Here is a 113,872-nt window from a genome sequence, read left to right on the forward strand (position 1 = left end):
ACCGCTTCGGCAACCCGCGGCGGCGGCTCGTGCGGCGCTCCGTCCGGCAAACGCCGCAGAAGCAGTCGCTCGGTGGATTCGGCGCTTCGCGTCGGCAGCTGGAAGCGCGTGATGCCGGCATCGCTCCAGGCGATGCCGCAGAAACCGCGTGCGGTTTCGAAAATATGGTAATGGTGCATGAGTTCGCTCTCCTCCAGCACCGCATGCCCGACTGAGGCACGCCGAGTTGCTGTAGCGCTTCGAATTCCTTCATGGAGAATCGTGCGCCCGGGCCTTCAATTCAACCCGTTTTCCCTAGGGGAGACCTAAAAAAGACGATCTCATTTTCGTCATTCATGCCTTGGCGCTCGCCGGATCTCTTGCGAGGATGCGGATAACTCGAACTGACCGGTGCATCGCTTGACCTCAGATGTCGATTTCTTCGCGCGTAGCGCCGTCCAGGTGGCGGCTGATCTGATCGGCGCCGATTTCACCGTTTCCGGTGTCGGCGGCACGATAGTCGAGACGGAGGCCTACCTGCCTGACGACGCGGCGTCGCATAGTTTCGCCGGCACCACGGCGCGCAATCGCGCCATGTTCGGTCCGCCGGCGCATGCCTACATCTATCTCTCCTACGGCCTGCACTGGTGCCTGAATTTCGTCTGCCTGCCAGGCAGCGCCGTACTGATCCGCGCGATCGAACCGCGATGGGGCATAGACACGATGCGGGCGAGACGTGGCGTCCGTGAAGAGAGGCTATTGTGTTCCGGACCGGGACGTGTCGGACAGGCGCTGGCGATCAGCCGGGAGCTGGACGGATTGCCTCTCGGAGAGGATCCGTTCCGCCTCACCCTGCCCTCCACGAAACCGCCGCTCGCCGCCGGCATCCGCGTCGGCATAACCAAGGCGGTAGAACAGCCCTGGCGGTTCGGGCTGGCCGGCTCATCCTTTGTGAGCCGCAAGTTCTGATGCAGCTTCGCCGGTCGGGTGAAGCCGCTCTTCGGTTCCGTTCAAGTTGACACGGAGACCCGCTTCTGTCCTTAAGCTACACCCCGCGCGTCTGATCGGACGCGCAAATATCGCTGTAGCACTTTGATCTTCTGCATGTCGTTGTCCTTCGATCGGGTAGAATTAAAGGACAAATGCATCGATGCTTCGATCAGAGCTGATCGTAAGTGGATGAGTTGATGACATCACGATGGGCCTGGTTGTTTTCGCAGGTCATGCGGCGAATCTGGTTTCCAGCCACGCTTTTCTCCATTCTTGCGATTATAACTGCACTCATCGCAATTTTCCTTGGCCCATTCCGAGAGACCTTCCGAACCGGATAGGAGCGGACGCAGTCGACATAGACGAATTCTCGAAAAAGCGCTCGCAGGTTTTCGCCCGCATCCCGCTCGAATTCTCTAGGATCGTGGATACCAGTCGTTCAATGACCATAACATGCATCAGAGGAGGCAATTAGATGACGAAATCGAACATAGGCTTCATCGGGCTCGGATTGATGGGCCAGGGCATGGCGGCAAATATCCTGAAAAAGGGTTGGCCGCTCCAGGTGATGGCGCATCGCAACCGGGCGCCGGTGGAGATGCTCGTGGCCGAGGGCGCACGCGAAGCCAAGACGCCGCGTGAGATGGCGGAGCAATGCGACGTCATCGTCCTCTGCGTTACCGGCTCGCCGGAAGTCCTTTCGGTCATCGGCGGCCCGGATGGCATCGCGAGTGCGGGCAGGCCGGTCACCATCGTCGACTGTTCCACATCCGATCCCTCCGTCACGACGAAGCTTGCAGCCGATCTCGCGGGAAGCGGCCTTACGCTCATCGATGCGCCGCTCAGCCGTACGCCGGCCGATGCCGCCGCGGGCACGCTCGATGTCATGGTCGGCGGCTCGGAGTCAGACGTGCAGCGCGTGTGGCCGGTACTCGAATGTTTCGCCGGTCGGATCATCCACACGGGGCCGACCGGCTCCGGTCACACGATGAAACTGCTCAACAACTTCCTATCGATGGGCTACGCGGCGCTCTATTCCGAAGCGCTGATGCTCGGACGCAAGGCCGGACTGACGCCCGAGGTCTTCGACAGCGTCATTCGCGGCGGCCGGATGGATTGCCCTTTCTATCAGACCTTCTTCCGCTGGGTCTTGGAACGCGACCCGAATGCCCACAAATTCGCGATCCGCAACGGCTTCAAGGACATGAGCTATCTTGCCGGCTACGCCATTGCCGCCGGCGTCGCCAATCCCGTCGGGGCAGCCGTCCGGAACTCATTTGCACAGGCGGTCGGCGCGGGCCGCGGCGAGGATTACGTGCCTATGCTGTCGGATTTCATCGCCGAGGCGAACGGTCTCGAGTGAACGCAACGGCGAGCGCCTTTTGCCGGGCGGTCTGACAGAATTCCATCAGCGGTGAAATGCAATCTTGCAGGGATGCAACATTGCCACTGGTCTGCGGCTTTGACTGAGTCCCGCGGAATGGTGAATGTGACTGCGACCGAAAATGGAACAAACGTTCCGGTGTCGCCGCATCTCAGCACCATTCCCCGAGGAGACATCCGACATGACCGCCCTCCCCTTCGCCCTCAACCATATGGCCGCGCCCGCCCTCCCGGTCGACGCGTTCTTCTCGCTTGCGAAATCACTCGGCATCTCCATGGTCGAAATCCGCAACGACCTCGCCGGCAACGCCATTGCCGACGGGACGCCTCCGGAGGAGGTGAAAGCCCTTGCGGAGAAGCACGGGCTGACGATCGTCTCGATCAACGCCTTGCAGCGCTTCAACGAATGGAACGAGCAACGGGCAGACGAAGCGCGCGAGCTCATCTCCTATGCACGCGATTGCGGCGCGAAGGCGCTGGTGCTGGTGCCCGTCAATGACGGCAGCGGCAAAGAGGACGGCGTCCGACAAAGCAATCTTCGGCAGGCGCTCGGCGCGCTGAAGCCGATGCTCGACGCGGCCGGCATCACCGGCCTCGTCGAGCCGCTCGGCTTCGAAGCCTGCTCGCTGTGCTCGAAGGCGGAGGCCGCCGAAGCGATCCGGGCAGTTTCCGGTGAACGGAGCTTCCGCCTGGTGCACGACACGTTCCACCATCACCTTGCTGGCGAAGACCAGTTTTTTCCGGATCTCACCGGCCTCGTGCACATCTCCGGCGTCATCGACGCAAACCTGGCCGTCTCGGACATGCGCGATCCGCATCGGGTTCTCGTCGACGCCGCCGACAGGCTGGACAATCAAGGCCAGACTCGCCGGCTGCAGGATCAAGGCTATGCTGGGCCCTTCTCATTCGAGCCCTTTGCCCCTTCCGTGCACGAACTTGCCGACCCGGCGGACGCCCTGCGCGAGAGCATGGACTACCTCCGGTTACGGAGCTGACCGCCACCAGCAGTGGAAAGAGCGGGAATCCAAACCGGCGCGCCCACGCGCTCTTGACGGCGCCCAGATAAAATGGAATACATATTCCGTAATATCAAAACTCTGGTTTGTTTGTTCCGTTTTGATTGGAGGTGCAGCGGGAGTGCCGCTTCCGGTCGAAGACTGGACGCGATTTCGGGAAGAAGATCGCGTTCCCGGCTGAAGAAGGTGTGGCCGGCACCAAGTGGAGGAGAAGAACAATGAAGAAATTTTTCCTGGGCACTGCGATGGCCGTCTTGATGTCGACGGCCGCGCATGCGGAGACTATCGGCGTGTCGATGGCGCTCTTTGACGACAACTTCCTGACGGTGCTGCGCAGCGGGATGCAGGAATATGCAAAGACGCTCGACGGCGTCGAGCTGCAGGTCGAAGACGCGCAGAACGACGTCGCGAAACAGCAGAGTCAGATCCAGAACTTCATCGCCGCGGGGGTCGATGCCATCATCGTCAACCCGGTCGACACCGATGCGACTGCCGCCATGTCGAAGATCGCTGCGGATGCCGGCATTCCGCTGGTCTATGTCAACCGCGAGCCGGTGAACGTCGATACGCTTCCGGACAAGCAGGCCTTCGTGGCGTCGAACGAACAGGAATCCGGCACGCTGCAGACCAAGGAAATCTGTAAGATGCTGGGCGGCAAGGGCAAGGCCGTGGTCATGATGGGCGAGCTCTCCAACCAGGCTGCCCGCATGCGCACCAAGGACATCCACGACGTGATCGCGACCGAGGAATGCAAGGGCATCGAGATCGTCGAGGAGCAGACCGCGAACTGGTCGCGCACCCAGGGCTCGGATCTCATGACGAACTGGCTTTCCGCCGGCCTCGAATTCGACGCCGTCATCTCCAACAACGACGAAATGGCGATCGGCGCAATCCAGGCGCTGAAAGCGGCCGGGCGCTCGATGGACTCCGTCGTCATCGGCGGCATCGACGCGACACAGGATGCGCTCGCCGCCATGGCGGCCGGCGATCTCGATGTGACGGTGTTCCAGAATGCCGCCGGCCAGGGCAAGGGCTCAGTCGATGCCGCCCTTAAGCTCGCCAAGGGCGAGCCGGTTGAAAAGAAGGTCTACATTCCCTTCGAGCTCGTCACGAAGGATAACCTGGCGCAATATCAGACGAAGAACTGATCGTTCGCTGCATGGGGCGCGGCAAAGCCGCACCCCCGCTTACAAAGAGTCATGGGGCGCGGTCATCCCGCGCTCCCTTTGAGGGCCGCGCATCTTATCGGCCGAGCCTGCAAGGCCGAAAGGGGAGGCATGTTCCGCACGCCGCGTGGACATTCCGGTTGAACCGGAACATGGGAGGCTACCAGAATGACACTCAGTCCCACGACAATGGCAGCCGTGCGCGCCAGCGGCGCCGTTCCGAAATCCGAATACCTTCTGACTGCCGAGGGCGTTCGCAAGGAGTTTCCGGGTGTCGTTGCGCTCGACGACGTGGAGTTCAAGCTGAAGCGCGGCACCGTGCATGCGCTCATGGGCGAGAACGGAGCCGGCAAGTCGACCTTGATGAAGATCCTCGCCGGGATCTATTATCCCGACCAGGGCGAGGTGAAACTCAGGGGCGCCGGCATCCGGCTGAAGTCGCCACTCGACGCACTCGAGAACGGCATCGCCATGATCCATCAGGAACTGAACCTGATGCCTTTCATGACCGTCGCCGAGAACATCTGGATCCGCCGGGAACCCAAGAACCGTTTCGGTTTCGTCGATCATGGCGAAATGCGCCGCATGACGGCAAAGCTCTTCGAGCGGCTCAAGATCGATCTCGATCCGGAGATCGAGGTCCGTCACCTCTCGGTCGCCAACCGCCAGATGGTCGAGATCGCCAAGGCGGTCTCCTACGAGTCCGACGTGCTGATCATGGACGAGCCCACCTCGGCGCTCACCGAGCGCGAGGTCGCGCATTTATTCGAGATCATCCGTGACCTGCGCTCGCAGGGTATCGGCATCGTCTACATCACCCACAAGATGAACGAGCTGTTCGAGATCGCCGACGAGTTCTCGGTGTTCCGCGACGGCAAATATATCGGCACCCACCTCTCGAACGAGGTCACCCGCGACGACATCATCCGCATGATGGTCGGACGTGAAATCACCCAGATGTTCCCGAAGGAGGAGGTGCCGATCGGCGACGTGGTGCTGTCGGTGAAGAACCTGACGCTCAACGGCGTCTTCCGCGACGTCTCCTTCGATGTGCGCGCCGGCGAGATCCTCGGCGTTGCCGGCCTCGTCGGATCCGGCCGCTCCAACGTCGCCGAGACGCTCTTCGGGGTCACGCCGGCGAGCTCGGGCACGATCGCGATCGACGGGAAAGAGGTCGTGATCGACAGCGCCAACAAGGCGATCCGTCACCGGATGGCGTTTCTCACCGAGGATCGCAAGGACACCGGCTGTCTGCTCATCCTCGACATTCTCGAAAACATGCAGATCGCCGTGCTGCAGGACAAATTCGTCAAGCGCGGCTTCGTCAGCGAGAGGGAAGTCACTGCCGCCTGCGAGGAGATGAGCCGCAAGCTTCGGGTCAAGACGCCGAACCTGCAGGAGCGCGTCGAGAATCTCTCGGGCGGCAACCAGCAGAAGGTGCTGATCGGCCGCTGGCTGCTCACCAATCCGCGCATCCTGATCCTCGACGAGCCGACGCGCGGCATCGATGTTGGCGCCAAGGCCGAAATCCACCGCCTGGTGACCGAACTTGCCCGCAACGGTGTCGCGGTCATCATGATCTCGTCGGAAATGCCGGAAGTGCTCGGGATGAGCGACCGGATCATGGTGATGCACGAGGGCCGGGTCACCGGCATTCTCGACAGGGCGGAAGCCACCCAAATCAAGGTCATGGAGCTTGCGGCGCGATAGGGCGGGATGAGGAAAAGTGTAAGGTTTTCCGCCCGCATTCCGCTCTGACCTTTGGAACCGATCAAGGCGAACTGCCGACCGCAGGGAGGAAAGAAGATGAATACCAATGTCGCAGCACAGGGCACGGGCTCGTCCCTCGCCCGCTCGAGACGGCGCATGCCGCCCGAGCTCAACATCTTTCTGGTGCTGATCGGTATCGCGCTCGTCTACGAGGTTCTCGGCTGGCTCTTCGTCGGCCAGAGCTTTCTGATGAATTCGCAGCGCCTGACGATCATGATCCTGCAGGTGTCGGTGATCGGCATCATCGCCGTCGGCGTCACGCAGGTCATCATCACGGGCGGCATCGACCTCTCGTCAGGCTCGGTCGTCGGCATGACCGCGATGATCTCGGCGAGCGTCGCGCAGGCCTCCACCTGGCCGCGGGCGCTCTATCCGTCACTGACCGACCTTCCGGCCATCGTACCGATCGGCCTTGGTGTCGGGATCGGTCTGCTCGCCGGCTTCATCAACGGCCAGCTCATCGCCAGGACCAAGATCCCGCCCTTCATCGCCACGCTCGGCATGATGGTGTCGGCCCGCGGTGTCTCCAAGTGGTACACGAAGGGTCAGCCGGTCTCGGGTCTCACCGAGCAATTCAACTTCATCGGCACGGGCATCTGGCCGGTGATCGTCTTCCTCGTCGTGGCGCTGATATTCCACATCGCGCTGCGCTACACCCGCTACGGCAAATTCACCTACGCGATCGGCGCCAATGTCCAGGCCGCGCGCGTCTCCGGCATCAATGTCGAAGCCCATCTGGTGAAGGTCTATGCGATCGCCGGCATGCTTGCGGGCCTCGCAGGCGTGGTCACCGCCGCCCGCGCCCAGACGGCGCAGGCCGGCATGGGCGTCATGTACGAACTCGACGCGATCGCCGCGACCGTCATCGGCGGCACGTCGCTCACAGGCGGCGTCGGCCGTGTCACCGGTACGGTGATCGGCACGGTGATCCTTGGCGTGATGACGTCAGGCTTCACCTTCCTCCGGGTCGACGCCTACTACCAGGAGATCGTAAAGGGCATCATCATCGTCGCTGCTGTCGTTGTCGACGTCTATCGCCAGAAAGGCCGGAAAAAGACGTAAACATACTGCTCCTCCAAGCAAAATTATCGGCCGGGATGAAGGAATTCATCCCGGCTTTTTTCTTTCCTCGCCAACGCTTTGAGCCGTGATATTCTCGTGAATGACTATGCTCGTCTTGCAACGCAGCCCCTTCGACTCTGGGCTGGCTCGTAGGTCGCCGATAGACTATATGGCAGCATGCAAAACTATCGGAGAATTACCATGTCGTCGCAGCGCCAGCTTGCGAAGCACAGCCGGCCCGGGTTCATGTTCCAGCTCTGGAGCGCGATGCTAAGCGTCCATACCCGCGAAGCGGCCTCCCTCTTCCGGTACCGCGTGCGATAAACCACTTACGGTAAGGTGCCTGACTGTTTTCCGTCCGGAGCGCTTATTTTCAAAGTGAGACTTAGCTCGCGAGAACCAGCCCTCCGTAGCGACTGATTTCGTTTTCGATTTCAGCGACCAGCGTATCTAGCGCGGAATTTCTCACCTTTCGGGCGCGGCGGGCGACATATGCCAAAGCAGGCGGCGTGGGCAAGCGTTCGGTGACGATCTGCATTTCGGGGCGCAGATGACGCCCGCTCAGAAGTGTTACACCCATGGCCGAAGTGACCGCGGCAACGATACCAGCAGCGCTTGCACATTCGAATACGGTTTCAAGAACCACTCCGCCGTCCTGTCCGATGTCGAGCGCCCATCTTCGATAGAAACATTCGTCGTCGAAGGACAGGAAGGGAATCGGGCCCTGCTGCGGCAGTGACAGCTGCGGGTGCTTGACCCAATGGAGCTCCTCCCGGAACAGAACGACGTCGGTCGGCCGGACTTCATGAGCGAAAACCTGCAGGATCGCGGCGTCTAGCTCCCCCCGCTCCAGCATCGCTCGCAGGACTAGACTCATGCGGACTTTGGTGCGGACGGCGACATTCGGATGCAGGCGGCGAAATCTCCCCAATATCCGCGCGAGGTCGCTGCACGCCGTGTCTTCGGTCAAACCGAGCGCGATGCGTCCTTCAAGTGACGCTTTCGATAAGCTCAGAAGCGCTTCGTCATGCAAGCCGAGGATTTTCCCGGCATAATCCAGCAAATCCTCTCCAGCTGCGGTAAACATCGCTCCGCCCGGGCTCCGGCCGAGCAGGTCACAATCGAGGCTCGTCTCGAGCCGTTTGATCTTGTGGCTGACGGCAGACTGCGACAGGCGCAGGGCCTCGGCCGCGCGGGTTATCCCGCCGTGACGCCGGATCGCCCACAAGGCGCGCAGCGCATCGATTTCCAAACGTCGGCCGTTGAACTCTTTCATTGCGGTCCCAGTCATGAAAATTGCGAAGACGATGCGGCTTAAGCTGCCATTTGGCAAGAACGCATTAGCGTTGCGGCCAAACTGTCATGCGGTGATCGAAATTTGTCATGTGCAAACGGAACCTCCGTTGCCTATGGCTGAGTGGCAAACCACATGACCTGAGAACGCGATGACCCACCAGCCCATCTCGCTGTCCGCTCCGAGACATCACCGTCTCCTTTGGCCGATGATGGCAACGCTCCTGGTCGTCGGCTGGAGCTCCGGTTTCGTCGGCATTCGCTATGCCAGCGAAGAGGCAGGTGTCATGCTGGTTCTGTTCTGGCGCACTCTTCTATCGGGAGTGATCCTGCTGCCTTTCGCACTGACCATCGGTCCGCTGTTGCGCATGCGTGGGATTGCGGAGCAGATGCTGTTCGGTGTGATGTCCGTATTTTTGTACCTTGGTGGCTTTGCACTTGCCATCGAGCAGCGGGTGCCGACGGGGCTGGTCGCCCTCATCTCCGACCTCTTACCGTTGGCGATTGCCGCCCTGTCGCAACCCGTTTTAGGTGAACGCCTGAGCGCGCGACAATGGTTTGGGACGGCGATTGCGGTTTTCGGCGTGCTGATCGTCTCGTTCGACAGCCTCAGTTTCGGTGCGGCCCCCTTGTGGGCATATGGGTTGACAGTCGGTTCGATGCTGGTTTTTGCCCTTGCCTCGGTTCTACACAAGCGGCGGCGAACCCAGAACATGGCCGTGCACCAGAGCCTTTGCATCCACACCCTGACCGGTTCGGTGCTGTTCGGGCTGTGCGCCATGATGCAAGGCGATCTCGCCCCGCCCCTTACGCGCGCTTTCGCCGTGGGAATGGTGTGGCTGGTGCTGATCGCAACCTTTGCCGCCTATTCGATCTATTACACGAGCCTGCGCCTCTTCCCGGTGGCTCAGGTTAGCGCAGCGATCTACCTCAGTCCGCCTGTTACCATGCTCTGGGCTTGGGCTCTGTTTTCCGAACCGTTGACTGCGGCCACCTTCATAGGCCTGACGGTGACGCTGGTGGGCGTCTGGATGACGTCGCGCAGCTGAGACCGTCCGGAGATCCTGAGCCTGCACCTCCAGAAGGTAAGATAGACCTTCGGGAACGGTTCATTGTTTCAGTGAACGGTGCAGGCCTCTAAGCCCACCGAGGAGACGGCGCCGAAACGGAATTGCGCACCACCAGATCGGGCCTCAGGAAGATTTCCGTTTCGGCGGGGCGCCGGTCGGAGAGAAGCTCCAGCAGAAGCGCCATGGCGTGTTTGCCGATCAGGGTGCGCGGCTGACGGATCGTGGTCAGGGCCGGCGTCATGAATGTCGCCTGAGGCACGTCGTCGAATCCTGTCACCGAGAAATCGCGCGGTATGTCATAGCCGCGTGCCTTCAGCCCGATCATCACTCCGAGTGCCGTCTGATCGTTGACGCACATGAATGCCGTCGGCAGCGTGTCGCGAACGAAGAGCCGCTCGACGGCAGCCCTGCCGCTCTCGAGCGTGCCATCGCCCTCCTGGACCAGCCTAAGTTCCGCCGGCACCTCCGCCGCATCGAGGCCCGCATCATAGCCGGAGCGGCGCCGCTTATAGGCAAGACGGGTTCGCGAATCGCCGATGAAAGCGATCTTGCGATGGCCTTCGGCGATGAGGAGATCGACCACCTTGCGGGCGCCCTCGACATCGTCGACACCCACATAGGGTATGCCGCCGTTGAAGACGGGCTCGAAGATGCCGACGCTCGGCGGCAGCCGCGCCGCTATCGTCTCGTGGCCGAAGGGCAGGATGCCGGTAAAGAGGATCAGACCCGCCGCCTGGTTGGAGTTAAGAAACTTCAGATATTCGACCGCGCGCTGGGCGTCGTTCTGGGTATGGCCGATCAGCACGCCGTAGCCGTGCGACCGTGCCTCGTTTTCGAGGCCGACCAGAATACTAGAAAAGTTCGGATCGCCGATATCAGGAGCGACGACCAGGATCATGTTCGAGCGGCCGAGGCGCAGGCTGCGTGCCATGGCATTGGTGGTGTAACCGGTGATCGCGATCGCCTGGTTGACCTTCAGCCGCGTGGATTTCGCAACCTTCTCCGGGTTGTGGATTGCCCGCGATACCGTCGCGATCGAAACTTCAGCGATCCTAGCGACGTCTTCGATGGTTGCGGGCGTGGAATCCGACACTGCGCTCTGCCTTGCGTCTCCCTACTGCATGTTTCCCCAGATCCCGATTCAAGGATAAAACAAGCAGCCAATTCAATCTGCTGCGGCCTTTGCGTGTCCGATAAGAACGCGCGGCGCTGTACACGGCGGGACACTACACACACCGCGGGCAACGTCAAAGGTGACCGGGCAAATTCCTGTGTATGTCTTTATGTAAACCTTTACATCGAGAGTGTAAAGGTTTACATGACGTCCGTTGGCGGTCGGGAGCCGCAAGGGGGAAATCGATGAATCCGGAGACGGTCGACGCCGCGCGCGTCGTGCTGGAGGCACGGCGGATCAGCAAGTCGTTCAGCGGCGTGCAGGTGCTCTTCAGTGTCAATTTCGAGCTTCGCGCCGGCGAAATCCACGCCCTGATGGGCGAGAACGGCGCCGGCAAGTCGACGCTCGTCAAGATTCTCTCAGGTTTCGAGCAGCCGTCCTCGGGCGAGGTCCTGCTCGACGGCCAGCCGGTAACGCTTCCTGCTAACGGTGCGGCCGAAGCGCTGGGCATCGTCATCATCCACCAGGAATTCAATCTTGCCGAACACCTGACTGTTGCCGAAAGCCTGTTTCTCGGTCGCGAGGTGACGCGTTTCGGCGTGCTCGACCGCAAGTATATGCGCGCGGAGACGCGCCGGGTTCTCGATCTGCTTGGCTGTCATGTGGACGCGAACGCGCTGATCGGCAGTCTTTCCATTGCCGAAAAGCAGATGGTCGAGATCGCCAAGGCCATCAGCCGCGACGCGCGGATCGTCTTCATGGACGAGCCCACGGCCGTTCTATCCCGCGAGGAGACCAACTTCCTTTTCCGGCAGGTCCGCAAGCTGCGCGACCGGGGCACGAGCTTCGTCTTCGTGTCGCACAAGCTCGACGAAGTCATCGAACTGACCGACCGCGTGACGGTACTGCGCGACGGGCAGTGGGTGAAGACTGCCGCGACTTCGATGCTCGACGGCGAGTCGATCGCGCAGCTCATGGTCGGCCGCGAAATGTCGAGCCTCTTTCCCGCCAAGAAAGAGCCGAACGTCGACGAAGAGGTCGTGCTGCGTGTCGACGCCGTCTCGACCGACTATGTCCAGGACGCCCGCTTCGAGGTGCGCAAAGGCGAAATCCTCGGCTTTTCGGGTATGATCGGCTCCGGCCGCACCGAACTCATGGAGGCGGTCGCCGGCCTCAGGCCCCGCCTGTCGGGCGAGGTGACGATCCGTGGAGAGACCGTGCCCTCCGGCGACGTGCACGCGGCCAACCGGCGCGGTCTTGCCTACATGACCAAGGACCGCAAGGCGAAGGGCCTGCTGCTCAATTCCGGCATGACGGCGAACCTGACCTTGCAGTCGCTCGGCCGGCATGCCCGCATCGGCTATCTCAGCCCGGCGAGCGAGGCGGCTGCGCTCAAAAGAGCCCGCCGCCGCTTCGACATCCGCGTGCGCGACGGCAACGTCGTCGCCAGGCGCATGTCCGGCGGCAACCAGCAGAAGCTGCTGCTCGCCAAGGTGATGGAAACGGAACCGGACATCATCATCATCGACGAGCCTACACGCGGCATCGACGTCGGCACCAAGCAGCAGATCTATCATTTCATCTCGGCGCTCGCGCGCGACGGCCGCTCGATCATCGTCGTCTCTTCCGAAATGCCTGAGGTCATCGGGCTTTGCACCAGGGTCGCGGTGATGCGCGAGGGACGCATCGTCGGCATGCTCGAAGGAGACGAGATCTCCGAGCAGGAGATCATGCGCTACGCAGCCGGGCTGAAGAAAATGGCTGCGGCCTGACCGGCTTGGACGCGCGGCGAAGGCAGGCACAGGAAAAGGAATTCCCCCGGGCTCCGGGGCGGGAGGTTGATCTGGACATGAGCGTGAACGAGGAAAGCATCCAAAGCACAACACACCGCCGGACCTGGCGGGACGTCGATCTCAGGGCCGTGGCGCCGTTTGCCGCGCTTGCACTGCTGTTGATCGTCGGTGCCATGGTCAACCCCAACTTCATCAGTCTCAACAACCTCGCCAACGTCGCCACCCGCAGCGCCTTCATCGCCATCATCGCGGTGGGCGCCACCTTCGTCATTTCCGCAGGCGACCTCGACCTTTCCGTCGGCTCGATGGTCGCCTTCGTCGCAAGCCTGATGATCCTGTTCATGAATTCCGGCGTGATCGCCGATCCGGCACTGATGCTCACGGCCGCAGTCCTTTTTGCGGTCGTCGCCGGTAGCGTCTGCGGGCTCGCCAACGGGCTGATCACCACGGTCGGCAGAATCGAGCCCTTCATCGCGACGCTCGGCACGATGGGCATCTATCGCGGCCTTACCACCTGGCTGTCGCAAGGCGGCGCCATCACCCTGCGCGAGCCGGAATTACAGGAGCTCTATCGCCCGGCCTATTTCGGCAGCATTCTCGGCATGCCGGTGCCGATCGCGATCATCCTCGCGGTCACCGCCGTCGCCGCCTTCATCCTTTATCGCACGCGTTACGGCCGGCACGTGGTCGCGGTCGGCTCCAACAGCGACGTGGCCCGTTATTCCGGCATCGCCGTCAACCGCGTGCGCACCATCGCCTTCGTCATCCAGGGACTCTGCGTCGCCGTCGCCGTGCTGCTCTACGTGCCGCGCCTCGGCTCCACCTCGGCCACGACCGGCATCCTCTGGGAACTGCAGGCCATCACCGCCGTAGTCGTCGGCGGAACGGCGCTCAAGGGCGGCGCGGGCCGCGTCTGGGGCACGATCTGCGGTGCCTTCATTCTCGAATTGGTCGGAAACATCATGCTCTTGTCGAACTTCATCAGCGAATACCTGATCGGCGCGATGCAAGGTGCGATCATCATCATCGCGATGCTTGTCCAGCGCTCGCTGGTACGCAAATCGTGACCAGGCCGGATCTAGGGCGATCCGGCCACATCAACCACGACCTAGAATTATTGGGAGGAAGACGCATGCGAAAGGGATTAATGGGCTTTGCCGCCGTCGCGATGATGGCACTGACGAGTGCAGCCCATGCACAAGACAAGAACGTCACGATCGGCGTGTCGATCCCGGCGGCCGACCATGGCTGGACCGCCGGTGTCGTGTTCCATGCCGAGCGCGTTGCCAAGCTGCTCATGGAACAGCATCCGGGCCTCAACGTCATCGTCAAGACCTCGCCGGACCCGGCGAGCCAGGCCAACGCCGTGCAGGACCTCGAAACGCAGGGGATCGACGCCCTCGTGATCCTGCCGACCGACCCCGATCCGCTGGTCAACGCCATCAAGGAAGTCAAGGGCAAGGGCACCTTCGTCGCCTTGGTGGACCGCGCGCCTTCGACCAACGACAACAGCGTGCGTGACCTCTATGTCGCCGGTAACAACCCGGCACTCGGCCAGGTCGCCGGCGAATACATCAAGGCCACAACTCCGGAAGCCAAGGTGGTCGTCATTCGCGGCCTGCCGATCCCGATCGACCAGCAGCGTCAGGACGGCTTCGACAAGGGCATCGCCGGCTCCAAGGTCGAAATCCTGGACCGCCAATACGGCAACTGGAATCGCGATGACGCCTTTAAGGTTATGCAAGACTACCTGACCAAGTATCCGCAGATCGACGTCGTTTGGTGCCAGGATGACGACATGGCCGTCGGCGTGCTGCAGGCGATCGACCAGGCCAAGCGCACCGACATCCAGTATGTGGTCGCCGGAGCCGGTTCGAAGGACATGATCAAGAAGGTCATGGACGGCGACAAGATGATCCCGGTCGACGTGCTCTATCCGCCGGCAATGGTCGGCACCGCACTTGAAATGACCGTTGCCAACTTCTACGGCCAGGTCCCGGTTCGCGGCACCTACACGATCGATGCGACGCTGGTGACCAAGGAAAACGCCAAGGACTTCTATTTCCCCGACTCGCCGTTCTGATCGGACGCCGGAGCTAGTGAAGATACGGCCTGCCTGAGGCTTTCCTCGGGCGGGCCGTTTGATGGCCTTTATACAACGGGCTACCCCCTCTGCCCTGCCGGGCATCTCCCCCGCAAGGGCCCCGCAAGGGGGGAGATTGACAAGGGGCGAACTCCCGCTCCCTCGATGTGCCTTCGTTTCGGCGCGTGCTGGCTTAACTCGAGGCACCGCTTTGCTTCTGGCCGATCTCCCCCCTTGCGGGGAGATGCCCGGCAGGGCAGAGGGAGTGACCGTGGGCACTCCCGCCGCCGACCCGATATGCCGCGCCACCGCTCACCCCGCCGGAAACGACGCCACCACCTTTAACCCGCGACCGCCGTCACCCTCCTCCAGCCGCATGGTCCCGCCGTAAAGCGCGGCGATTTCCTCGACGATCGGCAGGCCGAGTCCGGTACCGGGGGCTTCCTCGCCGCCGCGCCGGAAACGCTTGAGCGCCGCCTCGCGCAGCTCCGGCGGAATGCCCGGGCCGTTATCCTCCACTTCCAGCAGGACCGAGTGGTCTCGGCTCTCGACGCGCACGGTCACCTCCGCCCCGCGGCCGGCATAAAGCAACGCATTGCCGATGAGGTTCTTCAGGAGTTCGCCGACAAGCAGAGGCTCGGCGCGGATCCAGTGCTCGCCCTCGCCGGCAAAGCCGAGGTCAATGCCGGCTTCGCCCGCCGCCGGCACGTGGTCCGCCGTCACGGCGCGGGCAAGCCCGCCGAGCTCGACCCGCTCCAATCCCCGTGCCTCGTCTCTGCCCGCGGCATCGATCTTCGCCATCAGCAGCAGTTGAGCGAGAATGCGCTCGGCATTGGCGACGGCTTCGTCCGCCTTCATCGCCGCCGCCCGGGTTTCTTCGATCGTCGTCGCCCGCTGCGCAAGCGCAAGCTGCGTGCGGATGATCGCGAGCGGAGTCCTGAGCTGATGGCTGGCATTGCCGGTGAAGTGCCGCAGCGCATCGAGGGCCGATTGCAGGCGGACCATGAAAGAGTTCACGGTATCGACGAGCCCCTGGACTTCGTTCGGCACCTGCTCGCGGATCGGATGCAGATCGTCCGGACTGCGCTCCGCGATCGCATCGCCAAGCCGATAGAGCGGCCTCAAGGAAAAGGTGACGGCGACCCAGACGATCATCGCCGCGCCGGCGATCATCAGCCCAAGGCGCAGGGCCGAGCGGATAATGATGGTCTGCGCGAGCTGGCGCCGGGCGATCGTCGTCTCGGCGACGGTGACGACGAAGGGAACGGAATTGACCCCGGTCGAGGCGGAGCGTCTGAGTGCTGCGACGCGGATAGGTTCGCCGCGAAAGACGGCATCTGCGAAGCTCGTCGATTGACCGGTGCTTTCGGAGAGCGAAGGCAGGGTCTGATAACCGGTGATGAACTCGCCGGGCGGGCCGTCCACCCGATAAAACACCCGGTCCTGCGCCGCGGATGTCAGCATCTCGAGCGCGACATAGGGGATATCGACCTGCAACGAACCGTCTTCGGCCACGACCACGCGCTCGGCGATCGCCAACGCCGATCCGGCAAGCACGCGGTCCGAGACGGCATTCGCCGTCTTGATGGCTTCCCGGTAGGTATCCGCCAGTGCGACGACGCCGATCACCGCTGTCGAGATCAGGAGCCAGCCGAGCAGCCTGCGCCGCAGCGAATAGACGACCTTTCTCATTCCGGGGACGGCCTTCATTCGGGACCGGCCGACTTGTCGAGATAATACCCGATGCCGCGGGCGGTGCGGACGGTCAACCCGAAGGGCGCCAGCCGCTTGCGCAGCCGGCTCACATATTGCTCGATCGCATTGGGACTCAGATCGTCGTCCAGGCCCGTCAGCGATTGCACGATCGCGTCCTTGGCGACGACCTTTCCGGCGCGCATGAACAAAAGCTCGAGAAGACCGAGTTCGCGCGCCGGAATTTCGATCGGCATGCCTGCCGAGGAGAAACTCCGCGAGGTGAGGTCGAGCGAGACATTGCCATAGCTGACGACGGAGGCTCGCAACCCCGCCTGCCGGCGCAACAGGACCCGCACCCGCGCCTCGAACTCGCCGATATCGAAAGGCTTGATCAAATAATCGTCGGCGCCGAGGTCGAGTCCCTTGACCCTCTCCTCGGGCGTGCCGCGCGCCGTCAAGATGAGAACCGCCGCGCGGTTTTGGCGTGCCCGCATGGCACGCAGCACGTCCAGTCCATCCATCTCCGGCAGGTTCAAATCGAGGATCACCAGATCGAAGCTTTCGGCCGCGGCAACCGCATGCGCAGACGCCCCGTCGCTCACGACGTCGACGGCATAGCCGCTGCCCCGCAGAAGCGTCGAAAGACCCTCTGCCAGGGCCCGATTGTCCTCAACCAGCAAGATACGCAATATCGCCTCTCCCCGGGATCACTCTATCGGTCGCGAGCTTGCTTGTGAACGGCAGCGCTCTCAGGCATTGTGAATTCATGCGGTTCTTGATTTCTTTCGGTTTTTTGTTCCTGTCGGGCGCGCTCGCCGAGGCCGCGCCCACGTTCTTCCCGGCGCTCTCCGGTGACGGCGCCGCACCGGTCCTGACCGTCTATTCCTCGCTTGACGAACCCTTGGCGAGACCGATGATCGACGGCTTCCAGAAGGCCAATCCGGATGTCGCGGTCCGCTACGAGGACATGCTGACCGGCGAGATCTACGACAGGATCGTCAAGGAGACCGATGCCGGCGAGAAGACCGCCGATTTCGCCTTTTCCTCCGCCATGGACCTGCAGGTCAAGCTCAGCAATGACGGTTATGCGCAACGCAGCGACCTGCCGATGAGCGGACTCTGGCCGGCCTGGGCGAACTGGCGCAACACGGCTTACGCGCTCACCTTCGAGCCGGCCGTCTTCGTCTACCACAAGCCGAGCTTCAGGAACGAGCGGCCGCCGGCCACGCGGGCCGAATTCGTCGACTATCTCAAACGGAAGGGAAACGCCGTCTTCGGCCGCATCGGCACCTACGATATCGAACGCTCCGGAGTCGGCTTCCTCTTCATGTCGCGCGACCAGGAGCAATTCGGCGACATCTGGACGGTGATCCGCACGATGGGGGCGGCCGGAGTGAAGCTTTATTCGACCAGTCAGGCAATCCTGGAGAGGATTTCGGACGGGCGCTTCGTGCTCGGGTACAACATCCTCGGTTCCTATGCGGCCGACTGGGCATCGCGGCATCCGGATGTCGGCATCATACTCCCGAAGGACTATACGGTGGTCATGTCGCGCATCGGGCTGGTGCCGCAGGCGGCAGCCGCCCCGGAACTCGGCCGCCGCTATCTCGAATTCTTCATGTCGAAGGAGGGCCAGACGATCATGGCACGCGAGTTGCAGATCCCGGCGGTCAGTCCCGAAGTCGCCGGCGAGAACACCGCGAACACCATGAGGGAAATGCTCGGAGGTCAGTTGAAACCCGTACCGGTCAGTCCCGGACTGATGGTCTATCTTGACCAGGTCAAGCGGGCGAGGCTGATTGCCCGCTGGAACGAGATGCTGCGCCTGCAGTGAACAATAGGCAGGCAAACAAGTCATTTACGCGAAGCGGACTTGATGTCAGGTTAATGTCAGCTTTCTATGTTGCTTAAGGTCGCCGGCGAACCGTGGAGGCGGACCGCCGGCAGCGTATCGGGAGGATTCACCAGTCCGGTCTAAGGTCGCCGTCGATGTCGACCAGCCGCTTCTCCCCTTCGCGAACGATAATCAACGTGCGCGTGACGAAGCGCGCCTCACGGAGGACCGACCTTGAAACACTTCTTCCTCGCATCCATTCTCGCCGGCGCAATTGCTCTGCCGGCCTATGCCGCCGACTACACGATCATCGCGCCGGCCAATCCCGGCGGCGGCTGGGACCAGACCGCCCGCTCGCTGCAGACCGTCATGCAGCAGGAGGGCATTTCCGGCAACGTGCAGGTCCAGAACGTTCCGGGCGCCGGCGGCACGATCGGCCTTGCCCAGTTCGCCAGCCAGCAGAAGGGCAACCCGAACGCGCTCCTCGTCGGCGGTTACGTGATGGTCGGCGCCATACTCACCAACAACTCGCCGGTTACCCTCAAGGACGTGACGCCGATCGCGCGGCTTACGGGCGAATACGAGGCGATCGTCGTTCCCGCCGCCTCCGAGATCCAGACGATGAAAGACCTCGTCGAGGCGCTGAAGAAGGATCCGGGCGCGGTTTCCTGGGCAGGCGGCTCGGCCGGCGGCACCGACCACATCGCGGTCGGCCTGATCGCCAAGGCCGCCGGTGTCGATCCGACCAAGATCAACTACATCGCCTATTCCGGCGGCGGCGAGGCGCTTGCCGCGATCCTCGGCAACCAGGTAACCGCCGGCATTTCCGGTTACGGTGAATTCGAGTCCCAGGTGAAGGCCGGAACGCTCCGCCTGCTCGCCGTCTCCAGCGCCGAGCGCCTCGAGGGTATCGACGCGCCGACGCTGAAGGAATCCGGCGTCGACGTTGTCGTCGAAAACTGGCGCATGGTCGCCGCTGCCCCGGGCCTCACGGAAGAACAGAAGGCCGCAGTCTCCGCCGACATCGAGAAGCTTGCCAAATCCGTAGGCTGGCAGGAAGTGCTGAAGACCAAAGGCTGGCAGGACACCTATCTCGCCGGCGCCGCCTTCGACGAGCAGCTCGCCAAGGACATTTCCGCCACGGAAACCGTCCTGAAGGACATCGGACTGGTCAAATGAACAAGGGCAACAACCCTTCCGCCGACACGCGCCGCCCCGACCGGGCGGCGCTGGTCATCGCCGCCGTTCTGGCAGCAATCGCCGGTGTGATCTTCTGGGACGTGTCGCGCCTGAGCGGCCTTGCCGGCTACTCGCAAGTCGGGCCAATGACAGTGCCCTATGCGATCGCCTGCTGTCTCATCGCGCTTGCGGTCTGGACGGCGGTCGAAGCCTGGCGGGGCGACTTTCCCGAACGTGAGCACCAGCGCGCGGGTCCGGTTGTCTGGATCGTCGCCGGGCTTGCGGCGCAGATGCTGCTCTTGAACACGCTCGGCTTCTCGATCGCGACCGGTATTCTCTTCGCCCTCACGGCCCGCGGCTTCGGCAAACGCAAATTATGGCTGACCGTGCCGATCGGCATCGTGTTCAGTTTCATCGTCTGGGCTATCTTCGCCAAGCTCCTGCAATTGTCGCTGCCCGCAGGGCCGCTTGAACGCCTGTTCTTCTAGAGCGGAATGAGAAAAAGTGCGTGCGGTCTGCCGCCCGCGTCCCGCTCTTAACCTATCAGATCGATCACGTTCATGATTTTAGGTCGATCCTAGCGCCGTGATCTAAAGAGGCCGACGACATGGGTACTTTCGATTTCCTGTTGCAGGGGCTGCTGGTCGCTGCCCAGCCGATGAACCTTCTCTACGCACTCATCGGCGTAACGCTCGGCACCGCCGTGGGCGTGCTGCCCGGCATCGGCCCCGCATTGACCGTCGCACTGCTCCTGCCGGTCACCTATCAGCTCGATCCGGCCGGGTCGCTCATCATGTTCGCCGGCATCTATTATGGCGGCATGTATGGGGGTTCGACCACGTCGATCCTGCTCAACACCCCCGGCGAAAGCGCCTCGATCGTCACCGCGCTCGAGGGCAACAAGATGGCGCGCGCCGGCCGCGGCGGTCCGGCGCTTGCCACGGCAGCCATCGGCTCCTTCGTCGCCGGCCTCATCGCCACGCTCGGATTGGCCTTTATTGCGCCCTACATCGTCAAGCTGGCGCTCGTCTTCGGCCCGCGCGAATATTTCGCGCTGATGGTGCTCGCCTTCGTCACCGTCTCCTCCGCTTTCGGCGACTCGACGCTTCGGGGGCTCACCTCGCTCTTCATCGGCCTGACCCTTGCCTGTATCGGCATCGACCAACTGACCGGCCAGGCGCGCCTCTCCTTCGGCGTGCCCGACCTCCTCGACGGCATCGAGGTGACGACTCTCGCCGTCGCCATGTTCGCGATCGGCGAGACGCTGTTCATCGCCGCGCAAGGCGACCGCGGCCCGGACAAGGTGGAAGCGGTCAGGGGCTCGGTCTGGATGAGCGCCACGGATTGGGCGCGCTCCTGGAAGCCGTGGCTGCGCGGCACCTTCATCGGCTTTCCCATCGGCGCCATGCCGGCCGGGGGCGCCGAGATCGGCACTTTCCTCTCCTATGCAGCGGAGAAGCGACTGACCAAACATCCGGAGGAATTCGGCAACGGCGCCATCGAAGGCGTGGCTGGCCCGGAAGCCGCCAACAACGCATCCGCTGCGGGCACGTTGGTGCCGCTCCTGACGCTCGGCCTGCCGACCACGGCGACGGCTGCGATCATGCTCGCCGGTTTCCAGCAATACGGGCTGCAGCCGGGACCGCTGCTTTTCGCCACCAATCCCCAGCTGGTCTGGGGTCTGATCGCCAGCCTCCTCATCGCCAATTTCATGCTGCTCGTCCTCAACCTGCCCCTGATCGGGCTCTGGGTGAAGCTATTGACGATCCCGAAGCCTTGGCTCTACGCGGGCATCCTGCTCTTCGCGACGCTCGGCACCATCGGCGCCAATCCGTCGGTCTTCGAGCTCGGCATGCTGCTGGCCTTCGGCCTTCTGGGCTACGTCATGCGCGTCTTCGGCTATCCGATCGCGCCGGTGGTCGTCGGGCTGATCCTCGGGCCGCTCGCCGAGCAGCAGCTCCGCAGGGCACTCTCGATCAGCCAGGGCGACATCACCGTGCTCTTCACGTCGCCGATCGCGGCCGTGCTCCTGGTGATCGCCGCGCTCGCGCTGGTTGTGCCGCTGATCCTGAGGGCCCGCGGCCGCGGCGAAGTGCTCGCACAACTCGCCGCCAGCGAAGACTGAGCGGCTTCTCACGATTTGGCAGGTCGGTTACCGCCGTTCGGGCCTGCTTTCGCTGCATGGCTGGGCTGAGGTTTTGTGTATTGCAAAACAACCCTGCCGGGCCCATCTTTTGCTCATCGAATAGAAAACGAAAGCGAGCAAGAGATGACCAGCAAGAACCGCATGGGCTTCATCGGCCGCGCCTTCGCCGTGCTCGGCGCCGCAACCGCTGCTGCCGCCGCCGTTGAAGGGCATCGCCGTCCCAAAGCACAGGATCTCCGCACCCTCGGCATCGATCCGGCAGCCTTCCCGGACAACCGCCGGGGCTGACCTGCCGGGCGTCCAAGCCCCAAGCCGGAACAGGATCGCGTCGCCATAAGGCGACTCCCCCTCCGCTTGGGAACTGTCTTCCCGCTGCGACCGTCAGCCGAACGGCTTCAGCTTCAACCGGCTGCGATGATCCTCCGGCCCGTTACGCCCGGCCGGGCACACTCCGCGGAAATACGACTTCTGCCACTTTTCCCGTACCGCATCGGAGTTCGGATCGTTCAGCCCCCTATTGAAGCTGTTCCGGCTGCCCAACCACGCTTTATACTCGCCTTCGAGCTCCGGATTTTCCGACAGTTTGCGCATTTCCGGCGTGACGGCCTCGAGCCCGCCGCGCGAAACAGGAAAGATGTGACAGATCGGCTCGCCCGCTTCGAACGGGCGCCTAGTGCCCTGCCCGGGTGAACCGCCAGTTCATGGTGAATGTGTAGGGCGACCAATCCGTCTCGATGATACCGTCAGCGCTGCGATGCCGTCCTTCGGCCTGTTCAACGGTCCCGTCACGAATAGGTCGGTTCCGCTGTCCGTCTTGAACAGGCAGGGCATGTGAAAGGTCAGCGTACCGCTTCCGAAGTGGCTGACGGCCGGCGCATGCGTGACCGGATCCGGTCGGTTGCGAACGGCATTCTCCCGTTCGCCTCCGTCCCACACCGCGGAAAACCGGCCGCATTCAGAATTTCCCACCCATGCGCATTCGCGATATTCAAGGGCAGGCAGCGATAGGCAAAGCGCTGGTTTGTCCCGTTCATCCACTCCCGCTCCAGGGGAGCGGGGCGGATGGTCATCTCATGTCCGTCGATCACATAGACCCCGGTCCGAGCATCCATCCATTGTCGAACCTGAACGGGTAACCCGCCTCGACGGAAAAGGCGACAGAGTTCCCGGATGTGTCGGCCCCGATGCCCCGGTCGGAGCTCAAGCCCCCATGAGCCATGAGTACATTCCTATACTGTCCACATACCAGCCGTCCTCGCCGATATGGGTCCAATAGGCGCCGATCGAACTCGCATGGAGGTCGATCGAGCCCACCTCGAACTGCAGTCTCCCGAGAGTATTGCCTCCGTTCGAGCCCGAAGTGCCGGTATAGGCATCGAACAGCCCAACACGATCCTGGCTTCCGTCGTCGTGCAGGGCGCCGATCAGGTCCTGACCGGCTTGAAGTCCCCATAGATCTCCCGAGAAGGAATGGGAATTCGCAAATAAAAATGGCGCCGGCAAACTGGCCGGCGCCACGAAGATTTTACGGTCCCGCGCGCTTTAAGGTCAAGCGGACGTCCGGCAAGAAATCAAGCGACCTTGGCAACCGCCGTCGGCACGCTCGAGATCGTCTTCAGGATGACCGAAGCGATCTGGTAGGGGTCGCCCTGGGAGTTCGGGCGGCGATCTTCGAGATAGCCGCGATAGCCGTTGTTGACGAAGCTGTGCGGAACGCGAATGGAGGCGCCGCGGTCGGCCACGCCGTAGCTGAACTTGTCCCACGGCGCCGTCTCGTGCTTGCCGGTCAGGCGCAAGTGGTTGTCCGGGCCATAGACGTTGATGTGGTCGTGCAGGTTCTTCTCGAAGGCTGCCATCAGCGCTTCGAAATAGTCCTTGCCGCCGACTTCGCGCAGATAGGCAGTCGAGAAGTTGGCGTGCATGCCGGAGCCGTTCCAGTCCGTGTCGCCGAGCGGCTTGCAGTGGAACTCGACGTCGATGCCGTATTTCTCTGTTAGGCGCAGCAGAAGATAGCGCGCCAGCCAGACTTCATCGGCAGCCTTCTTGGAGCCCTTGCCGAAGACCTGGAATTCCCATTGGCCCTTGGCCACTTCGGCGTTGATGCCTTCGTGGTTGATGCCCGCGGCCAGGCAGATGTCGAGATGCTCTTCGACGATCTGGCGCGCGATGTCGCCGACATTCTTGTAGCCCACGCCGGTGTAGTACGGGCCCTGCGGCGCCGGATAGCCCTGCTCCGGGAAGCCCAGCGGGCGGCCGTTCTTGTAGAAGAAGTATTCCTGCTCGAAGCCGAACCAGGCGCTTTCATCGTCGAGAACCGTTGCACGGGTATTCGACGGATGCGGCGTCTTGCCGTCCGGCATCATGACCTCGCACATGACCAATGCGCCATTCGTGCGGACCGGATCGGGATAGACGGCAACCGGCTTCAGGACGCAATCGGAGCTGCGCCCTTCGGCCTGTTGCGTCGAGCTGCCGTCGAAGCCCCAGAGGGGAAGCTGCTCGAGCGTCGGAAACGCGTCGAATTCCTTGATCTGCGTCTTCCCGCGGAGATTTGGGACGGGCGTGTAGCCATCGAGCCAGATGTACTCGAGCTTATACTTGGTCATTAGCGAATCTCTCTAACGTGGTGCTGCATGGTTTGAGCAAATCCTGCCGGGTTCAGCGCTACACACGCTCAACCGCCAGGGATCGATTACCCTGAAGCATCAAGCGTGCCAGTTGGGCGGCTGGAGAGACTCTTTTTTCGGCTTAAGGCACCGCGGCGACGCGAATCGGCGGGGACGCACCCCGCGGACGCAGCCGGAAAGAATCGTCGGCATTGCTGCGCAAAGCCCGGCATTTCTCCGCGGTTCGGGGCCGGCCTGGGTAGAAAAACATGCAGCAATTCAAATCGATACCGCGGTCTCCTCGCTTCCGGAAAGGTGGCCGGAGCCGCCTCTCCTGCGCATCCTTTTCGGCGTCCGCGGCCTGAAAATTCCTGCCCAAAAATTATTGAGCAGGCGCCGCTGCCTAAAAAATCGCACTCGCGGCCGTTGCATCAGTAAATGCGTCGGAGAATGCTCGCAATTCCGGCACGGAATTGAACGAAATTTCGGCAATTCGCGTAAATCATGTGCAAATCCCGCCTGGTTGCACTATGTTTCTCCCAGAACTCACGGGAGACCAGAGCATGGCCACAAGTCTTTACGGCAAGTCTGCGACGATCCTGAAGTTTCCGGCCGCTGTGTCGCGGAAGGCCGAGGAGCGGCGTTCCGAAGCCCAGCGCAAACTGGATCTCGCACCGTCGGACGTGTGCGCCGCCGTCGATGGCTGCTGGTATCACGAAGAAGCCCTGAGCGACGAAACAAAGCACTGAGCGGGGCGGTTATTCCCGCTCACCGTCGCCCGCCGACCTCGTCGATGTGGTGCAGCATGTCGGCCGGGTCGTCGAAAATGCGGTAGGCACCGGCTTGCCGCAGTTCCTCATGTCCGTAGCCTCCGCTCAGCAAGCCGATGGCCAAGGCACGGCAGCGCACCGCCGCCAGCATGTCCCAGATACTGTCGCCGACCACCACTGCCGTCTCGATCGGAGCGCCCAGCTGTTCGGCGGCGGCGAGAAAGAGATCCGGATCGGGCTTGGCATATTTGACGACGTCTCGTGTCACGACCGGCACTACGGCCGGATCGACGCCGAGAGCGGCGAGATTGACGGCGGCGGTCTCCATCCGCCCGCTCGTGGCGATCGCATAGGAGATCTTCGCATCGGTGAGCCACGTTAGAAGCTCGCGCGCGCCGGGCAACGGTCTTATACTGTCCGCCTGCCGCCTGTAGGCCTCGGCGTGGCGCTGACGCAATCGCGCAACCCTGTCACCGCTGATTTCCATGTTCGTTTCGCGCAGGAGCTGGTCGGTGAAGAGGCCGCCGCTCATGCCGATCTTGCGATGGATGCGCCAGACCGAAAGGTCGATCCCTTCTGCGTCGAGGGCTTCCTTCCAGGCAAGCACGTGCTGGTAGACGCTGTCGACGAGTGTGCCGTCCAGATCGAACAGGAAGACGGGTTCGATGCGCATGCTCTTTCTCCCGGTAACGGCCTTCGCGCGTCCGATCGGACGCGGGCCATGGCGCCGTCACCTGCGGAAATATGGGTCAGGTTTCGCAGCCGAACAGACAGCCTGTCTACTTTTCCTTTGCGAACCTTGATCGCGTCTGCGTGCAAGTGCAACTATCCCATCGCATGGCGGATGGTTCTCGAAATCCGGGTGAGGAAAGCCGGCCGCGAGGACGCGACGAGCTTCCATGAAAGGACCGCCTGCGCCATGCGCCGCGGTAGCAGCCCGACGGAGACGAACCAGGCTGCCAGCATGGCACGACGGCGCAGCGAGACGTTCATCTGCATGCTGGCGACGGCACCGTGAGCGGCGAGGCCGAGCCTCGAATCCGCAGCCACCGGATGGCGCCCGCCGTCCACGCAGAGGGATGCAAGACGCTCCTCCAGATGCACCGGATCGCGCAGGTTCGCTTTGGGCGAAACCGATAGACCGACATCGGCCGCCTGTTCGTTGAGGGCATGCAGCCGGTGAAAATCGTGCTCCACCCTCCAGCGCGCCCTCTGCCCGAGTTTTTCGGCGAAGACGGAATGATTGCTGCCGTGCATCCGGTAGGCGCCGAGGCAGGCTTCGAGCGACGTCACCTTTCCGTAGAGCGGGGCGAGCGTGACAAGGTAGCCGTCGGCACCCTGCCGGAACTCGGCTTCCGGAACCGGCATGATGACATCGAGAGCCGAGCGTGCAAAGGCCAGTCCGCTGGTGACCGTCGTCTGGTATCGTGCGCGGCGCGCCAGTTGCGGCGTTACGTCACCGGAGTCGAACGGGACCTCCGGAGGCGGGAAGATGTCCTTGACGCGCAGGTCCTCGTCCACGAGGTGCAGCCGGAACTGCGTCTGGGCCGTGTCGTCGCTCCATTGAGCAAGCAATTCGGAAACGGCGGCCGGGTAAAGATAGTCGTCGGCGTCGAGGAAGAGAACGATCGCCCCACGACTTGCCGCAAAGCCGGTGTTGAAAGCAGCTGCGTGACCGCCATTTTCCTCCCGCAGGCGGGCCTTGATCCGCCCGCCGTAGGACGCGATCACCTCCGCCGACCCGTCGGTCGACGCATCGTCTACGACGATGACTTCGACCTTCGCGTAGTCCTGGTCGAGGGCACTGTCGATCGCGCGGCTCAGGAACCGCGCATAATTGTAATTCGCAATGATGATGGAGACAGGAAGATGGTCTCGGATGGAATGCATCGCAGTGAACCTCGCTTTTCGGCTTTGGTCGCGGCGAACCTTCTCATGCAGGTCCTTGAGGGTGATGCCCGTCCCGAAAGCACAGCCTCTCGGGCTGCGGTGAAGACAACGGCGCAGTTGCGCCGGGGCGGGCGGCGAAGATCGTGCTCGATCCTGCGTGAGCCTCCCCAGTTTTGTGGCATTTGAGTGACCGCCGCAGCGGCGGCACGCCGTTCTGCAGCCTTACCGTGCCGATGATCGAGCCTATGCCCGGATAGGCAGCAAAGTGACCTCGGTTGACGCGCCTCCGGCGGCTGATATACCAGTTCTGCAGCCAAAATGACGCAGGGAGGAAGCCGCGTGGATGCCAGACACCCCAAATACGTGACGGTGATTGCCACGCGATTCACGGCGCGAGGCGCAACATCGCAGCCCGCGAACGCGATGCCGGTCGCAGGCAAAGGACAAGCAGGCACAGGACAAGCAGTTACAGGACAAGCAGGTCCCGGAAAAGGATGGGCCTTCTGATGCGGCTTTCGAGAAAGACGATCGACAGCCTGCCGCGCACCGTCAAAAGGCCCCATTACGACCTCGGGACAGTCACCGTCGGCATCGTCCACCTCGGCATCGGTGCCTTTCATCGCGCGCACCAGGCCGTCTACACCGATGCGCTGCTCTCCGAGGATCCGTCCTGGGGCATCTGCGGCGTCTCGCTGCGCAGCCCGGAGACGCGCGACGCGCTTCAACCGCAGGACGGGCTCTACACCCTCGCCGTCCAGGACGGCGAGGGCTCCGACCTCAGCGTGGTCGGCAGTGTCGTCGAGCTCCTTTGCGCGCCGGACGACCCGGAAGCCGTCCTTCGCCGCATGGCGGATCCCGGCACACGGATCGTGTCGCTGACGATCACCGAGAAGGGCTATTGCCATAACCCGGCAACCGGCACGCTCGACGAAGGCCACCCGGACATCGTCCACGACCTCGCAAACCCCGCGCGGCCGCGATCTGCGATCGGCTTCATCGTCGAGGCGATTTCGCGCCGCGCCGGCGCCGGAATCGCGCCCTTCACGCTGCTCTCCTGCGATAATCTTCCGGGGAATGGCCATGTCCTGAAGCGTATCGTCACGCAGTTCGCGGAAGCGCGCGATCCCGCCCTCGCCGCCGTCGTCCGCAACGTCGCGTCGCCTTCGACCATGGTGGATCGCATCGTTCCGGCCACCACCGACAGCGACCGGAGCGCGGTCGCCTCGGCAATGGGGCTCGAAGATGCCTGGCCGATCATGACCGAACCCTTCCGGCAATGGGTGATCGAGGAGGATTTCCCGCTCGGCCGCCCGGCCTGGGAAAAGGCGGGAGCGCTCTTCGTCCAAGACGTCTCCGCCTTCGAGTTCATGAAGCTCCGGCTTCTGAACGGGAGCCATTCCACGCTTGCCTATCTCGGCTATCTCGCCGGTGCCGAGACCGTGGCGGACGCCATGGCACTTCCGGGCATGGAAGCGTTGGTCGAAGGGTTGATGCGCCACGAGGTGAGCCCCACCCTTCCGGAACTTCCCGGCTTCGACCTTCCGGCCTATCGAGCCGAACTCCTTCAGCGCTTTCGCAATCCGGCGCTTCGCCACCGCACCTGGCAGATCGCCATGGACGGCTCGCAGAAGCTGCCGCAGCGCCTCCTCGGCTCGATCCGCGACCGCTTGCAGGCAGGGGCCGGCTATGACCGGCTGGCGCTCGGGGTTGGCGCCTGGATGCGCTATGCGCGCGGCCTGGACGAGGCGGGCCGTCCCATCGACGTGCGCGATCCGCATGCTGCCCGGATCGCCGCGCTTGTGCAGGGAATTGACGAGCCGGATCGCATCGTCGATGCCTTTCTGACAATGACGGACGTCTTCGGCACGGACCTTCCGGCGAGCGCCCCATTTCGCGCCGCGCTGATCAAGGCGCTGGATGGACTCCTGCGGATCGGGGCGGCGGCAACGCTGCGAAGCTTTCGGCGGTAAGGGCAAGCGAAGGAAGGCGATGTTCGATCTCAGCGGCAAGACAGCTCTGGTTACCGGCGGCGGACGCGGCCTCGGCCTGGAGATGGCGAAGGCGCTTGCCGGGGCCGGCGCCTGGACGGTGATCAACGGCCGCAACGGCCAAGGTCTTGAAGAGGCGCGCAAGCGGCTCCAAGGCGACGGCATCGAGATCGGGATTGCGGCCGGCGACATAACCCGCGACGCCCCGGCGATTATCGCCGCCGCAGTCGAAAAGACGGGCGGGCTCGACATTCTCATCCACGCGGTCGGCGAACGCGATCGCCGCGGGACGGAAGCGATGGAACCGCACGAATTTGCGGCTCTGTTGAACACCGACCTGACCGCGGCCTACGCCGTGGCAAAGACCGCCCTTCCCTATCTCAGGCGTTCCGCGGCCGGGCGGCTGATCTTCGTGACCTCGATCGCCGCCTTTGCGGCGCGGGCCGGCGATCCCGCCTATACGGCGGCGAAGGGCGGGCTCGCCGCATTGACGCGCTCGCTCGCGGTCGAACTCGGCGCCGACAATCTCACCGTCAACGCGATCGCGCCCGGCTGGTTTGCAACCGAGACCAATGCGCATCTCGCAGCCGATCCGGCGCTCAAAGCCTTCGTCGACATCCGCATTCCGCTGAAGCGCTGGGGGCGGCCGGAGGAGATCGCCCCCGCCGCCGTCTTCCTCGCCTCGCCGGCCGCGAGCTTCGTCAACGGAACCACGCTCACCGTCGACGGCGGGATGACCGTGCAGATGTGAGGACGGTGCGTGCCGGCAACCGGGGGGAGCCCTACCCCTCTTTCGCCTCCTCGTTCCCCCTGAGCAGGTGGATCAGCGCCGAGAAGTCCTCTGCCCCGTGGCCGAGCTTCTCGAAGAGGCTGTAAAGCTGCGTCGCCTGTGCACCCATCGGCGTCGCCGCGCCGCTGGCGCTGGCGGCCTGCTGCGAGAGTTTCAGGTCTTTCAGCATGAGGCTCGCGGCGAACCCCGGTTTGTAGCCGCCATTGGCAGGCGAGGTCGGAACCGGGCCGGGCACCGGGCAATAGGTCGTCAGCGACCAGCACTGGCCCGACGAGGTAGAGGCCACGTCGAAGAGCGCCTGATGCGAGAGGCCGAGCCGTTCGGCGAGCACGAAGGCCTCGCAGACCGCCGCCATGGAAACGCCGAGGATCATGTTGTTGCAGATCTTCGCCGCCTGGCCGGCGCCGGCGTCGCCGCAATGGACGATCTTCTTGCCCATGGCTTCGAGCAGGTGCTTGCCGCGCGAGAAGGCGCCCTCGCTCCCTCCGACCATGAAGGTCAGCGTAGCGGCCGCCGCGCCCGCCGTGCCGCCGGAAACCGGCGCGTCGAGCGAAGGGCAGCCGGCCTTTTCGGCAAAGCCGTGCACCTTGCGCGCGCTTTCGACATCAATCGTAGAACTGTCGATCAGAAGCGTGCCGGGATCGACGAAGCCGAGCAGTTCGTCCCACACGTAAAGGACATGCGCGCTCGCCGGCAGCATGGTGATGACGCATTCCATCTCACGCACGGCCTGGGCGATCGAGCCGGCGACCGAGACGCCCGTCTTGGCGGCGGCATTGCGCGAGGCTTCCGACAGGTCGAAGCCGGTTACCGCGTGCCCCGCCTTCACCAGATTGGCGGCCATCGGTCCGCCCATGTTGCCAAGCCCGATAAAGGCGATCTTCGTCATCGTGCCTCTCCTCCTCAACTGAATCCTGTCGCCAACTGCCCGCGCCTTATTCCTTCCCGGCGAAGAGCGGCGCGCCGTCATTCCTCCCGAAACGGGCGAGCAGATCGGGGGTAGCTTCCGAAAGCCCGACCGACCATTTCGGATTCCGGTCCTTGTCAATCACCGCGGCCCTGACGCCCTCGTAGAAATCCGGATTGGAAAGCATTCCGAGGGTCGCGGCATATTCCCGCTCGAGGCATTCGTTGAGCGTTGCGCTGGAGCGCCCTTCCCTTAAGAGCGACAGCGTCAGCTTGAGACTGATCGCCGATCGGGTCTTCAGGAGTTCGAGCGTCTCGCGCGCGAAATCCGACTCGTCCTTCTCCAGCGCCGCGAAGATCTCCTCCACGGCATTGAAGGCGAAGCAACGGTCGATGACGGACAGGTGGTCCAGCAGGGCCGATGCCGGGGGCTCGCTCGAAACGGCGCGGATCGCCGCCGAAACGTCATCGGCGGTGGCCGAACCGGAAAGCGAGGAGAGCGCGCCGAGGAGCTCGCCGATCATCTCGGAGGGAACGAAACTGTCGGCGAGCCGCGCATGGATGACCGCCGCCGCACCGATATCGCGGCCCGTCAGCCCGAGATAGGTACCGAACTCGCCGGGCGCGCGCGGCAGGAGCCAGGTCGCGCCGACATCGGTGAAATAGCCGATCCCCGTTTCCGGCATGGCAAAGCGCGTCCTCTCGGTCACGACCCGATGGCTGCCATGGGAGGAAACGCCGACGCCGCCGCCCATCACGATCCCGTCCATGATCGCGATATAGGGCTTGGAGTAGGCTGAAATTCGGCTGTTGACGATGAACTCCTCGCGCCAGAACTGCGCACCTTCCCCAGGCCGTTCGCGGCCGCTTTCGTATATCATCCGGATGTCGCCGCCGGCGCAGAGGCCCCGTTCGCCCTCGCCCGTGACAAGCACTGCGGCAATCTCCGGGTCGCGCTCGAATTCGGTCAGCGCCGCAGCGATCGCGCGGATCATCGTGCGATTGAGGCTATTCAGTGCGCGCGGACGGTTGAGCCGCAGCCTGCCGATCGCGCCCTGGCGCTCGACAATGACCTCCGGAAGCGTGGTCTGCATCTCCATCGAAAATCCTTCCTATTTCCGTCCCATGATCGCACGCGACACGATCAGCCGCATGATCTCGTTGGTACCTTCGAGTATCTGGTGCACCCTCAGGTCGCGGACAATCTTCTCGACGCCGTAGTCGGCGAGATAGCCGTAGCCGCCATGCAATTGCAGTGCGTCATTGGCGACAGAAAAGCAGCGATCTGTGACAAAACGTTTGGCCATGGCGCAGAGCTTCGTCGCCTCCGGGTCCGCCGCATCGAGGGCGCAGGCCGCCCGCCAGAGGAAGGTCCGGGCGATTTCCAGATCCGTCGCCATGTCGGCGAGGCGGAACTGCAGCGCCTGGAATTCGCCGATCGCCTTCCCGAAGGCCCGGCGTTCCTGGACATAGGCGAGCGCTTTGTCGAAAGCGGATTGCGCGCCGCCGAGCGAGGCGGCGGCGATACTGAGCCTTCCGCCATCGAGGCCGGCCATGGCGATCCTGAAGCCCTCGCCCTCGACCCCCAGGCGGTTCTCGACGGAAACGCGAACATTGTCGAGCATCACCGCCCGCGTGGGCTGGGCATGCCAGCCCATCTTCTTCTCATTGGCGCCGAAGGTGAGCCCCGGAGCGTCCTTCTCGACGACAAATGCGGAGATCCCCTTCGGCCCCTCCTCGCCCGTGCGAGCCATGACGATATAAAGGCCGGACTCGCCGGCACCGGAAATGAACTGTTTCTGGCCGGTAAGCAGATAGGCGTCACCCTCGCGCACCGCCCTTGTCTTGAGCGCGGCCGCGTCCGAGCCGGAGCCGGGCTCCGTCAGACAATAGCTCGCCAGAACGTCCATCGTGAGAAGCGGCGGAAGCAGGCGCCGGCGCTGCTCATCCGTGCCGTAGCGGTCGATCATGCCCGCGCACATGTTGTGGATCGAAACGAAGGAGGCGATCGCGGGGCAGCCGGTCGCGAGCGCCTCGATGATCATTGCCGCGTCGAGGCGGGTAAGTCCCGTTCCGCCGACGTCGTCGCGGATATAGATCCCCGCCATTCCGAGCGCAGCCGCCGCGCGCAAAGTCTCCACCGGAAAATGCTTCTGCTGGTCCCAGTCGACGGCGTGGGGCGCGATCTCGTCCCGCGCAAAATCGAGCGCCATCGTGCGGATGGCCTCCTGCTCCTCCGACAGGCGAAAATCCATATGCATGTCCTCCCTGACCCGCATAGTGATGGTGTATGGCCTAGTTACAATAAATGCCGTACAGGCACAGGCGTAAATTCTCACAGTATCTGTTCAAAAACGAACAGAGCGGGAGTTCAGCTCTCACTCAGACGATACGGCAGAGCGCCACGCATGTCATGGTCGACGATCAGCTTACGCTTGAGTGGCGGCACCGCACGGCTCGCGCATCTGGTGCGCTCGCAGATGCGGCAGGAAATTCCGATCGGATCGTAGGCGGCGCGGTTGCCGAGGTCCATGTCGTCCGCATAGACGAAGGCGTCGGCGTAGGAGATTTCACAGCCGAGCGCCAAGGCGTAACGGGGATGGGCGGCGCGGTAGCCGCCGCCGCCTTTGGTGATCTGGGTCGCAAGGCAGAGATAGCGCACGCCATCCGGCGTCTCCGCAAGCTGGCGGATGATCCGGCCGGGCGTCTCGAAGGCCTGGTGCACGTTCCAGAGCGGACAGGCCGCACCGAAACGGGCGAATTGCAGCTTGGCGGCGCTGTGGCGCTTGGTGATGTTGCCGGCCCGGTCGATCCGCGCGAAGAAGATCGGAATGCCTTTCTGCCCAGGCCGCTGCAGCGTCGAAAGCCGATGACAGACCTGCTCCAGCGAGGCACCGAAACGGGCTGCAAGAAGCTCCACGTCGTGGCGCAGATCGCGCGCGGCTTTCAGGAACGGCTGGTAGGGCAGGATCAGCGCGCCGGCGAAATAGTTCTGCAGGCCGATTCGACAGATCTCATAGGCTTCCTCGGTGCGGAAGCCGGCGCTTCCCGCGACACGGTCGATCTCCTCGCGGGCCTGCATCTGGGCGATCTGCAATGCGAGCTGGAAGTCGCGCGTCGCCGCCGGCGCGTAAGGATTGAGCGTGAGTAGGCGGGCGCGGGGATCGAAACGGCGGATCGCCTCGTCGCCCGCTGCCCCGCGCACGACACGTATCCCGTGGCGCGCTTCCAGATAGGTGGCGAGGGCCGCGTGGTTGTCGCCATCGCCGAGACCGAGCTCACCCGCGAGCGTCTCGGCAAGCGTGTCGATCTCGTGGATGTAGTTGTCGACGAAGTGGAAGAAGTCGCGCACCTCTTCATAGGGCGTCGTCTCGACGAAGGAAGCGCCGCGGCCGATCGTGTCGTCGATGCTGGCGAGCTGCTCGCTGTTGCGCCGATAGGCCTGGTGGCAGGAGATCAGCGCATGGGCGAGCCCCGGCGCATTCTGGGCGACGAGCTTCAGCTCCTGCAGGCTCGGCGAATAGGTCTCGAACAAGGGATCGCTCAGCGCCTCCGACAGCGCCGAGAGAAGCCGGTCGCTTTCGCCGGAAGAAAGCTCGGCGATGTCGATCTGGAACTTCTCCGCGAGTGCCAGCAGTACCGCCGCCGATACGGGACGCTGATTATTCTCGATCTGGTTGAGATAGCTCGTGGAGATGCCGATGCGCTCGGCGAACTGCCCCTGGGTCAGTCGCTTGCCATCCCTCAGATCCCTGACCTTGCGGCCGATATAAAGCTTGCCGATCGCCATGCTCGCAGCCCGTTTCGCAATTTTGCAATTTGCGCTTCGCAATATTGTATGTTTCACCTTTGCACATGATCGGCCGTTTTTCCATCCGGCCTTCGGCGCTATTGCGAAGGTCGGCAAGCCTCTGCACAATCAGCAAAAAACGGGAGGAGAGCGATGCGCGCGGTACTTGAACAGGTGGAAGCCCGACGGGCCGAGGCGCGGGCGGGGGGCGGCGAACGCCGCATCGCTGCGCAGCACGGCAAGGGCAAGCTGACGGCGCGCGAGCGCATCGACGTGCTTCTGGACGAGGGCTCCTTCGAAGAATACGACATGTATGTGACGCATCGCAGCGTCGATTTCGGCATGGCTGGCCAGAAGATCCCCGGCGACGGCGTCGTCACCGGCTGGGGCACGATCAACGGCCGCCAGGTCTATGTCTTCAGCCAGGACTTCACGGTCCTCGGCGGCTCGCTTTCCGAGACGCATGCCCAGAAGATCTGCAAGATCATGGACATGGCCGCGCGCAACGGTGCGCCGGTGATCGGCCTCAATGATTCCGGCGGCGCCCGCATCCAGGAGGGTGTCGCCTCGCTCGCCGGCTATGCCGAGGTCTTCCGCCGCAATGCCGAGGTTTCGGGCGTCATTCCGCAGATCTCGGTGATCATGGGCCCCTGCGCCGGCGGCGCCGTCTATTCGCCGGCGATGACCGACTTTATCTTCATGGTGCGCGACAGTTCCTACATGTTCGTGACCGGTCCCGACGTCGTGAAGACGGTCACCAATGAGATCGTCACCGCGGAAGAGCTCGGCGGCGCCCGCACGCACACGACGAAATCCTCCGTCGCCGACGGCGCCTACGAAAACGACATCGAGGCCCTCGAGCATGTGCGCCTGCTCTTCGATTTCCTGCCGCTCAACAACCGCGAGAAGCCGCCGGTCCGGCCCTTCCATGACGATCCGGGACGCCTAGAGATGCGCCTCGACAGCCTGATCCCGGACAGTGCCGCCAAGCCATACGACATGAAGGAATTGATCCTCGCCATCGCCGACGAGGCCGATTTCTTCGAACTGCAGGCAAGCTTCGCCCGCAACATCATCACCGGCTTCATCCGCATCGAGGGCCAGACGGTCGGCGTCGTCGCCAACCAGCCGATGGTTCTCGCCGGCTGCCTCGACATCGACTCCTCGCGCAAGGCCGCGCGTTTCGTCCGCTTCTGCGACGCCTTTTCTATCCCGATCCTGACGCTGGTCGACGTGCCCGGCTTCCTGCCCGGCACCGCCCAGGAATATGGCGGCGTCATCAAGCACGGCGCCAAGCTGCTCTTCGCCTATAGCCAGGCGACGGTCCCCATGGTGACGCTGATCACGCGCAAGGCCTATGGCGGCGCCTATGACGTCATGGCGTCCAAACACATCGGAGCCGACGTGAACTACGCCTGGCCGACGGCTGAGATCGCCGTGATGGGCGCCAAGGGCGCGACCGAGATTCTCTACCGTTCCGAACTCGGCGATCCCGAGAAGATCGCGGCCCGGACGAAAGAATACGAAGAGCGCTTCGCCAATCCCTTCGTCGCCGCCGAGCGAGGCTTCATAGACGAGGTGATCATGCCGCACTCCTCCCGCCGCCGCATCGCCCGCGCGTTCGCCTCCTTGCGCAACAAGCAGGTCGAGACCCGCTGGCGCAAGCACGACACCATCCCGCTTTGACGGGAGAACCCGATGGGACACATGTTCAAAAAGATCCTCATCGCCAATCGTGGTGAAATCGCCTGCCGCGTCATCCGCACCGCGAAGGCTCTCGGCATTCCGACCGTCGCCGTCTATTCGGATGCCGACCGCGACGCCATGCATGTGCGCATGGCGGACGAGGCCGTCCATATCGGCCCATCCCCATCCAGCCAATCCTACATCGTCATCGAGAATATCCTCGCGGCGATCCGCAGGACCGGGGCCGATGCCGTTCACCCCGGCTACGGCTTCCTCTCCGAAAACGCCGCCTTCGCCGAGGCTCTCGAGAAGGATGGCGTGACCTTCATCGGCCCGCCGGTCCGGGCGATCGAGGCGATGGGGGACAAGATCACCTCCAAGAAGCTCGCCGCCGAAGCGGGCGTTTTCACCGTTCCCGGCCATATGGGGCTGATCGAGGATGCGGACGAGGCCGCGCGCATCGCCGCTGAGATCGGCTTTCCGGTGATGATCAAGGCTTCCGCCGGCGGCGGCGGCAAGGGCATGCGGATCGCCTGGAACGAGCGGGAGGCACGCGAGGGTTTCCAGTCGTCGAAAAACGAGGCGAAGAGCTCCTTCGGCGACGACCGCATCTTCATCGAGAAATTCGTGACCGAGCCCCGCCACATCGAGATTCAGGTGCTCGGCGACAAGCATGGCAATATCGTCTATCTCGGCGAGCGCGAATGCTCGATCCAGCGGCGGAACCAGAAGGTCATCGAGGAGGCGCCCTCGCCCTTTCTCGACGAGAAGACGCGCCGCGCCATGGGCGAGCAGGCGGTCGCCCTGGCAAAGGCCGTCGGCTATCACTCGGCCGGCACCGTCGAATTCATCGTGGACGCCGGCCGCAACTTCTACTTTCTCGAGATGAACACCCGGCTTCAGGTCGAGCATCCCGTGACGGAACTCGTCACCGGCCTCGATCTGGTCGAGCAGATGATCCGCGTCGCGGCCGGCGCGAAATTGGCTTTCGCCCAGAAAGACGTGAAGCTCGACGGCTGGGCGATCGAAAGCAGGCTCTATGCGGAAGACCCCTACCGCAATTTCCTCCCGTCGATCGGCCGGCTGACGCGCTATCGCCCGCCCGAGGAAGGCACGCAGGCGGACGGCACCGTCATCCGCAACGACACAGGCGTCTTCGAAGGCGGCGAGATCTCGATGTATTACGATCCGATGATCGCCAAGCTCTGCACCTGGGGACCGGACCGGCTGACGGCGGTCCGGGCGATGGCGGACGCGCTCGACGCATTCGAGGTCGAGGGCATCGGTCACAACCTGCCCTTCCTCGCAGCCGTGATGCAGCAGGAGCGTTTCCATGAGGGGCGGCTGACCACCGCTTATATCGCCGAGGAATTTGCCGGCGGTTTCCACGGGGTGGCGCTGGACGATGCATCCGCACGCAAGCTCGCCGCCGTCGCGGCGACGGTCAACCAGACGCTCCAGGAGCGCGCCAGCCGCATTTCGGGCACCATCGGCAACCACCGCCGGGTCGTCGGCCATGAATGGGTGACGAGTCTCGATGGTCACGAAATTCAGGTCACATGCGAGGTTTCCGCCGACGGCACCTATGTCCGCTTTGCCGACGGGACATCCGTTTCCGTCGCAACCGACTGGGCGCCCGGCCGCACCCGCGCCGCCTTCAACATCGACAATCAGCCCATGAGCGTGAAGGTCGAGCTCGCCGGCCCGGGCATAAGGCTGCGCTGGCGCGGGATCGACGTCGTTGCACGGGTCAGAAGCCCGCGCATTGCCGAACTCGCCCGGCTGATGCCGAAGAAGCTGCCGCCGGACACCTCGAAGATGCTGCTCTGCCCGATGCCCGGGGTGGTGACATCGATCACGGTCAAGGCCGGCGAAACGGTCGAGGCCGGACAGGCGATCGCCGTCGTCGAGGCGATGAAGATGGAGAATATTCTGCGGGCGGAAAAGCGTGCGATCGTGAAGCGCGTGGCGATCGAAGCCGGCGCGAGCCTCGCGGTGGACGAGTTGATCATGGAGTTCGAGTGATGGGAGGAACTGGGCGCGTCGCCTTTCCGACTTGCCCCTCTCCTCGGGTTTAACCCGAGGACTAACCCTCTCCCCGCATGCGGGGAGAGGGGACTTCGTCAGCGCGGCAGACCCCTTCTCCCCGCTTGCGGGGAGAAGGTCCCGGCAGGGGGATGAGGGGCTGGCGCCCGGAACCGGCAGCCGGATGAGCGGCCCACCATCGCACAGAAGCTTGGAGTGGAACCAATGACCGAAAAGACCATCAAGGACTGGGAAGCCCTCGCCGAGAAGGAACTCAGGGGCTCCCCCGAAGGCCTCGTCTGGCACACGCCCGAGGGCATCGACGTCAAGCCGCTCTATACGAGCGACGACATGTCCGGCATCGGCCATCTGAACTCGCTCCCCGGCTTCGAACCGTTCGTGCGCGGCCCGCGCGCCACCATGTATGCCGGGCGGCCCTGGACTGTCAGGCAATATGCCGGCTTCTCGACGGCCGAGGCGTCCAACGCCTTCTATCGCAGGAACCTCGCCGCCGGCCAGCAGGGCGTTTCGGTCGCCTTCGATCTCGCCACGCACCGCGGCTATGACAGCGACCACCCGCGCGTCCAAGGGGATGTCGGCAAGGCCGGGGTCGCGATCGACTCGGTGGAGGACATGAAGATCCTCTTCGACGGCATCCCGCTCGACAGGATTTCCGTCTCGATGACCATGAACGGCGCGGTGATCCCGATCCTCGCCTCCTTCATCGTTGCCGGCGAGGAACAGGGCGTCAGCCGCGACAAGCTCTCCGGGACCATTCAGAACGACATCCTCAAGGAGTTCATGGTCCGCAACACCTACATCTATCCGCCGGAACCCTCGATGCGGATCGTCGCCGATATCATCGAATATACGGCGAAGGAGATGCCGAAGTTCAATTCGATCTCGATCTCCGGCTATCACATGCAGGAGGCCGGCGCGACGCTCGTGCAGGAACTCGCCTTCACCCTCGCCGACGGGCGCGAATATGTGCGTGCAGCACTCGCCAAGGGGCTCAACGTCGACGATTTCGCCGGCCGGCTCTCCTTCTTCTTCGCGATCGGCATGAACTTCTTCATGGAGGCGGCGAAGCTGCGCGCCGCGCGGCTCCTCTGGACGCGGATCATGCAGGAGTTCAAGCCCGAGAAGGCGTCCTCGCTGATGCTGCGGACCCATTGCCAGACGTCGGGCGTCTCGCTCCAGGAACAGGACCCCTACAACAACATCGTCCGCACCGCCTTCGAGGCGATGTCGGCCGTCCTCGGCGGCACGCAATCGCTGCACACCAATTCCTTCGACGAGGCGATGGCGCTTCCGACGGATTTCTCCGCCCGCATCGCCCGCAACACGCAATTGATCCTGCAGCACGAGACCGGCGTGACGAAGGTCGTCGATCCGCTTGCCGGCTCCTATTACGTCGAAAGCCTGACGAACGAGCTTGCCGAAAAGGCCTGGGCCCTGATCGAGGAAGTGGAGGCGCTGGGCGGCATGACGAAGGCAGTCAATGCCGGCCTGCCGAAGCGGCTGATCGAGGAGGCCGCGACCCGGCGCCAGGCCGCCGTCGACCGCGCCGAGGAGGTCATCGTCGGGGTCAACAAATATCGGCTCGAGAACGAGCAACCGATCGACATTCTCCAGATCGACAACGCCGCGGTTCGGACGGCACAGGTCAAGCGCATCGAGGAGACCAGGCGGCGCCGGGACTCGCAGAAGATGAAGCAAGCGCTGGACGCGCTGGCCGATGTGGCGCGCAGCGGCAAGGGCAATCTGCTCGCCGCCGCGGTCGAGGCTGCCCGGGCGCGCGCCACTGTCGGTGAAATCACCGACGCCATGCGCGAGGCTTTCGGCGATTACACTGCAATTCCTGAAGTCGTCACCGATATCTACGGCAAGGCTTATGAAGGCGATCCGGAACTCGGCGTTCTCGCCGGGCGGCTCGGCGAAGCGACGAAGCGCCTCGGCCACAAGCCGAAGATCATGGTAGCCAAGCTCGGCCAGGACGGGCACGACCGCGGCGCCAAGGTGATCGCATCCGCCTTCGGCGATATCGGCTTCGATGTCGTCGCAGGCCCCTTGTTCCAGACGCCGGAGGAAGCTGCGGATCTGGCGCTCGCCGAAGAGGTCACCGTTATCGGCGTTTCATCGCTTGCCGCCGGCCACAGGACGCTGATGCCGCAACTCGCAGAGGCACTGAAGAAGCGCGGCGGCGAGGACATCATCGTCGTCTGCGGCGGTGTCATCCCCCGGCAGGATTATGATTATCTGATGGAGAACGGCGTCGCCGCCGTCTTCGGACCCGGCACCCAGGTGCTCGACGCGGCGCGCGCCGTGCTGGACCTGATCGAAGGCAAGCGGCGAAACGTGTAAACCGGCCGAGTTCAAGTCTCAATCCGGAGCTTCATCCGGTCGGCTGCAAAGCGCGTTCGCGAATATTCGACCGGGCGGCCTTCTAGATCGGCGTTGACCGATTGCGTCTCCATGACGATCGCCCCCGGCGATAGTTTCAGAAGCGAGAGTTCCTCGGCCTCCGCGTGCCGCGCGACGATCTCCGTCGAGACCCGGACGTAGTCGTCGAGCCCATGCGCGGCAAAGGCCTTGGTGACCGAGCCGAGCCGCGCATATTCATCCGCCATCCTCGCAAAGCGCTCGGCCGGGTAGTAGCTGACCGCCGTCGAAAGCGGCCGCCCGTCGCCGCTGCTGACGGTGCTTAGCTCGATAAGAGGGGTGCCTGGGGGAACGCCAAGCGCAGTGGCGATTTCGCCGCTTGCCGGCACTTGGGCGTGCCCCAGGAGTTCGGTTCCGATTTCTCTCACCTGGCGGCCGAGACCTTGCGAGAAGCGAGTGCGCCGCGAGATCGGATAGCTCACGCGATCCTTGCGCTCGATCATCGTGCCGCGCCCCTGCACCGCGCGCACCAGACCTTCTTCCGCGAGTGCGGCCAGCGCGCTGCGGACGGTGTGGCGATTGACGCCGAATTCCGCCGCAAGGGCCGTCTCCGGCGGCACCATGCCGATGGCGTCATAGTCACCGTTGCTGATTGCGAGCCGTATCCTGTCGGCGATCTGCCGCCATAGCGCCACGCCCATCTGCCGTTCGACGACCTTCGCCATCATCTTCTTCGCCCCACTTCTTCGCCGCCAGTTTCTTAGCAAATGTCACAAGCCTGTCATTTGCGAGGGTTATGGAAAGGTATAAGATGTATAGTTGTCTAGATCAATAGACATTTTGGAGTGAGATGATGGACGCAGCGAAGACAAGTGAAGATGCAGGCGTCGCTCAGCGCCGGGAAGGCATGCGGCTTCTGGCGTGCGCGACGCTCGGCGAACTTTCCTTGGCCTGGGACGCGATCGACGACAAGCCGGAGGTCGCGCCGGTGCGCGGTCCGGAAACCGGGCTCGTCATGGTGCGCGGCAAGATCGGCGGCGGCGGCGATCCTTTCAATCTCGGCGAGGCCACCGTTTCACGCGCCACCGTGCGGCTTTCGACCGGCGAGGTCGGCCATGGGCAGCTGCTCGGCACCGACAAGGCACGCGCCCGCTTTGCCGCCATCTTCGACGCGCTTTTTCAGAGCGCTGCGCATCGCGCAAGCGTCGAGGCGCTGCACGAGCAGGTGGCCGCTCGCCTCGATGCGGAAGACCGTCGCAAGGCCGAGGAAACGGCCGCGACCCGCGTCGACTTCTTCACCATGGTCCGCGGAGAGGATTGATGACCGCCCAATCGCAAATCTATAGCGGCGCCTTCGCCGATCCCGTCTTCGAGGCGCAGTCCGTGTTCCGCAGCCTGATGGACTGCTTCGCCCGCCCGGGCACCATCGGCCGGCTGTCCACTGCTGCAGCCCCGCCGGCGCCATTCGGAGAGGCAAGCGGAGCTGTCGCGCTAACGCTCTGCGACCATGACACGCCGGTCTGGCTATCGCCGGCGCTCTCCAAATCCTCGGCGCCGAAGTGGATTGCGTTTCACACCGGCGCCGGCGTCACCGAGACGAAGGACGAGGCCCGCTTTGCCTTCTTCGAGAAGGGCGCGGCCGTGCCGGGCTTCGACCAGTTCGCCCTCGGCACGCAGGAATATCCCGACCGTTCCACCACGCTCGTCGTCGAGGTGGAAGCGCTCGAAGGCGGGCAGCCGCTCATCGGCCGGGGACCCGGAATCAAGAACGGGATCGTCATCGCACCGAAGGGTCTGCCCGACGTGTTCCTCGACCTCTGGGCCGCCAACCGGGCGATCTTTCCGCGCGGCATCGATCTCGTCCTGACGGCGCGCGAGGCAGTGCTCTGCCTGCCGCGCACCACCAAACTCGAGCGGGAGTAAGCGCATGTATGTAGCCGTCAAGGGCGGAGAAGCCGCCATTGCCAATGCTCACCGGCTGCTGGCCGACCGCCGGCGCGGCGACCGGGCGCTGCCCGCGATCACCATAGATCAGGTCGTCGAGCAGCTCGGGCTCGCGGTCGACCGCGTGATGGCCGAGGCCTCGCTTTACGACCGTGCGCTTGCGGCGCTTGCCGTGCGCCAGGCGCGCGGAGACATGATCGAGGCGATCTTCATCCTGCGCGCCTACCGCACCACCCTGCCGCGCTTCGGCTATTGCGAACCGGTCGACACCGCGAAAATGAAGGTCGAGCGGCGCGTCTCGGCGACCTACAAGGATCTGCCCGGCGGCCAGCTTCTCGGCCCCACCTTCGACTATACGCACCGCCTTCTCGACCCGTCGCTGATCGGCGAAGAACCGGTCGATGAGCCGGTGCTCAAGGAGCCGGGCGAACATGTCATGCGAGTCTCCGACATTCTCGACGGCGAAGGCCTGATCGAGGGCGACGGCCAGATGCCGGAAGGCCACGTGGCGGGCGACCTCACGCGCGAGCCGATGGAATTTCCGATGGCGCGCGATCTCCGCCTGCAGGCGCTTGCCCGTGGCGACGAAGGATTCCTGCTGGCGCTCGCCTACTCCACGCAGCGCGGCTATGGCCGCACGCACCCCTTCGTCGGCGAGGTCAGGATCGGCGAGGTCGAGGTCGAACTGGAGCTGCCGGAGCTGGGCTTTGCCGTTTCGCTCGGGGTCATCCGCGTTACCGAATGCCAGATGGTCAACCAGTTCAAGGGCTCGTCCAGGCAGCCGCCGCAATTCACCCGCGGCTACGGGCTCGTCTTCGGCCAGAGCGAGCGCAAGGCGATGTCGATGTCGCTGGTCGACCGGGCGCTCCGGACCGACGAATTCGACGAGGACATCGTCGCTCCCGCCCAGGATCAGGAGTTCGTCATCTCGCATGCCGACAACGTCCAGGCGACCGGCTTCGTCGAGCACCTGAAGCTGCCGCATTACGTCGACTTCCAGGCCGAGCTCGACCTGGTCAAGCGCATGCGCCGCGAACACGACGCCGCCCAGGCCGGCGCCAAGGACGGCATGAAGGAGGCCGCCGAATGAACGACCTCGCAACTTACAATTTCGCCTATCTGGACGAGCAGACGAAGCGGATGATCCGCCGCGCGATCCTGAAGGCGATCGCCATTCCCGGCTATCAGGTGCCCTTCGCCTCCCGCGAAATGCCGATGCCCTATGGCTGGGGTACCGGCGGAGTGCAATTGACCGCCTCCATCCTCGGGCCCGACGACGTGCTCAAAGTGATCGACCAGGGCGCTGACGACACGACGAACGCCGTTTCGATCCGCGCCTTCTTCCAGAAGGTCGCCGACGTCGCCGTCACCACGAGGACGACGGAGGCGACGATCATCCAGACGCGCCACCGCATTCCCGAGGAGCAACTGCGAGAGGGGCAGACGCTCGTCTACCAGGTGCCCATTCCGGAACCACTGCGCTTCCTCGAGCCGCGCGAAACCGAGACGCGCAAGATGCATGCGCTGGAAGAATACGGGCTCATGCATGTGAAGCTCTATGAGGACATCGCCCGCAACGGCCATATCGCCACGACCTACGCCTATCCGGTAAAGGTCGAGGGCCGTTACGTGATGGACCCCTCGCCGACGCCGAAATTCGACAATCCGAAGATGCATATGTCGGAGGCCCTCCAGCTCTTCGGCGCCGGCCGGGAGAAGCGCATCTATGCGGTGCCGCCCTATACCGAGGTCGTCAGCCTCGATTTCGAGGATCACCCCTTCGAGGTCCAGAAATTCGACAAGCCCTGCGCCCTTTGCGGCGCCGAGAACGTCTATCTCGACGAGGTGGTGCTCGACGACAAGGGCGGGCGCATGTTCGTCTGCTCCGACACCGATCATTGCGAGGATCGCCGGGCGCACGGCCATGCCGGCGCCATGCTCGCCCCCGCCGCGAAAGAAAGCCAGGAGGCTGCAGAATGAGCGCCGTGCCGCTTCTCAAAGTCAGTGACGTTTCGAAATTCTATGGAAGCCGCATCGGCTGCCGCAACGTCTCCTTCGAGCTCTATCCGGGCGAGGTGCTCGCCATCGTCGGGGAATCCGGATCGGGCAAGACCACGCTGCTCTCCTGCCTCTCGACCCGGCTGATGCCGACATCCGGCATCGTCGAATATCACATGCGCGACGGCCAATACCGGGACCTCGCGCGCATGAGCGAGGCCGAGCGGCGCTTTCTGATGCGCACCGATTGGGGCTTCGTTCACCAGAACCCGGCGGACGGGCTGAGGATGACGGTTTCGGCCGGCGCCAATGTCGGCGAGCGTTTGATGGCGGTCGGGGACCGGCACTACGGCAATATACGCGCGGCGGCAGGCGACTGGCTGAGGCGCGTGGAAATCGAAGAGGACCGGATCGACGATCAGCCGCGCGCCTTCTCCGGCGGCATGCGCCAGCGCCTGCAGATCGCCCGCAATCTGGTCACCTCGCCCCGCCTCGTCTTCATGGACGAGCCGACCGGCGGCCTCGACGTCTCGGTGCAGGCACGCCTGCTCGATCTCGTTCGCGGGCTCGTCCACGACCTCGGCCTTGCGGCGGTCATCGTCACCCACGACCTCGCCGTGGCACGCCTCCTTTCGCATCGGATGATGGTGATGAAGGACGGCGCCGTCATCGAGCAGGGTCTGACCGACCGGGTGCTCGACGATCCGCGCGAGCCCTACACGCAGCTCCTCGTTTCCTCGATTCTTCAGGTGTGACGCATTGACAATGCGCAACGGAAAGTAAAGACCATGCCAACTCCCCTCGTTGTCTCGGAAGTCGCGAAAAGCTTCACCATGCACCTTCGCGACGGCGTGCGCCTGCCGGTGGTCGCGAATGTCTCCTTCTCGGTGAAGGCCGGCGAATGCGTCGTGCTCGGCGGCCCCTCCGGCGTCGGCAAGAGCTCGATCCTCAAGATGCTCTACGGAAATTACGGCGTCGACGAAGGCCAGATCCTGGTGGAACATGACGGCCGCCTGGTGAACCTCGCGACGGCCGAGCCGCGCACCGTGCTCGAGGTGCGCCGCACGACGCTCGGCTATGTCAGCCAGTTTCTGCGTGTCGTGCCGCGCGTCTCCGCCCTCGACATCGTCGCCGAGCCCTTGCAGGCACGCGGTGTGGCGGCGACGGAAGCGCGGGAGCGCGCGGCCGAGCTGCTTTCGAGGCTCAACCTGCCGAGGGAACTCTGGGCTCTGCCGCCGGCCACCTTCTCCGGCGGCGAGCAGCAGCGGGTCAACATCGCCCGCGGTTTCATCACCGACCACAAGATCCTGCTCCTCGACGAACCGACGGCGTCGCTCGACGCGAAGAACCGCGCCGTGGTGGTGGAAATGATCGCCGGGAAGAAGGCGGCCGGCACGGCGCTGATCGGCATTTTCCATGACGAGGAGGTGCGCGAGGCGGTCGCCGATCGCATCATCGACGTCTCGGAATTCTCGCCGAGGAAATACGCCGCATGAGCCAGAAACTCGGCCCCGAACCCACCATCCATCCGACTGCGAGCGTCGTGAACTCGACCCTCGGCCGCTACACCGAAGTCCAGGAACGCTCGCGCCTCGACGAGGTCGAGTTCGGCGACTATTCCTACATCATGCAGGACGGTTCGATCTGGTGCGCGACGGTCGGCAAATTCGTCAACATCGCCGCGGCCGTGCGCATCAATGCCACCAACCACCCGACTTGGCGGGCGACGCTGCATCATTTCACCTATCGCGCACCTATGTACTGGGACGATGCGGAGCCCGACCACGATCTCTTCGCCTGGCGGCGGCAGAACCGGGTGACGATCGGCCACGACGTCTGGATCGGCCACGGCGCTACGGTCCTGCCCGGCGTGAGCGTCGGCAACGGAGCCGTGATCGGCGCCGGCGCCGTCGTCTCCAAGGACGTCGCGCCCTACACGATCGTCGGCGGGGTCCCTGCGAAACTCATCCGCGACCGCTTCACAGCCAGGATCGGCGAAGCCATGGACCGGCTCGCCTGGTGGGATTGGGATCACGCCAAGCTGCGCCACGCGCTGGACGATTTCCGGGAACTGACGGCGGAGGAGTTTCTTGTGCGGTATAGTTAGGCGCCGCGCATATGATACCCCTCATCCCGCTGCCGCGACCTTCTCCCCGTTTCGACGGGGAGAAGGGACAAGCCGCAGACCCTTAAGTCCCCTCTCCCCGCATGCGGGGAGAGGGCTAGGGTGAGGGGCAAATCCGCCGCCGCAAGCGTATCAACCCGCCGCAGCTTCCCTCAAAAACGCACCCGCGACCCGTGCCACCAGCGCCAGCGAGACCGCACCCGCATCCGGGTGGCCGATGCTCTTTTCGGCCAGCGGCCGCGCCCGGCCGAGTTTCGGGGTCAGCGCGGAGGTCGCATCGGCGGCCTCTTGTGCGGCCTTGGCCGCCGCGTTCCAGGCTTCCACAAGCGGCCTGCCGGCGGCGGATTCCCTTTCCAGCGTCGCCACGAAGGGCACCAGCGCGTCGACCAGCGTCTTGTCGCCCACCCGCGCGCGGCCGAGGCGCGTGACGCCGTCGAGTGCGAGGCGGGAGCCCTTCACGATCGCCGCGTCGCTCACCTTATCCTCATCGCTGAGGGCATTGCTCCAGGAGCGCAGAGCCAGGCCCCAGATGGCGCCCGAGGTGCCGCCGGCGCGGTCCGCCCAGGCGTCGCCCGCGGCAGCAAGTACGCTTGCAGCCCCTGCCCCCGCCACGACCGCGGTCTGTGCTGCGTCGAATGCGGCGGCAGAACCGCGGCGCATGCCCTGGCCGTGATCGCCGTCGCCGGCAAAGGCGTCGATGCGGCCGAGCTCCTCTTCCGCCTCCTTGAGCGCCTCGGCAATATTGCCGATCAGCCGGGCGATGCATTTGCCGCTTTCCTTCGAGGCGTCCGATGCAGGGCCGAAAGACTGCGGTCCGTCGGCGTCTACGATCTCGTCGGTCGCCGGTTCGGCGGCAATGATCACGCCCTTGCGCAGCACCGGCGCATCCGTGGGCGCGCGCCAGAGCGCCTCCAGCTCTTCGTCCAGCCAGAGAAGGGTGAGCGAGCAGCCCTGCATGTCGAGGCTGGTGACGAATTCGCCGCATTCGGGGTCGACGATTTCAAGACCCGCGTCATTGAGCTGTCTGGCGACCGCCGTCCAGAGCACGAAGAGTTCTTCATATTTGGTCGAGCCGAGGCCGTTCAGCACGGCGGCCACCTTCCTGGAGCCCTCGGGGCGCTCGGCAAGAAGCTTGCCGGTAAGGAGCTTTGCGAGATCGCTCGCCGTCGCGATCGTCTCCTCGCTGACGCCCGGTTCGCCGTGAATGCCGAGCCCGAGCGCCATCTGGCCCTTCGGCACGGTGAAGAGCGGGCCGGCAGCACCCGGAAGCGTGCAGCCGCCGAAGGCGACGCCGAAGGATACCGTCCGATCATTGGCATGACGCGCGAGCCGTTCGACCTCGTCGAGCGACTTGCCGGCTTCGGCTGCCGCGCCGGCAATCTTGAAGACGACGAGGTCGCCGGCAATCCCGCGGCGCTTGGCAGACGTTTCCGCGGGCGCACTCGCCACGTCGTCGGTCACCGGCAGGATGCGCACGTCGATGCCTTCGGAGCGAAGCCGTTCGGCAGCAACCCCGAAATTCAGGACGTCGCCGGCGTAATTGCCGAAGCCGAGAAGCACTCCGCCGCCCTGGTCGGCATGGCGGCAGACGCGGGCTACCGCGGCAGTCGAGGGCGAGGCAAAGACATCGCCGGCGACCGCCGCGTCGGCGAGCCCCGGCCCGACATAACCGGCAAAGGCCGGGTAATGTCCCGAGCCGCCGCCGACCACGACGGCGACCTTGCCCTTCGGCACCTTGGTCGAGCGCACGACGCCGCCCTTCACCAGGCGGACGTTGCGCTGATAGATCGCTGCGAAACCGGCGAGTGCGGTCGTGGCGAAATCTTCCGGAGCGTCAAAGATCGTGGTCATCGCTTCAATGTCCCCTTCAATGTCCTTCTTGTCGAGGCAGGATACGCCTCAGATAGTCGCGATTGGCGGCGCTGACGGAAAGGCCGTCACCGCCGTAATGCTCGCAGAGGAAGGGACTGTCGAAGCCATGCGCCAGCGCCATGCGAATTGCCGCCCGATAGTTGATCAGGCCGAATTCGAGCGGGGCCGGATGGGTGACGATGACGCCCGATGCCGGATCTTCCGTGCGGTTGTAGTTCTTGACGTGCCAGTATTTGGCAAAAGGCGCAACCTTCGCCATCATTTCCTGCCAATGTTCCACGGGCCGGTGCAGGCGGATGAGATTGCCGAGATCGGCATTGATGCCGACATTGGCGAGGCCGACCTCCTTAACGAAGCGCACGGAACTGTCAGCCGTGCCCAGATAGGTGTCCTCGTACATCTCCAGCGAAACTTCGATGCCGAGTTCTTCGGCATGGCGGCCGAGTTCGCGAACACGCGAAACCGCCAACTGCCAGGTTCCCGCGTCGTCGGGGTTCTTCACGCCGTCGACCGTCCAGAACCAGAGCACTTTCTTCTGCGCCTCCGTCAGCGGGCCGAAGAAGCCGAAGGACACGGAACCGGCGCCTACGGCGGCGGCCGCCTCGATGACCCGGTGTCCATAGGCGAGGTATTCCTCGCCATGTTCCGGGTCTATGAGGCTGCGCCGCGAGGTGGAGATCGCCGGTATCGTGAGGCCGAGAGACCGGGTCAGACCCACGAATTCATCGAGCCTTTCCGCCGAAAGATCCGCCAGCCGTATCCAGCTGTCAGTCGGGTCCAGTTCCGTGAAGCCGGCATCGACCACGTCGGCGAGCGTCGCCGCCCACTCCTCGACCGTCTGGTCCTGCACCGATCGGCCGTCCGGCAGAAGGTTGGGGTACTGGATCATCGCGGCCGCAATCGGCCAGTTGTCACGGTTCCATTTGCGCGGCGCCATGGCGGACTCCTCGGGATTGAATTGGAACTAGGGGTACCGGACGAGGCAGCCGGTCAGGCCGCCGCGTTGCCGTCGCCGCTCGAAGCGGCAACCTCGTTCTTGCGCTTGCGCAATGTGCCGATCAGCCAGAAGAAGAGCGGCGACAGAAGCAGCGCAAGGGCGACGGCCATCAGGGCGGAGACAAGGCCGTTCGACCAGAAGATGTCGAGGCTGCCGCCCGACATCAGCATCGACTGGCGGAAGGCGTCTTCCGCCTTGTCGCCGAGCACCATGGCGAGAACCAGCGGCGCCAGCGGGTAGTCGAGCTTCTTGAACACATAGCCGAGGAGACCGAAGCCGATCACCATGAAGATGTCCGAGACGGAGTTCGCGACCTGGTAGGCCCCCGAGAAGATCACCGCGACGATGATCGGTCCGATGATCGAGAACGGCACGCGCAGGATCGAGGCGTAAAGCGGCACCGTCGCGATCACGAGGAAGACGGCGACGACATTGCCGAGATACATGGAGGCGATCAGACCCCAGACGAAGTCCGGGCGATCGGTGAAGAGCATCGGGCCGGGCGTCAGGCCCCAGATCATCAACCCGCCCATCATCACCGCGGCGGTGGCGGAACCCGGGACGCCGAGCGCCAGCATCGGCAGCAGGGCCGATGTGCCGGCGGAATGGTCGGCCGTCTCCGGCGCGACGATGCCGCGCGGATCGCCCTTGCCGAACATCGACTTGTCGCGCGCCGAGCGCCGGGCGACGCCATAGCTCATGAAGGAGGCGGCGGTCGGGCCGGCCGGCGTGATCCCCATCCAGATGCCGATGATCGTCGAGCGGGCGATCGTCAGCCAGTAGCGCGGGATCTCGATCAGCGTCCTGCCGATCTCGGAGAGACGCACCCGAGCCTTGATGCCTTCGAAGCGCAGCCCCTCTTCCGTCGTCAGCAGGAGTTCGCCGATGCCGAAGAGTCCCATGACGGCAATCAGGAAGCTCACGCCCTTGATCAGTTCGGGAATGTCGAAGGTGAGCCTCAGATTGCCGGATATCGTATCCATGCCGATCGAGGCGAGCGCAAAGCCGAGCATCATCGAGACGAGCGTCTTGAAGGGCGACTGCGCGCCCATCGAGATGAAGCTCGCAAAGGCGAGGAAGTAGACGGCGAAATATTCGGGCGAGGAGAATTTGAGTGCAAAGTTCGCCACCCAGCCCGAAAGCAGCGTGATCATGACGACGCCGGCAAGCGCGCCGAGGCCGGCCGAAACGAAGGCGAGCGTGAGCGCCCGGCTCGCATGGCCGGCTCTCGCCATGGGATAGCCGTCGAATGTCGTGGCGACCGAGGAGGGCTCGCCCGGAATGTTGAAGAGGATCGACGTGGTCGAGCCGCCGAAAAGCGCGCCCCAATACATGCAGGACAGGAGGATGATCGCCGAGATCGGGTCCATGGAGAAGGTCAGCGGCAGGAGCAGCGACACACCGTTCGGCGCACCGAGGCCCGGCAGCACGCCGACGAGGATGCCGAGCGTCACGCCGACGATCATCAGCAGGATGTGGTTCCAGCTGAGGATGTGGCCGAAGCCATCGATCAGAAGACCGATATTTTCCATGTCATTCCTCCCGCAAGCACTGCACCCTTGCGGGTCAGTAGATTCCGAACCAGGCCTCGACCGGTCCCTTCAGCAGCGGAACCTGGAAGCCGATTTCGAAAACGATGAAAAAGAAGATCGAGACCCCGAGTCCTGCGGGGATCGCGATCCACCATTTGTAGCGCCCCTGGAAGAGCATCGTCGCGGCGATGTAGAGCGCCGTTCCGACATAGAGCCCCAGCCAGGCGGAAACGGCGGCGAAGGCCGCAACCGGTAGCAGGAAAGAGGCGACCACTCTGGCGCGGGCGCCGTCGAGGAAGACCTCGCCCGTACCGCGATGCTTGAAAAATGCGTGCCCGATATTGGCGAGGCTGCCGAGAACGATGAGCAGGCCGATATAGAAGGGGAAATAGCCTGCATCCGGACCCATATCTGTCCAGCCCGCACCGATGTCGAGGGAGCCGTAGCAGACAGCGATGCCGAAGGCACCGGTCAGCGCGGCGACGCCGAGTTCCACCGCAAAACGGCTGACCCCATTCGCACTTTTCTCACTCATGATCGTGACCTTTCCGAGCAGAGAATGGGCGTTCGAGAGGCCGAGGATGGATGCGGTTCTGCCCGCATCCTCTTCCCTGGGTCCCAAGCGCCCATCGACCGGTACTTAGTTGGCGAGCCAGCCTTCGCGCTTCAGCACTTCGCCGACCGTCGCGCCATCCTTTTCGATGACGGCTTTGAGTTCGTCGCCGGTCACATAGCCGGGAGACTGCGAGCTGTCGGCGAGATATTTCGCCCATTCCGGCGTCTCGGAAACCTTGCGCAGGACATCCGCATAGAACTGGACGACCTCAGGTTCGACGCCGGCCGGCAGCCAGACGGTGCGCGGCATCGAGTAGTTTTCGATCGGAATGCCGGCTTCCTTGCAGGTCGGGATATCGCTCCAGGCCTTGTCGCCGGCGACCTTGGCGTCGCTCGTGAACTTCGCGCTCTTGAAGACGCAGAGTGGCTTGATCATGCCGGCCTGCCATTGACCGAGGTTCTCGCTCGGATTGTTGACATTGGCGTCGAGGTGCTCGCCGGCAAGCTGAACGGCCGCCTCGCCGCCGCTCTTGAAGGGGATGTAGTTGATCTTGGCGCCGGTTGCGTCGTTGATCATCGAGGTCAGGATCTGGTCGGCGTCCTTGGACTGGCTGCCGCCGATCTTCAGGCCGCCTTCCTTCGCCTTGGCCACGAAATCGGCAGCCGTCGCGTAGTCCGCCTTGCCATTGACCCAAAGCACGAACTCGTCGGACGCGAGCGAGGCGACCGGCGTCAGGTCCTCGGACGTATAGGGCACCTTGGCGCGGACCGGCAGCAGGTAGGCATTGTTGGTGCCGAAGGCGAGCTTGTAGGGATCGCCCTTGTAGCCAGCCGTGTAGACGAAGCCTTCCGCGCCGCCGGCGCTGCCCTTGTTGGTGACGACGACCGGTGCCTTCATCAGCTCGTACTTGCCGATGATCGCCTGGATGGTGCGCGCGAAGATATCGGTACCGCCGCCGGGGCCGGCGGTGACGACGAATTCGACCGGGCGGTTCGGCTCGAAGGCCGATGCCGGCGCGGCAAGGCCGAAAGCGGCGGCCGCGATTACTGCGATGGAGACGGATTTTTTCATGCGTGGTCCTCCCGTTGAGTTGGATTGCGGCGCGAGACCTCCCCTCACGCCGGTATTCATCGAAAGCGTGCGAATTCAGGCAGCAGCCGAAAGCGCCCTCTTTTTCTTCGCCATGCGGGCTGCAAGCAGGATCGCCTCGCGTGTTGCGCCTATATCGGCGATACCCTTGCCGGCGATGTCGTAGGCGGTGCCGTGGGCGGGCGTGCAGAGCGGGAACGGCAGTCCGCCCATCATCGTCACACCCTTGTCGAAGCCGATGATCTTCATGGCGATCTGACCCTGATCGTGATACATGGTCATCACCGCGTTGAAGCCTTCCTTCAGCGCCCGGAGGAAGACCGTATCGGCCGGGAACGGCCCCTCGACATTAAAGCCGAGCGCCCTGGCCTTCTCGACCGCCGGCTCGATGATGTCGATCTCTTCCATGCCGAAGCTGCCGCCGTCGCCGGCATGCGGATTGAGTCCCGCAACTGCGATCTTCGCCTCCTCGTAGCCGGCATCCTTGAGGCAGGCCTGCGTCAGTTTGAGTTCGGCAAGGATCGCGTCCACCGACAGGTGGGATGCCACGTCCTTGAGCGGGATATGCGACGTCACCCGCGCGTTCCACACCTTTTCGAGAACATTGAATTCACGAACTTTTCCGGTGAAGGAAAGCACGTCGGCGACGAAGCGGATCTCGTCGTCATAGCCGGGATAGGCAAAGCGCATCGCCTTCTTGTTGAAGGGCGTGAAGCAGACGGCATCGGCCTTGCCCGCATGGGCGAGTTCGAGCGCGGTGCGGAAATTGCGTGTGGCGAAGGTGCCGCCGGCCAGCGTCGCCTCGCCGCGCACCACATCGGCCGGATCGAGATGGGCGAGATCCACGAAGACGTGGCGGGCGGTGCCGGCGTTGTCGAGCGCGTCGAGCGAAGCGGCTTCCAGATCCAGCGTGACGCCGGCCACCCGGGCGCCCTCGTCGAGGATGCGGCGATCGCCGATGGCGATGATGTGCGCCGCGTCGCGGATGTCGGAAAGGGCCAGCAGCCGCGCCGTCAGTTCCGGGCTGATTCCCGCGGGGTCGCCCATGGCCAGCGCAATCACAGGGCGCCGCTCCTTCGTTCCGTCCGCTCCTGATGTCGTCATTCGAGATGTCCTCCGCTTCATGCTTCGATGTCTCATACGTCATTCAAAATTCTGCATCAAGTCTTTTGCATTCTGTATGCAGCATTTTCTGTTGACGACGTCAGGGGCAGTCTCCATGCTTGAATGAACGGCGCTGATTCAATCGCGCATACTCAAGGGGAAGGGCCGCGCGGCGGTCCGAAGCTCAGACGAGAAAAATGAACGAAATCAAATCACTGGAGCAGCGGCCCATAGGCGGCCCGGGACCCATCCGGCGCACCGCACTGCACGACACGCTGGTCAGCCATCTGCGCGACATGATCATCGAGGGCGACCTTCCGCCAGGAACCCGTCTGCACGAGGGGCAACTGGGCGAGCAGCTCGGCGTATCGCGCACGCCGCTGCGCGAGGCGATCAAGTATCTTGCGAGCGAAGGCCTGGTGGAGCTCGTCCCGAGCCGCGGCGCCGTCGTCAAGCGCTTCAGCGCCAAGGACGTCCGGGACATGCTCACCGTGCTGCAGACCCTGGAGGAGCTCGCAGGCAGGCTTGCCTGCGAGACCGCGACGGATGCGGAGATCGCCGAAGTGCGGGCGCTCCACGACGAAATGGTGCGCCGCTACGAGGCGGGCGACCGGATGCAATATTACAAGCTCAACCAGGACATCCACTCCGCCATCGCCCGGCTTTCGGGCAATGCTGCCCTGGCCGACATGCATGCCATGCTGCAGACGCGGCTGAAGCGCATCCGCTTCATCGGCCATGAAGGCCCGGAGAAATGGGCCGCAGCGGTCGCCGAACATCAGGAAATGATCGCCGCTCTGGAAGCGCGCGACAAAGCCAGGCTATCGGAAGTGCTGGGGCTTCATCTGACGAGGGCCTGGGAGCGGGTGCGCGACGCGGTTTAGGGCGGACGCGAGGCAAAATAACCCCCTCTGACAGGCCAGAGGGGGGTATCACCCTCCGCGCCGATCACTTCACCGCCAGCAGACAGATATAGGAAAGCACCGTTACGAGCAGCCCGTGGAAGGCGAAGCTGACGCAGCGGTATTTGCCGCAGGCGATCGCCGCGAGCGCGTCTGCGTTCTCGGCGTATTGACGGAAGAGAAAGTCCTGATCGCCGGCCCCCGCTGCCCGCATGAAACCTTCCCGATGACGGGACCAGGCGCCCCAGAACAGCGTCGTCGAGGTTGCGCTCTTCCTGGGCAGGACCACGAGGATCGCCGAAACGATCGAGAAGATCGATGCAAGCGCCAGCATAGCCGAGAATACCATCGTGACGGTGCTGCCCTCCGCATAGCGCTGCCAGGCAAAGACGCTCCGCCCTTCTTGCGAAGTGACCAGAAAGGCGAACATGAAAGTGAAGATATAAGCCGCCTTCTGATCGGACGTCTTTATCTGATCGGCAAAGACGTCGTTGATCTTCCTGATGTGGTCGTAATAGGCCCCCAGCGCCGCATCCGGCCCGGCTCCTTCACTTGGAGGATCGAGCCTGTACAGATTTCCCCCTGATTCCATCCGCCACTCCCCTCTATTTCGTCTCCTCTTTATTACACTCCACCAGTAAAGAGATACGCCCAAAACTGGGCTCTTGACTTTTCCTCCCTATAAATCCACTGGATTCACTATAGCGAGGGGTATTTCGGGAATGCGGGGAAGAAGAACGGGGGCATTGCTTGCCGCGGTGACGCTTTTTGCGCCCTTGTGGGCGCTTGCCGAGCCGGTTCCGCGCCCGTCACCCGCGGCCGGCTCCGTCATTGCCCGCAAATCCGGCGAGGAGGTGCGCTTCGTCGACGTTTCCAACTGGCGGGTCGTCGACCTCGCCCAGGACCTGCTTCCCGGCGACGTGCTGCGCACCAACGCAAGGGGCGCGCTGGCCGTCCTCTTCAGAGATCACACGCAGATAAGGCTGGGGCGCAATACCGCGCTGCGCGTCAAGCAGATCGGGGCGGGCGACACGAATCTCGGGCTGGAATCGGGTACGATCTGGGCCCGCGCCGAGCGTGGCGGCGAGGGCCTGGTCATCGATACGCCGGCCGCAGCCGCCGCCATCCGCGGTACCGACTGGACGCTGACGGTCGGCGCCGACGGAAAGACTTCGCTCGTCGTCCTCGAAGGCGTCGTCGAACTCAGCAATGCCTATGGCAGCGTGACGGTGAAGCAGGGCGAAGGCGCCGTTGCCGCGATCGGCAGCGCGCCGGCGAAGATCGTGATCGTTACGCCGAAGGACCGCGAGCAGATGCTCTTTCATCTGTCGCTCCGCAATGCCTTCGTCTGGATGCCGGCCACGCCCTTCAGCGTTCCCGAGATGCGCCGCGAGCGTGCGCGCATCGAGGCCTCGCCGGCAGCATCCCGCCCGGCCGAGGAATGGCTGACGCTTGCCGAGATTTATCTTTCCCTGAATGGCCGCGACAAGGCTCAGGCCGCGCTCGCGGAAGCCGCGAGCCGGGGCCTGACCCGCTCCCAGGCGGCACGTGCCGACCTCGTCAAGGCATTGATCGCCGGTTCTTCGAACCGCTACGAAGAGGCGGCGCGTCTGTTCGCCAGGGCCGAACGCGGCCTCGACCCGAGCCGCCGTACGATCGCGGCCTATGGCGGCTATTTTGCGCGCGGGCTCGCCGATCCTGCCCGCGTGGAGGAGCCGCCGCGCAACGCAAGCGGCCGCTATGCGGGCATGGCCCGGGCCTGGACTGCCGGCTTCCGGGAAGACATCCCCGCGGCGATCGCGGTGATCAAGAAGGCCGAGCAGCAATATCCCGACGACCCGACCCTGCCCGCGGCACGCGCGCAGCTCGCCCTCCTGCTGGATGACCGCGACGAGCTTCGCGACGGTGTCGAGCGGGCGCTATCGATCGATCCAGACGACCCGACTGCGCTCGAGGCGCGCGCCCACTACCGCTATCACATCGACAACGATCTCGAGGGCGCCCTTGCTGATCTCGAAAGGGCGCTGAAAACCGCTCCGGGCTCCTCCTCCATCTGGAATTCCCTCGGACTGGTCCAGGGCGCGCGCGGCGACAACCGTGCCGCCGAGGCTGCCTTCAAGCAGGCGATTGCGCTCGATCCGCTCGATCCCGTCTCCCACGCAAACCTCGCAATACAATACATGGACGAGATGCGGATGGCCGAGGCGAAGCGGGAGATCGACGCCGCGCTTTCCGTCGATCCCTCCTTCGACGTGGCGCTGGTGGCACGCGGCCGCTATCACATGCAGAACGGCGAGGCCGACAAGGCGGTCGAAGACCTGCTCGCCGGCTCGACGGCCAATCCGGCCTACTCGAACGCACAGCTCCTGCTCGCGGCCGCGCATTACGAGAAGGGCGACCGCATTCCGGCAGCTCAGGCGCTCGACAATGCCGACAGGCTCGACCCGAACGATCCCGTCGTCGCGACGGTCAGAACCGCGATCGCGATCGACGCCTACGACGCCGACGCGGCCATTCGCAACGCTCAGGAAGCCCTGCGCCGCACCCGCGCCAAGGGCGGCGACACGGCGGCACTCGGCGCCAACCAGGAACAAGGATCGACGCTCAACGACGCCTTCCGCCTGCAGGGTTTGGATGCCTGGGGCCAATATTACGGCGACGCCGTCTTCGATCCCTTCACCGGTGCCAGCTATGTCGACCAGGCGGTCCGCGGCAGCGTCAATCCCTTCTTCAACGCCTACGATTTCGCCGCCAACGCCGTCACGAACACGGTCAATACCACGAGCTTTTCCGCTCTCATCCAGGGGCTTCTGATCGAACCGCATATGCTCGCCAGCCGCGAGCGAACGGTCAACCTGCTGCGTTCGCCCTTTTTCGAGACGGAGCTCGGCGGCGGGTTCATCGCCAATGACGATCATACCGGATGGGTCGGGGAAGCGGCCGTTCGCGGATTTACCGTCTCGCCGTTCCCGATCAGCGTCTACGGGACGTTCCAGTGGGAGGAGCCGAAGGATGTGGTCGATCTCGGAGGCGCCCGAGTGGAACGAGAGCTGCGGATAATCGGAGGCAACGGCTACGTTACGGCCAGTCCGACGCCCGATGACCGCATTGTAGTCTTCGCGAACTATTCCGATATCGAGGAGACACAGCAATTTCTGCCTGTTCCGCCTGACCTTGAGATAGGGGACGAGTCTTCCGGCCTCATTTCCGGGCTCGCATGGAGCCATACATTCGGATACCGCAACGTCGGAAACGCCGCGTTGTTTTTCAGGGAACTCCGCACCGGTGATAGCCTATCCATTCTGGATGCCAGCGGCGCTGGAGGGACCATCGATCTTGAAACGAAGGAGCGGACCTATATCGCTGCAGTGAACCACTTGTATGGAGATGGGGACCTGACGTGGCGCTATGGCGTTGAGGGCGGGAAGGTCCGGTCGGACAGTTCACCGGCCGTCTTCGACTCGTCCACGCAAGCGGTGGCGAAAGCCTATGTTGATGTCCTCTATGAAATGACCCCGGACCTCAAAGTCGAAGGCGCCCTGTTCGCCCGTTACATAGAGGACGTCAACGACAACAATATCCGGCTTGAGCCGAGACTCGGGATCGCCTGGGCACCGGCCGAGGGCCATTGGCTGCGCGCCGCCGTTCAGCGCGACGGCTATAATTTCGGCTCTGCCACGCTTGCGCCAGTCGGCATCGTCGGACTGCAGCCCAACCAGTTCCTGATCGGCACGGGCGGCTATGCCGACACGCTGGCCTTGCGCTGGGATGCCGAGTGGAACGACTGGCTCTTTACAGCCGTCGACTACCAGCACCAGGAAATCCGCGACGGTTCAATTGCCATCCCGGTCACCAGCCCCTTCTTCGCACTGACGGATTTCCCTTTCGACAAGGGCCGCATCGACCGCGTGGCATTAACCGCAAACCTCGCGCTCGGTCACGGATTCGGCCTATCGGCGACGATGGCCCGCACGGAAAGCGAGGACCGGTCGGCAGGCGCCGGCGGCGATCTGCCCTTCCTGCCGGAATATTCGGGCCAAGTGGCACTCACCTTTGTCAGCACAGCCAACATCAAAACGACCGTCGCCGCCAACTACGTAGGCGAGCGAGCGGAGGGTTCGATAACCCACGACGACTTCTGGACGGTCGACGCCGCTCTCCAATGGGAGCCCTTCGACAAGCGGTTCGAAGTCGAACTCGCCGGCTTCAACCTTCTGGACGAGGAGTTCGAGGTGCGCGACGGGCTGCCCGGCTGGGGTCCCACGGTCAAGGGCACCGTCAAAGTGCGGTTCTGATGAACGACTTTCGCGAGCTTCGCCTTTCCTCCCGGCGGGTAAAGCTTGCCGCGCTGACGGCCTTCGTGGCCGCCCTCGTCTCGGCTGTCTCGCTGACCGGTACGTGGTCGCTGGTGGACCTGCGCGCCTATGACTATCTCTCGATCGTCGGCCGGCCAACGCTACCGGAAGACGGCCCCGTTATCGTCGCGATTGACGAACCGTCTATGGCCGAGATCGGCAGCCAGTGGCCTTGGCCGCGCGCCCTGCACGCCCGGCTGATCCAGGCGCTGAGAGTCGCCGGCGCCAGGGCGATCGCACTCGACGTGATCTTCGCCGAACCGGCCGCCGCGCCGGAGAACGATCAGGCGCTTGCCGAAGTCCTCGGGTCCGATGTGGTGCTTGCCGGCGACGAGACGCTGATCCGGACACCGCAGGCAGAGCAGTTCGTCCGGACCGAGCCTCTTCCCGTCTTTCTGGAGCGGGGCGCCAAGGTGGGCATCGCCTCGGTCGACCTCAGCGGCGACGGCACGCTCAGGCAGATTCCCTCCTATCCAGACGGCTTGGCCGTGACGCTCGCAACCGTCGCCGGTGCAAAACCTGCCCATCCGCCGAGACGAGCCCTGATGCAGACCTTCGGCCCGGCGCGCACCTACCCGACCGTTTCCTACTATCAGGCGCTCGACCCCGAAAGTTTCCTTCCGGAAGAAACGTTCCGCGGTCGGGTCGTCATCGTGGGCCTGAGCCTGCAGAACGCCCCGACCATCTCGGGCGGCGGCATCGATGCCTTCGCCACCTCCGACACGGTCTTTTCCCGCGGTCTCGTCGCCGGCGCCGAGATCCACGCGACCATCTACGACAATCTCGTGCACCGGCTGTTCGTCAAGCGGGCGGGAGCGGCGGTCGCCGTCACCGCGATCGTCCTCGCCAGCCTTGCCGCAGCCCTTGCCGTCCTCGGGTCGACAAGCTGGAAGACGCTCGGATACGGCGCCCTCGCCCTTATTCTGATCTTTCTTGCAAGCTACGGCCTGATGCGCCTCGCCCATGTGTTCGTCTCGCCGCTCGCACCGGCACTTGCTTTTCTCGGCGTGGCAGTCGGGCAGGCCGGCCTCGACTATGCGGAAGAAAGGCGACGACGACGCGCGATCACCCGTGCCTTCTCGCAGTATCTCTCGCCCGCGCTCGTCGAGCGGCTGGCGAGAGACCCCTCGCAATTGAAGCTCGGCGGCGAAAGACGGACGCTGACGGTACTCTTCTGCGACGTTCGCGGCTTCACCACCATATCGGAGGACATGAAGGACGATCCGGAGGGGCTGACGACGCTCATCAACCGGCTCCTGACCCCTCTTTCGGAGGCGGTGCTCAACCGGCGCGGCACGATCGACAAATATATCGGCGACTGCCTGATGGCATTCTGGAACGCGCCGCTCGACGATCCGGACCATGCCGTCCATGCCGTTCAGGCGGCGCGCGACATGCTCACCGCCCTCGGCGATCTCAACGCGGAGCTGGAAGCCGAGGCGAAAGCGGCGGGACGTCCGCCGAAGACGCTGAGGATCGGCATCGGCATCAACACGGGCGAATGCGTCGTCGGCAATATGGGCTCGGCCCGCCGCTTCGATTATTCGGCACTGGGCGACGCGGTCAATCTCGCCTCCCGCCTCGAAGGTGCCTCCAAGGACTACGGCGTGCCGCTGCTCCTCGGCGAGCGTACGGCAACACTTGCCGCCCGGAAATTTGCGGTTGCCGAGCTCGACCGCATCACCGTCAAGGGACGCAGCGCGGTCTCCCCCGTCTTCACCCTGGCCGACGGCGCTTCGGAACCGGCGCTCGAACGCCACCGCGCCTACCTCGCCCGGAAATACAGCGGCGAGATCGCTGCCGATGACGGCTTGTTCGATGAACTCAAGGCGGCGCTGCCGCCGCTCGCGCGCTATTACGAGCGTGAGCGGGAACGGCTGCTGAAATAGCGGAAGGCGCGCGCCTCATCCGCCTGCCGCACCTTCTCCCCGCGCGCGGGGAGAAGGGAATATGCCGCAACGCCTCTTCCTTAGATCGGGGGAGGAGCTAGCCGCTTGGAAGGCGGATGAGGGGGCAAATCACGGGCTCGGCGCTCAATGCAGCCCGCCAACCCCCAGCAGCCGCTCGACCGTGGCGTGCTCCTTCGCCAGCGCCTCCGGCGTTCCGCTCCAGGCGAGCCTGCCGCGCTCGAGGATGATCACCCGGTCGGCGAAATCGAGTGCGCTCTGGATGCGCTGTTCAACGAGCAGGATGGTCATGTCGCCGGTCTTCGCGAGCTCGGCGAAAGCCTTCATCAGCTCTTCGCAGATGACCGGCGCCAGACCTTCGAGCGGCTCGTCGAGAAGCAGGACCGAGGGCCGGCCGAGGATCGAGCGGGCGGTAGACAACATCTGCTGCTCGCCGCCGGAAAGCTGCGAGCCGAGGTTTCGGCGCCTCTCGTAGAGGCGCGGAAACATTTGATAGGCCTCGCTCAGCGCCGTCTTCGGCCGGCCCTTGAGGCCGACGAAGAGATTTTCCTCGACCGTCAGCGACGGGAAGACGCAGCGCGCCTGCGGCACGAAACCGAGGCCTTTCAGCGCGCGTGATGCGCTCGGCAGCGCGGTCACGTCGGCATCGCCGATGCGGATGCGCCCGTCATAGCGCCGCGTCTGGCCGGCGAGCGTAGCGAGCAGCGTCGTCTTGCCCATGCCGTTACGCCCGAGAACCGCAAGCCGCGCGCCGGCAGGCACCGAAAAGGAAATCCCTTCCAGCACCCGCGTCGGCCCATAGCCGGCGGAGAGATTGTCGACCTCAAGCGGCGCTGCCGGCATCGGCATAGCTCCCGAGATAGGCTTCGCGCACACGCGGATCTTTGGTGACGTCGGCTGGAGAGCCGTCGAAGATGACCGTGCCGGCAGCAAGCACGATCACGCGCTTGGCGAAGCGGAAGACGAGATCCATGTCGTGCTCGATCATCAGCACGGCGAGGTCATCGGGAAGATCGGCGAGCGCCTGCTCGATGCGGCCCGTGTCGCTCTGCGGCACGCCGGCTGCCGGCTCGTCGAGCAGCAGCACCCTCGGTTTGAGCGCCAGGGCCACCGCGATCTCCAGCAGCCGCTGCTGGCCGTAGGCGATCTCGCGCACCGGCCGGTGCGCGAGATCGCGCAGGCCAAGCTTGCCGAGCAGGCTACCGGCCTCCGCCATCACCCCGGGCATCGCCAGGAAATTGCCGAACATGCGCCCCGCCCGGCCGTCGCGCTGCAGGACCGCGAGCGCCACGTGCTCGGCGGGCGTCATGTCCTGGAAAAGGCGCGTCACCTGGAACGAACGCACGAGTCCGCGGCGGACGCGGCCGATCGCGTCGACGTTGGTGACGGTTTCGCCGCCGATCCGTACCTCTCCGGCGTCCGGCTTCAGATTGCCGGTGACGAGATTGACGAAGGTCGTCTTGCCGGCACCGTTCGGGCCGATCAACGCGACGCGGTCGCCCGGTGCCATGGAAAAGCTGACATCGTTGGTGACGGCGAGACCGCCGAAGGAACGCTTGAGATTTCTGACTTCGAATATGGCGCTCATCGGCCCGCCCCACGTCGCTGCGCGATGATCTCTGCGGCCGTGCCGTAAAGCCCTTTCGGCGCAAAGAGCACGACCGCGATCAACAGGGCCCCGACCATGGTCAGCCAATGGAACGGGTTGGCCGCCGAGACGAGGTCTTCGAAGAACATGAAGACGATCGTGCCGGTAAGCGCCCCGATGAGCGAGCCGGTACCGCCGAGAACAAGCATGACCAGGCTTTCGGCCGAGAGCGTGAAGGAGAGACTGTCGAGACCGACGACCTGCGTCGAGACGGCGTTGAGCGCCCCGCCAACGCCGGCGACCGCGCCGGAAATCACATACATCTTGAGGAGGGCGATCGTCGGCGACGCGCCCATCGCCCGAATGCGGATCGGGTCCTCCCTGATGCCGCGGCAAAGCATGCCGAAGGGCGAGCGCACGACGAGGCGCAGGAGCACGAAGACGATTGCGAGCAGCACGACGCCAAAGACATAGGCCGTGCGGCCCCAGAGGTCGAAGGCGAAAAGGCCGATGAGCGGATCGGGCGCGATGCCGGCCAATCCGTCGCTTCCCCCCGTCCAGGACGAGGCCTTGTTGGCGAATTCATGGAACAGATGGATGAGGGCGATCGAGAGCACCAGCTGCGGGAGACCGTGCGCCCGAAGGATCACGACCCCGCAGGCGAGCCCCGCCAGCGCACCGCCGAAAATGCCGGCGGCGAGCATGAGGAGCGGATCGGTGATGCCGAAATGCACGGCCGCGATACCGGCGGCATAGGCGCCGCTGCCGAACAGCGCGGCATGGCCGAGCGTCGCGACGCCGCAATAGCCGGTGACGAGATCGAGCGAGAGTACCAGCAGCGCGATCGCTGTGATGCGGGTGAGCAGCGCCAGATTGTTCGGAAAGAAGAGATAGCCGATCCCGGCCAGCACGAGGATCACCGCGAGGCCCGCAAGATCGCGGCCGAGCCCCCGCCTGCCCGCAGAAAGTGCCGTGGCTGCTTCGTTCATCGTTGCCATGGTCACCTACTTCATCCTCCCGGCAAGGCCGCGCGGAAATAGGCAGACGATGGCGATGACGGCGAGATAGAAGAAGAATTCCCCGAATTCCGGCATGAGATAGCGCCCCGTCGTATCGATGCCGCCAAGCAGCAGGCAGGCGGCAAGCGCACCCGGGATCGACCCTGCACCGCCGACGGAAACGACCACCAGGAAGGTGACCATGTATCTGAGCGCATAATAGGGCTCGACCGGCAGCAGTTCCGCGCCGACGACGCCGCCGAACGCGGCAAGGCCCACGGCGACGGCGAAACTCACGGCATAGACGACCTCCGTGCGCACCCCGAGTGCTGCCGCCATCGCCGCATTGTCGACGGCGGCCCTGAGTTTCACCCCGAAGGCGGTCTTCTCGATGGCAAACCAGAGGGCTCCGGCAACGGCGAGGCCGCAGACGATCGCGAAGATCCGGTGCACGGCGATCGAACGGAAGCCGAGATCGGCGGAGCCCTCAAGGCTCGGCGGCAGCGGGATCGTCTTGAGAGTCGGGCCGAAGACGTAGTTGGCAATGCCGATGATGCAGAAGCTGATCCCGATCGTCATCAGCACCTGAGTCAGCTCCGGCTGACCGTAGATGCGGCGGTAGAGCAGGCGCTCGATCGGGATGGCGATGACGATCGTGCCGAAGACCGCGATCAGCACCGCGGCGCCGTAGCCGAGCCCGAGATCACGCGCCGCATAGGATGCGATATAGCCGCCGATCATCGCAAAGGCGCCGTGGGCAAGATTGACGACGCGCATGAGGCCGAGCGTGACCGAAAGGCCGATCGAGATCACGAACAGCACCATGCCATAGGCGAGCGCATCGACGGCTATGCTGAAGATGGTTTGCATGAGCGCATCCTAACGCTGTGGCAAGGCTTCACCCTCGATCCTCATTCCGGAAGGCTTCCGCCAAACCAACGATGCAGCCGTCGCATACAGCGGGCCGCCGATCATTTCACCGCGGCTAGACCCGGATCGCCCTGTTTCTCGAAGGTCTGCATCTCCTTGTTGTAATAGGTGCCGTCATCGGCCTTGGCGACTTCGCGCAGATAGATGTTCTGGGTGATATGGCGCGATTCTGGGTCGATCGAGACCGGCCCGCGGGGGCTTGTCCAGGAGAGCCCCTTCACGGCGTCGACCGCCTTCTGGGCATCCTGCTCGCCGCCTGTCGCCTCGATCATCTTGTAGATGACATGCATGCCGTCATAGGCCCCGACCGCGGGGAAGGAAAGCTCGGCCGGATTGCCGATCGCCTTGCCGGCCGCCTCGACGAAGGCCTTGTTTTCCGGTGAGTCATGCGAAACGGCATAGTGAAAGGTCGTCTGCAGGCCGAGCGCGGCGTCGCCCAGCGCCGGCAGGTCGGATTCCTGGGTGAGGTCGCCCGGCGCGAAGAACTTGATGCCGCCATCCTTCAGGCCGTTTTCGTTGAACGCCTTGACGAAGCCGAGCGTCGTCGGGCCGGACGGCAGGAAGGCGAAGACGCCTTCGGCACCGGAATCCTTGATGCGCTGCATGATCGGCGAGAAATCGTTGGTCGAGAGCGGCATGCGGATCGCCTCGACGATCTCGCCGCCCGCCGCCTCGAAGCCGGCCTTGAATGCGTTCTCCGCATCGACACCCGGGCCGTAATCGCTGACCACGGAGATGATCTTCGAGACGCCGGCATCCTTCGCCACCTTGGCGATCGGCGTGGATGTCTGCCAAAGCGTGAAGGAGGTGCGCACCACGAGCGGGCTCTTGGTGACGATCGCCGACGTGGCGGCATTCATGATCACCAGCGGCACGTTCGCCTGCTCGAGCAGCGGCGTGACGGCCATCGCGTCGGGCGTGAAATAGAAGCCGGCGAGATATTGCACGCCTTCCTTTACGACCAGCTCCTGCGCCAGCGCCTTGGACTGGGCCGGGTCCGCCTGCGGCACGTCACGGTAGATGATCTCGATGTCGTCGTCGCCGACCTTGGCGCCGTTCACCGCCATATAGGCGTCGATGCCCGCCTTGAAGTTCTTGCCCTGCAGCGCAAAGGGACCGGAAAACGGCCCGACGACTCCAACCTTGATCGTATCCGCCTGCGCCGCGACGCTCGTTGCCAGAGCCGCGAGCGCGGCCAGAATGATCCTTCTCATATTTCCTCCCCCCGCGACGTCCGCTACTCCCGGCCGGCATCGCTTCCTTTTACATCAATCGCGATCGACAGCGGGCAGTCTGCCATGCCAAACGGTGATGCAAAAATGAAATATGGGCGGAAATCCATAATCCCCCGGTTATTGTTTTGTGCGGGGATTATGGAGGAAGCGCGCGGGCCTTAGTGCAGTCCGAATTCCCGAAGCAGCTCCTGCCTGTAGCGCACGAAGCGTGCGCCGCTGCGATCGCGCGGCCGGGGCAAGTCGATGTCGATCGCTCTCGGCGCTCCGTCCTTTTGCTTCGGCAGTATCAGGACACGATCCGCCAGATAGATGGCCTCCTCGAGATCGTGCGTGACCAGAACCATCGTCACGTTCTCCTCCCGCCAGATGCGCTCGAGCTCCTGCTGCATCGTCAGTTTCGTCATCGCATCGAGAGCGCCCAGCGGCTCGTCGAGCAGCAGGATCTCGGGCTTTACCGTCAGCGCTCGCGCAAGCCCGACGCGCTGCGCCATTCCACCCGATAGCTGTTTCGGATAGGCATCCTGGAAATCGGCAAGGCCGACAAGCGAGATGTAGTGACGTGCACGCTGCTCGGCGCGTCCGGAATCCTCACCTCGGACCTTCAGGCCGAAGGCCACATTGCCGAGGACCGTCAGCCATGGAAGCAGCCGCGGCTCCTGGAAGATGACCGCGCGCTCTCTGCCCACACCGGCAACCGGCCGGCCGTCGATCAATACCCGGCCCGCATCGGCCGTCTCGAGACCCGCAAGAACCCGCAGCAATGTCGTCTTGCCCGATCCGCTTGCTCCCACGATGGCAAGGCATTCCCCGGACCGGATGTCCAGATTGAGGTTCCTTAGGACGCTGAGCGGCCGTCCGTTGATCTGGAAGGATTTCGAGAGATCGCGCAGCGCCACCTCCCCTCTGCGCAGGCTTCTGACTTCAGCCATTTTCACCACCTCAATTCGCCGCGGCGGACGTCGCGTCCGGCCGGAACAGAAGATCGGAAGCCTTGTATTTGCCCTGCGGCAGGCTGCCCTCGCGCTCGAGAACGCCGATCCAGAAATCCAGATCGCGCTCGGTCGCTTGCGCGCCCTTCCGCAGGCCGAACCCCGTCCAATGCCTGGCGAGATCGCCGTTTTCGCCGCGCTCGGTCAGAATACGGGCCAGCACGGCCCGCGCTTCTTCCGGATGCTCGCGTGACCAGTCGGCGGCGCGCGCGGACTGTTCTACGAAGTTTCTGGCGGCCACCGGATTCTTCTCCACGAAATCCCGCCTGAGAACCGCAAAACCGCCTGCAATTTCGCCGAGCACATCCGTGTCGTCGAAGACCGCGCGCACCCCGCCGTGATCGACGATCTGGCCGTTGAAGGTCGCCTGCCAGTATCCCACGGCGGCGATGTCGACCTGGTTCGACCGGAGCGTCTGTTCGAGCTGCGGCCCGGGTACGACGACGAGGTTCGCTGCGTTTTCGGGCAAGCCCTTGCCGTGCAGCGCCTCGCGTACCGCATAGTCGAGATGCGCCCCGAGCGTATTCACCGCGATCGTCTTACCTGCGATATCCTCGATGGTCCTGATCGGGCTGTCGTCGAGCACGTAGAAGATGCTCTTGACCTGCTCGTTGATTCCGTTGGTCGGAAAGGCCGCGACGAAATCGTTTCCGCCGGCGATCGAGTTGATGACGGCTGCGGTCGCCGCCGAGCCGATGTCGACGCTGCCGGAGGCAAGCGCAAACAGCGATGCGGGCCCGCCTCCCGCATAACCGACATTCTCGAGCTTGATGCCGAGGTCGTCGAAATAGCCGAGCTCATAGGCGAGTTCGTGCGGCGATAGGCTGCCCTGGCTCGCAAGGAACCGGAGCGTCACCGGTTCCGGAGCTTCTGCTGCCGCAAGGCTGGAAAGACCGATCGAGAACAGGCTGCCGAATGCGAGGGCGCGAATGGAAATCGTCATGTGTCACCTTTTCCGTGATCTGGAAGTTTCGAATGTCGAGGCCGTTTTGCCGCAACTCCGGATGGAAAGCCGCTGCACACTTTTCCTGGAATTGCTCTAGGTCGAGGCGTCGCTCCAGCGGCAGAGGCGGCGCTGCGCAAAGACCAGCGCGTAGTTGGAGACGAGCCCGAGCCCGGCCAGAATGAAGATCGCCGCGAACATCAGGGGAATCTGGAAATTGTACTGGGCGTTCATGACCTGGAAGCCGATGCCCTTGTTGGCCCCGATCATCTCGGATGCGATGAGCAGCAGCAGGGCAGTCGTTGCACTCAAGCGCAGGCCGACGAAAATCGAAGGAACGGCGCCCGGGAGAACCACGCGACGGAACACAGTGAAACGCGACGCGCCATAGACCCGCGCCATCTCGATCAGCTTCGAATCCACTTCCTTGACCCCGCTGATGGTGCTCAGGAGCAGCGGAAAGAGCGTCGCCCAGAAGATGACGAAGACTTTCGAGGCCTCGCCGAGTCCGAGAAGCAGGATGAAAACCGGATAGAGAGCGAGCGCGGACGTCTGGCGGAAAAGCTGGAGGACGGGATCGAGTGCGTTCTCGATCGCACGCACCTGCCCCATCAAGAGGCCGAGCGGTATAGCCAGAACTACCGCGCCTACGAAGGCGGTGCCGGAGCGCTGAAGACTGATCGCGATATCGTCGAGCAATGCTCCACCGGAAATTCCCGTCCACAGGGCGGAAAGGATGGCACCGACGGACGGAAACACGGCCGGGTTGATCCAGCCGGCGGTGCTGGCCGCCTGCCAGAGCGCAAGAAAGGCGATCAGCAGTCCGTAGCGCGACAGCCAGCTGCCGGCGGCGGCGCCTGACCGGCGGAGATACTCGTCCGTTTTTGCGCTGACGCTGCCGCCTTCGTGGATGATCGACCTGTCGAGTTCCTGCAAGCTCATTTTCGTGTCTCCCTCTTACTCGGCCGCCTGAACGGTGGCGCGCGCCAAAGTCCACGGGTTCGCCGGTCGGGGAAGACCGAGATTTTCCCGCAGCGTCCGCCCCTCATAGGCGGTGCGGAACAGGCCGCGTCTCTGCAGTATTGGGATGACCAGATCGACGAAATCGTCGAGCGCGCCCGGAAGCCATGGCGGCAGGATGTTGAACCCGTCGGCGGCTTCGCTGAGGAACCACTCCTCGAGCTGATCGGCGACCTGCTCGGCGCTGCCGACGACGGTGTAGTGACCGCGTGCGGTCGCGATCCACTGATAGAGCTGGCGGATGGTGAAGCCATGCTCATCCGCGATCTTCCGGATCAGCGCCTGCCGGCTTTTCATCCCCTCTGTCTCATTGCTGACGGGTAAGGGCCCATCGAGCGGATATCCCGTCAGGTCGAGCGTGCCGCCGGTCAGGCCATTCAACAGCGCCACGCCGTCCTCCGGCACGATCAGCGCATTCAGCTCTTCATATTTGGAGCGCGCCTCCTCTTCGGTCCGGCCGACAAAGGGGGCCACTCCCGGCATGATCAGAACATGTTCGGGGTTGCGCCCGGCGCGCTTCACCCGTGCCTTGATGTCACGGTAGAATTCCTGCGCCGAAGCGAGGTTCTGATGGGCGGTGAAGATCACCTCGGCGCTGACCGCCGCAAGCCTGCGTCCGTCCTCGGATTGCCCCGCCTGCACCACGACCGGGTGCCCCTGTACGGGACGCGGCGCGTTCAGCGGTCCTTTGACGCTGAAATGCTTGCCCTTGTGGTCGATGTCGTGAACCCGGCCGGCGTCGAAGAAGCGGCCGGTCGCCTTGTCACGGATGAAGGCGTCATCTTCCCAGCTGTCCCATAGAGCCTTGACGGTCTCGACGTGCTCGTGCGCGCGCTCGTATCGGTCGGCGTGGCTCGGCTGCGTTTCTCTGTTGAAGTTGCGTGCCGTCTCGTCGCCGGCGGAGGTGACCACGTTCCAGCCTGCCCGCCCGTTGGAAAGAAGGTCGAGCGAGGCGAACTTGCGGGCGAGCGTGTAGGGCTCCTCATAGGTCGTCGACGCCGTGGCGATGAAGCCCAGATGGGTCGTCAGCGGCGCGAGTGCTGCAAAGAGGGTGACAGGCTCGAAACCGGCGATCTTCGCATTGCCGCCTTCGCGGCCGCCAAGCCCGACGGAGAGGTTGTCGGCGAGAAAATAGGCGTCGAACAGGCCGCGCTCCGCGGTCTCGGCGAGCCTTCTGTGGAATTCGAAATTCGTGGCACCGTCTGCCGGAGCGTCCGGATGCCTCCAGGCGGCAATATGCTGGCCCCCGCCGGGGAGAAAGGCTCCAAGCTTGATCTGTCTGGTCATTGCTGCCTCCGTTGGATTTGCTTCACCGGCCGGCGTCACTACGCTTCGATTCCCGACGCAAACCGGTTGGTGTGATTGAATTTGCGGCTAGGCCGCCAAGCTTGCCCTGGCGGCGCGCGCGAGCGCCTGCGTTGCCTCACCGACCGCCCTTCCGACGCGGGCATGGATCGCCTCCGAGGCGAGAGCGCCGTCGGCAAAGTCCTTGTCGGAGGCGTAGATCGCAGTCGGCATCGCCAATGCCTCGAAGAAGCCGAACAGTGGCCGCAACTGATGCTCCACCATCAGCGAGTGGCGTTCCCCGCCCCCGGTCGCGGCGAGGATGACGGGCTTGCCGCGGAGCGAGGAGGGATCGAGCAGGTCGAAGACGTGCTTGAAGAGGCCGGTATAGCTTCCCTTGAAGGTCGGCGACGCGACCACCAGGATGTCGGCTGCAAGGATCTGGCCGACGACATAACGCGCCTCCGGCGCGAGTTCGTCGAGCCTTCTCGCAGGGAGCAGGGACGCCCCGAAATCCTCGATATCGAAGGTCTGCGCCGACGCGCCGGCATCGACCGCCAGGCGGTGGACGATATGGTCCACGAATGCGCGTGTCCTGGACGGACGCGTGATATTGCCTGAAATACCCACCACTCGTGTCTGCGGCATCGCTTTAGCTCCCCGTGAGATCCATGCTTCTCTATTATTCATCAAAATCTATAATCTTAGTAGACTAAAGGAACGCCATTCTATTCCAGGTACGCGAACAAGAAGACTTTGCTTTGGGGGCGTCCCTCGGGGAACAAAGCACCGGCCGCGGTGTTACCGCCAGACAAGTGCAAGACCGCCATGCATCTGCCCGACGCAACCTACCGTCTCCAGTTCCGCAACGGGATGGACTTCGCAAAAGCCGTGGAGTTGATCCCGCACTTCGTCGGGCTCGGCATCTCCCACCTCTACGCCTCGCCCCTTTTCACCGCGGTCCGCGGGTCGACCCATGGCTACGACATCGTCGATTACAACGAGATCGACCCGGCCCTGGGCGGCTACGATGGATTTGTGCGGCTCGCTCATGCGCTGAAAGCCGAAGGACTCGGTCTCGTTCTGGACATCGTCCCGAACCACATGGCCGCGCATCTCGAGAATGACTGGTGGCACAGCGTGATCGAATGGGGCCGCCTTAGCGAATTTGCCGATTGTTTCGACATCGACTGGCGGGAGCCGCTCACGCTCCCCTTCCTCGGAAAGTCGTTTGAGGAAGAGGTCGCAGCCGGCAATCTGCGCCTTGCATACGACCACGAGCACCGCTGCCTAGCGCTTCGATATTACGAGGCTCTCTATCCGCTCAATCCCACCAGCTATGCGGCGATCCCGGGCAACGGTAATGCCGCGCTCGAAAGGATCGCGGCTGTCGCCGGCACGGCCGAACGGAAAACCGCCGCACAGTTCCACGCGGAAATCGCCTCTGTCGTCGCGACGCCGTCGATCGCGGCCGAGCTCGACCAATGTCTCGCGCGGTTTTCCGCAGACACACTGCAGTTCGACCGGCTGCATCGAATGCAATCCTGGCGGCTGATGAGCTGGCAGACGGCCCGGGACAAGCTCAGCTACCGACGGTTTTTCGAGGTCGCCGGCCTCATCGGCATGCGCGTCGAAGATGAAGCGGTCTTCACGGAGACCCACCGACTTGCGCTCGCCCTCGTCCGGGAAGGCCTGATCGATGGGCTCAGGATCGACCACATCGACGGCCTGGCCGATCCGAAGGGCTATCTCGATCGGCTCCGCCGGGAGGCCGGCGACGGCACCTATATTATTGTCGAGAAAATACTCGGCGAGAACGAAACGCTGCCGGAGGACTGGGCAGTCGCGGGGGCAACCGGCTACGAGTTCATATCGGCCCTCGCGGATCTTCTTTCCGACGACACTACGTCTTCGTGGCTTTCAAGCGAGGAAAGGCGATCCGCGGCCGAAGAGGCGGTCACGGGATGCAAACTTCAGGTCCTGAGCCGCAATTTCAATACGGAAGTCCGACGGCTGACCGGACTGGCCGCTCGCTTCACAGGCGACGGGGCTCCGGATCAGAACGTGCGGACCGGTGAGGCCATTCGCCAGCTGGTGGCGGCACTGCCCGTCTATCGGACCTATGTCGGCGACCAGGGGGCCGGAGCGCGCGACAGCCGCATCCTCGACGGGATAGCAGCGAAGGCGGCGGCGCGCGCGCCCGCCGCCGGCGCCGAAATCGCAGCGATCGTTTCCGCACTCAGGGCGCCGGTCGACTCGGCGGACGGCAAGCTGCGGTCCGAATTCCGCACGCGGTTTCAGCAGTTGAGCGGCGCGGTCATGGCCAAGGCGGTCGAGGACACCTTCTTCTATCGGAGAGGCGATTATCTCGCGGCGAACGAGGTGGGTTCCTCCCCCTTCTGGATGCCCGGCGGCGTCGGCCGCTTTCATGCGATGATGCAGGATCGCGCAAGCGAGATGCCGCACGGCCTGTCGGCTACGTCCACGCACGACACCAAGCGGGGGGAGGATGCGCGCGCCCGGCTCCACGTCGTCAGCGAGGCACTGGACGTCTGGGCAGCAGCGGTGGACCGCTGGCACGGGATGAATGCGGAAAGCATGGGCCGACTCCCGGCCGGCGAGAAACCGGACGCTCCGGTCGAGCAATTCCTCTATCAGAGCCTGCTCGGCGTCTGGCCGATCGCGCCCCTTGGTGACGAAGACGACCTGATTTCCCTGCACGAGCGGATGGTCGATTTCGCCGTGAAGGCGCTGCGGGAGGCAAAGCTCAGGACGAGCTGGGACGATCCGAACGAGCGCTATGAAGCAGCGATCAAGGCCTTTCTCGGCGATCTCCTGGATTGGCATAACCGGTCTTTCCTCGGCGATTTCGAGAAAACGGCCGGACCGTTCATCCATGCCGGCCTGATCAACAGCCTCTCGCAAACGCTGGTGAAGCTCACCGCGCCCGGCATTCCCGATATCTATCAGGGCAGCGAACGCATCGACCTTTCCCTCGTCGATCCCGACAACCGCCGCGGCTTTTCACCGCGCCGCTCGCTTTCCCAGCTACCGCAAGCGCCGACGATCGGCGATTTCGAGGACTGCAAGCAGAGGCTGATCTCGATAGGCCTGAACTATCGCCAGGGGCGCGGCGCGGATTGTCTTGCGAGAGGCGAATATCGCGTAGTGCGCGTCGAAGGTCCGGGCGCCCGCCACGCAGCCGCTTTCATGCGTCGCAGCAGGGATGGCTTTGCGCTAACGGTCGTCCCGCGGCTTGTCTTCGGCCAAACGGCAGACGGTCGCCTGTCCATCCGTCCGGAACTGTGGCGAAACACCTTCCTCGCCTGGCCCGAGGGCTGCCAATTCAAGCCCATGTGCAATCTCCTGACCGGCGGCGTCGCCGAGCCTCGGCCTCTTCTTGCCGTGGCGGACATTCTACGGGACTTCCCCGTCGCCTTGCTGGTCGAGGCGTGAGCACGGATCAACCTCACACCCGCCCTAGCCGCCGGACGTTGCCGGCGAGCTCGGCGGCGAGCCTCAATGCGGCCGCCGTCGCGCCGACCATCTGCGGCAGGATCAGCCATTCGAGCGTCCAGGCGGAGCCCGAGCGCTCCTGCTCGTGCACCAGCGACTGGTGGATGGCGGAAACCTGCGTCGCGTTGAAGCGGGCGAGTGTCACCAGCACCTCCGCGGCGACCGGATTCTGCTTGTGCGGCATGGCCGAGGAGCCTCCGCCGCCGGCAAGCACGATCTCGTCTCCCGCCTGCGCCATCAGCGCCACGTCCTGACCGAACTTGCCGAGGCTGCCGGTGACGAGCGACAGGAGGTGGGCGAAATCGGCGATCGGCAGGCGCTGGCTGTGCCATTGCGGGCAGTCGACCAGCGCGAGTTCCTCCGCCAGCGTCGCGCGGACGATGTCGGCCTTGCCCTTGAGCTTTTCGAGCGTGCCGGCGGCTCCTCCGAACTGCACCGCGAAAATGTCCGTGCCCGTGGCATCCAGCCTGTCCTGATGGTCGAGCAGCGGCTCGATCCAGCTCCGCAGTCGGTCGGCGACCGTAATCGGGATCGCCGGCTGCATCCGCGTATGGGCGGTCAGCGCACGCTCGCCCCAGTGCCGCCCGCAAGCTTCGAGCGCCGTCACGACGTCGCCGACCCGGCCGGAGAAAAGTTCCGCGATCGCCTTCAGCCTCAGCATGAGGCTGGTATCGACCACGTCCTGGCTGGTGGCTCCGAAATGGACATGTTCCGCCGCCTCTTCGCCGACCGCCCGGCGCAATTGCCGCACGAGCTCGGGAACGACGACACCGTCGATGGCAGTTGCCCGGCGCATGGCGCCGACGTCCGGAGAGAAGCCACGGCATGCCTCGGCAATGCGATTGGCGGCCGCTTCGGGGATGACGCCGTGGCGCGCCTCGGCACGCGCAAGCGCCGCCTCGAAGGCCAGCATGGCGCGAACATCGGCGACGACGGAGAATTCCGCCGCCACCGCCTCGTCTCCGAGAAGGCCGGAAAGATAGGGGTGATCGAAGGCCGAATAGGTCATGCCGCATCTCCAGCTCTCGCTCCCTTCGGTTCGAAGGGAGCCTCACACGCATGCGGCAACGCGGGGGCGGGCTGCCGAACGATCAAATATCCAGGAAGACCGTTTCCTTCTCGCCCTGGAGATGAATGTCGAAGACATAATTAGGCGCCTGACCCGCCGCGACAAGCGTCTCGGCCCGGTGGCGGTGCTCGATGCGGGCAAGCAGCGGATCTTCGGCGTTCGCCGCCGCCTCGTCTGGGAAATACATGCGCGTGTGGAGGCCGATATTGATGCCGCGCGCGACGATCCAGATGCTGATATGCGGGGCCATCAGCCGGCCGTCGCGGAATGGAACGCGGCCCGGCTTCACCGTCTCGAAAGTGAAGACGCCGCCCTCGTCGCTCGTCGGCGAGCGTCCCCAGCCGGTAAAGTTCGGGTCCGCCGTACCGCGCAGCTCCGACGGGGAATTGTAGAGCCCGGCTGCGTCCGCCTGCCAGATTTCGAGAAGTGCGTCCCTGAGGGGCATTCCGGCGCCGTCGATGACGCGACCGGTCACGGTGATGCGCTGACCGAGCGTCTTGTCGTTGACCATCGAAGCGCCGAGGTCGCCCTCATATACGCCGCCGATGCCGCAGAAATTCGGCGTCAAGCCGATATGGACATAGGGTCCGGCCGTCTGCGACGCGGTTTCCTTGAGGGTGCTGAGATCCTGAACCATCGGTGCGTCCTCAATTCCCTTCCGGCCGGTTTTCGAAGAAGGTCGAGCGGCGGCCACGCAGCACGATGTCGAACCTGTAGGCGCGCGCATCCATCGGCACGGTGTTGCCCCAGTCGAGAGCCGCGATCAGCTGCTCGATCGCCCGGCGGTCAGGGACCGTGCCGACGATCGGACATTTCCAGATCATCGGATCGCCTTCGAAATACATCTGCGTGATCAGGCGCTGGGCGAAACCGTGGCCGAAGACCGAGAAATGGATATGGGCGGGCCGCCAGTCGTTGACCCCGTTCGGCCATGGATAGGCGCCGGGCCTGACCGTACGGAACCAGTAACGGCCTTCCTCGTCGGTGATCGTTCTGCCGCAACCGCCGAAGTTGGGATCCAGCGGCGCGAGATAGCTTTCCTTCTTGTGACGGTAGCGTCCGCCGGCATTCGCCTGCCAGAACTCGACGAGCACGCCATGAACCGGATGGCCGCGTTCGTCGAGGACGCGGCCATGGACGATGATGCGTTCGCCGATCGCACTTTCACCGGGACTGGCAAAGTTATGGATCAGGTCGTTGTCGAGCTCGCCCAACATCGAATGGCCGAAGACCGGTCCGGTGATCTCCGATATCGTGCCGTCGAGCGACAGCAGCGCCTTCTGCGGCGAACGCAGCACGGAGGTCTTGTAGCCGGGCGCGAAGGCCGGCGGGTGCCAGGCGCGGTCGCGGGCAAAAAAGGCGCCCGTTTCGGGCTTGCCGTTCCGTCTGCCATTTTGATTGTCGGGCATCGTCCTTCTCCCTCGCCTATCGAGCAACCGTGCCGGCATCCATTTCCGCGAACACCTGCTTGACGATCTTGATCGCGTGATTGGCCGCCGGAACGCCTGCATAGATGGCGACATGCAGCAGTGCCTCGCAAATATCCTCGCGCGTCGCCCCGGTATTGGCCGTGGCGCGGACATGCATGGCCACCTCCTCGTCCTGTCCGAGAGCGGCAAGCAGGGCGATGGTGACGATCGACCGCTCCCGCTTCGTCCAGCCGGGACGCGACCAGACATGCCCCCATGCCGCCTCGGTGATCAGCTCCTGGAAAGGACGGTCGAAATCGGTCGATGCCGACGCCGCCCGGTCGACGTGATTGTCGCCTAGAACGGCGCGGCGCGTCGCCATTCCCTGTCGGTAGCGCCCGGAAGGCGCAAGGGTATCGCTCATGGTTTGCCTCCAGACAACACGGATCGGAAGAAGCGTCTCAGCACCGACGACAAGGCTTCCGGCTGCTCGACGCAGGGTATATGTCCCGCCCCGCGGATCACTTCGAAGCGCGCGCCCGGTATGAGATCGGCCGTCGAGCGGACCAGATCGGGCGGCGTCGAACCGTCCTGGTCGCCGACGACGCAGAGCACCGGAACCGCGATCCTGCCTGCGGCTTCCGTGAAATCGGCGTCGCGGATGGCGGCGCAGGTGCCGACGTAGCCCGGCACCGGCTGGCGGACCAGCATGTTGCGGTAGCCGGTGAAGGCGAGGTTTTCGGGCCGCCGAAAGGCCGGGGTGAACCAGCGTTCGAGCACGCCATCGGCGACCGCCTCGATGCCGTGCGCCTCGATCGCCGTGATCCGGGCGTCCCAGAACTCGACGGTGCCGATCTTGTGGGCGGTGCCGGAAAGCACGAGCGCGCGCACGAGGTCGGGGCGGCGGCCGTAGAGCGATTGCGCGATGAGACCGCCCACCGAAAGTCCGCAAACAATCGCCTGTTTCACGGCGAGGCGATCGAGGAGTCCGGCGAGATCGGTCGCATGGTCCTCGATGGAATAGGGAACCTGGCCGATATCGGACAGCCCATGGCCACGCTTGTCATAGAGCACGATGGCAAAATCGCCGGCCAGCCGGAGGACGACATCGCGCCAGATACGGAAATCCGTGCCGAGCGAGTTGATGAAGACGAGCGCGGGCTTTTCCATGACCGCGCCAACCACGCGATAGTGAATCGTGACGTCGTTGATGCGGGTGAATTGCACGGCAGTTCTCCTCCGTCGTCAGAATTGGATGTTTCATCCGGTTAGGTAAAATGATATTTCGTGGCTTTCCCTTAACCAGGGGGTTATACGATCCGTGATCGACGCTCGCGTTAAGTTTCGCCATCTGCAGACATTTGTCGAGGTCGCACGCCAGAAGAGCGTGGTGAAGGCGGCCGAACTCCTGCATGTCACGCAACCGGCGGTCACCAAGACGATCCGGGAACTCGAAGAGGTTCTGGGCGTCGCGGTTTTCGAGCGCGAGGGGCGTGGCATCAAGATCACGCGCTACGGCGAGGTCTTTCTGCGCCATGCTGGCGCCGCGCTGACGGCGCTGCGCCAAGGCCTCGATTCCGTCTCGCAGGAGCGGTCCGGCGAAGGCCCGCCGATCCGCGTCGGTGCGCTTCCGACCGTTTCGACCCGCATCATGCCGCGCGCCATCGCGCTCTTCCTGAAAGAGAAGACCGGCGCACGCATCAAGATCGTCACCGGTGAAAACGCAGTGCTTCTCGAACAATTGCGCATCGGCGATCTCGACCTCGTCGTCGGCAGGCTCGCCGCTCCGGACAAGATGACCGGATTTTCGTTCGAGCATCTCTACTCGGAACAGGTGGTCTTCGCGGTGCGGGCCCGGCATCCGCTCATCTCCGGCAGGCAGTCTTTATTCGCGCATCTGAGCGACTATCCGGTGCTGATGCCTACCCGCGCCTCGATCATCCGCCCCTTCGTCGAGCATTTCCTGATCGCCAACGGCATTGCCGGCCTGCCGAACCAGATCGAGACCGTTTCCGACTCCTTCGGCCGGGCCTTCGTACGCTCCAGCGACGCCATCTGGATCATATCGGCGGGCGTCGTCGCCACGGATATCGCGGATGGCGTATTGGCGGCGCTGCCGGTCGACACGAGCGAGACGAGGGGACCCGTCGGGCTTACCATGCGCACCGACGCGATCCCGTCGCTGCCGCTCTCGATCCTGATGCAGACGCTGCGTGAAGCGGCGGGGACGGCGATGGCTGCGGAAGCAAAGAGGACGGCCTAGCACTGGGGTTATCGAACCCCCTCTGGCCTGCCGGGCATCTCCCCCACAAGGGGAGACGACTCGCGGGAAGAACCTAAAGGGCCGGCATCCCGGCGGGCCTAAGCGAGCGTTTCTGGGCGGCGATGCGGAAGGGCGCGTTGGCTGCGCCGTAGCCGCGATAACCGGCGCGCCGCTCGACAATTTCGAAGAAGAAGCCTTCTCCATAGGTCGGGCCGTAGATCTGGAAATACTCGCCATCCTCATCGCGGTCATAGAGGATGCTCTCATCCCTGAGCCGGTCGACGAAGTCAGGTTCGAGCCCGAACCGCACCTCGATGTCGTCGTAATAGTTGCGCGAGATTGCCAATGGGCGAAAGCCGCTGCGGAGCATATGGTCGGCGGCTGCAAAGATATCGTCGGTGCGGAAGGCCACATGCTGGACACCCGAGCCAAAGCTCTCTGCGATGAAGTGGCCTGCCAGCGTGCGGTGGTTGTCCGCTCCGTTCAACGTCAGCCGAAGCGTCCCGCTCGCATTCTCAACGACCTGGCTGCGGATCAGACCGGCGGGATCGACGATATCGACCTCTGCCAATTTGTCGGCATCGAGGATAGACGTGTAGAAGAGCAGCCAGCTCGGGAGCTCCTCCGCCTGCATGGATTGCGCCACATGGTCGATGGCGAGGAGCGGCGATGCGCCTTGGGGCGTCGCCCCCGACCAGACGAACTCGCGCGACCAGACGTCGTCGGCCTCGTCCAGGAAATAGATCAACCCGCCGCCAATGCCGCGGATTGCGGCCATCGCCCCCTCGCCTTCGTTCGCCTCGGGCAGAAATATTTCGGCGCCGAGCGCGCGAGAGCGTTCGATGGCGGCGGAGGCATCGGGTACTTTCAGGCCGACCGCATAGGCCGATGCCCCGTGCACCAGGTAGCTCGAATGAGCGAAGCCCTGCTGCTCGGTGTTGATGACAATGTTTACGCCTCCATGATCGCGACCCTGGCGCCATAGCGTCACCGATTTCTCGCGATGAGAGGCGACGGCGTGAAAACCCATGGTTCCCAGAAGCGAGCCGAGCGTCTCCGCCTCCGCCCGATCGGCGGTGAATTCCACGAATTCGACGCCCAGCACCTCCACCCGGTCGGGCATCGCCAGCGCGCCCTTCGCCACCGGCTCGCGCCGCCTGACCCGATCCATCAGATAGACCAGCGAACGATGCCCGTCCTCGGCGATCGCCCTGGGTGATCCGCCCCGGAACTGGTCGTTGAAGATTTCGAGCGACAGGGCGCCGTCATAGCCGGTCGCGGCGACAGCCTGCATGAAATCGACGACGGGAAGATCGCCTTCGCCGGGCATGTTGCGGAAATGGCGGCTGAGATAAAGCAGATCCATCTCGATCCGCGGCGCGTCCGCGAGCTGAACGATGAAGATGCGGTCCCCCGGAATGGAGCGGATCGACCGCAGGTCGATATTGCGCGACAGGGTGTGGAAACTGTCGAGGATCAGCCCGATATTCGGGTGGTCCGCCCGCCGCACGATTTCCCAAGCATCCCGATGATCGTTGACATGTCGGCCCCAGGCAAGCGCCTCGTAGCCGACGCGCAAGCCGCGCCTGGCCGCCCTCTCGCCCAGCTCCCGCAGATCGTCGGCAGCGCGGTCGATGCCGCCCAATGCGAGCGGGGAAACGCTGGAACAGACGAGCATCAGTTCCGTTCCAAGCTCCTGCATCACGTCGAACTTGCGCTCCGCCCGGTCGAAAGCACGCGACCGGTGCGGTTCCGGCAGACCTTCGAAATCGCGGAACGGCTGAAAAAGCGTCACCTCCAGCCCGTGATCGCGGACCATGCGGCCGACCTCCGCCGGCGAACCGTCGAAGGTCAGGAAATCGTTCTCGAATATCTCCACGCCATCGAAGCCTGACGCAGCGACGGCGGCGAGCTTCTCCGAAAGAGTGCCGCTGATCGAAACGGTCGCGATCGAGGTCTTCATGCCGATCTCCTCTCGCTGGCCTCGTCCTTTGCCGGGTGTCAGGGCCGGCTTGCTTCCGGAAAAGGCGTAGCGTCGAAGGCTCGATGATCGTCACTTCTTACCTATACCGCAAATACCGTTTTTTCCGTCCTCCATACCGTTTTGTTATGCATCTCGGCCGCCACGCGAACGGCCGGTCGAGTCGTCCATGACGCGGCGCAGCGTCGTCACCAACCGCTCGGCATAGCTGGACAGCGCGGCGTCGGCGCGATAGGCGACATAGGTCTGGAACTCCGTGTCCTCGCTGATCGGAATGACGGCCAGTCCCTGGTCGGCCATACCGCCCACGGTGAAGGCGTCGATGACCGCGATGCCCAGATTCCGCTTGACCAGCGCACAAACCGTCGTGCCGAAACGCGCCCTGATCGGGGTACGATATTCGAGCTTCTCCCTCTCGAATATGCCCGCCATTATCGCCCCGTAGGGATCGCGCGGGTCGATACCGATGAGCGGATGCTCGGCGATCTCGCGGGCGGAAATCCTGGACCGCCCGGCAATCGGATGCTCCCTGGCGGCGATGCAGACGAGGTGCCCTTTGGACAGGGGCTCGAAAGTGATCGAAGGATGGGTGAGATGATAGCTCATCGCGACCAGCTCTCCCTTGCCGAGCAACAGGTAATCGATCGCCTCCTCTATCCTCAGAATATCGAAATTGATGCGGATGTCCGGATAACGCCGCATGAGCCCGGCGATGGCTTGCGGCATCATCGCATTCGCAATGCTCGGCACCGAGCCGAGCGCGAGTTCCACACCTCGTCCGCGCTCCAGTTGGCCGATGGAGAATTGCAGGTCGTCGACCTTGCGATGAACTTCCTGGAGCTGGGCGAAGATGTCGCGCGCTTCGTCGGTCGGCACGTACCGGCCGGCCTTCTTGACGAAGAGCTTTATCCCCAGCGCGCTTTCGATATGCTTCATAGTCCGGCTGACGCCCGGCTGGGCGACATTCATCAGACGCGCCGCGCCGGCGATGGTGCCGGCGATCATCACCGCCCGGATCACTTCGATCTGGCGTAGCGTAAGCCCCATCGCACCCTCCCTGGCAGCTGCCTCACCGGCGGCAGTCGAGCAGAGCCGGTATCCCCGCGCAAGTAGCGTCCAGGAAGGTTTGCGCGCGGCCTCAAAACGGCAACCCCACGTAATTCTCCGCGAGCGCGGTCGCCGCCGCGCGCGAATGGGTGAGATAGTCGAGTTCCGCCTCCTGGATTCTCTGGTCGAAGTCGCTGGTCTCCGGAAAGCGGTGCAGCATTGTCGTCATCCACCAGGAGAAGCGCACCGCCTTCCAGACACGGGCGAGCGCGCGGGCCGAATAGGCGTCGATGCCGGCATTCGAGCGGTCCTGATAGTGTTCGAGCAATCCCTCGAACAGATAGTGCACGTCGCTCGCCGCGAGGTTCAGGCCCTTGGCGCCGGTCGGCGGAACGATATGGGCGGCGTCACCCGCCAGGAACAGCCGATTGAACCGCATCGGCTCGGCGACGAAGGAGCGGAGCGGCGCGATGGACTTCTCGAAGGAGGGCCCCGTGACCACGCGCTCGGCGTGATGGGCGGGCAGGCGGCGGCGCAATTCGTCCCAGAAGCGCTGATCGTCCCAGTCCTCGATCTTCTCCTCGAGCGGACACTGGATGTAATAGCGGCTGCGCGTGTGCGAGCGCATCGAGCAGAGCGCGAAGCCGCGCGGGTGGTTGGCATAGACCAGTTCGTGGTCGACCGGCGGCACGTCGGCAAGGATGCCGAGCCAGCCGAAGGGGTAGATCTTCTCGAAATTGCGGATGGCCTTTTCCGGCAGGGAACGTCGGCTGACACCGTGAAAGCCGTCGCAGCCGGCAATGAAGTCGCAGTCGATGCGCTGCGCGATCCCGTCCTTCTCATAGGCGACATGCGGCGTCCGCCCGTCGAAATCCCGCGGCATCACGTTCGCCGCTTCGTAAATCGAGAGCGCCCCGACCCGTTCGCGATGGTCCATCAGGTCGCGGGTGAGTTCCGTCTGCCCGTAGATCATCACCCGCCTTCCGCCGGTCAGGCCAAAGAGGTCGATGCGATGGTCGCGCCCGTCGAAGGCGAGCGAGAAGCCGTCATGCGGCAGGCCCTCGGCATGCATGCGGGCGCCGCAGCCCGCCTCCTCCATCAGCCGCACCGTGCCTTCCTCCAGAACGCCGGCGCGCACACGGCCGAGAATGTGAGCTTTGGTCGCGCGATCGAGGATAACATTGGCGATCCCCGCTTCCGTCAGCAATTGCCCGAGCAGGAGCCCCGAAGGCCCGGAGCCGATGATGACGACCTGAGTGCGCATGATTGTCCTCCCACTTCCCCCCAGGAAATTGCAGCTGTCCCGCCGGAATCGGCACGCGAATTCTTACAGATATCGTACATCGCCGGCGGCTCGGCTGTAGCGCTTTGATCTGCTGCATGCTTTTTTCCGTCAATCGCGATACGATCAAAGAAAACATGCAGGAGAGAGCAGTCGTGGCCGACGAAACACAGGCGCCGGAAACCAAGCTGACTTCCACGAAGCGCCGCTGGGCGGCCGACGGCAAGTTTCTCACCGGCCGCATTGCCCGTCCTGAGACGGACCGCCTGCCGCCCGGTCAGCATCTCGTCAGGGACTGGCCGGTTCTCGATCTCGGGCAGCAGCCGCACCTGACCCACGAGACGTGGCGGCTCGACGTCACCGGCCTCGTCGAGAACCCGCTCTCGCTCGACTGGAACGCCTTCCAGGCGCTGCCTCAGAGCGACAGCCTGTCGGACATCCACTGCGTGACGACCTGGTCGCGCTACGACAACAATTGGCACGGTGTATCCACGCGCGACCTCCTCGATCGCGTCATGCCGAAGCCCGAGGCCGCCTATGTCATGCTGACGAGCTTTGACGGCTACACCACCAACCTGCCGCTCGCCGATTTTGCCGCCGAGGACGCGATCCTCGCGACTGCCTGGGAAGGCGCGCCGATCACGCGGGCCCATGGTGGGCCGATGCGCCTGGTGGTCCCGCATCTCTATTTCTGGAAAAGCGCCAAATGGCTGCAGCGCATCGATTTCCGCGCGGCCGATTCGGCAGGCTTCTGGGAGCGGAACGGCTACCACATGCGGGGCGACCCGTGGCTGGAGGAGCGCTATTCCGGCGATTGACGCTGGACCGGGATGAGGAAATGTGTGCGGTTTTCCGCCCGGAATTTCGGAAAAAGAGAGTTTCCGCGATTCGGAGAAAAAGCGGAAATGCTCTAACGCTCCGTCTTCGACTGTAACTCGTAATTTTTGATGCTACAGTCCCCGGTTGAGGGAGCGGTAACGCATCCCCGCGCCGAACTTGAAGCCAACATTCCTGTCCGGGAGGAAAGCATGCGCAGTCCCTGCCTGAAATCCCTATCCATTGCCCTGATCGTCGCGCTGAGTACGTTCGCACCGCGGCAGGGCCTGGCGGCCTCGCCGGAGCCGGTCAAGGCAGAGCACGGCATGGTCGTGACCGCCCAGCATCTTGCATCCGACATCGGCGTCGAGGTCCTGAAGAAGGGCGGCAATGCGATCGATGCGGCGGTTGCGGTCGGCTATGCCCTCGCCGTCGTCTACCCTACCGCCGGCAACATCGGCGGCGGCGGCTTCATGACCATCCGCTTCAAGGACGGCAAGACGACCTTCCTCGATTTTCGCGAGCGCGCGCCTCTCGCCGCCACCAAGACCATGTATCTCGACGACAAGGGCGATCTCGTCGAGGGATTGAGCACCGAAGGCTATCTCGCCGTCGGCGTGCCCGGACCGGTCATGGGTTTCGAGTTCGCGCGCAGCCGTTACGGCACCAAGCCGCTGAAGGAACTGATCGATCCGGCGATCGAGCTCGCGCGGGAAGGCTTCGTGCTCCAACAGGGCGATATCGAATCTTTCGACGGCGAGACCGAGCGGCTCGCCAGGGATCCGGCCGCCGCCGCGATCTTCCTGAAGCCGGACGGCAAGCCTTTTGCAGCCGGTGACCGGCTGGTCCAGACCGATCTTGCCGCTTCGCTTTCGAGCATCGCCGAAAAAGGCACGGACGCCTTCTACAAGGGTGCGATCGCCGACGCGATCGTCAAGGCGAGCGCGGATAAGGGCGGCATTCTCGCCAAGGAGGATTTCGAACGCTATCAGGTCCGCGAGCTCGAGCCGGTCAAGTGCAACTACCGCGGCTATGACATCGTCTCCTCGCCGCCGCCATCGTCAGGCGGATTGATCATCTGCGAGATCCTCAACATCCTCGAAGGCTATCCGCTCTCCTATCTCGGTTATGGCTCTGCCGAGACGGTGCATGCGATGATCGAGGCGATGCGCCACGCCTATGTGGATCGCAACACCGCGCTCGGCGATCCGGCCTTCGTCGAGAACCCGGTCGCAAAGCTCGTCGACAAGAGCTACGCGAAAGAAATCCGCGCCAAGATCGACCCCTTCAAGGCCGGCGTTTCCCAGGAGCTGATGCCGGCGGGCTTTACCGAAAGCAAGGAGACGACCCATTATTCCATCATCGACGACGAGGGGAATGCGGTCGCGGTGACCTACACGCTGAACGGCTCCTTCGGCGCGGGCGTCGTCGCGCCCGGCACGGGTATTCTCCTCAACAACGAGATGGACGATTTCACCGCCAAGCCGGGCACCCCCAATCTCTATGGACTCGTGCAGGGCGAGGCGAATGCGATCGAGCCCGGCAAGACGCCGCTTTCATCGATGAGCCCGACGATCATCTCCAGGGACGGCAAGCCGTTCATGGTGATCGGCAGCCCCGGCGGCGCCCGCATCATCACCATCACGCTGGAAGCGATCATCAACGTGATCGACCACGGCATGAACATTCAGGAGGCCGTCGACGCGCCGCGAGTCCACCATCAGTGGCTTCCGGACAAGGTCTTCATGGAGCCCTATGCTCTTTCGCCCGATACGCGCAAACTGCTTTCCGCCATGGGCCATGACGTTCAGGTCGACGAGAACTGGATGATCTGGGGCCAGGCAGCGGGCATCCTCGTCGGCGGCGAGAACGTCGCCGAGATCGAGGCTGGCGGCGGCGCCCGCTACAACGGCGCCGTCGACAGCCGCATCGGCGCAGGTGCTGCGCGCGGATATTGAGGGGCGATGGCTAGAGCGGGATGAGGAAAAGTGCGTGCGGTTTTCCGCCCGCATCCCGCGCTAACCTATTGAATCCATCACGTTCATGATTCTAGGCCGACTCGAGCCAGAATCATCGTGATCTAGCGAAACACAAGCCGCAACGCGGCTTGTGTTTCCCTGAGCAGCGGCAGAAAGCGCTCGGCCATCTCGCGGGCCGGCACGTGGGCGGCAGATGCGCCGATGTTCAGGGCCGCGAGCACCTGCCCGCGATCATTGGCGACCGGTACCGCGATCGAGCAGAGGCCGAGCTCCAGTTCCTGGTCGATGATCGCATAGCCCTCGTCGCGAACCCGCCGCAATTCCGTCAAAAGCTCTTCCGGATCGGTTCGCGTCAGCGGTGTGTTCGCCTTCAATTCAGAACGTCCGAGAATGTCGCGTGCCTCGGCCTCGGGCAGTGCGGCAAGCAACACCCGCCCCATCGAGGCGCAGTAGGCGGGAAGACGCGAGCCGGGCGTCAGGTTGATCGACATCACCCGCCGCTGCGACGCGCGTGCCACATAGACGATCTCGGTGCCGTCGAGCACCGAGGCGGAGGCGCTCTGCCCGGCCTTTTCCGCGAGCTGGTCCAGGTAAGGCTGGACGATAGTCGGCAGCGGCGTCGCCGAAAGATAGGCATGGCCGAGCCTCAGGGTCTTCGGTGTGAGCGTGAAGAACTTGCCGTCGTAATCGGCGTAACCAAGCTGCGAAAGCGTCAGCAGAGATCGCCTGACGGTCGCCCGGTCGAGCCCGGTGATCTTCGCGGCATCGGCAATCGAAAGCCGCGGCTGCGCCTCGCCGAAGGCTTCGATCACCTTCAAACCGCGTGCAAAACCGCTGACGAAATCCGTTTCACGCATTGTGCCTCCTGCCGATCTCTGGCCATCGTTTTTGTGCGTTATACGAACAAATGTCAAATACCGCACGAAGTAAATTGACGCTTGCGAAGAACAGGCGCTTATTCGGCTCGAACATCACCGGAGGAAAACGATGGCGCGGATAATGTCTCTCGCCGAGGCGGTAGAGGAGAATGTCAGAGACGGCGATACGGTTGCGATGGAAGGCTTCACGCACCTGATCCCCTACGCCGCGGGGCACGAGGTGATTCGCCAAGGCCGGAAGGACCTGTTCCTTGTGCGCATGACGCCCGACATCCTCTACGACCAGCTGATCGGAGTCGGTGCGGCACGGGGCATGAAGTTCTCCTGGGGCGGCAATCCCGGCGTCGGCTCGCTGCACCGCTTTCGCGATGCGGTCGAGAACCAATGGCCGCGACCGCTCGAGATCGAGGAGCATTCGCATGCCGCCATGGCCAATGCCTATGAGGCGGGTGCCGCGAACCTGCCTTTTGCGGCCTTCCGCGGCTATATCGGCGCCGACCTGCCTAAGGTGAACGTCAATATCAGAAGCGTGACCTGTCCCTTCACCGGCGAGGTGCTCGCCGCGGTGCCTGCAATCCGCCCGGACGTGACGATCATCCATGCCCAGCGTGCCGACCGCAACGGCAACGTCCTGATCGAGGGGATCGTCGGCGTACAGAAGGAAGCGGTGCTCGCCGCCAGGCGCTCGATCGTGACGGTCGAGGAGATCGTCGACGAACTCTCACCGCCCTCGCCCAATTCGGTGGTGCTGCCGGGTTGGGCGGTGACTGCCGTCGCGCATGTGCCGGGCGGCGCCTTCCCGTCCTATGCGCATGGTTACTATCCCCGCTCCAACGCCTTCTACATCCGTTGGGACGAGATTGCCCGCGACCGGGAGACGTTCACCGCATGGATCAGGGAGAACGTCCTTGCCGCAAAGCCCGAGGACTTCGCCCGCCACGCTGCGAAGACCGCGGCCAAGGTTGCTTGAGGGGAAGAAAAAATGACTGATTTCACCCCCACCGAGATGATGACGATCGCCGCGGCGCGCGCGCTTTCCAACGACGACGTCTGCTTCGTCGGCATCGGCGCGCCGTCAGCCGCCTGCAATGTGGCGCGGCTGACGCATGCGCCGGATATCACGCTGATCTATGAGAGCGGCACCGTCGGCACCAAGCCCGACGTGCTGCCGCTCTCGATCGGCGACGGAGAGCTATGCGATACCGCGCTCTTCACCGTCTCGGTGCCGGAAATGTTCCGCTACTGGCTCCAGGGAGGCCGGATAACCACGGGCTTCCTCGGCGGCGCGCAGATCGATCGTTTCGCCAATCTCAATACGACCGTCGTTGGCCCCTATGACCATCCCAAGGTGCGCCTGCCGGGAGGCGGCGGTGCGCCGGAAATCGCCTCCAATTGCGGCCGCATCTTCATCACCATGGCGCTGACGAAGCGCGGCTTCGTGGAGAGGCTGCCCTTCGTCACCTCCATGGGACACGGCGAAGGCGGCAATCATCGGGAGCGGCTCGGACTGACGACCAGCGGCCCGACCCGGGTCATCACGGATCTCTGCATTCTGGAGCCGGATCCGGAGACGAAGGAACTGACCGTCGTTTCCATGCACCCCGGCGTCGCTCGGGATCAGATCGCCGGAAATTGCGGCTGGCCGATCAAATTCGCGGAGACCGTCATCGAAACACCGGCACCGACCGAGACCGAGCTGGTCGTTCTGCGCGACATCAACGCCCGCACCAAAAAGGCCCATAAGGCCGCGGGAAAGGAGGCAGCGTGATGCGCGAAGCCTATATCTGCGACTATATCCGCACCCCGATCGGCCGCTTCGGCGGCTCGCTCGCTTCGGTGCGCGCCGACGACCTCGGCGCCATACCGCTGAAGGCGCTGATGGACCGCAACAGGTCGGTCGACTGGGAAGCGGTCGATGACGTGATCTTCGGCTGCGCCAACCAGGCGGGCGAGGACAACCGCAACGTCGCACGCATGTCGCTGCTGCTTGCGGGGCTGCCCGTCGCCGTTCCCGGCACGACGATCAACCGGCTCTGCGGATCCGGAATGGACGCGGTGATTGCGGCCGCGCGGGCGATCAAATGCGGCGAGGCCGAGCTGATGATAGCCGGCGGCGTCGAATCCATGTCGCGGGCGCCTTTCGTGCTGCCGAAGGCCGAGAGCGCGTTTTCGCGCAACGCCGAAATTTACGACACGACGATCGGCTGGCGCTTCGTCAATCCGCTGATGAAGGCGCAATATGGCGTCGACTCGATGCCGGAGACCGGCGAGAACGTCGCCGAAGACTACAAGGTCTCGCGCGAGGACCAGGACGCCTTCGCCCTGCGCAGCCAGGCAAAGGCCGCGGCCGCCCAGGCGAACGGCCGCCTTGCGAGCGAGATCGTCGCCGTCACCATCCCCCAAAGGAAGGGTGGCCCGGTCGTCATCGACCGCGACGAGCATCCGCGCGCCACGACGATCGAGGCGCTCGCCGGGCTCAAGACACCCTTCCGGGAGGGCGGCACCGTCACCGCCGGCAACGCTTCGGGCGTCAACGACGGCGCTGCGGCGCTCATCATCGCCTCCGAGGAGGCTGCCAGAAAGCATGGGCTGCGACCCATGGCCCGCATCCTCGGGGGCGCTTCGGCCGGCGTGCCGCCGCGCATCATGGGCATGGGACCGGTGCCCGCCTCGCAGAGGCTCATGACGCGGATCGGCGCGACGCAAGATCGGTTCGACGTCATCGAGCTCAACGAGGCTTTTGCCAGCCAGGGGCTTGCGGTCCTGCGCGCGCTGGGAATCGCCGACGACGATCCCCGCGTCAACCGGAACGGCGGCGCCATCGCGCTCGGCCATCCGCTCGGCATGTCGGGTGCGCGCATCACCGGAACGGCAGCGCTGGAGCTTGCCGAAACGGGTGGCCGCACCTCGCTCTCCACCATGTGCATCGGCGTCGGCCAGGGCATCGCGGTGGCGCTGGAGCGGGTGTAAGGCGGCGATGCTTTCCCCTCCCCAACCCCTCGCCACAACGGGGAGGGGCTTACGTGCGGCACCGTTTCCGGCTCTGCGTCGAGGTCTCCCGAGGCGAAACGTCGAAACTGGCAGGCCATTGCCGCGGGCACCGAGCCCCTCGCCCTTGTGGGAGGGGTTGGGGAGGAGTTCTGCAGTGCCCGAGATCATCCGCTACCGTGTAATGCGAAATCCCGCCGGCGCTTCGACGGAAGAAGCCTCCTCGCTCGCGACATCGGCGACGAAAGCGCCGGGCGGTCCTTTCCAGAAATGGTCAAGCATTCTGCTGACGGCCCCGTCCGGCCCGGCGATGAGGGCGGTCACCGAGCCGTCGCTCTCGTTGCGAACCCAGCCGTCAAGGCCGAGCCTTTCGGCCTCCTCGCGTGTCCAGTCGCGAAAGCACACGCCCTGTACCCGTCCGGTAATCCTGACCAGAGCGGCCCTGCGGTCCTTCGTCATGACGTTGCCCTCCTTTCCCTTTCGAATCTGGCGCATATGGCGGCTAAGGCAAGCGTCTTCCTGACGCTGCCGATGCCCGACCTCGGGCATTTCTTTATCAGCCGGAAAAAATTTCATTTTCGGTCTTGAAGATGCTGCACTGCAGCATTATTATATAACTGTCGATGGAACACTCCTCCTCCCAGTTCCATCGCGGGATCGGCAACCCTCCTCCTCCCAGTTGCCGGTCAGGATCGAAAGCCCGGCGCACCTCCTCCCGCGCCGGGTTTTCTCTTTCAGCCGAGGCATTGAGCCGGCGGCGATCCCGAATTCCGTTATCCTTACAAGACAACACCGCGGTAAGATCCGAAACTTGGCCGGCACATAGCTGGGAACATTTCCGGAGCTAGGGCATCCAATATCCGAGAAGGAGCCCGACCATGCCTACCGCTGAAACCGACCTTTGCCTGAATGCGCCGCCACCTGCGCAGGACCTCGCCCGTTTCCGCGCGATCATGCAGGCGCACAACCGCAAGCTCTACCGGATCGCCCGCAGCATCCTGCGCAACGACAGCGATGCGGAAGACGTGCTGCAGGAGGCATATGTCCGGGCCTTCACGCGCTTTGAGGATTTTCGCGGCGATGCGGCGATCACGACCTGGCTCGCCCGCATCGTCATCAACGAGGCGCTCGGCCGCCTGCGGAAAAGACGGCGACAGATGAGACTGGCCAAGTACATGCGGCAGTCGCAAGAGGCGGAGATCATCGCCTTTCCCCTCAATTCAGGCATCAGCGATCCGGAAAAGACGATGGCACAGCGACAAATCCTCGATCTCGTCGAAAGGCTGACGGACGATCTCCCGGACACCTACCGCACCGTATTCGTGCTGCGCGTCATCGAAGGGCTCGACAACGAAGAGGCGGCCGCCCTGCTTGGCCTCAAACCGGAAACGGCACGCACAAGGCTGCACCGGGCGCGCCGCATCCTGAAAGAGCAGCTGGAGCGGCAGATCGGCCCGGTTCTGCTCGATGCCTTTCCTTTCGCGGGAAAGCGTTGCGAGCGTCTGACCGAGGCGGTTCTTGCCCGCATCTCGCCTCGGCCCCCGGAACCGGACGGAAAATAGCGGGAACGTTTCGAGCCGCGAAGCATCCAAAGCATGTCGTTCAAACCAGGCTTTGATCTTCGAGGAAAGGAACATCCCATGACTATCAAACTGACGACCGCAGCGGCCGCAATCGCCCTCCTCTTCAGCACCGGCGGGGCACTCGGCAACGACAAGCCGACCGACCCCCAAATCGCCCACATCGCCTACACTGCCGGCGTGCTCGACGTCGAAGCCGCCAAACAGGCAATCGCGACGTCGAAGAACAAGACCGTCGTCGAATTCGCCGAGAGCATGCTGCGCGACCACGAGTCGGTGAACAAGCAAGCCCTCGATCTCGTCAAGAAGCTCAACGTCACGCCCGAAGACAACGACACGAGCAAATCCCTCTCGCAAGCGGCCGAGGCGAAACGCCAGGAGCTGGCGAAGCTTAAGGGCGGGGAATTCGACAAGGCCTATATCGAACACGAGGTCGCCTACCACAAGCAGGTCAACGGCGCGCTGGAAACGCTGCTGATCCCGTCGGCTCAGAATGCCGAACTCAAATCGCTGCTCGAGACCGGACTGAAGCTGTTCCAAGGACATCAGCAGCATGCCGAACACGTCGCGGCCGCATTGAAGTGAGCGCGGCGATGTTCATAACGCGAGCGGCAATTGTCTTATTGTCGATGGGAGCGGCCGCCGCCGCCGCTCCTTCGCAGGCGGAAACCATCCAGGTGTCGATCGATCGCCTCGTCTACCTGCCCGCGGAGATCGAGGCGAAGGTGGGCGACGAGGTCGAGTGGATCAACAGGGATGCGCTCGTCCACACGGCGACCGTCGAAGGCGGCGCGGACGTGCTTCTGCCGGCGAACAAAACCGGCCGGCTGGTGCTTCAGGAAGCGGGCAGCTTCGATTATATCTGCCGCTACCATCCCAACATGAAGGGCCGCATCACCGTGCGGCCGTGATCCGCAGCTCCCTCTCGCCCGCAGGCCGGAGGGAGCAGAAGCGACCGATAACTCAGTCCAGATCGTCGCTTTCCGGCTTCGGCGCATTGTCGCGGTTGCCGTAGATGATCTCGCGCTTGCCGACATGGTTCGCCGGACCGACGAGACCGTCCTTCTCCATCCGTTCGACCAGCGAGGCGGCGCGGTTGTAGCCGATGCCGAGGCGGCGCTGGATGTAGGAGGTCGAGCACTTCTTGTCCCGCAGCACCACTTTCACCGCCTGATCGTAGAGCTCGTTGCCGTCTTCGGCGGCGATCGCGCTCTTGTCGAACACTGCGCCCTGATCCTCCTCGACCTCTTCCTCCTCTTCGTCCGCGGTCACCGTCTCGAGATATTCCGGACGCCCCTGCGTCTTCAGATGTGCGACCACATGTTCGACTTCCTGATCGGAAACAAACGGACCGTGGACGCGGGCGATGCGGCCGCCGCCGGCCATGTGCAGCATGTCGCCCTGGCCGAGGAGCTGTTCGGCCCCCTGCTCGCCGAGGATGGTGCGGCTGTCGATCTTGGAGGTCACCTGGAAGGAGATGCGGGTCGGGAAGTTCGCCTTGATCGTGCCGGTGATGACGTCGACCGAGGGACGCTGGGTCGCCATGATCAGGTGGATGCCTGCCGCACGCGCCATTTGCGCAAGCCGCTGGATCGCCCCTTCGATCTCCTTGCCGGCGACCATCATCAGGTCGGCCATCTCGTCGACGATGACGACGATATAGGGCATCGGCGAAAGGTCCATTTCCTGCTGCTCGAAGAGCGGCTCGCCGGTGCCCTTCTCGAAGCCGGTCTGCACCGTCGCGAGGATCGGCGCGCCCTTCTCGCGCGCGGCCGCCGCGCGCTGGTTGTAGCCGTCGATGTTGCGCACACCGAGCCGCGACATCTTGCGATAGCGGTCCTCCATCTCGCGCACCGCCCATTTGAGGGCCATCACCGCCTTCTTCGGATCGGTGACGACGGGCGTCAGCAGATGCGGGATGCCGTCATAGACGGAGAGTTCGAGCATCTTCGGATCGACCATGATGAGCCGGCATTCTTCCGGCTTCAGCCGGTAGAGCAGCGACAGGATCATGGTGTTGATTGCAACCGACTTGCCCGAACCGGTGGTGCCGGCGACGAGCAGATGCGGCATCTTTGCGAGTTCGGCGATCACCGGCTCGCCGCCGATCGTCTTGCCGAGGCAGAGCGCCAGCTTGCAGCCGGTCTTCTGGAAATCGCCGGATTCGATCAGCTCGCGGAAATAGACGGTTTCGCGCGTCGCGTTCGGCAGCTCGATGCCGATGACGTTGCGGCCGGGCACGACAGCGACGCGGGCAGAGAGCGCCGACATCGAGCGGGCGATATCGTCGGCTAAGCCGATGACGCGGGAGGATTTGACGCCCGGCGCGGGCTCGAATTCGTAAAGCGTGACGACAGGGCCGGGGCGGACATGGATGATCTCGCCCTTGACGCCGAAATCCTCGAGTACGCTTTCGAGCAATCCGGCATTCTGCTCGAGTTGCTCCTGGGTCATGAAGAAACCCTGGCCTTGCGGCGGTTCCTGCAGGAGCTCCTTCGACGGAAACTCGTAGGCGTCGCCGCCCTGCAGCGGCTCGATGGCGCCGATCGGCGGCAGAGACGGCGACGAACGCTGTATCACGGCCGGCATGGTGATCGCCGCCCTGGTCACCGGCGCTTCGGGAGCCGGTTCGCTTGCGGGTACGATGGCAGGCTCGGCGAGCGCCGGGGCCGGTGTTTCGACGAACTGGTGGGCCGGAAGGGCGGCAGCCTCCGCGGCGGCCGGCTCAGCGGCGATATCCTGCGGCGCGGCCGTAACCGGTTCGGCAGTGGCGGGCTCGGGCCGCCGGCATTCCACCACCCGGAACAGCGAGCTTATCGCCGTGGGCGGCTGCGGCCGGATCTCGACAGGCATTGCAGCAACGATCTTCGGTGGCGAGACCTTCGGCGCGGCTGCGATCGGCGCGGGAATGCGCGCGGCTTCCTTCACAGGTTCCGTGACAGTCGGCGGAACAGCCGCGACTTCGAGCGGCATGAACTCGAAAAACGCAAAATCGGAAAGATAGGCCAGGCGCGCGTCTGCCTGATGGGGCACGTCCTCCTCCACTGCGGCACTCTCGGGCGCAAGATTCGCGACGGGCAGTGCATGCGGAACCACAGGCACTTCGTCCGTTACCGGCAGGGCTGTCGTTTCAGAAGTGGCGGGCCCTTCCTCCGCCACGGCCACGCTTTCGGTGATTGCCGGCTTGGTGACGCTCGCTTCCGGCGCCTGCGAGCGTGCAGCGCTCCAGGAGGGCAGTTGCTGCGTCAGCACACGGAGGAGCTCGGACGGACTGTAGGACGGCAGTTCCGTTTCGACCACGGACGGAGCGGGCTCGGCCGGCACCACGTCCATCACCGTTTCGGCATCGGACGCTTCCGCCGCGGCTTCGTCGGCCTCAATCCGGCTTTCTTCGGGCGCCGGCGGGTGACGCTTCATGAGTTCGCGCTCGGGCGTACGCGTGAAGCGCACATTCGGCGACAGGAAGAAGTGGCTCTCCCAGCCCGGCTCGCCGGATAGGCCGGTGATCTCGGCAAGCGTGGGAAGCGGATCGCGCGTAGAGACGGTAACCTCGGCAGGAGCATAGGCGGAGCCGTGACCGTAGAGGCGCGCGGCGCGGCCTGCATATCCTGTCTCCTCGTCACGATGGCCGGGCGCGCGCCGCGGCGCTTCCGGTGCCTCGAACAGATGGTCGTGAGCGGCCGCCTCAGGCGCCGCCGGAACATGCGCGGCACCTTGCGCAGCCGGATGCGGGTCCTCGTAATCATCCGCGTGATTTGCGTCGTACAAAGCTGCAGGCGAGAAATTTGTCCGGGGAATGCGCATGGCCTGAAAACTCGAAATTCATCATCGAAGGGGCTGCCCTAGGGAATAGGAAATGAAGGTTAACAACTTACTTCCGGGAGCTCGCCGGAAGGGCGCCGGGCCGCTTCGAAAACCCTCCCAAGTACCGTCCCATGCTCGCGGCGCAAGGCTTTCCCGCGCTTTGGCGATGCAATTCCCTTCCGTTCAATTTCTGTTTCAGTTGTGGAAAATTTCCGATCCGCGGGCTGTGCATTTACAATCATGGAGCAGCGAGCGCTTGCCGCCGTTCCGAAGGCTCGGAGCGGGTATGCGTTCGCGATCAGGCCACAGTGAAGAAAGGCACGTCACATGAGCGACAATCCCGCACTTCAAAGCTCCTTGGCCCTCATCGGCCGCCTGCTTCTCGCCGCCATGTTTATTCTTTCCGGTTTCGGAAAACTGGGCGATCCATCCGGCACGATCGGCTACATCGCGTCGGCGGGGCTGCCCCTGCCTCCGGTCGCCTATGCGGTTGCTCTTGCCGTGGAGATCGGCGCAGGCATTCTCCTCGTCCTCGGCTACCGGGCACGGTGGGTGGCGCTGATCCTTGCAGCCTTCACCCTGGCCTCGGCGATCGGCTTTCACACCGACTTCGCCGACCAGAACCAGATGATCCACTTCATGAAGAATCTGGCGATCACCGGCGGCTTCCTTCAGATCGCCGCCTTCGGCGCGGGTGCCTTCAGCCTTGACGGTTGGACCGTCCGCGCCAACCGAGAAATGAGTTGACGCGAATCAGAGGATGAATCATTCCTCTAACGGAATAGACCGCATATTCCGCATTTCGGCGTAGCTAAACGATTGTTCTGTCAGGAAATGCGTCAGGCGCATCCGCACGGCGGCGGGGCGCCATGCGGGCACGAGGAGATTTGACCATGGATATGATGACGGCAGCGGCGGCGACGACGGCAGGCGCGACCGGCGGGGCATCGCGCAGACCGGCAGACGAGGCGATCGCCGCCGACGCGCGGGCGCTTTCCGAACAGCTGAAAGCGATGCGAGACCGGCTCTTTGCACCGACAGCGATGAAGACGCTCCGGAGCTTCACCTCCGGCGAGGCCGCCAAGCTCATCGGCGTTTCCGACGGATACTTGCGACAGCTTTCGCTCGCTGGCGAGGGGCCGCAGCCCGACACCGGCGCCGGCGGACGACGCTCCTATTCGCTTTCCGATATCAACGCGCTGCGCCGGCATCTGGCCGAACAGGCGATCGCCAAAGGCAATGGCGCCAAGGCGCGCGGTTATCTCAAATGGCGCGATGCCGCGAGAAGCGAGCATCTCCAGGTGATCTCGGTCACCAACTTCAAGGGCGGCTCCGGCAAGACGACCTCATCGGTCCATCTCGCCCAATATCTCGCTCTGACCGGGCACCGGGTGCTTGCGGTCGACCTCGACCCGCAGGCGTCGCTTTCGGCGCTGTTCGGCTACCAGCCGGAACTGGACCTGACCGGCAACGACACGCTTTATGGCGCAATCCGTTACGACGCCGAGGCGCGCCCGCTGAAGGACATCATCCGCAAGACCTATTTCGACGGGCTCGACCTGGTGCCGGGCAACCTCGAACTGCAGGAGTTCGAACACACGACGCCGCAGGCGCTCAGTGCGCGGCAGAGCGGCGCCGATGCCGGGCCGCTCTTCTTCGCCCGGGTGCAGGCGGCGCTCGCAAGCGTCGCCGACGACTACGACGTCGTCGTCATCGACTGCCCGCCGCAGCTCGGCTACCTGACGCTTTCGGCGCTCTGCGCTTCGACGTCGGTCATCGTCACCGTGCATCCGCAAATGCTCGACGTCGCATCGATGAACCAGTTCCTCTACATGACCTCGGACCTGCTCAGCGTCGTGCGCGACGCCGGCGGCGAGCTCAATTTCGATTTCCTGCGCTATCTCGTCACCCGCTTCGAGCCGAATGACGGACCGCAGGCGCAGATCGTCGGCTTCATGCGCTCGCTCTTCGGCGACCGGGTGCTGACCTCCGCCATGGTAAAGTCGACCGCGATCTCGGATGCGGGTCTCACCAAGCAGACGCTCTACGAGGTGGGCCGGGAGAATTTCACCCGCGCGACCTATGACCGGGCGATCGAGTCGCTGAACGCCGTCAACGGCGAGATCGAGGCTCTCATTCACGCGGCATGGGGGCGCTGAGTCATGGCTGGCAATAACCGGAAAAACGAATTGCGGGCACTGTTTTCCGCGGGTGCGCCTGCCGCCGATCCGCAAACCCCCGCCGAAACGGCGTCGGGCGAGTTGACACCTGTCAACGCCAGGCCGGCCGCCCCGCTCGATGCGCCCCGTGCGGCCTCCGGCGCAGTGAAGGCCATGGGGCTCTCTCTCGGCAGCATCACACGCGAGGCCGAGGAAGCGCGGGTGCTCAGGGAAGCGTTGACCCAGGGTGAACGCGTCGTTTCGCTCGATCCGGCGCTGGTCGAAAGCTCCTTCGTCGAGGATCGGCTGACCGACGGCGAGATGGACGATGCGGATTTCCTCGCGCTCGTCGAGAGCATTCGCGAGAACGGCCAGCAATCGCCGATCCTCGTTCGCCCGCACCCGGAAAAGCAGGGCCATTACCAGACCGCCTACGGCCACCGGCGCCTGAAGGCGGTGCGCCGGCTCGAGCTCCAGGTAAAGGCGATCGTCCGGACGCTGACAGATGACGAGGTCGTGCTTGCGCAAGGCAAGGAAAACGCCGAGCGGCGCAACCTTTCCTTCATCGAACGTGCGCTTTTCGCCGCTGCGCTCGTAGCGCGCGGCTTCGACCGCAAGGTGATCGGCGATGCGCTTGCGGTGCAGAAGAGCGAACTTTCGCGCCTCCTGCAGGTGGCGGACGGTGTGCCGCACGAAGTCGCCCGCGCCATCGGCCCGGCGCCGAAGGCCGGGCGCGAGCGCTGGATGGCGATCGGGACGCTGCTTGAAAGGCAAGAAGCGCGCGCCCGAGCCCAAGACGAGATCGCTTCGCCACGCTTCCGCGCCGTCGATTCAGACCAACGCTTTCAGCTCGTCTTCAATCGCCTGTCGCAAAGCGACAAGCCGGAACCGGAAAGGCCGGAGGAACTGAAGGACGCCGCAGGGCGGGTCTTCGCTCGGCTGAAGCGTGATGGGAAGGCGCCGAGGATCGAGTTCCTCCCGGGCACCCATCCGGCCGTCGTCCAGGAAGCCGTGTCGATGCTCGCCAACTGGCATGCAGCCTTCGTGGAGAATCAGAAGCCTTAGAGCGACACAGCTCGGCCGCAACGATGCCCATATGGGCATCGCCACGGTCGTGAGCGATGTCTTCATAGGCCGGCTGGTCGAGATCCCGCCGAATCCGGCGACGGCGAGGGAACGGAATGCATCGGATGGCTGAAGCGCTCGGCAAAGGCCTCGATGGAGCCGCGCCCGAAGCGTCTCAAGCGCCGCCGCACCAGAATGGACATGACCCGGGCGGCGGTCGAGAAGGTCATTGCGTCCAGCGGTCCGGCGCCGCTCCAGGGCTTCGTCAACCGGTCGGTGACTATGCCGATCATATTGGCCGGCATGAGGTCCGTGCAGGGTCTCATCCATTCGAAAACGGCACTGACCGGAAGCACCTTGTCCTCGAAGGAAACGATGGGTTCGGGCATGCCCTCCTCCCAGTCGTCATAGGCTTCGAGGGCATCCCTGAAGAGTGTCTGGAGCGTAATCGGGGCGTGCCCTTCATGAAGGGCGGGCAGGAAATTCGTCATTAGGGTCTCCTCCGATTGGATAGGCCGGAAACGCGAAATGGCCAATTCTGTCAGTGAGATGTGATTGCGAAACTCGCCACGGCACCATGCTTCGACCAGAGACATGGAACGCGCCGTGACACTTTGAACTGCTGCATGGGCTAATCTTCGACCGGAACCGGTCGAAGAATCATGCAGGAGCAATCTTCGAACATGCATGTGCAGTATGGGTCAAAGCGCTTGAGCGGGCAAATGCAATCCACAAAAGAAGTGGATTTTTCTGTCGCCCGGAGGCGCCCCTGAGATCGGCCTTCCGGCCCAAGCCATTGACTTTACCGGCTGTTTCCCGGTCTGTGGAAAACCGCGCGCAGGCTCGCCATGGGACTTCAAACGGTTAGATGCCGGCGCGCTTGCGGGGTGTCGAGCGTCTCCGGCGGGCCCTCGTGCACGAAAGCTCCACGGTCCATGATATAGACATGGTCGGCAAGCTCGCGGCAGAAATCGAGATATTGCTCCACGAGCAGGATCGCCATACCGGTCGAATCCCGCAAATATTTGATCGCGCGGCCGATGTCCTTGATGATCGACGGCTGGATGCCCTCGGTCGGCTCGTCCAGCACCAGGATTTTCGGGCGTGTCACGAGAGCGCGAGCGATCGCGAGCTGCTGCTGCTGGCCGCCCGAAAGGTCGCCGCCCCTCCGGCCGAGCATCGTCTGAAGTACCGGAAACAGACTGAATATATCGTCTGGGATCGAGCGTTGAGCCCGCCTCAGCGGAGCGAAGCCGGTTTCGAGATTTTCCTTCACCGTCAGCAGGGGAAAGATCTCGCGGCCCTGGGGCACGTAGCCGACGCCCTGTTTGGCGCGCCGGAAGGGCGCCATGCCGTCGAGCGGCGCGCCGTTGAAAGAGATCGTGCCGCTCGTCACCGGATGCTGGCCGGCGACGGCCCTGAGCAGGCTCGACTTGCCAACGCCGTTGCGGCCGAGAACGCAGGTGATCTTGCCCATTTCCGCCTTGAACGAGACGTCGCGGAGCGCCTGGGCGGCGCCGTAATGCAGGCTGACGTTTTCGACGTTCAGCATCGGTTCAATTCCTCCCGCTCATCGGCCGAGATAGTTCTCGATCACCTTCGGATCGTTGCTGACGAAATCGATCGACCCTTCCGCCAGCACCGAGCCTTCCGCAAGGCAGGTGACCTTGACGCCGAGATCGCGGATGAAGCCCATGTCGTGCTCGACGACGACCACCGAGCGCGTCCTGGCGATTTCTTTCAGGAGGATCGCCGTTTCCGCCGTCTCCGCATCGGTCATGCCGGCCACCGGCTCGTCCACGAGCAGGAGTTCCGGCTCCTGGGCGAGCAGCATGCCGATCTCCAGCCATTGCTTCTGGCCATGCGAGAGATTGGCGGTGAGATCGTCGCGGCGCGCCGTGAGCCGCACCGTCGAAAGGATCTCCTCGATGCGGCTCTTGTCCTCTCTCGTCAGCCGATAGAACAGGGTCGCGAAGACGCCGCGGCTGCGGTTCAGCGCCAGCTCCAGATTGTCCCAGACCGTATGGTTCTCGAAGACGGTCGGCTTCTGGAACTTGCGGCCGATGCCGAGCTCGGCGATTGCCGCTTCGTCTTTCTTGGTGAGGTCGATGTCGCCCTTGAAGAAGACCTCGCCCTCGTCCGGCCGCGTCTTGCCGGTGATGATGTCCATCATCGTCGTCTTGCCGGCGCCATTGGGGCCGATGATCGCGCGCAGTTCCCCCGGCTCTACGACGAAGGAGAGCGAGTTCAGCGCCTTGAAGCCATCGAAGGAGACGGAGACCCCATCGAGATAGAGCAGGTTCCTGGGTTTCTTTCCGGTCATGGCGATCACTCCGCGGCCACCGTTTCGGCGTTCGCAAGGCTCGCCGCTTTTTCGCTCTCGCTTTCCTTCCGGGCCGCCGCGTGGGATGCGCGCCGGCTTGCGAGATAGCTCTGCGCCGTGCCGACCACGCCCTTCGGCAGGAAAAGCGTGACGAGGACGAAGAGCCCGCCGAGCGCAAAGAGCCAGAATTCGGGGAAGGCGGCGGTGAAGATGCTTTTTCCGCCGTTGACGAGGATCGCGCCGACGATCGGTCCGATCAGCGTGCCGCGCCCGCCGACAGCCGTCCATATGACCACCTCGATCGAATTGGCGGGGGCGAACTCGCCCGGATTGATGATGCCGACTTGCGGCACGTAGAGCGCGCCGGCGACGCCCGCCATCATTGCCGAGACCGTGAAGGCGAAGAGCTTCATGTGCTCGACGCGATAGCCGAGAAAGCGTGTGCGGCTTTCCGCGTCGCGCAGCGCCACCAGCACCTTGCCGAATTTCGAGCGGACGATGCCCGAGGTGACGACGAGCGAAACGGCAAGCGCCAGCGCGGAGGCTGCAAAGAGTGCCGCACGCGTTCCGTCGGCCTGGATGTTGAAGCCGAGGATGTCCTTGAAATCGGTGAGCCCGTTATTGCCGCCGAAGCCCATGTCGTTGCGGAAGAAGGCGAGCAGCAGCGCATAGGTCATCGCCTGGGTGATGATCGAGAGATAGACCCCGTTGACCCGCGAGCGGAAGGCGAACCAGCCGAAGACGAAGGCAAGCAGGCCCGGCACCAGCACCACCATCAGCGCTGCGAACCAGAACATGTCGAAGCCGTACCAGAACCAGGGCAGCTCCTTCCAGTTGAGAAAGACCATGAAGTCCGGCAGCAGCGGATTGCCGTAGGAGCCGCGTGCGCCGATCTGGCGCATCAGATACATGCCCATGGCATAGCCGCCGAGCGCGAAGAAGGCCGCATGCCCCAGCGAGAGGATGCCGCAGAAACCCCAGACAAGATCGAGCGCCAGAGCCAAGAGCGCATAGGTCAGGTACTTGCCGAAGAGCGAGACCAGATAGGTCGGCACATGCAGCGGGTGTTCCGGCGCGGTCAGGAGGTTGAGCGCGGGAACGATGACGGCCAGCGCCAGCAGGATCGCGACAGCGACGACGATCGTCCGATCCAGCGATTTGACGAGAAACGAGGTGATCATGCTTCCACCGCCCGGCCCTTGAGTGCGAAGAGCCCGCGCGGCCGCTTCTGGATGAAGAGGATGATCAGCACGAGCACGAGGATCTTGCCGAGCACGGCGCCGGCATAGGGCTCCAGGAACTTGTTGAGGATGCCGAGCGACAAGGCGCCGACAAGCGTGCCCCAGAGATTGCCGACGCCGCCGAAGACCACGACCATGAAGCTGTCGATGATGTAGCCCTGCCCGAGGTTCGGCGAGACGTTGTCGATCTGCGAAAGCGCCACACCCGCAATGCCGGCGATGCCGGAGCCGAGCGCGAAGGTCAGCGCATCCACCCAGGGCGTGCGGATGCCCATGGAAGAGGCCATGCGCCGGTTCTGCGTTACCGCGCGCATCTGCAGGCCCATCGGCGTCTTCTTGAGCAGAAAGAGAAGTGCCGCAAACACCGCAAGCGCAAAGACGATGATCCAGAGACGGTTCCAGGTGATCGCCAGTCCGCCGAGCTCGAAGGCGCCGGACATCCAGGACGGATTGCCGACCTCACGGTTGGTGGGGCCGAAGATCGTCCGCACCGTCTGCTGGAGGATGAGCGATATGCCCCAGGTGGCAAGCAGCGTTTCGAGCGGGCGCCCGTAGAGAAAGCGGATGACGCCGCGTTCCAGTGCGAGGCCCACGGCGCCCGTGACAAGAAAGGCGAGCGGCAGCGCGATCGCCAAGGACCACTCGAAAAGATGAGGAAAGGAGGTGCGCACGACATCTTGAACGAGGAAGGTCGTATAGGCCCCGAGCATCACCATCTCGCCATGCGCCATGTTGATGATGCCCATGACGCCGAAGGTGATGGCGAGACCGATCGCCGCCAAGAGCAGCACCGAGCCGAGCGACAGGCCGTACCATATGTTCTGGCCCGCATTCCAGAAGGCTTGCGCCTGTTCGATGCTGGCGAGCGCCGCCTCGATGTCCGGCTTCAGGCTTTCGTCGGCAGAGCCGAGCGCGGCAGAAAGGATCGGCAGCGCCTCGCGGCCGCCGTTTTCCTCCAGCAGCCGCACCGCCTCCTTCTTCTCCTCGACCGGCCGGTCGGAGAGAAGCAGCATCGTGGCGCGCGCCTGTTCGAGAACCGCACGAACGGCTCCATCCTTCTCGGCAGCCAGTGCATTCTCGATGACGCCGAGCGCGTCGGCATCGGGCGATTGCAGCACCGACTGCGCGGCCCTGAGGCGCTGATTGCGATCGGGGCTGAGGAGCGTCAGGCTGCCGAGGGCGGTCCGCACGGCGCGCCGCACGCTGTTGTTCACCCTGATCTTCGAAAGTCCCGCCTTCGGTGCTTCGCCGGCGCTGTCGCCGGAGATCGGATCCGTAAGGGTCAGGTTCGAACCGTTCTCCTTCGTCCGCAAGACCTGGCCATCCGCCTTGCGCGCATAGAGCTCGCCTTCGCCGAGCGCCTCGAGGATGGCGACGACTTCGGGCTTTCCGGTCTTCGCCAGTGCCGCGATATGCTCGTCCATCTCGGACAGCTTCGCCTCGCCGAGCGCGTTCACCAGATCGCGCAGTCCCTCTTCCGCGCGAAGCCCCGGAGCCATCGCAACGAAAAGGAACAGGGCAGCCAGCACGGTTGGGATGATGCGGTACATTCGTCTCTCGCCTTGCAGGCCTCCGTCCGACGGGAAGCGTTCGGACGGAGGGGATTTCGAGCTAGCGGTTCGTCATGAAAAGCGGCGTTTGGGGGAGTGGCCCGACCCGGGCCACTCCCTGAGCAAGTCTTTCGTCATGAAATCAGGAACCCTTGCCGCCGCACTTGCCGGTGGCCACATTGAAGTTGCCGCAGGACATGGGCGCGCGCCAATCGGAGATCAGGTCCTTCGAGTCCGGCAGGTAGTCCGACCATTCGTCGCCGACGACGAGGCCGGGCGTTTCCCATACCGTTTCGAACTGGCCGTCGGACTGGATCTCGCCGATCAGCACGGGCTTGGTGATGTGGTGGTTCGGCATCATCGTCGAATAGCCGCCCGAAAGGTTCGGTACCGAGACCCCGATCATGGCGTCGAGCACGGCATCGGTATCGGTGGTGCCAGCCTTCTCGACTGCCTTCAGCCACATGTTGAAGCCGATGTAATGGGCTTCCATCGGGTCGTTGGTGACCCGCTTGTCGTTCTTGGTATATGCCTGCCAGGTCTCGATGAACTCCGCATTGGCCGGGTTGTCGACCGACTGGAAGTAGTTCCAGGCAGCGAGATGCCCGACGAGCGGCCCGGTATCGAGGCCGGCAAGTTCCTCCTCGCCGACCGAGAAGGCGACGACCGGGATGTCCTCGGCCTTGATGCCCTGGTTGGCAAGTTCCTTGTAGAACGGCACGTTGGCGTCGCCGTTGATGGTCGAGACGACCGCGGTCTTCTTGCCGGCCGAGCCGAACTTCTGGATGTCCGAGACGATCGTCTGCCAGTCGGAATGGCCGAAAGGCGTGTAATTGATCATGATGTCCTCGGGCGCGACACCCTTGGAGATCAGGTAGGCCTCGAGGATCTTGTTGGTCGTGCGCGGATAGACGTAATCGGTGCCGGCGAGCACCCAGCGCTCGACTTCCTCGTTCTCCATCAGATAGTCGACGGCCGGGATGGCCTGCTGATTGGGAGCGGCCCCCGTATAGAAGACGTTGCGCTGGCTTTCCTCGCCCTCGTACTGGACCGGATAGAAGAGGATCGAATTCAGCTCCTCGAAGACCGGCAGCACGGTTTTGCGCGATACCGACGTCCAGCAGCCGAAGACGGCGGAAACCTTGTCGACGGAGACGAGCTCGCGCGCCTTTTCGGCAAAGAGCGGCCAGTCCGAGGCCGGGTCGACGACGACGGCTTCCAGCTTCTTGCCGAGCAGGCCGCCCTTCTTGTTCTGCTCCTCGATCAGCATGAGCATGGCGTCCTTGAGCGTCGTTTCGGAGATCGCCATGGTGCCGGAAAGCGAATGCAGGATGCCGACCTTGATCGTGTCGTCGGCCGCAAAGGCGCCGTTGAACGCCGTCGTCGAAAGGACGGCAGCTAGAAATGCGCCGGTGACGCGTGCCCTGATAGTCATCTGATTGAACCCCCTTGTTCTGATCGCCGCAACGCAAGTGGCCGTTCTCCATGGCCGTTGCTCGGGGGATCATCAGGCAGCCGCGCTGCACTGCACATACGTCATTCTACGTAGGCGGCGGGGGGAAGAAGGAAGCTTGGGCTTACTGCCCGGAGTTTTCTGCCGAGGATCCAGGTCGCTACCGCGGCAGACGCGAGAGGAGCGGTACGGCTCCTCACAAATAGGCCGTCACCCGGGGTGGCCGATCCCATGCATCATGGCGCCCGTCCTCATAGACGATCGGGGCATTCGCCAGCTCCTCGTCGGTCGCGTCGTCGAGACAGGCGATATTCACCGCATGGAACGGTCCGCCCATGATCTCGAAATCGGCGCTGCCAAACGGGTGGACGCCGCAGTGCCTGCAGAACACGTGGCGGATCATGCGCTCGCCGAAGCGGTATTCCGCCAAGGCCTCCTCGCCGGAAAGCAGGGAGAAATCCTCGGGCGTGACGAACACCTTCCAGAATCGCGTCTTCAGGCAGGAGGAACAGTTGCAGCGGAAGGTCGTCGTCCACCACACGCCCGGCCGCGGCGCTTCGGATCGCTTTCCCTCCGGCGCAAGATCGAGATTTACGGAAAAACGCACCGCGCCGCAATGGCAGCTCCCGTGATAGGTCTTCTTCATTGCATTTCCTCCTTCCGGGCAGCGACATAGGAAACCAGCCGGTCCATGCACTCGCTCCATCCTTCCGCATGCGAATCGCGGCTCTCGGCGCTCGTGAACGGCGCCTGGTGGAAGGTGAGACGCGTGCCGCCCGCCACATCATCGAGGGTGACCGTGATCAGCGTGTCGATGGAGCCCTCCTCTTCCCAGGCGAAGCTGAGGACGATGCGGCTGGGGGCCACGATCTCGCGATAGATGCCGTGCGCCCAGTAGTCCTGGCCCTCCGGCGAGCGGATGCAGCCGCGCCAGGCGCCGCCTTCACGGAAATCGGTGGTGATCGCGGGCACCGTGAAGCCCTTCGGACCCCACCAGCGTGCCAGGTGTTCGGGTGTCGTCCAGACCTTGAAGACGAGGTTGGCGGGCGCGTCGAAGACGCGCGTGATGGTAAGCGCGTTCTCTTCCTTCAGAGACGGGGCATTCATGATCTTCTCCCTTGCGGTCGGGCGAACCCGGTTCAGTCTTGATCCGATTTCTCGTTGCGCTGCAGTTCATGAAGATAGCTGTCGAGCCGGTCGAAACTGCCTTCCCAGAAATGGCGGTAGCGTTCGATCCAGTCGGCGATTTCCTTCAACGGCGCCGCCTCCAGCCGGCAGGGCCGCCATTGGGCGTTACGGCCCCGGGATATCAGCCCCGCGCGTTCCAATACCTTCAGATGTTTGGAGACCGCCGGCAGACTCATCTCGAATGGAGCTGCAAGTTCGTTCACCGTCGCCTCGCCGGCGGCAAGGCGCGCAACGATAGCACGGCGGGTGGGGTCGGCCAGTGCCGACAGGGTGCTGCTGAGCTGATCCATCAATGATTAACCTACTGGTTAATTAACTTGATGGTTTATTGCAGCAGCGTGGCGTTCTGTCAAGAGCTGAAATCTGCAATGGACGGGTGCCGCGCCATTGCCCATTCACTTGGTCGGTCTCAAGGGACCGCAGGGCAAATCCGCTTCAAGAGGGAGAACATTCGATACAAAACGATCAAAACTGATCAAGCGGCCCTCGCGGAGCGTCGACGTTTTCCGCAATGCAGCAATTTCCCGGGCCGCTCGTCCGTGTTACGACATGAGCAGCTGGCGCATTCGGCCGGCATTGCGAGATGACGAGGGACCATGGCGGCACGCCAGCGCATCATTCCCGTTCGACGAGAATATAACCGCTGGGTCGCCAACCAGACGCTCGAAGACTATGCGCTGCGCTTCACCGCCAAGAGCGCGCGGCGCTTTTCCTCCGCGCGCATTTCGCAGACGGCGATCGGCGCCATCTCCTTCCTGGCGCTGGAAGCCATCGGCGGCGCGATTACCATGTCCTACGGCACGACGAACGCTATCGTCGCGATCCTCGTCGCGAGCCTGATGATCCTTATCGTCGGCCTGCCGATCAGCCGCTATGCCATCCGTCACGGAGTCGACATCGACCTTCTCACGCGCGGCGCGAGCTTCGGCTATATCGGCTCGACGACCACCTCGCTCATCTATGCGAGCTTCACCTTCATCCTCTTCGCGATCGAAGCCTCGATCATGTCTGGGGCGCTGGAGCTCGCGCTCGGCATACCGCTCTGGATCGGCTACATCATCAGCGCCGTCATGGTGATCCCGCTGGTCACCCATGGCGTGAAGCTGATCAGCCGGTTCCAGCTCGTCACGCAGCCCTTCTGGATCGTCCTGAACATTCTTCCCTTCGCCTTCATCGCGTTTGCGGACTGGGAGAAGGTCGGCCTGTGGCTCGCTTATGCGGGCATCCATCACACATCGGGCCCCCCCGGCACGCTCGCGCCGTTCCATCTCGTCGAATTCGGCGCTGCCTCGGCGGTCATCTTCGCGCTGATGGCGCAGATCGGCGAACAGGTGGACTTCCTGCGCTTCCTGCCGCCTGACGGCGAGCGCAAGCTCCGGCACCGCATCGCCGTCTTTCTTGCCGGCTCCGGCTGGGTGATCGTCGGCGCGCCGAAGCTGCTTGCCGGCTCCTTTCTCGTCGTGCTGGCGCTCAGCACCGGCGTTCCATCGACCAGGGCCGCCGACCCGGCGCAGATGTATTACACCGCCTTCGGCTACATCTTCCCGTCGGACACGGCCGCGCTCCTGCTGATGGCCGCTTTCGTCGTCGTCTCGCAGCTCAAAATCAACGTGATGAACGCCTATGCGGGCTCGCTCGCCTGGTCGAACTTCTTCTCGCGGCTCACCCACAGCCATCCGGGCCGCGTCATCTGGCTGGTGTTCAACGTGGCGATCGCGCTCCTGCTGATGGAGCTCGGCATCTATCGTCTGCTGGAGGAGACGCTCGGCATCTTTTCGATCGTCGCCATGGCCTGGCTCTCAACGATCTCCGCCGATCTCTTCGTCAACAAGCCGCTCGGGCTCGCCCCGCCCGGAATCGAGTTCAAGCGCGCCCATCTCTACGACATCAACCCTGTCGGCCTCGGCACCATGGGCGTGTCGACGCTCTTCGCCCTCGTCGCGCATTTCGGCGCGGCGGGCGAAATCGCCGCCTCGCTCGCCCCCTATATCGCGCTCGTCACGGCCTTTGTCGTCTCGCCGCTGATCGCCTGGTGGACGGAAGGGAAATTCTATCTCGCCCGCAAGCCGCGCAAGAGCTGGCTCACCGAAAGCGAGATCACCTGCTCGATCTGCGAGCATCCGTTCGAACCGGAGGACATGGCCTGGTGTCCGGCCTATGCGGCGCCGATCTGCTCGCTCTGCTGCTCTCTCGACAGCCGCTGCCACGACATGTGCAAGCCGAAGGCGCGGCTGAACACGCAGGTCGCGACCGTGGCCAAGGTGGTGCTGCCCGAAACGGTCGTCGCAAAGCTTGCGACAAGGCTCGGCCGTTACGCGATTTCAGCGGTGATCTCGATTACCGGCATCGGTGTCATCCTGGCGATGATCGCCCACCAGACGACGGCCGCCTCTCCCGAGACCGCCGATGTCGTCGAGCGGACCATCGCCATCGTCTTCTTCGTCTTCGCCATCCTTGCCGGCGTCGTGTCCTGGTTCTACGTGCTTGCCCATGACAGCCGGGTCGTTGCGGAAGAGGAATCCTCCCGGCAGAACACGGCTCTCCTGAAGGAGATCGCCGCCCACAAGAAGACCGACGCGGCGCTGCAGGACGCGAAAGAAAGGGCGGAGTCGGCCAACCGCGCGAAGAGCCGCTATGTCGTGGGGCTCAGCCACGAACTGCGCACGCCGCTCAATGCGGTGCTCGGCTACGCCCAGATCCTCGAGCGCGACGAGACGATACCGCCGCCGCGGCAGGGCGCGATCAAGGCGATCAGGCGCAGCGCCGACCATCTCTCCGGACTGATCGACGGCCTCCTCGACATCTCCAAGATCGAAGCCGGCAAGCTGCAGGTCTATTCCAACGAGATCAACATTCAGGACTTCTTGGATCAGATCGTCGACATGTTCCGCCCGCAGGCGCAGGCAAAGGGCATCGCCTTCGAGCACAACCGCGCAGCCTCGCTGCCGCAATATGTGCGGACCGACGACAAGCGCCTGCGGCAGATCCTCGTCAACCTGCTCTCCAATGCCCTGAAGTTCACGGAACGGGGGCATATCCGCTTCGACGTCGCCTATCGCAGCCAGGTTGCAAGTTTCACCATCGAGGACAGCGGCCGCGGCATCAGCGAGAAGGACCTGCCCCGGATCTTCGAGCCCTTCCAGCGCGGCGAGGCGGAATATCGCATGCCGGGCCTCGGCCTCGGCCTGACCATCACGCGCCTGCTCACCCAGACGCTCGGCGGCGAAATTTCCGTCACCAGCGAGAAGGACAAGGGCACGGGCTTCAAGGTCCGGCTGATGCTCTCTGCGGTCGACCGGCCCGCCGCGCTCAAAGACCCGGTGCAGAAGATCAAGTCCTATCACGGGCCACGCCGGACGATCATCGTGGTCGACGACAATGCGGATCACCGCAACCTGATGCGCGAGCTGCTGACGCCGCTCGATTTCACCGTTCTTGCGGCGGCGAGCGGGGCGGCCTGCCTGGCGCTCGCCGAACATACGGAACCGGACCTGTTCCTGATCGACATCTCCATGCCCGGCATGAGCGGCTGGGATCTGGTGACGCGGCTGAGGGAAGCCGGCCAGAGCGCGCCGGCGATCATGCTTTCGGCCAATATCGGCGATGGCTCGGCCGCCGGCGCCATCGGCCACAACGATGCCCTTGCCAAGCCCTTCGGCCTGCGCCAGCTCACCGACAAGCTCGCGATCCACCTGAAACTCGAATGGATCTACGACGACGGCCCGAAGGAAACGTCCGGCACCGACAAGACCACTGCGGTAGCGAGCCCCGGTCATCATCATTTGAAAGAATTGATCGAGCTCGGCGAAATCGGCTACGTGAGGGGCATCGAAGCAAAATTGACGGAGATCGCCCTGAACCCCGACAACCGAGCCTTCGCCGAGGCGGCGCGCGCCTATGTCGGGGCATTCGACCTCGCGGGCTATGACGCCTTTCTCAAACGCCTGCTCGCCGGGGAGGCGAATGCCCGTGCCTGAGGCAGCGAACGCGCGCGACATCGTACTCCTCGTCGACGATTCGCCGGAGGCGCTCGGCTTCCTGACCGAAGCGCTGGAACAGTCCGGCTTTTCCGTATTGATCGCGACCTCCGGCAACGCGGCGCTCAACATAGCCGATCGCATAACGCCGGACATCATCCTGCTCGATGCGGTCATGCCCGGCATGGACGGCTTCGACACCTGCACCCGGCTGAAGGCGAATGCTTCCGTCGCCCAGGTGCCCGTGGTCTTCATGACCGGCCTGACCGAGACGGAGCATGTGGTGCGGGCGCTCGAAGCCGGCGGCGTCGATTACCTGACCAAGCCGATCAATATCGACGAGTTGCGCGCCCGCATCCGCGTCCATCTTTCCAATGCGCGCTCCGCCCAGAGCGCCCGCGTCGCACTGGACGCGGCGGGGCGGCATCTGCTGGCGGTGCGAGGCGATGGAACGGTTCGCTGGTCGACCCCGCAGGCGACCCGCCTCGTCAACGCGGCCACCGGCAGCGACGACGGTCTTGCCTTCGTCGCCGGGCGCATTGCCGAGTGGATGCGGGAGCGGGAAACCAGCCCTGGCGAAAGGCAAGGGACTTTCACCCTGCAGCGCGCCAGCCAGACGGGCCTGCAGATCTCCTATCTCGGCGCAATCGGCGCCAATGAATACCTATTCCGGCTGACCGCCGAGAACGGCATGAGCGACGACGAAACGCTGCGCCAGCACTTCCGGCTCACCCAGCGGGAGTCCGAGGTGCTGCTCTGGATCGCCAAGGGAAAATCCAACCGCGACATCGGCGAGATCCTGGGTTTGAGCTCGCGCACCGTCACCAAGCATCTCGAACAGATCTATGTGAAGCTCGGCGTCGAAAACCGGGCCTCGGCGGCAGTGAAGGCGACGCAGGTGCTGCACGGGATCTGATCTTGTGCCGAGTGCCCACCCCCTCTGGACTGGCCGGCGATAAAAAAGCGCGGCCCGGAGAACCGGACCGCGCCAACCGCACCAGCGTGCGGTCTCGCCCTGGGAGGCAAGCTTATTCGGCGGGCTGGACGACCGCCGGGATGGCCTCGACGGACGCCTCGCCGCCGAGAGCTGCGGAAAGCTGCGCCTGATCGAGCTCGCCTTCCCACTTCGCCACCACGATCGTCGCAACCGCGTTGCCGACGAAATTGGTCAGGGCGCGGCATTCCGACATGAAGCGGTCGATGCCGAGGATCAGCGCCATGCCGGCGACCGGCACGGAGGGAACGACCGAGAGCGTTGCGGCAAGCGTGATGAAGCCGGCGCCGGTAATGCCGGCCGCACCCTTCGAGCTCAGCATTGCGACGAGGAGCAGCAGGATCTGGTCGCCGTATGAGAGCGGCGTATCGGTCGCCTGGGCGATGAACAGGGCCGCAAGCGTCATGTAGATATTGGTGCCGTCCAGGTTGAAGGAATAGCCGGTCGGAATGACGAGACCGACGACCGAGCGCTTGCAGCCGGCCTTCTCCATCTTGTTCATGAGGCCCGGAAGAGCCGCCTCCGAAGAGGACGTCCCGAGCACCAGCAGCAGCTCCTCCTTGATGTAGCGGATGAGCGAGAGGATCGAGAAGCCGTTATAGCGTGCGACCGCGCCGAGAACGATGAAGACGAAGAGAAACGACGTCAGATAGAAGGTGCCGATCAGCATGGCGAGATTGGCGATCGAGGCGATACCGTACTTGCCGATGGTGAAGGCCATGGCGCCGAAGGCGCCGATCGGGGCGGCCTTCATCAGGATCGCAACGAGCCGGAAGATCGGCAGCGTCAGCGCCTGCAGGAAATCGACCACGGGCTCGGCTTTCTTGCCGACGATCGCCAGCGAAATACCGAAGAGCACCGAGATGAACAGGACCTGCAGGATGTCGCCCTCGGCGAAGGCGCCGACGAGCGTCGTCGGGATGATGTTCATCAGGAAGCCGGTGATCGACTGCTCATGCGCCTTCTCGGCATAGGTCGCGACCGCCTTGGCGTCCAGCGTGGCCGGATCGATATGCATGCCCGCGCCTGGCTGCACCACGTTTGCGACGACGAGACCCACGACAAGCGCGAGGGTGGAGAAGGCGAGAAAGTAGATCATCGCCTTGCCGGCGACGCGGCCGACCTTGGCGAGATCGGTCATGCCGGCAATCCCGGTCGCGACCGTCAGGAAGATCACCGGCGCGATGATCATCTTCACGAGCCTGATGAAGGCGTCGCCGAGCGGTTTGAGCTCCGTGCCGATATCAGGATAGAAATGCCCGAGCAGGATGCCCGCGGCGATCGCAGCCAGCACCTGAACATAGAGATGGCGGTAAAGGGGTGTCTTGCCGCGGACCTCCGCGGAATGTTCGATGATCATGATATCCTCCACGTGGCAGGCCCAGTCCGGCAACATGCCGGGCCTCCCGGGCCGCTTTCCGAAGATCGACAGCAGTGGCTGCCTTGTGGAGCTTGTCAGCAACATGCGTGCCAGTTTGCCGCGGAAGGCCGATGCGATTGAATCCATGGGATTCTTGCGGGCGGTGCTCGCTTGCCGTTCGTGGATATGTGCGGATTTCCGCACAGAAGCGCTGGCGTTCTGGGCGAAAACATGCACAATGTTCGCATGGTCAAACTTCCTGCAGAAGCGACCGATCCGCATGCGCTTCGCAGCCGGGCCCGACGGTCCTGGCTCGTTTTCGCGGCAGTCGCGCTGGTCCTTCTGGCAGCCGGCCTTCTTCTTGCGCGAGACTACGGCCGGTCGCAGGCGCTCGCCGGCCTTGCCGGTCAGAGCCGGATCGACGCCAGCCTGAAAGCCTCGCTTCTTCGAGCAGTCGTGGAACGGCAGCGCGCCCTGCCGCTTGTCCTCGCCGACGACGCAGCCATTCGTGGCGCATTGCTTTCGCCGGACATGCAGTCGCTCGACCGCATCAACCGCAAGCTCGAGGCCCTGGCGACAAGCGCCGAAGCCGCGGTCATCTATCTGATCGACCGGAGCGGCGTCGCCGTCGCGGCCAGCAACTGGCAGGAGCCGACGAGCTTCGTCGGCAACGACTATGCCTTCCGCGATTATTTCCGGCTCGCCGTCCGCGACGGCATGGCCGAACATTTCGCCATGGGCACGGTCAGCAAGCGGCCCGGGCTTTATATTTCCCGGCGCGTCGACGGGCCCGGCGGTCCGCTGGGGGTGATCGTCGCCAAGCTCGAATTCGACGGGGTCGAGGCGGATTGGCAGGCCTCCGGCAAGCCGGCCTATGTCACCGACCGGCGCGGCATCGTCCTCATCACCAGCCTGCCCTCCTGGCGCTTCATGACGACGAAGCCGATCGCCGAAGACCGGCTGGCGCCCATTCGCGAAAGCCTGCAGTTCGGCGATGCGCCGCTGCTGCCGCTGCCCTTCCGGAAGATCGAAGCGCGGCCCGATGGCTCCTCCACGCTCGACGCCCTGCTGCCGGGCGACTCCACCGCAGCCTTCCTGCGCGTGGAAACCATGGTGCCGTCGACGAACTGGCGGCTCGAGCAGCTGTCGCCGCTGAAGGCGCCGCTTGCAGCGGGTGCGCGGGAGGCGCAGCTCCTCACCCTTGCCGCGCTCGTACCGCTTCTCGCGCTTGCCGCATTGCTCCTGCGCCGTCGCCAGGTAGTCGCCATGCGCAGCGCCGAGGAGCGGCTGGCCCGCAATGCGCTTGAGGCGAGCGTCGAGGAGCGGACGCGCGACCTGCGCATGGCGCGCGACCGTCTCGAAACCGAGATCGCCGACCACCGGCAGACCACCGAGAAGCTCCAGGCCGTGCAGCAGGACCTCGTCCAGGCGAATCGGCTGGCGATCCTCGGCCAGGTCGCCGCCGGGGTTGCCCATGAGATCAACCAGCCGGTCGCCACCATCCGCGCCTATGCGGATAATGCCCGCACGTTTCTCCACCGCGGCCAGACCGTCACCGCCGCCGAGAACATGGAAAGCATAGCCGAGCTTACCGAGCGCGTCGGCGCCATCACCGACGAGCTGCGCCGCTTCGCCCGCAAGGGCCATTTCGCAGCCGGGCCGACCGCGATGAAGGAGGTCGTCGAGGGTGCGCTCATGCTGCTCCGCAGCCGGTTTGCCGGGCGGATGGACGCAATCCGCATCGATCTGCCGCCCGATGGTCTCCAGGCGCTCGGCAACCGCATCCGGCTGGAGCAGGTCTTGATCAACCTCCTGCAGAATGCGCTGGAAGCGATCGGCGACAGCGAGAACGGCGCGATCCAGGTGCGCTGCAAGGCGGCGCCCGGCGGCATCGCGCTGACCGTCGCCGACAACGGCCCGGGGATTGCGGCCGATGTCCGCGAAGAGCTGTTCACGCCGTTCAACACCTCGAAGGAAGACGGGCTGGGCCTCGGTCTCGCGATCTCCAAGGAGATCGTCTCCGACTATGGCGGGACGATCGAGGTCGAGAGCGGCCCCTCCGGAACGACATTTACCGTGAACCTCAAGAAGGCCTGAGCGATGAGCGCCGCCCCATCCGTGTTCCTGATCGATGACGACCGCGATCTGCGCAAGGCAATGCAGCAGACGCTCGAGC

102 protein-coding genes and 1 pseudogene (2 of these 103 only partly in view) are annotated in these 113,872 nt (G+C 64.0%); 48 read left to right on the top strand and 55 right to left on the bottom strand.

The window, feature by feature from the left end; genetic code table 11:
• Positions 1-179: the beginning of a methylated-DNA--[protein]-cysteine S-methyltransferase gene (locus JOH52_RS21875; RefSeq protein ID WP_107010440.1), read on the bottom strand. Its footprint begins 373 nt before the window's first position; the window shows 179 of its 552 coding nt (coding positions 1-179); it begins with the start codon at positions 177-179; its stop codon lies beyond the left edge, outside the window.
• A 211-nt stretch (positions 180-390) separates the two neighbouring features.
• Here JOH52_RS21875 and JOH52_RS21880 point away from each other — a divergent pair, with 211 nt between their 5' ends.
• Positions 391-948 carry a DNA-3-methyladenine glycosylase gene (locus JOH52_RS21880; RefSeq protein WP_003530532.1) on the top strand — a complete coding sequence of 186 codons (558 nt, stop codon included), beginning with the start codon at positions 391-393 and terminating at the stop codon, positions 946-948.
• 190 nt (positions 949-1,138) lie between these two features.
• Here the strand turns inward: JOH52_RS21880 and JOH52_RS35950 are convergent, their stop codons facing one another.
• A complete protein-coding gene (locus JOH52_RS35950) occupies positions 1,139-1,264 on the bottom strand; it encodes a hypothetical protein (protein WP_017264137.1) in 126 nt (41 codons plus the stop codon).
• A 180-nt stretch (positions 1,265-1,444) separates the two neighbouring features.
• On the opposite strand from JOH52_RS35950, the gene JOH52_RS21885 reads away from it, so the two are divergent.
• The 5 genes from JOH52_RS21885 to JOH52_RS21905 all read left to right on the top strand — a co-directional run bounded on the left by JOH52_RS21885 (position 1,445) and on the right by JOH52_RS21905 (position 7,366).
• Positions 1,445-2,332: an NAD(P)-dependent oxidoreductase gene (locus tag JOH52_RS21885; RefSeq protein ID WP_003530537.1), complete on the top strand. Its 888-nt coding sequence runs from the start codon at positions 1,445-1,447 to the stop codon at positions 2,330-2,332.
• 202 nt (positions 2,333-2,534) lie between these two features.
• The gene (locus JOH52_RS21890) at positions 2,535-3,347 is read left to right on the top strand and encodes a TIM barrel protein (protein ID WP_041862612.1); all 813 of its coding nucleotides are present in this window, start codon (positions 2,535-2,537) and stop codon (positions 3,345-3,347) included.
• A 239-nt stretch (positions 3,348-3,586) separates the two neighbouring features.
• Positions 3,587-4,516, top strand: coding sequence for a sugar ABC transporter substrate-binding protein (locus JOH52_RS21895; protein WP_014527767.1), 930 nt, complete (start codon positions 3,587-3,589; stop codon positions 4,514-4,516).
• Between the two features lie 186 nt (positions 4,517-4,702).
• Entirely contained in the window at positions 4,703-6,244 is a 1,542-nt protein-coding gene (locus JOH52_RS21900) for a sugar ABC transporter ATP-binding protein (RefSeq protein ID WP_003530544.1), read from the top strand.
• Between the two features lie 96 nt (positions 6,245-6,340).
• Positions 6,341-7,366 (top strand): ABC transporter permease, encoded by a 1,026-nt coding sequence (locus JOH52_RS21905; protein ID WP_003530546.1) that lies wholly within the window; start codon positions 6,341-6,343, stop codon positions 7,364-7,366.
• A gap of 385 nt (positions 7,367-7,751) precedes the next feature.
• Here JOH52_RS21905 and JOH52_RS21910 read toward each other — a convergent pair whose 3' ends face one another.
• Positions 7,752-8,642: a LysR family transcriptional regulator gene (locus JOH52_RS21910; RefSeq protein WP_014530143.1), complete on the bottom strand. Its 891-nt coding sequence runs from the start codon at positions 8,640-8,642 to the stop codon at positions 7,752-7,754.
• Positions 8,643-8,811: 169 nt separating this feature from the next.
• Here JOH52_RS21910 and JOH52_RS21915 point away from each other — a divergent pair, with 169 nt between their 5' ends.
• Entirely contained in the window at positions 8,812-9,708 is an 897-nt protein-coding gene (locus tag JOH52_RS21915; protein WP_014530142.1) for a DMT family transporter, read from the top strand.
• 88 nt (positions 9,709-9,796) lie between these two features.
• Here JOH52_RS21915 and JOH52_RS21920 read toward each other — a convergent pair whose 3' ends face one another.
• Positions 9,797-10,822, bottom strand: coding sequence for a LacI family DNA-binding transcriptional regulator (locus JOH52_RS21920; RefSeq protein WP_014530141.1), 1,026 nt, complete (start codon positions 10,820-10,822; stop codon positions 9,797-9,799).
• A 266-nt stretch (positions 10,823-11,088) separates the two neighbouring features.
• Between JOH52_RS21920 and JOH52_RS21925 the strand changes: the two genes are divergently transcribed.
• The 3 genes from JOH52_RS21925 (at position 11,089) to JOH52_RS21935 (ending at position 14,719) form a co-directional block, all read left to right on the top strand.
• On the top strand, positions 11,089-12,615 hold the full coding sequence (locus tag JOH52_RS21925) for a sugar ABC transporter ATP-binding protein (protein WP_010976233.1): 1,527 nt from the start codon (positions 11,089-11,091) through the stop codon (positions 12,613-12,615).
• Between the two features lie 77 nt (positions 12,616-12,692).
• Positions 12,693-13,703, top strand: a complete 1,011-nt coding sequence (locus tag JOH52_RS21930) for an ABC transporter permease (RefSeq protein WP_003530558.1) — start codon at positions 12,693-12,695, stop codon at positions 13,701-13,703.
• 65 nt (positions 13,704-13,768) lie between these two features.
• On the top strand, positions 13,769-14,719 hold the full coding sequence (locus tag JOH52_RS21935; protein WP_010976234.1) for a substrate-binding domain-containing protein: 951 nt from the start codon (positions 13,769-13,771) through the stop codon (positions 14,717-14,719).
• A gap of 312 nt (positions 14,720-15,031) precedes the next feature.
• Here the strand turns inward: JOH52_RS21935 and JOH52_RS21940 are convergent, their stop codons facing one another.
• Complete coding sequence (locus tag JOH52_RS21940; protein ID WP_003530562.1) at positions 15,032-16,429, bottom strand: sensor histidine kinase; 1,398 nt, start codon at positions 16,427-16,429, stop codon at positions 15,032-15,034.
• Entirely contained in the window at positions 16,426-17,103 is a 678-nt protein-coding gene (locus JOH52_RS21945; protein ID WP_014530140.1) for a response regulator transcription factor, read from the bottom strand. The genes JOH52_RS21940 and JOH52_RS21945 overlap by 4 nt, the downstream gene beginning before the upstream one ends.
• Before the next feature lie 77 nt (positions 17,104-17,180).
• On the opposite strand from JOH52_RS21945, the gene JOH52_RS21950 reads away from it, so the two are divergent.
• The 5 genes from JOH52_RS21950 (at position 17,181) to JOH52_RS21970 (ending at position 21,861) form a co-directional block, all read left to right on the top strand.
• Positions 17,181-18,248, top strand: a complete 1,068-nt coding sequence (locus JOH52_RS21950; RefSeq protein WP_010976236.1) for an ABC transporter substrate-binding protein — start codon at positions 17,181-17,183, stop codon at positions 18,246-18,248.
• Positions 18,249-18,482: 234 nt separating this feature from the next.
• Positions 18,483-19,427 carry a Bug family tripartite tricarboxylate transporter substrate binding protein gene (locus JOH52_RS21955; protein WP_014530139.1) on the top strand — a complete coding sequence of 315 codons (945 nt, stop codon included), beginning with the start codon at positions 18,483-18,485 and terminating at the stop codon, positions 19,425-19,427.
• The gene (locus JOH52_RS21960) at positions 19,424-19,915 is read left to right on the top strand and encodes a tripartite tricarboxylate transporter TctB family protein (RefSeq protein WP_003530571.1); all 492 of its coding nucleotides are present in this window, start codon (positions 19,424-19,426) and stop codon (positions 19,913-19,915) included. Before JOH52_RS21955 ends, JOH52_RS21960 begins: the two co-directional genes overlap by 4 nt.
• Before the next feature lie 119 nt (positions 19,916-20,034).
• Positions 20,035-21,552 carry a tripartite tricarboxylate transporter permease gene (locus JOH52_RS21965; protein ID WP_003530573.1) on the top strand — a complete coding sequence of 506 codons (1,518 nt, stop codon included), beginning with the start codon at positions 20,035-20,037 and terminating at the stop codon, positions 21,550-21,552.
• A 144-nt stretch (positions 21,553-21,696) separates the two neighbouring features.
• Entirely contained in the window at positions 21,697-21,861 is a 165-nt protein-coding gene (locus JOH52_RS21970) for a hypothetical protein (protein ID WP_003530575.1), read from the top strand.
• A 93-nt stretch (positions 21,862-21,954) separates the two neighbouring features.
• On the opposite strand, the gene JOH52_RS36520 is transcribed toward JOH52_RS21970, so the two are convergent.
• The 4 genes and pseudogenes from JOH52_RS36520 to JOH52_RS21980 form a co-directional block, all read right to left on the bottom strand.
• Positions 21,955-22,218, bottom strand: a complete 264-nt coding sequence (locus tag JOH52_RS36520; protein WP_373865757.1) for a DUF6065 family protein — start codon at positions 22,216-22,218, stop codon at positions 21,955-21,957.
• A gap of 25 nt (positions 22,219-22,243) precedes the next feature.
• A pseudogene (locus JOH52_RS36525) lies at positions 22,244-22,685 on the bottom strand (DUF6065 family protein).
• A gap of 88 nt (positions 22,686-22,773) precedes the next feature.
• Complete coding sequence (locus JOH52_RS21975) at positions 22,774-23,076, bottom strand: autotransporter domain-containing protein (protein ID WP_267902443.1); 303 nt, start codon at positions 23,074-23,076, stop codon at positions 22,774-22,776.
• Between the two features lie 68 nt (positions 23,077-23,144).
• On the bottom strand, positions 23,145-24,179 hold the full coding sequence (locus JOH52_RS21980; RefSeq protein WP_003530581.1) for a glutamine synthetase beta-grasp domain-containing protein: 1,035 nt from the start codon (positions 24,177-24,179) through the stop codon (positions 23,145-23,147).
• A gap of 563 nt (positions 24,180-24,742) precedes the next feature.
• On the opposite strand from JOH52_RS21980, the gene JOH52_RS21985 reads away from it, so the two are divergent.
• Positions 24,743-24,928 (top strand): DUF2735 domain-containing protein, encoded by a 186-nt coding sequence (locus JOH52_RS21985; protein ID WP_010976240.1) that lies wholly within the window; start codon positions 24,743-24,745, stop codon positions 24,926-24,928.
• Positions 24,929-24,947: 19 nt separating this feature from the next.
• Here the strand turns inward: JOH52_RS21985 and JOH52_RS21990 are convergent, their stop codons facing one another.
• Entirely contained in the window at positions 24,948-25,622 is a 675-nt protein-coding gene (locus tag JOH52_RS21990) for an HAD family hydrolase (protein WP_010976241.1), read from the bottom strand.
• Positions 25,623-25,774: 152 nt separating this feature from the next.
• Entirely contained in the window at positions 25,775-26,839 is a 1,065-nt protein-coding gene (locus tag JOH52_RS21995; protein WP_014530134.1) for a glycosyltransferase family 2 protein, read from the bottom strand.
• A 494-nt stretch (positions 26,840-27,333) separates the two neighbouring features.
• Here JOH52_RS21995 and JOH52_RS22000 point away from each other — a divergent pair, with 494 nt between their 5' ends.
• Positions 27,334-28,809: a mannitol dehydrogenase family protein gene (locus tag JOH52_RS22000; RefSeq protein WP_041862609.1), complete on the top strand. Its 1,476-nt coding sequence runs from the start codon at positions 27,334-27,336 to the stop codon at positions 28,807-28,809.
• A gap of 19 nt (positions 28,810-28,828) precedes the next feature.
• Positions 28,829-29,578, top strand: a complete 750-nt coding sequence (locus JOH52_RS22005; protein WP_014530132.1) for an SDR family oxidoreductase — start codon at positions 28,829-28,831, stop codon at positions 29,576-29,578.
• A 31-nt stretch (positions 29,579-29,609) separates the two neighbouring features.
• Here the strand turns inward: JOH52_RS22005 and mmsB are convergent, their stop codons facing one another.
• From mmsB to JOH52_RS22025, 4 genes are all read right to left on the bottom strand, one after another.
• The gene (gene mmsB / locus JOH52_RS22010) at positions 29,610-30,506 is read right to left on the bottom strand and encodes a 3-hydroxyisobutyrate dehydrogenase (RefSeq protein ID WP_010976245.1); all 897 of its coding nucleotides are present in this window, start codon (positions 30,504-30,506) and stop codon (positions 29,610-29,612) included.
• 46 nt (positions 30,507-30,552) lie between these two features.
• A complete protein-coding gene (locus tag JOH52_RS22015; RefSeq protein ID WP_014530131.1) occupies positions 30,553-31,623 on the bottom strand; it encodes an enoyl-CoA hydratase/isomerase family protein in 1,071 nt (356 codons plus the stop codon).
• A 12-nt stretch (positions 31,624-31,635) separates the two neighbouring features.
• The gene (locus JOH52_RS22020; RefSeq protein ID WP_014530130.1) at positions 31,636-32,778 is read right to left on the bottom strand and encodes an isobutyryl-CoA dehydrogenase; all 1,143 of its coding nucleotides are present in this window, start codon (positions 32,776-32,778) and stop codon (positions 31,636-31,638) included.
• Positions 32,779-32,894: 116 nt separating this feature from the next.
• Positions 32,895-34,313, bottom strand: a complete 1,419-nt coding sequence (locus tag JOH52_RS22025; RefSeq protein ID WP_041862607.1) for a helix-turn-helix domain-containing protein — start codon at positions 34,311-34,313, stop codon at positions 32,895-32,897.
• 153 nt (positions 34,314-34,466) lie between these two features.
• Between JOH52_RS22025 and JOH52_RS22030 the strand changes: the two genes are divergently transcribed.
• The 3 genes from JOH52_RS22030 to scpA all read left to right on the top strand — a co-directional run bounded on the left by JOH52_RS22030 (position 34,467) and on the right by scpA (position 40,388).
• Positions 34,467-35,999, top strand: a complete 1,533-nt coding sequence (locus JOH52_RS22030; protein ID WP_003530600.1) for an acyl-CoA carboxylase subunit beta — start codon at positions 34,467-34,469, stop codon at positions 35,997-35,999.
• Positions 36,000-36,011: 12 nt separating this feature from the next.
• Positions 36,012-38,024 carry an acetyl-CoA carboxylase biotin carboxylase subunit gene (locus JOH52_RS22035; protein WP_014530128.1) on the top strand — a complete coding sequence of 671 codons (2,013 nt, stop codon included), beginning with the start codon at positions 36,012-36,014 and terminating at the stop codon, positions 38,022-38,024.
• A gap of 225 nt (positions 38,025-38,249) precedes the next feature.
• Positions 38,250-40,388 (top strand): methylmalonyl-CoA mutase, encoded by a 2,139-nt coding sequence (gene scpA / locus JOH52_RS22040; RefSeq protein ID WP_107010441.1) that lies wholly within the window; start codon positions 38,250-38,252, stop codon positions 40,386-40,388.
• An 11-nt stretch (positions 40,389-40,399) separates the two neighbouring features.
• Here the strand turns inward: scpA and phnF are convergent, their stop codons facing one another.
• On the bottom strand, positions 40,400-41,134 hold the full coding sequence (gene phnF, locus JOH52_RS22045) for a phosphonate metabolism transcriptional regulator PhnF (protein WP_017273555.1): 735 nt from the start codon (positions 41,132-41,134) through the stop codon (positions 40,400-40,402).
• 125 nt (positions 41,135-41,259) lie between these two features.
• Between phnF and phnG the strand changes: the two genes are divergently transcribed.
• The 7 genes from phnG to JOH52_RS22080 are packed head-to-tail and all read left to right on the top strand — an operon-like array spanning position 41,260 to position 46,455.
• Positions 41,260-41,727 (top strand): phosphonate C-P lyase system protein PhnG, encoded by a 468-nt coding sequence (gene phnG, locus JOH52_RS22050; RefSeq protein WP_041862605.1) that lies wholly within the window; start codon positions 41,260-41,262, stop codon positions 41,725-41,727.
• Positions 41,727-42,329: a phosphonate C-P lyase system protein PhnH gene (gene phnH, locus JOH52_RS22055; protein WP_014530124.1), complete on the top strand. Its 603-nt coding sequence runs from the start codon at positions 41,727-41,729 to the stop codon at positions 42,327-42,329. The genes phnG and phnH overlap by 1 nt, the downstream gene beginning before the upstream one ends.
• Before the next feature lie 4 nt (positions 42,330-42,333).
• The gene (locus JOH52_RS22060) at positions 42,334-43,440 is read left to right on the top strand and encodes a carbon-phosphorus lyase complex subunit (RefSeq protein ID WP_014530123.1); all 1,107 of its coding nucleotides are present in this window, start codon (positions 42,334-42,336) and stop codon (positions 43,438-43,440) included.
• A complete protein-coding gene (locus JOH52_RS22065) occupies positions 43,437-44,330 on the top strand; it encodes an alpha-D-ribose 1-methylphosphonate 5-phosphate C-P-lyase PhnJ (protein WP_014530122.1) in 894 nt (297 codons plus the stop codon). The genes JOH52_RS22060 and JOH52_RS22065 overlap by 4 nt, the downstream gene beginning before the upstream one ends.
• Positions 44,327-45,103 carry a phosphonate C-P lyase system protein PhnK gene (gene phnK / locus JOH52_RS22070; RefSeq protein ID WP_010976255.1) on the top strand — a complete coding sequence of 259 codons (777 nt, stop codon included), beginning with the start codon at positions 44,327-44,329 and terminating at the stop codon, positions 45,101-45,103. The genes JOH52_RS22065 and phnK overlap by 4 nt, the downstream gene beginning before the upstream one ends.
• Positions 45,104-45,136: 33 nt before the next feature.
• Entirely contained in the window at positions 45,137-45,844 is a 708-nt protein-coding gene (gene phnL / locus JOH52_RS22075) for a phosphonate C-P lyase system protein PhnL (RefSeq protein WP_003530635.1), read from the top strand.
• The gene (locus JOH52_RS22080; RefSeq protein WP_003530637.1) at positions 45,841-46,455 is read left to right on the top strand and encodes a DapH/DapD/GlmU-related protein; all 615 of its coding nucleotides are present in this window, start codon (positions 45,841-45,843) and stop codon (positions 46,453-46,455) included. The genes phnL and JOH52_RS22080 overlap by 4 nt, the downstream gene beginning before the upstream one ends.
• Positions 46,456-46,605: 150 nt before the next feature.
• Here the strand turns inward: JOH52_RS22080 and JOH52_RS22085 are convergent, their stop codons facing one another.
• From JOH52_RS22085 to JOH52_RS22110, 6 genes are all read right to left on the bottom strand, one after another.
• A complete protein-coding gene (locus tag JOH52_RS22085; protein WP_014530121.1) occupies positions 46,606-48,324 on the bottom strand; it encodes a dihydroxyacetone kinase family protein in 1,719 nt (572 codons plus the stop codon).
• Between the two features lie 16 nt (positions 48,325-48,340).
• Positions 48,341-49,282: a sugar phosphate isomerase/epimerase family protein gene (locus JOH52_RS22090; RefSeq protein ID WP_107010442.1), complete on the bottom strand. Its 942-nt coding sequence runs from the start codon at positions 49,280-49,282 to the stop codon at positions 48,341-48,343.
• Between the two features lie 53 nt (positions 49,283-49,335).
• Positions 49,336-50,874, bottom strand: a complete 1,539-nt coding sequence (locus JOH52_RS22095) for a tripartite tricarboxylate transporter permease (protein WP_003536884.1) — start codon at positions 50,872-50,874, stop codon at positions 49,336-49,338.
• 34 nt (positions 50,875-50,908) lie between these two features.
• Entirely contained in the window at positions 50,909-51,496 is a 588-nt protein-coding gene (locus JOH52_RS22100; RefSeq protein ID WP_003536885.1) for a tripartite tricarboxylate transporter TctB family protein, read from the bottom strand.
• Between the two features lie 18 nt (positions 51,497-51,514).
• The gene (locus JOH52_RS22105) at positions 51,515-52,501 is read right to left on the bottom strand and encodes a tripartite tricarboxylate transporter substrate binding protein (RefSeq protein ID WP_003536886.1); all 987 of its coding nucleotides are present in this window, start codon (positions 52,499-52,501) and stop codon (positions 51,515-51,517) included.
• Between the two features lie 75 nt (positions 52,502-52,576).
• Positions 52,577-53,623 (bottom strand): 4-hydroxythreonine-4-phosphate dehydrogenase PdxA, encoded by a 1,047-nt coding sequence (locus JOH52_RS22110; RefSeq protein WP_014530120.1) that lies wholly within the window; start codon positions 53,621-53,623, stop codon positions 52,577-52,579.
• 197 nt (positions 53,624-53,820) lie between these two features.
• On the opposite strand from JOH52_RS22110, the gene JOH52_RS22115 reads away from it, so the two are divergent.
• Positions 53,821-54,507 (top strand): GntR family transcriptional regulator, encoded by a 687-nt coding sequence (locus JOH52_RS22115; protein WP_003536888.1) that lies wholly within the window; start codon positions 53,821-53,823, stop codon positions 54,505-54,507.
• Positions 54,508-54,571: 64 nt separating this feature from the next.
• On the opposite strand, the gene JOH52_RS22120 is transcribed toward JOH52_RS22115, so the two are convergent.
• Positions 54,572-55,117, bottom strand: coding sequence for a Pycsar system effector family protein (locus JOH52_RS22120; protein WP_003536889.1), 546 nt, complete (start codon positions 55,115-55,117; stop codon positions 54,572-54,574).
• A 130-nt stretch (positions 55,118-55,247) separates the two neighbouring features.
• Between JOH52_RS22120 and JOH52_RS22125 the strand changes: the two genes are divergently transcribed.
• Together JOH52_RS22125 and cyaK are read left to right on the top strand one after the other, a co-directional pair.
• The gene (locus tag JOH52_RS22125; protein WP_014530119.1) at positions 55,248-58,820 is read left to right on the top strand and encodes a FecR domain-containing protein; all 3,573 of its coding nucleotides are present in this window, start codon (positions 55,248-55,250) and stop codon (positions 58,818-58,820) included.
• Positions 58,820-60,769 (top strand): adenylate cyclase CyaK, encoded by a 1,950-nt coding sequence (cyaK, locus tag JOH52_RS22130; RefSeq protein ID WP_014530118.1) that lies wholly within the window; start codon positions 58,820-58,822, stop codon positions 60,767-60,769. The genes JOH52_RS22125 and cyaK overlap by 1 nt, the downstream gene beginning before the upstream one ends.
• A gap of 144 nt (positions 60,770-60,913) precedes the next feature.
• On the opposite strand, the gene JOH52_RS22135 is transcribed toward cyaK, so the two are convergent.
• From JOH52_RS22135 to msuE, 10 genes are all read right to left on the bottom strand, one after another.
• On the bottom strand, positions 60,914-61,630 hold the full coding sequence (locus JOH52_RS22135) for an ABC transporter ATP-binding protein (protein WP_014530117.1): 717 nt from the start codon (positions 61,628-61,630) through the stop codon (positions 60,914-60,916).
• Entirely contained in the window at positions 61,611-62,375 is a 765-nt protein-coding gene (locus tag JOH52_RS22140) for an ABC transporter ATP-binding protein (RefSeq protein WP_014530116.1), read from the bottom strand. The genes JOH52_RS22135 and JOH52_RS22140 overlap by 20 nt, the downstream gene beginning before the upstream one ends.
• Positions 62,372-63,373: a branched-chain amino acid ABC transporter permease gene (locus JOH52_RS22145; protein WP_017263589.1), complete on the bottom strand. Its 1,002-nt coding sequence runs from the start codon at positions 63,371-63,373 to the stop codon at positions 62,372-62,374. The genes JOH52_RS22140 and JOH52_RS22145 overlap by 4 nt, the downstream gene beginning before the upstream one ends.
• A 6-nt stretch (positions 63,374-63,379) precedes the next feature.
• On the bottom strand, positions 63,380-64,243 hold the full coding sequence (locus JOH52_RS22150) for a branched-chain amino acid ABC transporter permease (RefSeq protein ID WP_014530114.1): 864 nt from the start codon (positions 64,241-64,243) through the stop codon (positions 63,380-63,382).
• Positions 64,244-64,344: 101 nt separating this feature from the next.
• A complete protein-coding gene (locus JOH52_RS22155) occupies positions 64,345-65,517 on the bottom strand; it encodes an ABC transporter substrate-binding protein (RefSeq protein ID WP_014530113.1) in 1,173 nt (390 codons plus the stop codon).
• Between the two features lie 179 nt (positions 65,518-65,696).
• A complete protein-coding gene (locus JOH52_RS22160) occupies positions 65,697-66,467 on the bottom strand; it encodes an ABC transporter ATP-binding protein (protein ID WP_010976272.1) in 771 nt (256 codons plus the stop codon).
• Between the two features lie 10 nt (positions 66,468-66,477).
• Positions 66,478-67,470 (bottom strand): ABC transporter substrate-binding protein, encoded by a 993-nt coding sequence (locus tag JOH52_RS22165; protein ID WP_013850312.1) that lies wholly within the window; start codon positions 67,468-67,470, stop codon positions 66,478-66,480.
• Between the two features lie 96 nt (positions 67,471-67,566).
• Positions 67,567-68,412, bottom strand: a complete 846-nt coding sequence (locus tag JOH52_RS22170; protein WP_014530110.1) for an ABC transporter permease — start codon at positions 68,410-68,412, stop codon at positions 67,567-67,569.
• Positions 68,413-68,427: 15 nt separating this feature from the next.
• Positions 68,428-69,777, bottom strand: a complete 1,350-nt coding sequence (locus JOH52_RS22175; RefSeq protein WP_003529494.1) for an LLM class flavin-dependent oxidoreductase — start codon at positions 69,775-69,777, stop codon at positions 68,428-68,430.
• Between the two features lie 87 nt (positions 69,778-69,864).
• Positions 69,865-70,422, bottom strand: a complete 558-nt coding sequence (gene msuE, locus JOH52_RS22180) for an FMN reductase (protein WP_003529492.1) — start codon at positions 70,420-70,422, stop codon at positions 69,865-69,867.
• A 180-nt stretch (positions 70,423-70,602) separates the two neighbouring features.
• On the opposite strand from msuE, the gene JOH52_RS22185 reads away from it, so the two are divergent.
• A complete protein-coding gene (locus tag JOH52_RS22185) occupies positions 70,603-73,230 on the top strand; it encodes a malto-oligosyltrehalose synthase (RefSeq protein WP_014530109.1) in 2,628 nt (875 codons plus the stop codon).
• 13 nt (positions 73,231-73,243) lie between these two features.
• On the opposite strand, the gene JOH52_RS22190 is transcribed toward JOH52_RS22185, so the two are convergent.
• The 5 genes from JOH52_RS22190 to pcaD form a co-directional block, all read right to left on the bottom strand.
• Positions 73,244-74,299 (bottom strand): 3-carboxy-cis,cis-muconate cycloisomerase, encoded by a 1,056-nt coding sequence (locus tag JOH52_RS22190; RefSeq protein WP_003529488.1) that lies wholly within the window; start codon positions 74,297-74,299, stop codon positions 73,244-73,246.
• Between the two features lie 82 nt (positions 74,300-74,381).
• A complete protein-coding gene (gene pcaG, locus JOH52_RS22195) occupies positions 74,382-74,996 on the bottom strand; it encodes a protocatechuate 3,4-dioxygenase subunit alpha (RefSeq protein ID WP_003529487.1) in 615 nt (204 codons plus the stop codon).
• Positions 74,997-75,006: 10 nt separating this feature from the next.
• Positions 75,007-75,768, bottom strand: a complete 762-nt coding sequence (pcaH, locus tag JOH52_RS22200) for a protocatechuate 3,4-dioxygenase subunit beta (protein WP_003529486.1) — start codon at positions 75,766-75,768, stop codon at positions 75,007-75,009.
• A gap of 16 nt (positions 75,769-75,784) precedes the next feature.
• Positions 75,785-76,192 (bottom strand): 4-carboxymuconolactone decarboxylase, encoded by a 408-nt coding sequence (pcaC, locus tag JOH52_RS22205; protein WP_014530107.1) that lies wholly within the window; start codon positions 76,190-76,192, stop codon positions 75,785-75,787.
• Positions 76,189-76,995 carry a 3-oxoadipate enol-lactonase gene (pcaD, locus tag JOH52_RS22210; protein ID WP_014530106.1) on the bottom strand — a complete coding sequence of 269 codons (807 nt, stop codon included), beginning with the start codon at positions 76,993-76,995 and terminating at the stop codon, positions 76,189-76,191. Before pcaD ends, pcaC begins: the two co-directional genes overlap by 4 nt.
• Positions 76,996-77,089: 94 nt before the next feature.
• Here pcaD and pcaQ point away from each other — a divergent pair, with 94 nt between their 5' ends.
• Positions 77,090-78,031 (top strand): pca operon transcription factor PcaQ, encoded by a 942-nt coding sequence (gene pcaQ, locus JOH52_RS22215; RefSeq protein ID WP_014530105.1) that lies wholly within the window; start codon positions 77,090-77,092, stop codon positions 78,029-78,031.
• Between the two features lie 73 nt (positions 78,032-78,104).
• Here pcaQ and JOH52_RS22220 read toward each other — a convergent pair whose 3' ends face one another.
• From JOH52_RS22220 to pobA, 3 genes are all read right to left on the bottom strand, one after another.
• Positions 78,105-79,994, bottom strand: coding sequence for a bifunctional sugar phosphate isomerase/epimerase/4-hydroxyphenylpyruvate dioxygenase family protein (locus tag JOH52_RS22220; protein WP_010976281.1), 1,890 nt, complete (start codon positions 79,992-79,994; stop codon positions 78,105-78,107).
• Between the two features lie 144 nt (positions 79,995-80,138).
• Positions 80,139-81,059, bottom strand: coding sequence for a LysR family transcriptional regulator (locus JOH52_RS22225; RefSeq protein WP_003529478.1), 921 nt, complete (start codon positions 81,057-81,059; stop codon positions 80,139-80,141).
• Positions 81,060-81,150: 91 nt separating this feature from the next.
• Complete coding sequence (gene pobA / locus JOH52_RS22230) at positions 81,151-82,323, bottom strand: 4-hydroxybenzoate 3-monooxygenase (RefSeq protein WP_003529476.1); 1,173 nt, start codon at positions 82,321-82,323, stop codon at positions 81,151-81,153.
• A 155-nt stretch (positions 82,324-82,478) separates the two neighbouring features.
• Between pobA and JOH52_RS22235 the strand changes: the two genes are divergently transcribed.
• Together JOH52_RS22235 and ggt are read left to right on the top strand one after the other, a co-directional pair.
• Positions 82,479-83,159, top strand: coding sequence for a sulfite oxidase-like oxidoreductase (locus tag JOH52_RS22235; RefSeq protein ID WP_153405068.1), 681 nt, complete (start codon positions 82,479-82,481; stop codon positions 83,157-83,159).
• Positions 83,160-83,369: 210 nt separating this feature from the next.
• On the top strand, positions 83,370-85,115 hold the full coding sequence (gene ggt, locus JOH52_RS22240) for a gamma-glutamyltransferase (RefSeq protein WP_014530103.1): 1,746 nt from the start codon (positions 83,370-83,372) through the stop codon (positions 85,113-85,115).
• A gap of 122 nt (positions 85,116-85,237) precedes the next feature.
• Here ggt and JOH52_RS22245 read toward each other — a convergent pair whose 3' ends face one another.
• Entirely contained in the window at positions 85,238-85,993 is a 756-nt protein-coding gene (locus tag JOH52_RS22245; RefSeq protein WP_013850297.1) for an IclR family transcriptional regulator, read from the bottom strand.
• Between the two features lie 130 nt (positions 85,994-86,123).
• Here JOH52_RS22245 and JOH52_RS22250 point away from each other — a divergent pair, with 130 nt between their 5' ends.
• The 3 genes from JOH52_RS22250 to pcaF are packed head-to-tail and all read left to right on the top strand — an operon-like array spanning position 86,124 to position 88,984.
• Positions 86,124-86,984, top strand: coding sequence for a CoA transferase subunit A (locus JOH52_RS22250; protein WP_014530102.1), 861 nt, complete (start codon positions 86,124-86,126; stop codon positions 86,982-86,984).
• Between the two features lie 12 nt (positions 86,985-86,996).
• Complete coding sequence (locus JOH52_RS22255; RefSeq protein WP_014530101.1) at positions 86,997-87,782, top strand: CoA-transferase subunit beta; 786 nt, start codon at positions 86,997-86,999, stop codon at positions 87,780-87,782.
• Entirely contained in the window at positions 87,782-88,984 is a 1,203-nt protein-coding gene (gene pcaF / locus JOH52_RS22260) for a 3-oxoadipyl-CoA thiolase (protein ID WP_014530100.1), read from the top strand. The genes JOH52_RS22255 and pcaF overlap by 1 nt, the downstream gene beginning before the upstream one ends.
• 192 nt (positions 88,985-89,176) lie before the next feature.
• Here the strand turns inward: pcaF and JOH52_RS22265 are convergent, their stop codons facing one another.
• Positions 89,177-89,461 (bottom strand): acylphosphatase, encoded by a 285-nt coding sequence (locus JOH52_RS22265; RefSeq protein WP_014530099.1) that lies wholly within the window; start codon positions 89,459-89,461, stop codon positions 89,177-89,179.
• A 419-nt stretch (positions 89,462-89,880) separates the two neighbouring features.
• On the opposite strand from JOH52_RS22265, the gene JOH52_RS22270 reads away from it, so the two are divergent.
• The 3 genes from JOH52_RS22270 (at position 89,881) to JOH52_RS22280 (ending at position 91,493) form a co-directional block, all read left to right on the top strand.
• Positions 89,881-90,564 carry an RNA polymerase sigma factor gene (locus JOH52_RS22270; protein WP_014527734.1) on the top strand — a complete coding sequence of 228 codons (684 nt, stop codon included), beginning with the start codon at positions 89,881-89,883 and terminating at the stop codon, positions 90,562-90,564.
• A gap of 78 nt (positions 90,565-90,642) precedes the next feature.
• Entirely contained in the window at positions 90,643-91,167 is a 525-nt protein-coding gene (locus JOH52_RS22275; protein WP_010976293.1) for a DUF4142 domain-containing protein, read from the top strand.
• Between the two features lie 8 nt (positions 91,168-91,175).
• Positions 91,176-91,493, top strand: a complete 318-nt coding sequence (locus tag JOH52_RS22280) for a cupredoxin domain-containing protein (RefSeq protein WP_014530097.1) — start codon at positions 91,176-91,178, stop codon at positions 91,491-91,493.
• A gap of 52 nt (positions 91,494-91,545) precedes the next feature.
• Here JOH52_RS22280 and JOH52_RS22285 read toward each other — a convergent pair whose 3' ends face one another.
• Positions 91,546-94,386: a DNA translocase FtsK gene (locus JOH52_RS22285; RefSeq protein ID WP_014530096.1), complete on the bottom strand. Its 2,841-nt coding sequence runs from the start codon at positions 94,384-94,386 to the stop codon at positions 91,546-91,548.
• A 327-nt stretch (positions 94,387-94,713) separates the two neighbouring features.
• On the opposite strand from JOH52_RS22285, the gene JOH52_RS22290 reads away from it, so the two are divergent.
• From JOH52_RS22290 to repB, 3 genes are all read left to right on the top strand, one after another.
• Positions 94,714-95,133: a DoxX family protein gene (locus JOH52_RS22290; protein ID WP_010976297.1), complete on the top strand. Its 420-nt coding sequence runs from the start codon at positions 94,714-94,716 to the stop codon at positions 95,131-95,133.
• A gap of 146 nt (positions 95,134-95,279) precedes the next feature.
• Entirely contained in the window at positions 95,280-96,545 is a 1,266-nt protein-coding gene (gene repA / locus JOH52_RS22295; RefSeq protein ID WP_013850289.1) for a plasmid partitioning protein RepA, read from the top strand.
• Positions 96,546-96,548: 3 nt separating this feature from the next.
• Positions 96,549-97,610, top strand: coding sequence for a plasmid partitioning protein RepB (repB, locus tag JOH52_RS22300; RefSeq protein WP_017263909.1), 1,062 nt, complete (start codon positions 96,549-96,551; stop codon positions 97,608-97,610).
• Positions 97,611-97,672: 62 nt separating this feature from the next.
• Here repB and JOH52_RS22305 read toward each other — a convergent pair whose 3' ends face one another.
• The 9 genes from JOH52_RS22305 to JOH52_RS22345 form a co-directional block, all read right to left on the bottom strand.
• Positions 97,673-98,101 carry a BRA0787 family protein gene (locus JOH52_RS22305; RefSeq protein ID WP_013850287.1) on the bottom strand — a complete coding sequence of 143 codons (429 nt, stop codon included), beginning with the start codon at positions 98,099-98,101 and terminating at the stop codon, positions 97,673-97,675.
• A 365-nt stretch (positions 98,102-98,466) separates the two neighbouring features.
• Positions 98,467-99,162, bottom strand: a complete 696-nt coding sequence (gene urtE, locus JOH52_RS22310; RefSeq protein ID WP_015008105.1) for an urea ABC transporter ATP-binding subunit UrtE — start codon at positions 99,160-99,162, stop codon at positions 98,467-98,469.
• An 18-nt stretch (positions 99,163-99,180) separates the two neighbouring features.
• The gene (gene urtD, locus JOH52_RS22315) at positions 99,181-99,933 is read right to left on the bottom strand and encodes an urea ABC transporter ATP-binding protein UrtD (protein WP_017273881.1); all 753 of its coding nucleotides are present in this window, start codon (positions 99,931-99,933) and stop codon (positions 99,181-99,183) included.
• Positions 99,934-99,938: 5 nt separating this feature from the next.
• Positions 99,939-101,114: an urea ABC transporter permease subunit UrtC gene (gene urtC, locus JOH52_RS22320; RefSeq protein WP_014530092.1), complete on the bottom strand. Its 1,176-nt coding sequence runs from the start codon at positions 101,112-101,114 to the stop codon at positions 99,939-99,941.
• Positions 101,111-102,724 (bottom strand): urea ABC transporter permease subunit UrtB, encoded by a 1,614-nt coding sequence (gene urtB, locus JOH52_RS22325; protein ID WP_107010443.1) that lies wholly within the window; start codon positions 102,722-102,724, stop codon positions 101,111-101,113. Before urtB ends, urtC begins: the two co-directional genes overlap by 4 nt.
• A 142-nt stretch (positions 102,725-102,866) precedes the next feature.
• Positions 102,867-104,159: an urea ABC transporter substrate-binding protein gene (gene urtA / locus JOH52_RS22330; RefSeq protein WP_017273882.1), complete on the bottom strand. Its 1,293-nt coding sequence runs from the start codon at positions 104,157-104,159 to the stop codon at positions 102,867-102,869.
• Positions 104,160-104,373: 214 nt separating this feature from the next.
• A complete protein-coding gene (locus JOH52_RS22335) occupies positions 104,374-104,823 on the bottom strand; it encodes a GFA family protein (RefSeq protein ID WP_107010444.1) in 450 nt (149 codons plus the stop codon).
• Positions 104,820-105,284: an SRPBCC family protein gene (locus tag JOH52_RS22340; RefSeq protein ID WP_088199890.1), complete on the bottom strand. Its 465-nt coding sequence runs from the start codon at positions 105,282-105,284 to the stop codon at positions 104,820-104,822. Before JOH52_RS22340 ends, JOH52_RS22335 begins: the two co-directional genes overlap by 4 nt.
• A gap of 32 nt (positions 105,285-105,316) precedes the next feature.
• Positions 105,317-105,655 carry an ArsR/SmtB family transcription factor gene (locus JOH52_RS22345; RefSeq protein WP_107010445.1) on the bottom strand — a complete coding sequence of 113 codons (339 nt, stop codon included), beginning with the start codon at positions 105,653-105,655 and terminating at the stop codon, positions 105,317-105,319.
• 306 nt (positions 105,656-105,961) lie between these two features.
• Here JOH52_RS22345 and JOH52_RS22350 point away from each other — a divergent pair, with 306 nt between their 5' ends.
• Positions 105,962-109,342, top strand: coding sequence for a hybrid sensor histidine kinase/response regulator (locus tag JOH52_RS22350; RefSeq protein ID WP_107010446.1), 3,381 nt, complete (start codon positions 105,962-105,964; stop codon positions 109,340-109,342).
• Positions 109,329-110,258, top strand: coding sequence for a response regulator transcription factor (locus JOH52_RS22355; protein ID WP_080599922.1), 930 nt, complete (start codon positions 109,329-109,331; stop codon positions 110,256-110,258). Before JOH52_RS22350 ends, JOH52_RS22355 begins: the two co-directional genes overlap by 14 nt.
• A 112-nt stretch (positions 110,259-110,370) precedes the next feature.
• Here JOH52_RS22355 and JOH52_RS22360 read toward each other — a convergent pair whose 3' ends face one another.
• Positions 110,371-111,696: a dicarboxylate/amino acid:cation symporter gene (locus JOH52_RS22360; RefSeq protein ID WP_088199992.1), complete on the bottom strand. Its 1,326-nt coding sequence runs from the start codon at positions 111,694-111,696 to the stop codon at positions 110,371-110,373.
• Between the two features lie 231 nt (positions 111,697-111,927).
• Here JOH52_RS22360 and JOH52_RS22365 point away from each other — a divergent pair, with 231 nt between their 5' ends.
• Together JOH52_RS22365 and dctD are read left to right on the top strand one after the other, a co-directional pair.
• Positions 111,928-113,793 (top strand): sensor histidine kinase, encoded by a 1,866-nt coding sequence (locus tag JOH52_RS22365; protein WP_107010447.1) that lies wholly within the window; start codon positions 111,928-111,930, stop codon positions 113,791-113,793.
• 3 nt (positions 113,794-113,796) lie between these two features.
• On the top strand, positions 113,797-113,872 hold the 5' end (the start) of the coding sequence (dctD, locus tag JOH52_RS22370; protein WP_088196508.1) for a C4-dicarboxylate transport transcriptional regulatory protein DctD. 1,307 nt of this gene lie beyond the right edge of the window; 76 of the gene's 1,383 nt are visible here — the first part of the coding sequence; its start codon is at positions 113,797-113,799; its stop codon lies off the right edge, out of view.

It is taken from the genome of Sinorhizobium meliloti (assembly GCF_017876815.1).
GTDB lineage: Bacteria > Pseudomonadota > Alphaproteobacteria > Rhizobiales > Rhizobiaceae > Sinorhizobium > Sinorhizobium meliloti.

What these genes read in the sequence shown, in the direction of transcription:
- JOH52_RS35950 (WP_017264137.1), bottom strand. Translation starts at nt 1,264, where the DNA reads ATGAGTGCAGTTATAATCGCAAGAATGGAGAAAAGCGTGGCTGGAAAC.
- JOH52_RS21885 (WP_003530537.1), top strand. Translation starts at nt 1,445, where the DNA reads ATGACGAAATCGAACATAGGCTTCATCGGGCTCGGATTGATGGGCCAG.
- JOH52_RS21890 (WP_041862612.1), top strand. Translation starts at nt 2,535, where the DNA reads ATGACCGCCCTCCCCTTCGCCCTCAACCATATGGCCGCGCCCGCCCTC.
- JOH52_RS21895 (WP_014527767.1), top strand. Translation starts at nt 3,587, where the DNA reads ATGAAGAAATTTTTCCTGGGCACTGCGATGGCCGTCTTGATGTCGACG.
- JOH52_RS21900 (WP_003530544.1), top strand. Translation starts at nt 4,703, where the DNA reads ATGACACTCAGTCCCACGACAATGGCAGCCGTGCGCGCCAGCGGCGCC.
- JOH52_RS21905 (WP_003530546.1), top strand. Translation starts at nt 6,341, where the DNA reads ATGAATACCAATGTCGCAGCACAGGGCACGGGCTCGTCCCTCGCCCGC.
- JOH52_RS21910 (WP_014530143.1), bottom strand. Translation starts at nt 8,642, where the DNA reads ATGAAAGAGTTCAACGGCCGACGTTTGGAAATCGATGCGCTGCGCGCC.
- JOH52_RS21915 (WP_014530142.1), top strand. Translation starts at nt 8,812, where the DNA reads ATGACCCACCAGCCCATCTCGCTGTCCGCTCCGAGACATCACCGTCTC.
- JOH52_RS21925 (WP_010976233.1), top strand. Translation starts at nt 11,089, where the DNA reads ATGAATCCGGAGACGGTCGACGCCGCGCGCGTCGTGCTGGAGGCACGG.
- JOH52_RS21930 (WP_003530558.1), top strand. Translation starts at nt 12,693, where the DNA reads ATGAGCGTGAACGAGGAAAGCATCCAAAGCACAACACACCGCCGGACC.
- JOH52_RS21935 (WP_010976234.1), top strand. Translation starts at nt 13,769, where the DNA reads ATGCGAAAGGGATTAATGGGCTTTGCCGCCGTCGCGATGATGGCACTG.
- JOH52_RS21940 (WP_003530562.1), bottom strand. Translation starts at nt 16,429, where the DNA reads ATGAAGGCCGTCCCCGGAATGAGAAAGGTCGTCTATTCGCTGCGGCGC.
- JOH52_RS21950 (WP_010976236.1), top strand. Translation starts at nt 17,181, where the DNA reads ATGCGGTTCTTGATTTCTTTCGGTTTTTTGTTCCTGTCGGGCGCGCTC.
- JOH52_RS21960 (WP_003530571.1), top strand. Translation starts at nt 19,424, where the DNA reads ATGAACAAGGGCAACAACCCTTCCGCCGACACGCGCCGCCCCGACCGG.
- JOH52_RS21965 (WP_003530573.1), top strand. Translation starts at nt 20,035, where the DNA reads ATGGGTACTTTCGATTTCCTGTTGCAGGGGCTGCTGGTCGCTGCCCAG.
- JOH52_RS21970 (WP_003530575.1), top strand. Translation starts at nt 21,697, where the DNA reads ATGACCAGCAAGAACCGCATGGGCTTCATCGGCCGCGCCTTCGCCGTG.
- JOH52_RS21980 (WP_003530581.1), bottom strand. Translation starts at nt 24,179, where the DNA reads ATGACCAAGTATAAGCTCGAGTACATCTGGCTCGATGGCTACACGCCC.
- JOH52_RS21985 (WP_010976240.1), top strand. Translation starts at nt 24,743, where the DNA reads ATGGCCACAAGTCTTTACGGCAAGTCTGCGACGATCCTGAAGTTTCCG.
- JOH52_RS21990 (WP_010976241.1), bottom strand. Translation starts at nt 25,622, where the DNA reads ATGCGCATCGAACCCGTCTTCCTGTTCGATCTGGACGGCACACTCGTC.
- JOH52_RS21995 (WP_014530134.1), bottom strand. Translation starts at nt 26,839, where the DNA reads ATGCATTCCATCCGAGACCATCTTCCTGTCTCCATCATCATTGCGAAT.
- JOH52_RS22000 (WP_041862609.1), top strand. Translation starts at nt 27,334, where the DNA reads ATGGGCCTTCTGATGCGGCTTTCGAGAAAGACGATCGACAGCCTGCCG.
- JOH52_RS22005 (WP_014530132.1), top strand. Translation starts at nt 28,829, where the DNA reads ATGTTCGATCTCAGCGGCAAGACAGCTCTGGTTACCGGCGGCGGACGC.
- mmsB (WP_010976245.1), bottom strand. Translation starts at nt 30,506, where the DNA reads ATGACGAAGATCGCCTTTATCGGGCTTGGCAACATGGGCGGACCGATG.
- JOH52_RS22015 (WP_014530131.1), bottom strand. Translation starts at nt 31,623, where the DNA reads ATGGAGATGCAGACCACGCTTCCGGAGGTCATTGTCGAGCGCCAGGGC.
- JOH52_RS22020 (WP_014530130.1), bottom strand. Translation starts at nt 32,778, where the DNA reads ATGGATTTTCGCCTGTCGGAGGAGCAGGAGGCCATCCGCACGATGGCG.
- JOH52_RS22025 (WP_041862607.1), bottom strand. Translation starts at nt 34,313, where the DNA reads ATGGCGATCGGCAAGCTTTATATCGGCCGCAAGGTCAGGGATCTGAGG.
- JOH52_RS22030 (WP_003530600.1), top strand. Translation starts at nt 34,467, where the DNA reads ATGCGCGCGGTACTTGAACAGGTGGAAGCCCGACGGGCCGAGGCGCGG.
- JOH52_RS22035 (WP_014530128.1), top strand. Translation starts at nt 36,012, where the DNA reads ATGGGACACATGTTCAAAAAGATCCTCATCGCCAATCGTGGTGAAATC.
- scpA (WP_107010441.1), top strand. Translation starts at nt 38,250, where the DNA reads ATGACCGAAAAGACCATCAAGGACTGGGAAGCCCTCGCCGAGAAGGAA.
- phnF (WP_017273555.1), bottom strand. Translation starts at nt 41,134, where the DNA reads ATGATGGCGAAGGTCGTCGAACGGCAGATGGGCGTGGCGCTATGGCGG.
- phnG (WP_041862605.1), top strand. Translation starts at nt 41,260, where the DNA reads ATGGACGCAGCGAAGACAAGTGAAGATGCAGGCGTCGCTCAGCGCCGG.
- phnH (WP_014530124.1), top strand. Translation starts at nt 41,727, where the DNA reads ATGACCGCCCAATCGCAAATCTATAGCGGCGCCTTCGCCGATCCCGTC.
- JOH52_RS22060 (WP_014530123.1), top strand. Translation starts at nt 42,334, where the DNA reads ATGTATGTAGCCGTCAAGGGCGGAGAAGCCGCCATTGCCAATGCTCAC.
- JOH52_RS22065 (WP_014530122.1), top strand. Translation starts at nt 43,437, where the DNA reads ATGAACGACCTCGCAACTTACAATTTCGCCTATCTGGACGAGCAGACG.
- phnK (WP_010976255.1), top strand. Translation starts at nt 44,327, where the DNA reads ATGAGCGCCGTGCCGCTTCTCAAAGTCAGTGACGTTTCGAAATTCTAT.
- phnL (WP_003530635.1), top strand. Translation starts at nt 45,137, where the DNA reads ATGCCAACTCCCCTCGTTGTCTCGGAAGTCGCGAAAAGCTTCACCATG.
- JOH52_RS22080 (WP_003530637.1), top strand. Translation starts at nt 45,841, where the DNA reads ATGAGCCAGAAACTCGGCCCCGAACCCACCATCCATCCGACTGCGAGC.
- JOH52_RS22085 (WP_014530121.1), bottom strand. Translation starts at nt 48,324, where the DNA reads ATGACCACGATCTTTGACGCTCCGGAAGATTTCGCCACGACCGCACTC.
- JOH52_RS22090 (WP_107010442.1), bottom strand. Translation starts at nt 49,282, where the DNA reads ATGGCGCCGCGCAAATGGAACCGTGACAACTGGCCGATTGCGGCCGCG.
- JOH52_RS22095 (WP_003536884.1), bottom strand. Translation starts at nt 50,874, where the DNA reads ATGGAAAATATCGGTCTTCTGATCGATGGCTTCGGCCACATCCTCAGC.
- JOH52_RS22105 (WP_003536886.1), bottom strand. Translation starts at nt 52,501, where the DNA reads ATGAAAAAATCCGTCTCCATCGCAGTAATCGCGGCCGCCGCTTTCGGC.
- JOH52_RS22110 (WP_014530120.1), bottom strand. Translation starts at nt 53,623, where the DNA reads ATGACGACATCAGGAGCGGACGGAACGAAGGAGCGGCGCCCTGTGATT.
- JOH52_RS22115 (WP_003536888.1), top strand. Translation starts at nt 53,821, where the DNA reads ATGAACGAAATCAAATCACTGGAGCAGCGGCCCATAGGCGGCCCGGGA.
- JOH52_RS22120 (WP_003536889.1), bottom strand. Translation starts at nt 55,117, where the DNA reads ATGGAATCAGGGGGAAATCTGTACAGGCTCGATCCTCCAAGTGAAGGA.
- JOH52_RS22125 (WP_014530119.1), top strand. Translation starts at nt 55,248, where the DNA reads ATGCGGGGAAGAAGAACGGGGGCATTGCTTGCCGCGGTGACGCTTTTT.
- cyaK (WP_014530118.1), top strand. Translation starts at nt 58,820, where the DNA reads ATGAACGACTTTCGCGAGCTTCGCCTTTCCTCCCGGCGGGTAAAGCTT.
- JOH52_RS22135 (WP_014530117.1), bottom strand. Translation starts at nt 61,630, where the DNA reads ATGCCGGCAGCGCCGCTTGAGGTCGACAATCTCTCCGCCGGCTATGGG.
- JOH52_RS22140 (WP_014530116.1), bottom strand. Translation starts at nt 62,375, where the DNA reads ATGAGCGCCATATTCGAAGTCAGAAATCTCAAGCGTTCCTTCGGCGGT.
- JOH52_RS22145 (WP_017263589.1), bottom strand. Translation starts at nt 63,373, where the DNA reads ATGGCAACGATGAACGAAGCAGCCACGGCACTTTCTGCGGGCAGGCGG.
- JOH52_RS22150 (WP_014530114.1), bottom strand. Translation starts at nt 64,243, where the DNA reads ATGCAAACCATCTTCAGCATAGCCGTCGATGCGCTCGCCTATGGCATG.
- JOH52_RS22155 (WP_014530113.1), bottom strand. Translation starts at nt 65,517, where the DNA reads ATGAGAAGGATCATTCTGGCCGCGCTCGCGGCTCTGGCAACGAGCGTC.
- JOH52_RS22160 (WP_010976272.1), bottom strand. Translation starts at nt 66,467, where the DNA reads ATGGCTGAAGTCAGAAGCCTGCGCAGAGGGGAGGTGGCGCTGCGCGAT.
- JOH52_RS22165 (WP_013850312.1), bottom strand. Translation starts at nt 67,470, where the DNA reads ATGACGATTTCCATTCGCGCCCTCGCATTCGGCAGCCTGTTCTCGATC.
- JOH52_RS22170 (WP_014530110.1), bottom strand. Translation starts at nt 68,412, where the DNA reads ATGAGCTTGCAGGAACTCGACAGGTCGATCATCCACGAAGGCGGCAGC.
- JOH52_RS22175 (WP_003529494.1), bottom strand. Translation starts at nt 69,777, where the DNA reads ATGACCAGACAGATCAAGCTTGGAGCCTTTCTCCCCGGCGGGGGCCAG.
- msuE (WP_003529492.1), bottom strand. Translation starts at nt 70,422, where the DNA reads ATGCCGCAGACACGAGTGGTGGGTATTTCAGGCAATATCACGCGTCCG.
- JOH52_RS22185 (WP_014530109.1), top strand. Translation starts at nt 70,603, where the DNA reads ATGCATCTGCCCGACGCAACCTACCGTCTCCAGTTCCGCAACGGGATG.
- JOH52_RS22190 (WP_003529488.1), bottom strand. Translation starts at nt 74,299, where the DNA reads ATGACCTATTCGGCCTTCGATCACCCCTATCTTTCCGGCCTTCTCGGA.
- pcaG (WP_003529487.1), bottom strand. Translation starts at nt 74,996, where the DNA reads ATGGTTCAGGATCTCAGCACCCTCAAGGAAACCGCGTCGCAGACGGCC.
- pcaH (WP_003529486.1), bottom strand. Translation starts at nt 75,768, where the DNA reads ATGCCCGACAATCAAAATGGCAGACGGAACGGCAAGCCCGAAACGGGC.
- pcaC (WP_014530107.1), bottom strand. Translation starts at nt 76,192, where the DNA reads ATGAGCGATACCCTTGCGCCTTCCGGGCGCTACCGACAGGGAATGGCG.
- JOH52_RS22220 (WP_010976281.1), bottom strand. Translation starts at nt 79,994, where the DNA reads ATGAAGACCTCGATCGCGACCGTTTCGATCAGCGGCACTCTTTCGGAG.
- JOH52_RS22225 (WP_003529478.1), bottom strand. Translation starts at nt 81,059, where the DNA reads ATGGGGCTTACGCTACGCCAGATCGAAGTGATCCGGGCGGTGATGATC.
- pobA (WP_003529476.1), bottom strand. Translation starts at nt 82,323, where the DNA reads ATGCGCACTCAGGTCGTCATCATCGGCTCCGGGCCTTCGGGGCTCCTG.
- JOH52_RS22235 (WP_153405068.1), top strand. Translation starts at nt 82,479, where the DNA reads ATGCAGGAGAGAGCAGTCGTGGCCGACGAAACACAGGCGCCGGAAACC.
- ggt (WP_014530103.1), top strand. Translation starts at nt 83,370, where the DNA reads ATGCGCAGTCCCTGCCTGAAATCCCTATCCATTGCCCTGATCGTCGCG.
- JOH52_RS22245 (WP_013850297.1), bottom strand. Translation starts at nt 85,993, where the DNA reads ATGCGTGAAACGGATTTCGTCAGCGGTTTTGCACGCGGTTTGAAGGTG.
- JOH52_RS22250 (WP_014530102.1), top strand. Translation starts at nt 86,124, where the DNA reads ATGGCGCGGATAATGTCTCTCGCCGAGGCGGTAGAGGAGAATGTCAGA.
- JOH52_RS22255 (WP_014530101.1), top strand. Translation starts at nt 86,997, where the DNA reads ATGACTGATTTCACCCCCACCGAGATGATGACGATCGCCGCGGCGCGC.
- pcaF (WP_014530100.1), top strand. Translation starts at nt 87,782, where the DNA reads ATGCGCGAAGCCTATATCTGCGACTATATCCGCACCCCGATCGGCCGC.
- JOH52_RS22265 (WP_014530099.1), bottom strand. Translation starts at nt 89,461, where the DNA reads ATGACGAAGGACCGCAGGGCCGCTCTGGTCAGGATTACCGGACGGGTA.
- JOH52_RS22270 (WP_014527734.1), top strand. Translation starts at nt 89,881, where the DNA reads ATGCCTACCGCTGAAACCGACCTTTGCCTGAATGCGCCGCCACCTGCG.
- JOH52_RS22275 (WP_010976293.1), top strand. Translation starts at nt 90,643, where the DNA reads ATGACTATCAAACTGACGACCGCAGCGGCCGCAATCGCCCTCCTCTTC.
- JOH52_RS22280 (WP_014530097.1), top strand. Translation starts at nt 91,176, where the DNA reads ATGTTCATAACGCGAGCGGCAATTGTCTTATTGTCGATGGGAGCGGCC.
- JOH52_RS22285 (WP_014530096.1), bottom strand. Translation starts at nt 94,386, where the DNA reads ATGCGCATTCCCCGGACAAATTTCTCGCCTGCAGCTTTGTACGACGCA.
- JOH52_RS22290 (WP_010976297.1), top strand. Translation starts at nt 94,714, where the DNA reads ATGAGCGACAATCCCGCACTTCAAAGCTCCTTGGCCCTCATCGGCCGC.
- repA (WP_013850289.1), top strand. Translation starts at nt 95,280, where the DNA reads ATGGATATGATGACGGCAGCGGCGGCGACGACGGCAGGCGCGACCGGC.
- repB (WP_017263909.1), top strand. Translation starts at nt 96,549, where the DNA reads ATGGCTGGCAATAACCGGAAAAACGAATTGCGGGCACTGTTTTCCGCG.
- JOH52_RS22305 (WP_013850287.1), bottom strand. Translation starts at nt 98,101, where the DNA reads ATGACGAATTTCCTGCCCGCCCTTCATGAAGGGCACGCCCCGATTACG.
- urtE (WP_015008105.1), bottom strand. Translation starts at nt 99,162, where the DNA reads ATGCTGAACGTCGAAAACGTCAGCCTGCATTACGGCGCCGCCCAGGCG.
- urtD (WP_017273881.1), bottom strand. Translation starts at nt 99,933, where the DNA reads ATGACCGGAAAGAAACCCAGGAACCTGCTCTATCTCGATGGGGTCTCC.
- urtC (WP_014530092.1), bottom strand. Translation starts at nt 101,114, where the DNA reads ATGATCACCTCGTTTCTCGTCAAATCGCTGGATCGGACGATCGTCGTC.
- urtB (WP_107010443.1), bottom strand. Translation starts at nt 102,724, where the DNA reads ATGTACCGCATCATCCCAACCGTGCTGGCTGCCCTGTTCCTTTTCGTT.
- urtA (WP_017273882.1), bottom strand. Translation starts at nt 104,159, where the DNA reads ATGACTATCAGGGCACGCGTCACCGGCGCATTTCTAGCTGCCGTCCTT.
- JOH52_RS22335 (WP_107010444.1), bottom strand. Translation starts at nt 104,823, where the DNA reads ATGAAGAAGACCTATCACGGGAGCTGCCATTGCGGCGCGGTGCGTTTT.
- JOH52_RS22340 (WP_088199890.1), bottom strand. Translation starts at nt 105,284, where the DNA reads ATGAATGCCCCGTCTCTGAAGGAAGAGAACGCGCTTACCATCACGCGC.
- JOH52_RS22345 (WP_107010445.1), bottom strand. Translation starts at nt 105,655, where the DNA reads ATGGATCAGCTCAGCAGCACCCTGTCGGCACTGGCCGACCCCACCCGC.
- JOH52_RS22350 (WP_107010446.1), top strand. Translation starts at nt 105,962, where the DNA reads ATGGCGGCACGCCAGCGCATCATTCCCGTTCGACGAGAATATAACCGC.
- JOH52_RS22355 (WP_080599922.1), top strand. Translation starts at nt 109,329, where the DNA reads ATGCCCGTGCCTGAGGCAGCGAACGCGCGCGACATCGTACTCCTCGTC.
- JOH52_RS22360 (WP_088199992.1), bottom strand. Translation starts at nt 111,696, where the DNA reads ATGATCATCGAACATTCCGCGGAGGTCCGCGGCAAGACACCCCTTTAC.
- JOH52_RS22365 (WP_107010447.1), top strand. Translation starts at nt 111,928, where the DNA reads ATGCACAATGTTCGCATGGTCAAACTTCCTGCAGAAGCGACCGATCCG.